We start from the raw sequence: 112883 nt of genomic DNA on the forward strand, positions 1-112883 counted from the left end.
CCGGGACATCGAGCCACTGCTCGAGGAGAACGCACGGATAGAGGTCGTCGTCGACGGCTACGAGACACAGACCAACAAGGAGATCGAGATAACCGGCGTCATCACCGCTGTCGATTACACGGGCAAGAACATGGGACGTATCGAACCCGTGCCACTGGCGCAACTGGCGGGTCGCGTCACGGCCACCGTCGTCACCGCGGATCGCACGTACGAGGTCGGTGGCTGGGGCGCCGTGCTCGAAGAGATAGAGGCGACCAACATTACCGTCACCAACATTCAATATGAATAACCATTCCGTGGGTCGAAAAACAGACCCACAGTTTACGCGTTTGAGCCGCGCTCAATCACAAAGGAGCGTTTTGCATTACCAAATTTTTATATAACGAAAGTTGGAATCACTCCATATCTATCAGAAATATTCATGTTTGACGGCCAGTTCACAGCCTATTAACAACACCTGTGGTTAATTATGGATAACCTTTAAGTGCTAACCCAGTAACCACCACGGTAGACATGTCGGACAACGGCACGACAGGTGACAGTGGAAAGAACGGTGTTTCGCGGCGGCGGTTCGTCCAGGCGGCTGGGGCGACCGGTGTCGTGGCAGGAATCGCAGGCTGTGCAAGTGACGGTGGCTCCGGCGGCGACGGTGGCTCCGGCGGCGACGGTGGCTCCGGCGGCGACGGTGGCTCCGGTGGCGACGGCGGTAGCTCCGGTGGCTCCGGTGACGGTGGCTCGACGACCATCGAGATCGGGTTCGACCCGGTCATCCTCCAGAACGCCGAAGAGGAAGTCCGCCAGGCCCTCCGTGACGCCGGGGTCCCGGACAACATCGAGATCAGCTTCGTCCCGCGTGACCAGGACACTGGTGCCGCACGGGCGAACTACAACCGCCTGCTGAGCGCAGGCGAGACGTCGCCCGACCTGTTCCTGATGGACAACGGCTGGACGAACATCTTCATCCAGCGCGGCCTCATCAAGAACCTGAGCGCGGACTTCTTCAGCGACGACATGCTGTCGACGGTCGACGAGGACTACTTCACAGCCTTCACCGCGACCGCACGTGACCCGGGCAGCGGCGACCTGTTCGGCGTCCCGATGTTCCCGGACTTCCCGACGATGCTCTATCGGAAGGACCTCGTCGAGGAAGCCGGCTACAGCCCCGAATCCAACAACTGGGCGACCGAGCCGATGACCTGGCAGGAGTGGTCCAACATCGCGTCTGACGTCCAGGAGAACTCCGGTGTCGACTACGGCTTTACGACCCAGTGGGACATCTACGTCGGGACCGCCTGCTGTACCTTCAACGAGGTCATGTCCTCGTGGGGCGGCGCCTACTTCGGCGGCCGCGAGAACCTCTTTGGCCCCGTCGGCGACCGGCCGATCACGGTCAACGAGCCCGAGACGGTCCAGTCGCTGAACATGATGCGGAAGTTCGTCCACGACGAGGAGTTCGGTGGCGAGTTCGAGGACTACGGCGGCGGCTTCACGCCCAACCAGATCCTCGGCTGGACCGAGGAGACCTCCCGTGCTCCGTTCGCGTCGGGCAACGCGGTCTTCCACCGCAACTGGCCCTACGCCATCTCGATCAGCGGTGCGGACCCCGCAGAGAGCGATTCCGACCCAGAGCCGTTCGGCGAGGACCTCGGTACGATGCCGATTCCGTACGCTGTCCCCGAGAGCGAGGCCGCACAGCCCGGCACGGGTGGCACCACCTCCGCACTCGGTGGCTGGCACATGACTGCGAACCCGAACAGCAACAAGGAGGAGGCCCAGCTCGCCATCTACGAGGCCATCATGCAGGACTCGTTCAACCTGGACATGCTGGACATCTGGGGCTGGCTGCCGCCGAAGCCCGAGCTGTTCAACTCCGACGCCGCCCGCGAGCAGGAACCGGTCGGCCGCTACATGGACACCCTGCGCGTCGCAGGGAACAACACGATGGCCCGCCCGGTGACGTCGGTCTGGAGCAACCAGCAGAGCAACATCGCCCAGCAGGCCAACCGCGCCGTCGGGCAGGAGACCGACTCGCAGTCCGCGATGGACACGCTGGCTGACAGCCTCGCCGAGACCGAGTCGAACTGAAGCCCGCGGGCTAGTTTTAAAACAATACTGCTTTATTATTGATTATGGAACCCATAGGAGGGATACACGGAGATGAGTACTGATACTGCCGACGCGGGACGAGAGTCTCGTCGTTCCGGTGCATTAGTCCAGGTAATGCGCTGGATGGAGAACTTGAGCGACACCCAGTACGCGTACCTGCTACTGATTCCGGTGTTCGTCCTGTTGGGCATCGTCGCACTGTACCCGCTGCTCCGGACGTTCGAGTTGTCCCTGTACCGGCTCTCGGTGGACTTCTCGTCGACGAACTTCGTCGGAGTCGGTAACTACGTCGACCTGTTCGCCGGGGGGCTGAACCGCTATCTCCCAGGAGGGACGACGTTCATTCCGACCGAGTTCACGCTCTCGGGTCTGCTCAACAGCGCGCTCATCGTCACGGTGATCTTCGCCGTGGTGAGTGTCCTCTTCGAGACACTGATCGGTCTCGGGCAGGCACTCATCCTCGACCAGGACTTCTACGGACGACGGTGGATCCGTGCAGCCATCATCATCCCGTGGGCGGTCCCGGTCGTCATCCAGGGGATGATCTTCTTCCTGATGTTCAACTCGAACATCGGGTTCGCGACGCCGTTCCTCGCAGATCTGGGGCTGCTGGCACCGACGAACACGCTCAACGACACCGCCAGTGCGGTGTTCATCATCATCGTCGCCGACATCTGGAAGACGTCGGCGTTCATGGCGCTGCTGATACTGGCCGGGCTCCAGAGCATCGACCGTGGCCTCTACGACGTCGCGAAGGTCGCAGGCGCGACCAAGTGGCAGCAGTTCAAGTACATCACCTTCCCGCTGATCCTGCCGACGATCGGGATCGCCGTGCTGTTCCGCTCGGTGCAGGCGATGCGGGTGTACGGGATCATCGACACGGTGTCGAGTTGTACCGTCGTCCCGTCGCTGTCGTGTATGGTCGTCGCGACCTTCACGACCCGCGAAGGGGTGTCCGCAGCAATCGCATTCGTCACTGCCGCCATCATCGGTGCCGTCGTGATGGTAATCATCCTGTGGCAGGGGGAGGACGCGATCTAACATGGCAACGACAACTGGCGATTCCGAGGAGAGTAACGAGGGAGCAGTCGGAAGCTGGGCCCAGCGGACGATGGCGAACCCCGAGGGGCTCTACAAATCGCTGTTCTACGCAGCGATGGTGTTCTTCCTCGTGACGACGCTGTTCCCCTTCTACTGGCTTGCCGTCCTGGCGGTCACGCCGGACGGTCGCCTGCTACAGGGGAGCTTCCTACCACAGCTGGGCGGGCTCACCGTCCCGCTGCCGGTCCCGAAGGGGTTCAACCCGGCAGCGTTCGTCACCGTCTTCGAGCAGGTGCCGTTCCACCTGTACATGCTGAACAGCTTCGCGCTGGCGATCACGACGACCATCATCGTCCTGATCGTCGCGAGCCTCGCGGGGTACGTCTTCGGCCGACTGCGGTTCCCCGGCCGTGCGCTCCTGATGCTGGGTATCCTGGCGATCAGCTACTTCCCGCCGGCCGCGTTCGTCATCCCGCTGTTCAAGGCGTTCGCGGGGAACGAACCGCTGCTGGTGCCGTTCACGCAGATCCCGCTGTTCACGCCGCCGCGGCTGTTGAACACGCCGGGGTCGATGATCCTGCCGTTCAGCGCGCTGTTCATGCCGCTGTCGATCTTCATCCTCACGACCTTCTACGGGCAGATCCCCGACGGGTTGGAGGACGCCGCACGCGTCGAAGGGACTACGCGGCTCGGTGCGCTGTTCCGGGTCATCATGCCGCTGTCGGCGCCCGGTGTGGCGACGGCGTCGGTGCTGACCTTTATCGCCGTGTACAACGAGTACTTCTTCAGTTCGATCATGGCCACCTCGCCGGAAGCGTCGAAGTGGTCACCGATCGTCGGCGGGATCCTCAGCTACCAGACCCAGTACACCACGCAGTACAACCTCATGGCGGCCGCAAGTATCGTCGGGGTCCTCCCCGTCGTCATCCTCGTGGTCGTCGCCCAGGAACGTATCGTCAGCGGACTGACCTCAGGAGCACTCAAGGAGTAACACAATGGCACGAGTCAGACTCGAAAACGTAACGAAACGCTACGACGACCAGGGTGAAGTGGTCACCGCGGTCGACGACATGAACCTCGACATCGACCACGGTGAGTTCATCTGCTTCGTCGGTCCGTCCGGCTGTGGGAAGTCGACGACGATGGAGACGATCGCCGGCCTCACCATCCCGACCGAGGGACAGGTGTTCATCGGCGACCGGGAGGTAACGAACCTCCCGCCGAAGGATCGGGGCATCGCGATGGTGTTCCAGAACATCGCGCTGTTCCCTCACATGGACGTCTACGACAACATCAGCTTCGGGCTGCGCCTGCGTGACTACCCGCAGGACGAGATCGACCGCCGTGTCGAACGCGCGGCGGACATCGTCCAGCTCGAAGGCATGCTCGGGCGGATGCCCGAGGAGATGTCCGGTGGACAGCGCCAACGCGTCGCCATCGCACGCGCGATCGTCCGTGAACCGGACGTGTTCCTGATGGACGAGCCGCTGGCGAACCTCGACGCGAAGCTGAAAGTCCACATGCGGACCGAACTCCAGCGCCTGCACAAGGAACTGGACACTACGATCATCTACGTGACCCACGACCAGGAGGAGGCGATGACCCTCTCGGACCGCATCGCCGTCCTCAACAGCGGGAGCCTCCAGCAGATCGCGCCCCCACTGACCTGTTACAACGAGCCGGACAACCTCTTCGTCGCCGGCTTCATCGGCTCGCCGTCGATGAACTTCGTCTCGGCGACCGTCTCTGAGAACGCACTGGAGACACCGAACTTCTCGCTGGAGTTCGATCCCAAGACGGTGCCCGGCGTCGGCGTCGGCGACGACCTGACGATCGGGATCCGGCCCGAGGACATCTATCCGTCCACCGAGAAGAGCGAGGTCCCGGACCCGTCGATGGAGATCAGAACCACGACGGACATCCTCGAGCCGATGGGTGACGAGATCTTCGCGTACCTGCTGCTGGGCGAAGGTGAGACCTCGATGGACCAGGAGCAGACGACCGACGACCAGCTCCTGATGAGCATCGAGCCGGACTCGGACATCGACGAGGACGAGGAGGTCCAGGTCGTCATCGACCGACGGAACGTCCACCTGTTCGACTCGGCGTCGGGCGAGGCCATCGTCCACAAGCTGGAGCCGATCGGCACGGGCGGAACGACCACTGGCAGCGAAGCCGAATCCGACGACTAACACAACAGAACAATGCCCGGAACCCTCTGGTGGAGCCTGATGCTGGTCCTGTTCTTCTTCTGGGCGTACGGCTTCGTGTCGTTCGTCCTGGACCTGAAGAACACGATCATCCCGGGCATCATCCAGTACCGGCGGGGACGCCGCCGCCAGAAGGAACAGCAGCAACGCGAAGAAGAGCGTGAGGAGCGGGAACAGCAGCTGTACTGACCCGAACCTTTTTCCCGCATCTCGATGCACACAAACCACCCCATACAGACATGACTGACCCGTCTGCAGTTCGACTCGGAATAATCGGCCTCGGGAACATCGCCAGTGTCCACTGTAAAGCACTGGAAGAGAGTGACCTCGAGGAGACAATCGTCGCTGGCGTGGACGTCGATCCCACTGCCCGGACCGCGTTCGCCGACGAATACGGCGCCGACGTCTACGAAGACCACGAGCAGATGCTCGGGAAGGTCGACGCGGTGCTCGTCACCACGCCGAACCGGTTCCACGAGCAGTACGTGGTCGACGCGCTGGATGCAGGGCTCGACGTACTCGTCGAGAAACCGCTGGCGCACGACCTCGCCAGTGCAGAGCGTATCGCGGAGGCCGCGGCCGCCGCGGACGGGTTCTGCATGGTTGGCTTCCACAACCGGTTCGCCAAGCCGGTCGAGGTGCTCACCGGGTATCGCGAACAGGGCACCCTGGGCGACATCACACACGTCGAAGCGGAGTACCTTCGTCGGCGTGGCGTCCCGTACCGCGGGTCGTGGTTCACCAGGGAGGAGGTCTCCGGCGGCGGTTCGCTCATCGACATCGGTGTTCACGCCATCGACCTCTCGCTGCACCTGGCTGGCTTCCCCGACGTAGTCGAGGTCACCGGGACCACGCGCGCGAACTTCGGGACCGACGAGGACTACGCCTACGTCGAGATGTGGGGCGAAGACCAGGGCGCAGGCGAGTTCGACGTCGACGACTCCGTGAGTGCGTTCATCCGCTGTGAGGACGGGACGACAATCTCACTGGAGGTCTCCTGGGCTGCCAACCGTCCGAACAGCAAACAGTACTACGTCCGGGGGACCGACGCGGGTGCCGGGCTGGACATCGGAACGGGCGACCTGACACTCTACGAGACGGACGACGTCAACGGGATGCACCACCGGACGACCGACATCGAGACACAGACGAACGAACCACACGTCGACGAGACGCGTCGGTTCGTCGAAGCCGTCGCCGAGGGCGAGGCGCCGGAGCGAAATACGGTGAGCCAGGCACTCACGGTCCAGAAGGTGATCGACGGAATCTATCGGTCCAGCGAGGTCGGCGAAGCCGTCCGGATCGAGTAGGCGACGACGCTGAAGAAAGACTTAATCCCCCTTGCTCTCACATTTCGGTGTATTATGAAGGCAATTGGTGTGAGACGGGACGGCGACGAACCCGAACTGATCGAGAAGGATCGGCCAACGCCAGATCCGGGTGAGGCACTCGTTCGGACACTGCGCGTCGGCGTCGACGGGACAGATCACGAAGTCATCGGCGGGGCACACGGTGGCTACCCTGAAGGGGAGGACCACATGGTGCTGGGCCACGAGGCAGTCGGTGTCGTCGAGGAATCGAACGACACGGGCCTGGCGGAAGGACAGATCGTCGTCCCAACGGTCCGACGGAAACCAGACGGCAAGACGAACGAGTACTTCCGGCGTGGGGAACCGGATATGGCACCCGAAGGGGAGTACGTCGAGCGCGGTATCGTCGGTGGCCACGGCTACATGGCGGAGTACTTCACCTCACCGGCGGACTTCCTGGTCCCGATCCCGGACGAACTCGCCGAGTACGGGTTCTTCGTCGAACCGATCTCGATCACCGAGAAGGCAAACGAACACGCGTTCGCGACGCGCGAGCCGTTCGAGTGGCGGCCGGAGTCGGCCTGTGTTCTGGGGAACGGGTCGCTCGGGCTGCTCACTCTGTGGATGCTCGACCGGGAGTTCGACCGGACCTACTGCGTCGGTCGGCGTGATCGCCCGGATCCGACCGTCGACATCATCGACGAACTCGGTGCGACGTACGTCGACTCCCGCGAGACACCCGTCGACGAGATGCCAGAGGCCTACGAGGCTGTCGACTACATCTACGAGGCGACGGGGTACGCACCGCACTCGATCCAGACGGTCCACGCGCTGGCACCCAACGGCGTCGGGGCCTTGCTCGGTATCCCCGGCTCCTGGGACTTCGAGATCGACGGCGGCTCACTCCACAACGAGATCGTGCTCCACAACAAGTGTCTCATCGGGACGGTCAACTCCCACATCAAACACTTCGAGTACGCCGTCGAGACGCTCTCGGAGACCCCGGAGTGGTTGCTCGACGATCTCGTCACGACGGTCGCCGACCCAACCGATGTCGCACCGGCGTTCGAGAACGGAGACGACCAGATCAAAGCGGTTGTCGAGTTCGACTCGCTGTAAGCGCGCGCCAGCGTGAGGAGCGATATTTTCTCCACACCTATTGTGTAATTATCAATCCAGGCCGAAATTCGGTAGAATTGTAAATGATTGTTTCAACATCGAATAACAATTATAACCGCAAGACTGCGACCGGATTAGTGGGTCTTTTCCGAGGGTCAAATAGACGCTGTTGTCATACAGAAGTATTAAGTACGATTCCTCAATATGAAATCGTGAGGTATTGGTGCAACCATGACTGACGACAACTCTGAAAAACGGCTTTCGAGACGGAACGCACTTCGCATCGCCGGTGCTGCCGGCGCTGCGTCACTGGCTGGCTGTGGCGGCGACGGTGGCTCCGGTGGCGATGGTGGCTCCGGGGACGGCGGCTCCGGTGGCGACGGTGGCTCCGGTGACGGTGGCTCCGGGGACGGCGGCTCCGGGGACGGCGGTTCCGGCGGCGACGAGCAAACACAAACGAACACACTGGAAGTCGCCCACTGGTGGGGTGAGGGCGACGGTCTGGAGGCCATCCAGTCGGTAATGGACGCCTTCACCGAGAAGTATCCGTACGTCGACTTCGACGACAACCTGATCGCGGGTGGTGCAGGCCAGAACCTCCAGTCCAACATCCGGACCCGTATCCAGAACGGCAACCACCCGAGTACCTGGCAGAACTGGCCCGGTGCGGCGCTGACGCCGTTCACGGACGCGAACCTGCTCGAGGACATCGGCTCCTCCGTCTGGGACCAGAACAACATGAAGGAGGCCTACCTCGACGGGCCCAAGGCGGCGGCCCAGCCGGCCGGTAACTACGTTACCGTTCCGCTGAACATCCACCGCATCAACAACCTGTTCTACAACGTCAGCGTCATCGAGGACGCAGGCGTCGACCCGTCGAGCCTGAGCTCCCCGTCGGACGTCACCGACGCCCTCCAGGCCGTCTCGGACGCTGGCTACACGGGGATGGCACACCAGACGAACGCGCCGTGGTCGACCATCCAGCTGTTCGCGACGGTCTATCTCGGTGTCACCGATGCGTCGACCTACACCGAGACCTTCGAGGACGGGCAGATCGAGGCCAACCGCGACTCCCTCGCGGAAGCGCTAGACATCGTTCGTGACTACAGCGAGTTCTACCCGAGTGACGCCGGCTCCATCTCCTGGACCGAGGGTAACTCGCAGGTCATCAACGGCGACGCCGGCTTCATCCACCAGGGTGACTGGGCGGCCGGGACCTACGTCGGGACCGAGGACTTCGACTACGGCGAAGACTGGGACTACGTCCCGTACCCGGGAACCGACGGATACTACGCGCTGAACATGGACTCGTTCCCGTACCCGATCGACAACCCGTCGCCCGAGGCGACGACGCTGTGGTGCCGCTTCGCAGGCACGGCCGAGGCACAGGAGATCTTCTGTCCCGGCAAGGGTGCGATTCCGCCGCGCGGCGACACCTCGACCGAGCCGTTCAACGACTTCTCCTCGGACCAGATCGAGGACTTCCAGAACAGCGAAGCCCAGCCCCGTTCGCTGGCCCACGGTCTCGCAGCACCGCCCGAAGTCGCCTCCGGTGCGAGTTCGGCCATCTCCTCGTTCATCTCAGGGGCCTCCAACGAGGAGGTCATCAATCAGATGGTCAACGCCTGGAGCAACTAACGGCACCCCTGTTCACCGGATTTTTTATCGCTCGACCGGAGAGCGGTAGCATTATACGGTGTCCAGAGGGCGGTATAAACGGAGAATCTCGGGACCGGCCCGAGTGACAGCAGAACTATCAAATACGCGGTACGACAAATGGGGAGTTAAACGATGGCACGTTTGACACTCGACAAGGTTACGAAAATATTCGACGACGACGGCGAACAGATCATCGCCGTCGACGATGTCTCGGTGGATATCGGCGACGGAGAGTTCCTGGTACTGGTCGGCCCGTCCGGGTGTGGAAAATCGACCACACTCCGGATGATCGCGGGCCTGGAAGAGATCACGAGCGGCGAGATCAGACTCGGCGACACCGTACTGAACGACATCCCGGCGACGGACCGGGATATCGCGATGGTGTTCCAGTCCTACGCGCTGTACCCGCACATGAGCGTCCGGGAGAACATGGCGTTCGGGCTGGAGGAGTCGACGGACATGCCCGACGACGAGATCGACGAGCGAGTCGAGGAGACCGCAGAGCTGCTGGGGATCGCGGAACTGATCAACCGGGCACCCTCGGAACTCTCTGGCGGCCAGCAACAGCGCGTCGCGCTGGGGCGGGCGATCGTCCGTGAGCCGGAAGTGTTCCTGATGGACGAACCGCTGGCGAACCTGGACGCGAAGCTGCGGGCGGAGATGCGGACCGAACTCCAGCACATCCAGAACAACCTCGGGACCACGACGGTCTACGTCACGCACGACCAGGTCGAGGCGATGACGATGTCCGATCGCATCGCCATCCTGGACGAGGGAATCCTCCAGCAGTGTGGGACGCCACTGGAGTGTTACCACCAGCCGAACAACCTCTTCGTCGCGGGCTTCATCGGGGAACCCTCGATGAACTTCTTCGACATCGAACGGCACGGCTCGGTTCTGGTCGCCGAGGACTTCGAGTATCCGCTCTCGGATGCGGCCGTCTCGGAACTGGGCAACACGACCGACGTCACGCTGGGGATCCGACCGGAAGACGTCGAACTCAAATCGAGCGTCGAGTCGGAGACGGACTACCACGCGATGGTCGACGTCGTCGAGCCGAAGGGCGACGAGAACGTCGTCCACCTCGTCTTCGAGGGCAACGATCCCGAGGACGGTACGTTCACGGCAGTCATCGACGGGATGAAAAGCGTCAACGCCGGCCAGCGGATCGTCGTCGGGTTCCCGGAATCGGCGATCCACCTCTTCGATACCGCCAGCGGCGAGGCCCTGCGCAACCGCGAACTCGACGAGGCTGAGTCACCCCGGATCCAGTAGCAGGGGAGAACTTCTTTGTAGTCCTCCGGCGAACGGCCCGACATGCCCGACGATAGTCTCGAAGCCGCGCTCGAACGTGTTATCACACGGTTCGATCTGGGCGAGTACGAGATGGCTGCCTATATCTGTGTTCTCGAACACGGCGAGTTGACCGCCTCGGAGATCGCCGAGCATACCGACATCCCACAGCCGCGGGTGTACGACACCGCGCGTAGCCTCAGCGACGTCGGTCTGGTCGAACTCGAAGAATCCCGTCCGATGAAGGTCCGGGCTATCGACCCACGGGAAGCGTTCGGCGACATCCAGGAGTCACTGGATACGCTCGTCGCGGATCTGGCCGACCGGTACACTGCTCCCGCGCGGGAACCCGAGGCTGTCTCACTGGTCAAGTCCCGACCGACGATCCTCCGGTACCTGGAGGACATCATCGATGCGGCCGAGTACGAACTCCTGTTGTCGCTGACGCCGTCACTGCTCGACCGCTTCGAGGACCAGTTGGCCAGACGGCGGGAGGAGGGTGTCGCGACTGAGATACTCATCTCGCCGGCCACACAGGCACCCGACCCCACGTCGTTCGACTACGCCGCCGTCGCATCGACCGTCATGGGTCGTCGTGGTGTCACGACGCCGGTCGTCGCCGTCGCCGACGGGAACTACTCGATGTACGCGACACGCGAGAGCATCAGCGGGAACACCGACCGGTACGGCGTGGTCTTCAATCGCTCGGAACTGGGCTTTCTCGTCTCCGGGTTCCTCAACACGGTGCTGTGGACGACTGGAGAGGTCATCGCCACCGACGACAGCGAGATCCCGTTCCCGCGGCGCTACGGGACGATCCGGCGGGCGATCTCCGATATGACCTCGATGGAGGGCGAGTTCTACGCCACGATAGAGGGCCGAGACGTCGAGACGGGGGACAACTGGGTCATCAGCGGCCGCGTCACGGAGGCGTCGTTCGGGCCGAACCGGGAGATCGCGACACTGGTCGTGGAGACGGCAGACGGACCAGTCGACGTTGGCGGACAGGTCGCGGCCTACGAGGACATCGAGGCCTACGAGATCCACATCGGACGCGACGAGCCCCCGGCGAAGTGAGTGGGGAGGGGAGCTCGGGGGCCTGCGTCGTATATGGGGTATGACGAGGCTCCGGGGAGAGCCCCGCTTGTCAGAGGCGTCGTGTGGGGATGTCGCGCTGCCGGAGACCACGACAGCACTGGCCGAGATGAGACAGCAGGGACCAGGGTGGTTCCAGACAGCAACAGATTCTGTTCCCGCATGAGTAAAAAATCCCACACTATTGCACCGGGGAACAGTCGAGCAATCGTACACAGTTCCATTGTGAGTGGAAACTGATATGTAGGGTGGGCCCCAGGGTCGAACTGCTCTGCATATGTCTGGGGGGAGGCCGATCAAGTACGTCTGTACGTCCTCGGTACGCGAGGACGTCGTCCAGTCGCTGGGAGCGCGTCGATACACCACCGACGAACTGCTCGAAGCGCTCGATGCCAGCGAATCCGCGGTGTACGACGCCCTCTCGAACCTCGAAGGCCGGACACTGGTCGAGGAGTACCAGGGAGGGTGGCGCCTGACAGGCAGCGGTCAGCTGGTCGCCGACGCGGTGGTGCGCCAGCGAGAGACCGAGCGGTTGCTCGCGGACGCAGACGGCTACTGGAACGACCACGATACGACGGTACTCCCACGGGCCTTCCGCTGTCGGTTGCCCCAACTGGGGGACTACGATATCCTGCGGTCCCACGAGACGGACCTGAACAGACAGGTGCGTGCGGTCGCAGCCCGGCTCGACTCCGTGGACGTCTGTGACATCGTCTCGCCAGTCTACCACGAAGCCTACGGCGAAGCGATGCCGGACCACGAGGACACCAGGTTGGTCCTGAGCACCGACCTTATCGCTGGTGAGGACCCCGAGGAGTTCCCCGGGGCGTCTATCGATTCGATCAGTGTCCGAGTGACCGACGCGCCGTTCGCGCTTGGCGTCTCCGAGGAGTGGACCATCCTGACCCTCCCCGAGCGCGACGGTACGTGGGCGCGGGCGACACTCGTCTCCGAGGACGCCTCGGCCATCCAGTGGGGGAACGAACTCTTCGAGACCGTGTGGGAGGACGCGGTCCCCCTCGACAACCGTCAGTAATCCAACCATATTTTCGGCGAACCTAAACACTCAAGGGTCGCTGGTCCAGATACCGACCCAATGAGTCAGCAACAGCAGCAGACAGCACAGCAGGAGGGGTACACGTTCGACGATCTGGCGGTCGTGATGGGGACCTACAACGAGGCAGATGCCATCGGGACGGTCCTCTCGGATATCGAGAGAATCACCGACGGTCGTGCTGAAGTGGTCTGTGTCGACGGCTCTAGCGATCGGACGCCAGAGATCGCTCGCGAACACGGGGCGACAGTCATCGAACAGGAGCCACAGGGGTACGGCGTCGCTGTCAGGGAGGCCGTCCTGACGCCCGATCGGCCGGTCGTCGTCACCACCGACTGCGACGACACCTACCCGATGGAACGGCTCCCGGATCTCCTGGCGGCGATCAACGACGGCGCCGATGTCGTCAGCGGTGACCGACTCTACTTCGGTGCCGACGAGATGCCCCCGATGAACCGTCTCGGCAACGAACTGTTCGCCCTGGCCGGGAGCGTGCTGATGGGCAAGCGTGCCCACGACATGACGACCGGTATGCGCGCGTACAGGCGCGAGGTCGTCCAGAAGATCCGCTGGACGGAGAACACCGGCCTCTCCGCAGAACTGCTCATGCGGCCGCTCATGCGCGGCTACGACGTCCGTGAGATACCCATCGAGTACGACGAGCGCAAGGGCGAGACGAAACTCGATCCCTTCTCGGGCGGGGCCGAAATCGCGGGCTCGATCGTCCGCGTGGCGGTCGAGGAACGCCTTCGGTGACATCCTCCCCGCGGTAAACGGCGCGCTTCCCTGCACAGAGGGAACCCGGCCTGCTACCGGTCGGTTTCAGGACTGGTTCTCCCGAGGTCGGCGGGGCGGGTTTCGACCCTAACTCGGGAGCGTCCTGTGGCCCTGACACAGGGGCTCCCATCCACCGGGAAGTCATTGCCCCGCGGTTTCTCAACGCGGCTCTCTCCCCGGCGGTCGAACCTCACGGTTCATTTGCCGGCTCCGGTCACACCTTTTCACCGGGCTCGCGGAGCACCGTCGCCATGGGTGGTTGACGGCCTGACTCCCGTGGTGACCAGCCACCGGGAGTCGGCGGAACCCATATGTGACATGTCGTCACAGACGATACTAAACATTGGGGTTCCAGCCGGCCATAGTCCGGTGGTTTGCGACATCAAGCGTACGCGATTCACGCCCGCCGTGAACGGCGGGATTCTCTCGCTGTATCAAGACTCGGGCGGCTGTCGGTAGCTCTCGGTCCCGCCAGGATGGCCCTGTGGGTTCTCGATTCCGACCAGTTTCCCGCCGGTCGGGGAGGCATACAGCGCGAACAGGAGGTCGTTGACGAGGTAGTAGCGGACCCGCTGGCGCGGGTCGCCGTCCGGGTCCGGGTTGGCTATCTGGACGCCCATCCCCTGCAGTGTCTCGTCCTGCATTGGGGGAGCGAGGTCGACGAAGGACTGGTTCTCCCACTCACGAGCGTACGCGTCGAGTGCAGCGACCGCGTCGGCGACACCGGTCGCTCGCTCGCTGTCCTCCGAGATCCGGCCGGCCAAATAGTCGGACACGAACCCGTCGATACCGCTCAGTTCGGACGGATAGATCACGTGCGCGACCGCCGTGACCGTCGTTCGATGGTGACCGGTCAGTACGTCCCCGGACTCCGCATCGCGGTCCTCGTCGCCGTCGGTCCAGGAGAGTGCCGCCACACCGCCGCCAACGGTGATCCCTGTTGCTGTCAGTGCTGCCAGCGCGTCGCGCCTGGTGAGTTCGAACTCCGTCATGTCTCCTCCATCGTCGCGTTCAGCGAGATCGACCGCTCGTAGCTCCCCGGGACGTAGGCTGCCTCGCCGCCACAGCGGAACTCGTTCCGGCAGACCTCCAGAATCGGCGTGAGCGCGCGTACCTGGCCGTCGGTCCGCTCGACGGGCAGCGCGATACGGTAGGTCACACCCGTCCCCGTCCCGTAATCGAGAAACATGTACAGTTCGACCGTATCACGGTCCGGCGTCGGGACGGTGACCTCCTCGGTGATCGCTGGACCGGTGAGTGTCGTGTGGTCCCCACTGGCTTGCAGCGTCAGCGACAGCGACTCGTTCCCCGTGACGGTGGCGTAGTCGGTCTCGGATCCGGCGGTCAGCCGCATCGAGACCACCTCGGTCTGTCGTGGGACGGTCGCCGAAAGGTCCGTCGAGACCGTGCTGCCGTCGGCGACCCGAACACGCTGGACGTGTGGGTCGACAGCCCGTCCGAGATACGGTACCCACTCGCCGCGGTAGACGTAGCGGTAGTAGTCCCGGTCCGGATACGCGTCGACGACCGCGAACTGGCGGTGTTGCATGGCGTAGACCGTCTCGCCGTCGAACCCTGGGTCGTTGCGCAGCGGCTGGAACGGATGGTTGAGCCACTCCCCGTAGGTCGTCGGGAGGAAGACGACGCCGTTCTCGAAGTCCCGCTGCTCGAAGGGCTCGTAGGCAATCTCGTACTGCTGGGTGGCCTCGTAGTTGTCCCCTAGCGGTTCGTTCGCGGCTGCGACGCCCGCTGCGCCGACGACTGCCGCGAGGACGACGGCGAGACCGAGGACGGCCCCGCGTGTCCGACTGTCAGGGGCCAGTTCGACCACCTGCGTTCTGAACCACCGCCAGCACGTCCGTGTGCCGATGGCCCCGAAGACCGCCAGTGGGAGCAACAGGTCGACGTGGTAGAACGGCCCGAGGAACTGGGCGAGGCCGTCGGTCGGGTCCGAGAGGTCGCCGAGCATGTTCATCGTCCCCCAGAAGTAGAAGTTTCCGAGGGTGACTGTGATGAGGACCCCAGCAACCGCCAGCTGGCGGGCGTCGAGCCCCCGACGCGTGGCGACCCAGAGGCCGATCCCGGCAACGAGCGTGCCGAGTGGCCCCGCCACGAGCCAGCGGGTCGACAGCAGCCAGAGGAGTTGCGTGTTGGCCTGGACCGACAGCGCCGGGGTGAACTCCCGCGAGTAGCCAGCGATCTCGTGGTAGCCAAATCCGAGTCCGTCCTGCGGGGCGAACGCCTCGTAGGGGAACAGGAACGGCGACCCGGTGACGACGGCGTTGTAGCCCAGCGTCAACCCCACGCCGGCGAGGCCGAACACGGCCGTCAGCCCGACGCGTGCGACGACTGACCGCTCCAGCGTCCGCAGGGTCCAGAGCGCGTGACAGACGAACGGCGTCGCGAACAGCACCGCCGTGTATGGCCTCGCGAAGAAGGCGATCCCGACGGCGCCGCCGGCTAGTGCAGCGGTCCGTCGACTTCCCGTCCGGTCGGCGTGGAGGTACGCGGCCGCGAACGCCAGATTCCAGAACGTCGTCGGGACGTACGAGAGGAACACCGAGGCGTTGACGAGGAACAGCGGGGAGCCGAGGACGAACACGGCGGCGAGGACGCCGGTTCGCTGGTCGAAGGCCTCCCTGACGGTGTGGTAGGTCAGCGCCAGGACGCCGGTCGCTGTCACCCCGAGCGCGACTCGATACCCGCCCAGCAGCTTCCCTGCGGCGAACATCGCCGCGGGGACCGGCGCGTACTTCGGGTACAGCCGGTTGCCCTCGGCGACGAAGAACCAGGGCCGGAACGCCTCCTCGACTGGCGGATACAGGAACAGTTGTCCCTCCAGCAACATCGCGGCCTGCTGGAGGTAGACCGCCTCGTCGTGGTTCGAGGTGTGGTACGGGAAGACATAGACTGCGAGGAGGTAAACGAGGAGGCCCCCGGCGAGGGCGAGGAGTCCTGCCTGGATGCGTGGCCGTCCGAGTCGCCTCATTCCGTGGGATACCAGGCCAGTTCGTGGTCGGCGGCCAGGTCGACCTCGACTGGCTGGCCAGCCTCGAACGTCTCGACGTGGTTGTGCATGCAGTGGACGACGTCGCCGCTGTGAAGTTCGACTCGGTAGACGAACGACGGGCCGTTGTACTGGCGGTGGACGACGTACCCGTCGGCCTTGGGTTCGGTCGTCGGGACCGCCTGGAGGTCGTCCGGGCGGACCAGGACATCGACCATCGCGCCGTCGTAGGCCTCGATGGGACCGTTCAGCAGTTCGGTGTCGAACGAGCCCAGGCCCGTCTCGATGGTGTCCTCGACGACGCGAGCCGAGAGGAAACTCGCCTGGCCGAGGAAACTCGCGACGAAGCGGCTCTCGGGGTTCTCGAACACCTCGGCGGGGTCGCCGACCTGCGCGACCTGCCCGTCGTTCATGATCGCGACGCGGTCACTGATCGAGAGGGCCTCCTCCTGGTCGTGGGTCACCGAGATGGCGGTGACGCCGGCCCGCTTCAGGATGCGCCGGACTTCCTCGCGCATCTCGACGCGCAGGCGGACGTCGAGGTTCGAGAACGGCTCGTCCAGCAACAGGACGTCCGGTTCCGGGGCCAGCGAGCGGGCCAGCGCGACGCGCTGTTGCTGGCCGCCCGAGAGCTGGCTGGGCATCTTGTCGTGATGGGCCTCCAGGTCGACCAGTTCCAGCAGTTCGTCGACGCGCCGGTCGGTCGCCGCCTCGTCCAGATCGGTCAGCCCGAAGGCGATGTTCTCGGCGACGGTGAGATGCGGGAACAGTGCGTAGTCCTGGAAGACGATCCCGACATCGCGGTCCTCAGGTTTCTCGAAGTTCGAGCCGTCCGCTGCCGTCTCACCGGCGATGGTGATACTGCCCGCGGTCGGGCGTTCCAGCCCGGCGATCATCCGCAACGTCGTGGTCTTGCCACAGCCTGAGGGACCGAGCAGCGTGAGCAGTTCGCCGTCCTTGACCGACAGCGAGAGGTCCTCGACGGCGACCTCCGCGCCGTAGTCTTTGGACACATCGGCTATCTCCAGCACTGTGCGGTCGGGGTCGGATACGGCTGCATCGACCGTCTCGAACTCCGAAATCCGTTGTGAGGCGGTTTGTTCTGACATGGTTAGCTTCCCTCCTGTCTGAGGATGACGAGCATCGAGAGCCCGGAGACGGCGACGAGTATCAGCGCCGGGACCGCTGCCTGGCCGTAGTAGCCTGCGCCCTGCACGAGCCAGATGTACGTGACGAACGTTTCGAACCCGGTCGGGCGTAACATCAGCGTTGCCGGCAATTCCTTCATCGTCGTCAGGAACACGAGCGCCGCGCCCGCGGCGATACCCGGCGCGACCAGTGGCAGGACGACCTGCCGGAACGCCGACAGCGGGTTATAGCCCAGCGATCGGGCCGCCTCGATGTAGCTCGGGTCGACCTGGAGGATCGACGACTCGGTCGATCCTACAGCCTGCGGGATGAACCGGACGACGTAGGCGAACACGAGCAGGATGACACTCTGATAGAGGAACGTCGCGTACCGCAGCCCCAGGTAGACGAGTGCCAGCCCGAGCACCACGCCAGGAACCGCGTAGCCGATGTAGGTGGCCCGTTCGGGGAGTGCCGACCGGGCGCCCGACCCACGGGCAGCGAGGTACGCGACCGGGAGCGCAGCGACGACACAGACGGCGGCGGCCGCGGCAGCCAGCCACAGCGAGTTCCAGGCGTAAGAGAACTGGAACGTGAACCCCCCGCCGCTGTACCCCGTCCCGGAGCGGACGAGCCACTGCAGCAGGATACCGATCGGCAGCGCAAGGCACAGCGCGGCGATGCCGGCACAGAACAGCATCGCCGGTACCTTCCACACCCCGAGTTTGATCGTCCCGGGCCGTCGGTCGCCGCTGTTGACGTACGCCCCCTCGCGACTAGCACTCAGCCTTGACTCGACGGCCAGGATACCCAGTGCCATCACCAGCAGGAGCATCGAGAGCACCGAGGCGTAGTCCAGCCGGCGGGCCCCGAACTCGTTGTAGATCATCCGCGTGAAGACGTCATACTGCATGATCGCCGGCGTCCCGAAATCCGAGAGCGTGTACAGCGCCACGAGCAGCGCCCCGGCAGCGATGCCCGGCGCGATCTGGGGGAACGTGACCCGGCGGAACGCCTGCCAGCGGGTGTGGTTGAGCGTGCGCGCGGCCTCGACGACGGTCCCGTCGAACGACAGCAGCGACGCCCGTGTCGTCAGGAAGACGTAGGGATACGTAAACAGCGTCAGCACGAGAACGGCTCCGTGGAGCCCGTAGATGGTCGGGATCTGTTCGACGCCGAGGGGCGCGAGCAGCGTCGCCAGTTCGCCGTGTGGTCCGAACGCGGAGACGAAGGCGAACGCGCCGATGTAGCTCGGGACGACCAGCGGTAGTGCCGACGTGATCGTCCAGAACCGCTTGAACGGCAGATCCGTCTGGACGGTGAGGATCGCCAGCGGGACACCCAGGACGATCGCACAGAGGGTGACGCCACCGACGAGGACGACGGTGTTGAGCGTGACCGAGACCGTCGTTTGGCTGGTCAATAGTTCCAGTGCCCGCGGGAACTCGATCTCGCTCGTCTGGAGGAAGAGCCACACCAGTGGCGAGAGGACGAACAACGCGACGGCCAGTGCACCGATCGATAGCAGCGTCGGCGCGGTCCCGTCGCTGTCGGCGGCGGTCGCCTGCTCTTTCAGCCGTTCGTATCGGTCACTCGTTCCCATGCGTTCTCTCTACAGCACGCCCGCGTCCCGCAGGAGGTCGACGGTCCCGGCCACGTCCGCCAGTTCCGTCAGGTCGATGTCCGGCGGGTTGAGGTCGTCGACACGGGGGAGACCCCCGACCGGCGCGACGCCCTCGATCATCGGGTAGGCGAACGTCCGGGTGGCGAAGAACTCCTGGGCCTCCGCCGAGAGGACGTGCCGGACGAAGTTCGCAGCGAGTTCCTGGTTGTCGGACCCCTTGACGATCTCCAGGCCCGAGACGTTGACGAGTGCCCCGGCGTCGCCTTTCGTGAACGCGAGCCCGAGCGGTGCGTTCTGGCGGGCCGACCGGACACGAAGCGAGTAGTAGTGGTTGGCGAATCCGGCGGCCAGTTCGCCCGTGGCAGCGGCGTCCGAGACCCGGAACTCGTCGGGGTACTGTTCGATACCGTGCTCCTGCATGGCCTGGAGCCAGGACCTGGTCTCCTCGTCACCACGGATGAGCCGCATCGCGGTGATGAACGACTGGAACGCACTGTAGCTGGGGGCCCAGCCCATCGCGTTCTTCAGCGCAGGGGTGTTCGGGAACTCCTGGACCGTATCGGGGATGTCCGACTCGGAGAGCGTGTCGGTATTGTACGGGATCGCACGTGCGCGACCGGCGATGCCGACCCAGCGGCCCTGGGTGTCTTTGAACTCGCTGCGGACCGCAGAGAGGGCTTCGCTCGGTAACTGTGCAGTCCCGCCGGCGTTGGCCACCGCTCCGAGCGAACCTGCGTCCACGGACATGAACACGTCGGCTGGACTTGCGTTTGCTTCAGTCTCCTGGATGAGCCTGTTGGCGAGGTCGCTGGACGATTCCAGCCTGTGGTTCGTGGTGAACCCGTCGTAGATCTGCTCGAACAGTTCGATGAGCGCGAGGTAGAGTCCACCCTCGCCGCCACCGAGGTACAGCGTCAGTTCGCCGTCCAGATCGGGGAGGTCCTCGATGGAGGTCCCACCGGGTGCGTCACGCTGTTCGACCAGTGGCCCGGAGCCACGGAAGTTGGCGAGGGTAATTTCGCCGCCGGATCCGCCGCTGCCGCCGTCGCCACCGGAGCCACCGTCGCTACCACTGCCGCCGGAACCACCGTCACCCTCGCTGCCGAAGATACTCGAACAGCCCGAGAGTGCTGTGGCCGTCGTCGCCCCGGTCATCGCGAGGAACCGTCGTCGAGATGCGAAGGAGGTGTCGTCAGTCATCTTATGTAGGTATTGTTTTAGGTTTGCCTAAATGGTTTGCGTTTTAGTCGTCGGCCGCCGCGGGGACCTGTGCTATCTCTGCCGATTCGACCGCGTCGAGACAGTCGAGCCAGTCGAGCATGAAGTCCCCACAGTAGTTAAGGAATGCACCGTTTTCCCAGTCGCTGAAATCGCCCGTCGCCAGCGCGGTGCCCATCGCTTCGAAGACCTCCGCGTAGGAGTCGGCGTCGTCGCCGACCGCGTCGACGATCTCCCAGACGTGTTCGTTGAGTTCCAGCCCGTGGACCTCGTTGGTGAGGTCCGAGAACGTCGAACGGGGCGCCTTGTTGTGCTCACACAGCGGGTCGCCGTTGTAGATGTGCTTGTCGAGCACGTCACAGGCCCGTTTGAGGAACAGGCCCGACCAGATGTCGTCGAATCGGCCGACGTCCCACTCGTTGTCGTCCATCGGGAGCTGGTAGAACGCCGGGATCACTTCCCGGCGGAACGCGAGGTTCATCGAACAGACCGTGAGGTAGTTGCCCTCGGCGGCGACGAAGTCCTCGCCGAAGTCGGCGGCGCTGGTCCGGGTCTGAGCCTGGCCCTGGAGGTCGCCGTCCATGAGGATGCGCACCGCGTCCAGGTCCGGAACGTTCGTCCACAGGCCCTGGGAGGCGACGACGTCGTCGACGTGGGTCGTCCCGGTCTCGACGGTCTCGTCCATCGCGGCGTAGGGGTAGCCACGCGGGTAGAGCCCGTGTTCGTCCTCGTTCTGATAGAGGACGTTGACCCACTGCTCGTCAGAGCTGACGGCCTCGATCTCGCCCTCGAACGCGAGATTCGTCATGTGGGTCCCGAAGAAGTCGACGTCCTCGTGGGGGGCGGTGTCGTCGTCGATGAAGACGCCGTACTCGAAGTCGTTGGCCCAGATGTACAACAGTCCGAACGAGGTCTGCGCGTGACTGGCCGCGGGAATCAGGTCGGCGTACTCGCCGGCACCGTGGTCCGCGAACCACTGGTCGCGTGCGGGACCGTCGAAGACCGTACCCTCGACGCCCTCCTCGTCGAGCATCTGCTCCATCGCCTCGGTGTCACAGAACTCCTCGGTCACCAGGACGAAGAACAGTCGGTCGGTATCGAAGCCGTGATCGCGGGCGTTCTGTACGTACTCTCGCGTGCAGTCGGGGTTTCGTATCGTCGGGATGACGACACAGATGTCCGAATCCATAGCTACCCGACACTCTTTAGGCCACCCTAAAATGTCTGTCGCTATGTTCCGCTACCTTCGTGTGCAGTAAGGAGTTCGTTCTCGACCGGTAGCCAGCGCCATCCGAGCGAACGTGTCATCGAGTTACGTTGTGCAAGGAGAACTATTATTTGGTTGTGCTCTGCCAGTAGACGTAAGAGATGAGTACGGGAACCGAACGAAGACGGACGAGTCAGCCATGAATCTCGACAATCAGACCTGTGTGGTCACAGGGTCGTCACGAGGGATCGGCCGAGGGATCGCCAAGGACCTCGGCGCCCACGGCGCGAACGTCGTGGTGAACTACCGCTCCTCCGAACGGGAAGCAGAGGCCGTCGTCGACGAGATCCGCGAGGACGGGGGCAACGCCGTCGCGGCACAGGCCGACGTCTCGAACATCGAGGAGGTACGGGCCATGCAGGAGGCCGTCGCCGACGAGTTCGGCGGCGCGGACGTGCTCGTCAACAACGCTGGCATCACTATCGACAAGAAGTTCGAGAACATGACCCGCGAGGACTGGGAGACGGTCGTCGACGTGAATCTCGGCGGCGTGTTCAACTGTACGAAGGCCTTCTACGAAGACATCAAAGACGCAGAACACGGGCGCCTGATCAACATCTCCAGCGTCGTCGGCCAGCAGGGGAACATCGGCCAGGCGAACTACGCGACGACGAAGTCCGGACTGTTCGGCTTCACTCGGACGCTCGCGCTGGAACTGGCCCACACGGGATCGACGGCGAACTGCGTCGCGCCCGGGTTCGTGAAGACCGACATGCTCGACGAGGTCCCCCAGCGCGTCCAGGAGAAGATCCTCCGTGAGATCCCGCTGGACCGGTTCGCCCGCGTCGAGGACATCTGTGGCATCGTCCGATTCGTCGCGAGCCAGGAATCGAGTTACATGACCGGCCAGGTACTCGGCGTCAACGGCGGTATGGAGTGGTAAGATGAGCAAACAGGAAGAATCAGACGAGGGGAGCGAGGCGACCGACCCAGTCGAAGAGCTTCGACAGAAACGAGAGCAGGCCCGTCTGGGCGGCGGCGAGGCCCGCATCGAGTCCCAGCACGAGAAGGGGAAGATGACCGCCCGCGAGCGGATCGACTTCCTCGTCGACGATGGCACCTTCAACGAGGTCGACCCCTTCGTCGAACACCGCTCGACCAACTTCGGGATGGAGGACAAGCGCTACCCCGGCGACGCCGTCGTCACCGGCTACGGCGAGGTCGACGGCCGGAAGGTGTTCCTGTTCGCCCACGACTTCACGGTGCTTGGCGGGTCCGTCGGCGAGGTCGTCGCCGACAAGATCTGCAAGGTGATGGACAAGGCCATCCAGAACGGCGTCCCGGTCATCGGGCTCAACGACTCCGGCGGGGCACGTATCCAGGAGGGCGTCGATTCGCTGGTCGGGTTCGCCAAGATCTTCGAGCGCAACACCAAGGCCAGCGGCCTCATCCCGCAGATCTCGGCCATCATGGGCCCATGTGCCGGTGGCGCGACCTACAGCCCCGCGCTGACGGACTTCACGTTCATGGTTCAGGACACCAGCCACATGTTCATCACCGGGCCGGACGTCATCGAGACCGTCACCGGCGAACAGGTCTCGAAGGAGGAACTGGGTGGGGCCAGTTCTCACTCGACGAAGTCCGGTGTGGCACACTTCTCGTACCCCTCCGAGGAGGAGGCCCTGGAGAACATCCGGCGCCTGCTCTCGTATCTCCCCCAGAACAACATGGAGGACCCCCCGTCGGTCACGCCCTGGGACGAACCCGACCGCGAGGTCCCCGAGGTCACCGACATCGTCCCATCGGCGCCGCGGAAACCGTACGACATGACCCAGGTCGTCGACCGCATCGTCGACGAGGGATCGTTCTTCGAGGTCCACGGTAACTGGGCGCGCAACGTCATCACGGGCTTCTCCCGGATGGACGGGCAGGCCGTCGGCGTCGTCGCCAACCAGCCACGCGTGAGCGCGGGCACGCTGGACATCGACGCCGCCGAGAAGGGCGCCCGCTTCGTCCGGTTCTGTGACTCGTTCAACATCCCGATCCTCACCTTCGTCGACGTCCCGGGCTTCATGCCCGGCACCGACCAGGAGCACAACGGCATCATCCGCCGTGGCGCGAAACTCATTTACGCCTACGCGGAGGCGACGGTGCCGCTGCTCTCCGTGGTCGTCCGGAAGGCCTACGGTGGCGCCTACATCGTCATGTCCTCGAAGTTCCTGGGCAGCGATGTCAACTACGCCTGGCCAGGGTCCGAGATGGCAGTGCTCGGTCCGCGGGGCGCAGTCAACATCCTCTACCGCAAGGAGATCGCCAACGCCGACGACCCCGACGCCAAGCGCCAGGAACTGATGGACGAGTTCCGCGAGGAGTTCGCCCACCCCTACGGCCCGGCCAAGCGGGGCTACCTCGACGACGTCATCGAACCGAAAGACACGCGCAAGCGCCTCATCGAAGATCTGGACCTGCTCAAGCGCAAGCGCGAGGAGACGCCGCCGAAGGACCACGGCAACATCCCGCTGTAGCGGTCCGTCGACAGAACGGCTCGAACGGATCAATCGACGGCCACAGCGCCGTCAGCCGGCGAACTCCTGCAGCACTTCGAGATCCCGCTTCGTCTGCGTGAACTCCGCGAGCGGGTGGACGGCGTCACACACGTCACAGTCGAAGTCGGTGTCGGGGGCTGCCAGCGCACCGACCTGGGCTTCCCAGTGCTCCTCGCAATCAGGACACTGCAGGGTGATCCAGGCTTCCTGCATGGTTGGGTGTGATTGACAGCCAGTAAAGAATCTTGTGTGGGTTCCCGCGCTCCGAGAGTGTCGTGATAGTCCGTTGTTAGGGCTGCCTAAACTTAGGAAGGTTTAAGAATGTTAGGTCGGCCTAAATCAAATATGGATCGACGAGACTTCGTTCGCGCGAGCGGGATCGCACTGTCCGGACTGGTAGCGGGCTGTTCCGAGGGGAGCGGTACCAACGGCGGTGGCGAGTCGACAGAGGAGTCCACCGCGACAGAGAAAGCGACAACGACCGAGACACTGACCGGAGAATCGACCGCCACAGAGACGGCGGCGGAGTCGTCTTCCTACTCCGTCTCGATGGCGCCAGTCGGGGAGGTCACCTTCGACAGCGTCCCCGAGAAGTGGATCGCCTACGACGGCGCCTACGCCGACATGGCCGTCGCGCTGGGCCAGGCGGACGGCATCACGGGCATCGGCTATGCGGACCGGTACTACACCTACGTCTACGACGAGCTCGAGGGCGTGGGCGTCGACCGCTCGCTGCTCACCGAGAACGAACTGCTCGGGGACACCATCCCCAAAGAGCCCTTCTACGCGCTGGAGAACGACGTCCACCTGATGGACCCCAAGATGCTGATCAACTGGTTCGGCTGGTCCGAGTCCGACGTCGAGGAGATCACCGACAACGTCGCGCCGTTCTTCGGGAACCTTATCTTCCGCCGCGAGGACGCGTGGCACGACTACCGGTATTACACCCTCTACGAGGCCTTCGAGAAGATCGCCCAGGTGTTCGACGAGCGCGAGCGGTTCGCAGCGCTGCGGGACTACCACGACGAGTTCATCACGTCCATCCAGACGGACCTGCCCTCGGCCGGCGACCGACCGAACGTCCTGCTGACCTACGCCGGCAGCGATACGCCCAAGCAGTTCTCGCCCTACCGCCTGAACGACAAGGGGACGAGCAAGAAGCAGTGGCACGACCTTGGCGTCGCCGACGCGCTGGCGGGCACCGGCATCGACGGCCTGAGCACGACCGACCGCGGGAAGATCGACTACGAGGCGATGCTCACCATCGACCCGGATGTCCTGCTGATCCGTGGCCACGAGCGCAAGTCGCCCCAGGAGTTCCGTGACACCGTCCTCGCATTCATGCAGGACCACGACGTCGCCAGCGAACTCACGGCCGTCCAGAACGGCCAGGTCTACCGCGGCGGCTTCCTGCATCAGGGCCCGATCCAGAACTTCTTCCTAACCGAGCGGGCCGCCCAGCAACTGTTCCCCGAGACGTTCGGGACGGTCACGGGCGACGAACAGCTGTTCGACCGGGACCGCATCGCCAACATCGTCGCCGGAGACGTCTGAGAGAGGCGATGAGCGACGACACCGGAACCGTGGCGGGCGCCCGCGGACCGGCAGAGAGTGACAACGCCGTCGGGCTGTGGTCGTCGCTCCGCGACAGGGAACTGGGACTGGTCGTCGCCGGCAGCCTCGTGGTCTTCGCCGTGAGCGCGTTCGTCCAGATCCGATACGGGTCCTACGAGATGACCAACCGGATGGTCCTCGACGCTGTCTTCGACCCCGCCGTCGTGCTGAACCCGTCGGTGTTGCTGGATCTCCTGCTGGGCGGGGAGTTTCCGGAGGTCGACAACACGACGCTCATCGTCTGGAAGCTCCGCATCCCGCGCATCTTCGTGGGTGTGATGATCGGCGCGAACCTCGCCGTCGCCGGCGCCATCTTCCAGGCGGTCACGCGGAACGAACTGGCGAGCCCGTACGTGCTGGGCGTCAGCTCCGGTGCCGGTCTGGCCGTCCTGGTGGCGCTCATCCTCGTCCCGGTCCTCTCGTCGTACCTCCCGTTCGTCGCTGCGGCGGGCGGGACGGGCGCGTTCCTGCTCGTCTACGCCATCGCCTGGCAGAACGGGACCAGCCCAGTGCGGCTCATCCTGGCCGGCGTCGTCGTCACGACCATCGCCCACTCCCTGCAGACGGGGCTGTTCTTCTTCGCCGGGAACACGGGCGTCGTCCAGACGGCGCTCTCCTGGCTGACGGGGTCGCTGACCAGCACGGACTGGACGGACGTCCGGCTCGCGTTGCCCTGGACGGTCCTGGCACTGAGTCTGGCCGTCGCTGGATCCCGACAACTGAACGTCCTGTTGTTGGGCGAACGGACGGCGAGTTCGCTCGGGATGCAGGTCGAACGGGTCCGGTTCGGCCTCTCGGCGGTCGCCATCCTCGCGACCGCGGTGTCTGTGGCAGTTGCCGGCCTCGTCGGCTTCGTCGGACTGGTGGTCCCTCACCTCGTGCGAAACCTCGTCGGCAGCGACTACCGGCGTCTGCTCGTTGGCTGTCTGTTCGTCGGCCCGGCGCTCGTGACGGCCGCGGACGTCGGCGCGCGACTGGCACTCTCGCCGATCCAGCTCCCGGTCGGAATCGTCACCGGACTGCTCGGCGGCCCGTACTTCCTGTATCTGATGCGCAAGAACCAACGGCTCGGTGATATCTGATGACGGCCTCCGAATCGACAGACCACGACGGGAGCACAGCGCGGACAGACGAGGGCGGGAACCGCGAGAGCGCCCTGGTGGCGACCGACCTCTCGGTGAGCTACGCGACCAGCGAGGAGCCGGTCGTCACGGTCGACCGGATGGACATCCCGGCCGGTGAGATCACGGCCCTCGTCGGGCCGAACGGGAGCGGCAAGAGTACGTTCGTCAAGACCCTCGCCCGACAGCTCGACGCCGACGAGGGGACGGTCCTGCTGGAGGGCGACAGGATCGAGCGATACGGACAGAAGGAACTGGCCCGAGAGCTGGGCCACCTCTCACAGGAGAACGACGCCCCCGAGAGCGTCACGGTCGAGGAACTCGTCTACCACGGGCGCTATCCGTACCGCGGGTTCTTCGACGCGGTCAGCGAGACCGACCGGGAAGCCGTCGAGCGGGCCATCGACCTCGCCGGCGTCGACCACCTCAGAGAGAAGGAGGTCGGGGCGCTCTCGGGCGGCCAGAAACAGCTCGCGTTCATCGCGATGATACTGGCCCAGGACACCGACGTGCTCCTGCTGGACGAACCGACGACGTTCCTGGACCTGCACCACCAGTTGCGGGTGATGGAGACGGTCGAACGCCTCAACGCCGAGCGAGACGTCACGGTGGCGGTCGTGCTCCACGACATCGCCCAGGCCGCGCGGTTCGCGGACTATCTCGTCGCGCTGGACGACGGCGCAGTGTACGACTGGGGACCACCACGAGAGGTCGTCACGGAGGACCTGCTGCGGGACGTCTTCCACGTCGAGGCGGCCGTCAGGTACACGCCGGACCCCGAGATCGTCCCGAAGCACTCGCTGTAACGATGGTCGGACACACACTCGTCGACATCCGGACGCGGCTGGAGGAGTTGAGCGTCGCCGTCGGTCCGTATCGCGTCGTCAGCGCGAAGACCGGTACGTCGCCGGTCCCCGTCAGCGGGATGCAGTTCCCGAACAGAGGAGCGGCGGCCGAGGCCGCGAGCGTCGCGACGGCCTACAGAGCGGCGCTCAGACGGTACGACCCGGCGGTCAGGGTCCAGGATCTCATCGTCTGTGACCACGGGCTCGAACCGGCCGACGAGCGACTCCCGACCGACGACCTCCCGGAGTACTGTCACGCGATCACCGCGACGCTGCTGGAGACCCTCTCGCGGCACGACGACCGCGTCCAGCGCGCGGTCATGGACCGGTATCTGGAAGCCGCGGAACGCACGCCCAACCGGGACCGCCTCTCGCTGGTCCTCGTCGAGAGCCTGGCGACCGCTATCGCGGCGCATCTCACGAACAGACAGCAGTACGACCTGCTCCGGGCGGCAGCGACACAACTGCCACGGTCAGACGGGACGGTCGAACCGTTGCGAGACACACTGTCGGCGCTGGAGGAGTCGAGTCTGCTCCGCTCGTCCGAGATACTGCCGGCGCCCGGAGGCGGCGACCGTGTGGCGCTGCAGGGCTATCGGCTCACGGGGGAGAACGGGGAGTGTATCGTCCTGCCGGTGGCCGTCGAACTGCTCAGGCGGCAGTCCTCGATCCCGCAGTTCGGCGACGCACGGCGGACCGGGAACGGGTGGGAACTGACCCTCTCCGCGGACTGTGAGACGCCCGAGAGCGGGCTCGCAGTGGTTCCGCGGGAATGAGGCCGGGCCGGAGACTGCTGGGACCGTAACGAATACACGACACCCCTGAGTGGAGACACCCATGGGAGTCGCAGTAATCGGTGCGTCGATGACGAAGTTCGGGCAGCGTGACGCCTGGCTCCAGGAACTTCTCACCCAGGCGGGCGAGGAGTGTCTGGACGACGCCGGCGTCGACCCCGACGAGGTAGAGCACCTGTACGTCTCGAACATGGCCAGCGGCGAGTTCGAGGGCAAGACGGGCGTGATGAACGCGCTCGCCCACGATCTGGGCCTGCTGCCGGCGTACAGCGAACGAGTCGACCAGACCTCCTCCTCCGGTGGGGCGGGCATCTACGAGGCCTGGCAGTCGGTTGCCTCCGGCGCCAGCGAGATGACACTGCTCGTCGGTGGGGAGAAGATGACCCACAAGACGACGGGCGAGGCAACGGACATCATCGCCTCGATCACACACCCCGACGAGTACAAACACGGGATCACGCTCCCATCGTTCGCCGGATTGACCGCACGACACTACCTCGAACGGTTCGACGCGCCACGGGAGTCACTGGCTCGCGTCGCCGTCAAGAACCACAAGAACGGCGTCGACAACCCGAAGGCTCAGTTCCAGAAGGAGATCTCCATCGAGAAGGCACTGGAGTCGCCGATCATCGCCGACCCGCTGCGCCTGTACGACTTCTGTCCGATCACGGACGGCAGCGCTGCGATGATGTTCACGACCGAGGAGCGCGCACAGGAGATCGCCGACGAGTACGCCGTCGTCTCCGGTATCGGCGGGGCGACCGACACCCACGTCGTCCACGAGCGTGACGATCCGACGATCATGGGTGGCGTCGTCGAGTCCAGCGAGGAGGCCTACGAGATGGCTGGCATCGGCCCCGACGACCTCGACGTCGCCGAACTCCACGACATGTTCACCATCCTGGAGTTCCTCCAGTTGGAGGGCATCGGGGTCGCCGATCAGGGGACCGCCTGGGAGATGGCGATGGACGGCGCGACGGAGAAGGACGGCGAACTGCCGATCAATACCTCCGGCGGCCTGAAATCCAAGGGCCACCCGCTGGGCGCGAGCGGCGTCGCACAGGGCGTCGAGATCTACGAACAGCTCGTCGGCGAGGCGGGCCCGCGCCAGGTCGACGCCGAGACGGCGCTGGCCTGTAACGTCGGCGGCTTCGGGAACTGTGTCATCACCACCATCATGGAGGCTGCAGAATGACGCTGGAAGCAGGTATCTGTCCGAACGGCCACATCTCGTATCCGACACACCCACGCTGTCCCGACTGTGGCGAACCGCAGGACGAGACCGTCGACCTCTCGGACCGGACCGCGGAGGTCGTCACGTGGACCACCTCGACGGCCACGCCACCGGGCGTTCGAGAGCCGAACACGATGGCCATCGTCGAGTTCGACGTTACGGACCTCGATATCGACGACGAGTTCGTCCGCGCACTCGGCCAGGTCACGACCGACGAGGTCGAGACCGGCGATACCGTCGACCCGGTCTACGTCGAGGAACTCCGTGACCCCGAGGTGGGGCTCAAGAGCGCGAATCCCGAGAGCCAGCCCTGGGACGGCTACCGCTGGGACCCGGTCTAGACCGCCCCAGACTCGTCGGCATCCTCGCCGTCGAAGGCAGTGTCGAGGACCAGTTCCACGAGGGCTGCGATACCCTCTGCGAGCAGTTCCAGCAGCATTGGTTCGCGGTTCGTAACCGTCGAAAATACGTCTTCTGGTCTTCTCTACGCGTCCATCTGGCACTGGGCTTCGAGTTGTTCCATGCCGTCGGCGACGGTCCTGGGACCGTGCTCGCAGACGTGGGGGTAGACTGCGCGGAGTTCGTCGTCCTCGTAGACCGCCAGACAGAGGACCGGCAGGGTGACGACGGTGTCCTCGATGCCGGTGTACCAGTTGCTCCGGTCGTGCCTGTCGAACGCAGGTGAGAGCGACACGCCGTGTTCACTCGCCCAGGACTCCAGTTCGGCCACGGCAGGCATCGACGGGTCGCCGTCCCTGTCGAGTGCCTGGCGGAACCAGTAGGTGACGGTGAAATCGTCGATAGCGCCGGCCGCACGGAGCGACTGCAACCGGGCGAGAACGGTTTCCTGGCGCTGTTCAGTGGCTGCTGGTGCAGGCGAGCGGACGTACACCGCCGCCTGACGAGTATGGGTCATGGTATCGTACACCGAGTTCTGAGTGTCCTACGTCAGTTGATACGATAGCCGTATCGGTGTCCGATCCCTGCATGATCAGTCAGCCGTCGAGATAGTCGTGGTGGTCGTCTGGGCCGTCTCGGTGTGCTGGGCGAGGGCCGTGAGACACTCCTCGACGGAGGTCGGACCGCCGCTGTCCGCGTACGGGGCGAGCCGTTCGAGGTCGCCGTCATCGTAGATGGCGACACACATCGCCGGCAGGACCAGTTCCTCGCGTTTCTCGCCCGTCTGCATGCTGTAACACATCCGCGTATCGAAGAACGGAGCGAGCGAGACGCCCTCCTCGCGTGCCCACGCCGCGAACTCGTTGTACAGATCGCGTTCCTTCCGGTCACCACACTGCTCGATGGGGACACGCTTCTGCCAGACGGTCGTCGACGTCTCGTCGAAGGCCCCCTGTCGTTCGAGTTCCTCAAGTTCGGCTTCGACCGCCGCACGCCGCTTGCGGGACGGTGTCGGCAGCGAGCCTCTGACGAACAGTTCCGCACGCCGCGTTCCAGGACACTCTGTTTCCGGCATCGGTACTGGTACAAGAGACGCCATCATAATAAAACATTATGTTTTTCAGATTATACAACAACGACCGCCCGAATTTCGGCTTTACGAACCCTCTTCTTCGCCCCCAGTATCGTTATCATTGTTAGAATCGCTGCCGTCAGGCTGGTCGATATCGTCGAGATCGTCCTTGATCGACCGGAGTTCCGCCTCGACGTCGACCGGGACATCGTCGGTCGCGTCGTCGGCCGCGTCGTCCTCGGTGGGGACGGCACCGTTCGTCTCGGGCGACTCCTCGTCGAGGCGGTCTTCGAGATCCGAGCGGAGTTCACGGGCCTCTTCGAGCAGTTCCCGGGCGTCCTCGTCCTCCGGCCTGCCCTCGACGGCACTCTGGATGTCCGAGAGCGCGTCGTCGAGCCGGGAGAGCGTCGCTTTGCTCAGTTTGGTAGCCCGGTCTTTCACCTCCGCCGACGCGGATCCCGTCGAGGTCGGGCGGCCCTCGGCCATCCTGAGCGCGCGCCGGAGCAGTTTGAGCGCCTGGATGTTCGTCTTCAGGATGAGAATCGCAGCCGGGATGGTCACGTCGCTCGTGAACCGAAGCAGTTCCTCCGGTGTCGGCGGGCGGGGCAGCCCACTCTCCGTGGTCGGTTCGACCTCCGTCTCCAGTTCGCGCAGGGTCGAGACGAGGTCGGTCAACAGGGCGGTGATATCCTCGTCCGGACTCGTACTCATGTGTCCTCGTTGGCGGGTCGGATACAAAAGTCCGCCTGGTAACGATTAGGCAGACCAAAACCCTTATATCTTTAGGGTTGCCTAATCCGCAGTAATGGCACCTCAGACGGACGACGTCGCACCGGACGACGACGCTGACAACCCGGCAGTCTCTGCCCTGGACTGTGGGGAAGACCGAACAGTGTTCACCGAAGACGGGAACACCGACGGCTGGATCTCTACTGACCTGACTGTCGAACTCCGACGGTAACGGCCCTCTGGTACGCTCTCATTCTCGGCTATAAATAGTGGTCGCGGTGTATCGTCCGCCGTTATAGTAGCCATTGAAAGTCACTGCACATCCGATCGCACGACGGCAGTGCGATCGGTGTGTAAATCGTTTCAATTGTTACGATAGCCGATCACTGGACCAGCGTGTCGTCTTCGAGGTAGTGCTCGATGTGGTGTGCGTCCTCTTCGGTCTGGACGATGATCTCACGGAGGATCTGTGCGGTGGCGTGGTCACCGAGGTTCTCGGCCAGTTCGATATGATCGCGCAGCGACTCGATGACGTCGCCGAATACCTCCAGATCGTTCTGTAGCGAGGTCCGGATGTCGTAGACGTCCTGGCCCTCGGGTTCGACGGTCGCGTGCTCCTCCAGTGCCTTCCCACCCGCGACGGGAGTCCCGCCCAGCGCCTGGGCGCGCTCCGCGATCTCGTCGGCGGCGTCCTCGGCGTGGCCCGCTGCGTCGCCGAGGAAGAGGTGGAGGTCACGGAACTCCGCACCCTCGACGTTCCAGTGGTGTTTCTTCAGCTGGTGGTACAGGACGTAGGTGTCGGCCAGGTCCTGGTTCAGTGCAGTGACGATCTGTTCCGACTTCTCCTGCCCGAGGCGCAGTTCGTTCTCCTCTACGGTACCGAACTCTCGACGGACGTGTTCCTGTGTCGCCATATTCAGTCACACATACAGCCGGACCACACTTAAACGTTTGCCAACGAGAAAAATAGATTTTGGATATCGAGAACATTAGTTTCTACATACGGCTTGTTTCCCGGATAGTCATGTTTCACGGCCTACAATAAGGGGGACGGCGTCGGGATCGATATCCGCTAGTTCGACACGGTCGTCCCGGAGCGTCTGTTCCTGGTGGACGGCAGCGAGCGCTCCTAGGACGTCCGCTTCGAGGTCGAGGTACTCGCCGTACTCCTCCCAGACACCGGGCCGAACGGCGACGATGTACTCCGACTCGGACTGTGCCAGCACCGGTGCCTCGAACCGTTTGCGCCACTCGTAGACGAGTTCGTCGACGCCAGGCGAGTCCCGCATGGTCTGTTGGTGGTCCCGCAGGGCCTCCCGCAACGTCGGTTCCGGGACGTTCGACTCGTTCGCGACGCTCCTGATGACCGCGAGATGGAACGGCTCCAGTAGGTCCGTCTCTGTCATGAGTGCCGGTAGGACCAGTGGCACAAAAAGCGTCGCGTCCTCCGATCCGAGCGACCGAAACGTACAGAATTTACCGATACAGTTCTCAGCGGGTGGGACACCTCGGCAGTTATTTCCACCAGGCACTGCAACCCTCGGGGTAGAGGAATGGGACGACTATCGACGCTGTTCGCGCCGGAGCGAGTCGCCGTGATCGGCGCCACAGACTCCGAGGGGTCTGTGGGACGTGCCATCACGTCGAATCTGCTCGAATCGTTCGACGGCGAGGTCCTGGCAGTGAACCCCTACAAGGAGTCTGCGCTGGGGTTGCACTGTTACGACGACATCACCGCTGTCGAGTCACCCGGGACAGTCGACGTTGCCGTCGTCGTTGTCCCTCCCGACGTCGCCGTCAAGGCGATAAAGGAGGCCGGCGAGGTCGGCATCAAGAACGTCGTGGTCATCACCGCGGGGTTCGGCGAAACCGGAAGCGAGGGGGCCGCTCGCGAACGGCAGTTGCGAGAGGCAGCCGAGGAGTACGACCTCAATCTCGTCGGGCCCAACAGCCTGGGCGTGATGTCCACCCCGGACGGCCTCAACGCCACGTTCGGCAACGAGATGGCCAACGAGGGGTCCATCTCCTTCATGAGCCAGTCGGGAGCGTTCGTGACAGCCGTCCTCGACTGGGCGGCCGAGCGCGACGTGGGCTTCAAGGACATCGTCTCCCTCGGGAACAAGGCGATCCTGGACGAAGGTGACTTCATCGCCGAGTGGGGCGACGACCCCGAGACGGACGTCATCCTGGGCTATCTGGAGGACATCAGCGACGGGACGACCTTCATCGAGACCGCCCGAGAGGTGACACAGGACACGCCGATCGTCCTGGTCAAGTCCGGTCGCACGGACGCGGGTGCGACCGCCGCAGCGTCCCACACGGGCGCTATGGCCGGATCGGAACGGGCATACGAGGCCGGCCTCGAACAGGCCGGGACGGTCCGCGTCGAATCAGTCCAGGAACTGTTCGACTACGCACAGATCCTGTCGGGCCAGCCACTCCCGGACGGTGACGAGATCGCCATCGTCACCAACGCCGGCGGCCCCGGCGTGATGACGACCGACGCCGTCGGTGACTCCGATCTCTCGCTGGCCGAGTTCGAGGACGGGACGCTCGACCGACTGGGCGAGCAGATGCCCGACGAGGCCAACATCTACAACCCAGTCGACATCATCGGCGACGCGCCCGCCGAACGGTTCGAGCTCGCACTGGAGACGGTGCTGGCCGACGACAACGTCTCGATGGCCGTCGTCGTCGCCTGCCCCACCGCCGTCCTCTCGTTCGAGGAACTGGCAGATGTGATCGTCGACCAACAGCAGGAGTCGGGACTGCCCATCGCGACCACGCTGATGGGTGGGAAATCCGTCGGCGCCGGCCAGGACGTCCTGAGCGAGGCCGGGATCCCGAACTACTTCGATCCCGCGCGGGCGGTCGACAGCCTCGACGCGCTCTACGATTACCGCGCTATCCAGGATCGGGAGTTCGAGGACCCGGCGACGTTCGACGTCGACCGAGAGCGCGCACAGGAGATCCTCGAATCCGCGGCCCGTCGTGACACCAACCGCCTGGGCGTGGAAGCGATGGAACTGCTGGACGCCTACGGCATCCCGACGCCCCAGGGCGAGGTCGTCACGACGCCGGGCGACGCCGAGGCCATCGCCGAAGAGATCGGCGACGACGTCGTCATGAAGATCGTCAGCCCCGACATCCTCCACAAGTCCGACATCGGCGGCGTCGAGGTCGGTGTCTCGCCCGAGGACGTCCGTGACACCTTCGAGGATCTGGTCGTCCGCGCCCGGAACTACCAGCGGGACGCGACCGTCCTGGGCGTACAGGTCCAGGAGATGGTCGACCTCGATTCGGGCACCGAGACCATCCTCGGCATGAACCGGGACCCGCAGTTCGGCCCGCTCCTGCTCTTTGGCCTCGGTGGTATTTTCGTGGAGGTCCTCGAAGACAACACTGTGCGGGTCGCCCCGGTGAGCGAACCCGAGGCACGAGAGATGCTCGACGACATCGAATCCGCCCCGCTGTTGCGCGGGGCCCGCGGGAGACAGCCCGTCGACGAGGACGCCCTCGTCGAGGCCGTCCAGCGGCTCTCACAGCTCGTCACGGACTTCCCGGCGATCGTCGAACTGGACATCAACCCACTCGTCGCGACCCCTGACGGGGTGCAGGCGGTCGACCTGCGACTCACGCTCGACCAGGACCAACTATGACCGACCAGAACACGCTGCTCGTCACGTCTACGGAGGAAGGTATCGGCAAGACCGCGATCACGCTCGCGCTCGCGAAACACGCACACGACGCCGGCCACGAGGTCGGCTACATGAAACCGAAGGGAACACGCCTCCAGAGCGCGGTCGGCAAGACCCGCGACGAGGACCCGATGCTGGCGCGTGCGCTGCTGGACCTCGACGCGGAGATGCACGAGATGGAACCGATCGTCTACTCCCCGACGTTCATCCAGGAGGCCATCCGCGGCCGCGAGGACCCCGAGGAACTCCGCAACCGGGTGCTCAACAACTTCCAGTCGCTGTCGGCCGAGACCGACCTGATGGTCGTCGAGGGCAGCGACCGACTCGACACCGGCGGTATCGTCGACCTGACCGACGTCGACATCGCCGAGGCGATGGACGCCCGCGTCCTGCTGGTCTGTGGCTACGCGACGCCTGGCGACGCCGACGAGGTACTCGCGGCGGCCGAGACGATCGGCGACCGCCTGGCCGGCGTCCTGTTCAACGGCGTCACCGATACGGCCATGAACGAACTCGTCGACGACGTCCTCCCGTTCCTCGAAGGCAAGGGTGTCCCTGTCTACGGCACCCTCCCACGTGTCCAGGAACTGGCCGGCGTCACCGTCGAGGACCTCGCCCGCAGCGTCGGCGCCGACGTCCTCACGACGGGCGCCTCGACGGACGTCCACGTCGAGCGGTTCTCCGTCGGCGCGATGGGCGGCAACAGCGCGCTCGAACAGTTCCGACGGACGCGCGACGCAGTGATGGTCACCGGTGGCGACCGGTCGGAAGTCCAGACGGCCGCGCTGGAGGCCTCCGGCATCAAGGCCCTCCTACTGACCGGCGGGTTCCGCCCGGCCAGTGCCGTCCTCGGCCGTGCGGAGGAGGAGAACGTCCCCGTGTTGCTCGTCCAGTCCGACACGCGACGGACCATCGACCGACTGGAGGACGTCCTGCGCTCGGGCCGGACCCGCGACGAGGGGACCGTCGAACGGATGGCGGAACTACTGACCGACGGCGTGGACTTAGAGACCGTCCTCCAGCTGGAGTAACCCACCGTTTCGGCTGCGCGTCTGTGAGTCCCTGACAGCCGCTGTGGGTCCGCCTAGCAGGAATCTGCAGGTGAAACGGACCGTATACTTATACCAGAGCATCTCCAAACTCGGCGTGGAGCCGAAAGGCTCCGTAGTGTCACACGCTCGGGGGCCATCCACCCCCGATTCGACCCTTTGTGCGGTACTGTCGTCTCACCAGTCCTGACTACCGCCCCGTCAGCACGCTCTCTGGGAGCGCCTCCTCGACACCGGCGACTGCTGCCCTCGGGTCGGACAGATCCAGCGGCGGCAGCGTCCAGACCGGACAGTCGGTCATCGACTCGATGACCGAGGGGTTCGTCCGTTCGGCCGTCGACGCGCGCTCGTACTCGTTGAGGACGACACCCACCACGGGAACGCCACGTCGCTTCAGCGCGTCGACGGTCAGCCCGGTGTGGTTCAGCGTCCCCAGCCCCGACCGGGCGACCACCAGGGCTGGATACCCGAGGTCTGCGACGAGGTCCAGCACCTCACGGTCGTCGGCCAGCGGGACCCGGAGCCCACCGATACCCTCGACGACGGCCGTCTCGTGGGCCTCGACCGTTGAGCGAACGCCGTCACGGATCGTATCGTAGGACAGCGACTCCTCTGCTACGTCGGCTGCGACTTCGGGCGCCAGTGCGGGCTCCAGTCGGCGCAGGCAGGTCGCCGCCTCGTCGGTCCCACAGGCGTCGGCGACGAACTGGGCGTCGTCGTCGGGCGGGTACCCCGTCTGGCACGGTTTGACGGCGACGACGTCGTGGTCCCGTGCTCTGAGACAGCCCGTCAGACCGGCGGTCACGACGGTCTTGCCGACACCGGTGTCGGTCCCGACGACGAACAGCGGGTCGCGGAGGTGCCCGGTCACAGCAGGCCCACCTCCTCGCCGGCCGTCCGGAAACCGTCCAGACACTGCGCGATATCGGCTTCGGTGTGGGCCGCCATCGGCGCGACACGGAGTCGTGCGGTCCCCTCCGGGACCGTCGGCGGCCGGATCGCCGGCGCGACGATACCGTGCTCCCGGAGCCGTTCGTCCAGCGCCAGCGCGTCCCCGCGGTCCCCGACCAACACCGGGAGGATGTGTGACTCACCGAGCACCTCGTAACCCATCGCTTCGAGGCCGTCCCGGAGCGTCCCGACCGTCTCCCAGAGCCGGTCCGCACGGTCGGTCTCGCGGGCGATCCGCAGCGACTCCCTGGCAGCAGCGGCGCTGGGCGGGGCCAGCCCCGTCGAGAAGACGAACGACCGGGCCGCGTTGAGCAGGTACTCGACGAGCGCCTCCTCACCCGCGACGTAGCCGCCCTGGCTCGCCAGCGCCTTCGAGAGGGTCCCCAGCTGGATATCCACGCGGTCGCTCTCGCCCGCCTGCTGGACGACCCCGCCGCCGCTATCGCCGAACAGCCCCGTCGCGTGGGCCTCGTCGACCAGTAGCCACGCGCCGAACTCGTCGGTGAGGTCACACAGCGCCGAGACCGGTGCCACGTCGCCGTCCATCGAGAACACCGAGTCGGTGACCACGAGCCACTGCTCGTCGTCCTCGGCCTCGGCCGCTCGCGATTCGAGTTTCCCCCGCAGATCAGCCACGTCACAGTGGTCGTAGACGACCGTCTCGGCCCCACTGAGCCGGCAACCGTCGATGATCGAGGCGTGGTTGAGTTCGTCAGAGAAGACGACGTCCGGCGCGAGCGCGTCGATAGTCCCGACGTTGGCCGCGTAGCCCGAGGAGAAGACCAGCGCGCGCTCGGTCCCCTTGCAGTCGGCCAGATCGCGCTCCAGCGCGCGGTGGATACGCGTGTCGCCGGTGACGAGGCGGGAGGCCCCGGCACCGGTGCCGACGGTACGGGCGCCGAGTTCGGCGGCCCGCTGGACCCGTCCGTCGTCGGCCAGCCCCAGGTAGTTGTTCGCGGCGAAGACGACCATCTCCTCGTCGAAGTCGGCGGCGCCCGCTTTCGGGTCCGCGGCGAGTCGCGTGCGTGCCGAGACGCGCTCCGTGACCTCCAGGTGGCGTCGAAGCTCGCGTGACTCCCGCTCGCGCAGTCGCTCGTCGAGATCGAAGCCGTGACTCATTCGTTCGGAGTGGTGGTCCCGCGCGGTTTTGCTCTGTCGGTCGGCGAGGGCGACCTACTCGCCGATGTACGACAGGAAGACCATCCCGTCGGTCTTGAGTTCGTACGTGACGGGCGTCTCCAGTTCGTTGTAGTTGAACGGCGCCGTGACGACGTGGTGGCCGTTTGGTGTCTCCCGGACCAGCCGAACGGCGGTGTGACTGGCCAGGTCCGACTGCAGTTGCTCGGCGTCGGCCTGGGTCGCGTCGTCCAGATCGAAGATGAAATAGCTGTCGTCGGCACACCGGTCGGACTGGAGGACCGACTTGAACTCGCTGTCGACGCGTTTGAACTTCGCGCTGATCCCCTCGTCGCCGTGGAGCCGCCCCGCCAGCCAGTCGTCCATCCGGCTCCGGAGTTCGAACGTCGCCGCGAGGGCGTCCCGAGCGTTGACGGTGAGATACAGCCGGAACCGCTCGTCGAACCGGCTGGTCGCGTGGTCGAGTTCGTCGACCGTCCGTGTGAGGTCGTCGGGTTCGCGGACGACCTTCCGGATGGCCGGCGCGTCGTTGTGGCTCGTCCCCTCGTTCTCCTTCGGTCGGGCGATGGCCAGCAGGAGGTAGACCCGGTCCTCGCCGAACTCGCAGAACTCGGCCAGTGCGTCGATGTCGACGGTCACGCTACTACCTCGTGGGGACGAGGAGAAAACACTGTCCCACCTGTGGGAGACGGGCTCACAGACCGGGCCGCTCAGAAGCCGGGCATCAGGTCCGCCGGGCCGAAGACGCCGTAGTGGCCCGCGCGGTTGTTGCGGACGCCGGCCTTCAGGTAGCCCAGCGCGGGCCCGTTGACGTTGGCCTCCATGCTCGTGACGTCGTCGAGCTGGAAGGTGTTGGTCCCAGTCTCGCCGTCGAAGGTCGTGCCCGTGACCGAGACGGTCGTCGTCGTGGGCTTCTCGTCCGAGCGGACGTCCAGCACGCCGCCGACGTGGACGTCCTCGGCGTCACAGATACCGGCCCGTTCGAGCAGGACGTCGTCGGCGTGTTCCATGTCGTGGAACTCCAGGACGCCGTCGTGCTCGTCGATCAGGTCCTCGATCTCCTGTTCGCTCATCTCGCGTGCGGTCTTGATGTCGTAGCCGTCGAGATGGGCGATGTCCTCGCGGACGGTCCCACGGTTGTCCTCGTAGCCGGACTTGAGGCCGACGCCCCACCAGATCTCGACCTCTTCGACCTCGACGAACGACTGGGCCGCGAGCGCGGCCGCGCCGGTGAGGAACCCGGGTGTCGCGCCGGCGCCACAGACGAAGGTGATACCCGACTCCTTCAGTTGCTCCTCGCGGTCGTCGAGCATGCCGATGACACGCGAGCGCTTGAGCACGTCGATGAGGACGCCCTCGTAGTCCGCCTCGGCGAAGCGTTCGGCGACCCGCGGGATGAAGTCGTGTTCGAGGTTCGGGAGCGCCAGCAGGACGGCGTCGACGTCGTCGGACTCGGCGATGACGTCGTCGATGGGCGTCTCGGTGGGATCGCCCTGCTCGCTGGCGACGATACCGGCTTGCTCGCCGTGCTGTTTGACGCCCTCGACCGCCCCGCTCGCCTCGGTGGCTGCACCGCCGTCGGTGGCGATATCGTCGTCCGGGCCGCCCTCCGGCCCGCTTGCGATGTTCCCTTCGGTCGCGTCGAGCAGTTCCTCGACGTCGAGGCCGTCGTGGTCGACCGCCACGCCGTTGCGGTCACAGGCAGCGACGGCTGTCAGGCCGTCCTTGTGTTGTGAGACTTCGAGCGTTCGTCGGCCGATGCCACCCGTACCAAGTACTGCGAAACGTACGTCGTCCATTGTCAGTCGTCGGATTGGAGTTCTGATTTCGTCTGTGCTGTGCCGGCGGCCGTCTCGGGATCGGTCCCCTTCTCGGCCCGTGCCTTGACTTCCTCGGGGTCGAAGTCGTTGGCGTCCGTGTTCGGTTCCAGCCCCGCCTCGTCCATGATCTCCAGGTCGTCGGCGGCGGACTGGCCCTCGGTCGTGAGGTAGTCACCGGTCAGGATGCCGTCGGCGCCCGCCTCCAGGGCGGCCACCTGCCCGTCCGTATCGAGGTTGACCTCCCGCCCACCCGTGAGACGGACGCGCGCCTCGGGGTGGAGCAGTCGGTAGACCGCGATGGTCTTGACGACTTCCTCGGTCGTGATGTCCGGGAGCCCCTGTTCGGCCAGGGGCGTCCCCTCGACTGGGTTGAGGATGTTGACCGGCAGCGAGGAGATACCGATGTCCTGGAGCGCCATCGCGGCCTCCACGCGGTCGGTCGGCGTCTCCCCCATGCCGAGGATGACGCCGGCACAGAGGTCCATGCCGGCCTCCTTGGCGACTTCGAGAGTATGGACGCGGTCCTCGAAGGCATGGGTGTCGACGATCTCCGGAAAGTACCGGGGCGAGGTCTCGATGTTGTGATTGTAGTGGTTGAGCCCCTCGTCGGCCAGTATCGCTGCTTCCTCCTCCGTGAGGATCCCCAGGCTGGCGTCGACCTCCACGTCGGTCTCGTCCCGAACCAGTCGGATCGCTTCGAGAACTTCTTCCCACTCTTCGGGTCGCTGTTCCTTCGAGACGCCTTTCTCTGCGACGACGATGCCGAAGCGCTGGGCGCCGTCGCGCTCGGCTCGTTTCGCGGCCTCCAGTATCTTCTCCGGCCCCAGGAAGCCGTAGTTGTCGATGCCGGTGTCGAAGTGGACGGACTGGGCGCAGAACCCACAGTCCTCCGCGCAGTTGCCCGCCTTCGCGTTCACGATCGAACACGCGTCGACGGTCTCGTCACCCAGCTGGGTGCGGACGTAGTCCGCGCCCGCCGCGAGATCCGATACCGGCTGTGCGATGAGCGCCATCCCGTCCGTGCGGTCGAGTCGCTCGCCGTCGAGTACGCGAGCGACTGCGTCGTCGACCGTGCGGTTGCCCGTCTCGTAAACCACACTCCCTGTGTCGGTTGACGGGCGGATAAAGATTCGGGTCCCGCCGGTCCGAAAGCAGCACTCAGTACAGGTCGTTCAGTTCCTCGTCGGTACTGGTGTGTTCCTCGGCCGGGAACTCGCCGGCCTCGACCGCGTCGACGTACCCGGAGATGGCGTCGCGCATCCCGCTCCGGACGTCTCCGAACTGCTCGGCGAACGGCGGGCTCCGCTCGGCCAGGCCGACCACGTCGGTGAACACCAGGACCTGGCCGTCGCACTCACCGCCAGCGCCGATGCCGATGGTCGGGATATCGATGGCCTCGGTGACCTGCGCGGCGAGGTTCGCTGGGATGTGTTCCAGCACGAGCGCGAACGCGCCGGCCGCCTCGTGCTCGCGCGCGAGATCCAGAATCGCTTCGGCCTCCTCGCGGTCGTCGGCCTGTTGGGTGTAGCCGGTCTGGTTGACGCTCTGGGGCGTCAGTCCGAGATGGGCCATCACCGGGATGCCGAGATCGGCAAGCCGCTCGGTTAACTCGATCGTGTGGGGCCCGGACTCCAGTTTCACGGCGTTGGCGCCCTCCTCCTTGAGCATCCGTCCGCAGTTCTCGACGCTCTCGCCCAGGTCGGCGCCAAAGGAGAGGAAAGGCATATCCGCGACGACCAGCGTGTCGTCGGTCCCGCGAGCGACCGCCCCGACTCTGGATGCCATCTCGTCGAGCGTGACTGGCAGCGTGTTCTCGTGGCCCAGCACAGCGTTGCCCATGCTGTCGCCGACCAGCACGACGTCGATCCCGCTCTCCTCGACGATCTCGGCCGTCACTGCATCGTAGGCCGTCAGCATCGTGATCGGTTCCTCGCCCGCCATCGACTGGAGGTCACGGACGGTAGTCATGTGCGAGGCGGCGCGCGCCGGATGCTTACGTCTTCGGGTACCGGTTCGAACCGGAAGGGGCTTGCCGGCGCCGAGTCAACGGCCGCATGTGCCAGCAGTCGAAGAGACCGACCCGGACGGCGTCGACTTCGGGTGGGTCATGCAGACGACGTTCGTCACGACGATCCTGGTCGGGTCGCCGATCGTCGCCGTGGCGTCGATCCCGGCGACGCTGCCGACCTGGACAGCGCGGGCGCTGTTCGCCGTCCGGGTCGGAGCGGTCGTCTGGTTCCTGACTGCAATCGGTGTCTACCTCTACGCTCGATACCGGCGCTGATCGAACTCGCGGGCCCACACGAACTCTGTGCCTGCTCGCCGGGCAGTCTCCGCGTCGCGCTGTGAGTCGCCGACGAACACCGTCGCCGACGGCGCGACGTCGAGATCGTCGACGACACGCAGCAATCCCTCGGGATCTGGTTTCGAGGACCCGACGGTATCGCGGCCCACCACGGGGCCCACGTGCGCATCGAGTTCGTGGACGTCGAGCGCGTCCCGGACGGCGACCTCGGCGTTGAGCGAGCAGACGCCGACCGGCACGTCGTGCGGGAGGCCATCGGCCAACGGCAGTCGGTCGGACTGGGCCGCACCCTGGCGCTCGTACTCGGTGATCGTCTCCTCGACGACCCGCCGGTGGCCGACCTCGTCGGACAGTTCCAGCATCGACCAGAGGTCACCGGATTCGGGGTCGACGTCACGGTCCCGGAGCACCGCTGCGACATCCGCGGCGACTGTGTCCCAGTCGACCGCTAACCGAACGAGCGTCCCGTCGAGATCGTAGACCACAGCGTCGTGTGTCACGGTGGACGGTACGCTACGGGGAAGGAAAGGTACTTCGAGAGTCGCCGGTTACTCCGTCGACTCGACCAGTTCGACGTCGAGGAACTGTTCGAGTGCAGCGATGGTCGAGCCACCGACGTTCGCCTGGGTCGCACGACCCTGTTCGACGGCCAGCACGTCGGCCTCGTCGAGACCGAGTTCGTCGGCGAGTTCGCTGGTCTGGAGCCCCTCAGCCTGGCGCGCTTCGGTCACGAGCTCGCCGTAGCCGCTCACCAGATAGGGGAGTTGATCGTCGTCGTAGTCGGCGCCGTCCTCCCAGTGGGAGGGGTCGGCTTGCTGTGCGTCGTGGGCACGAGCGACGTTCTGGGCCGCCCGCTTGCGTCGTTCGCGGTCGTCGGGAGAGCTGTCGCCTGTCGCGGTCCGGTCGTTCTCACCGTGGTCGCGCGCGCAGTCGTCACAGACCTGCAACGTCGCGCCAGCGACACTCGCCGTCTGGAGGTCGCCGCCGTCGGCGCCACAGAGTTCGCAGCTCCCGCCGGCGTCGCTCCCCCCGCTGCCGGTCGAGTATTTGGCCATGAGGCCGGTAGCGGCCTCGTCATATTTGAAACGTCCGATTCATGGGAATGGGACTCCCTCCCGCGCCCGCCGCCAAACGAAAGCGCTTTTATTGGGCCACCGGGTACGATTGAGTGCAGTAAGATAGCGCGAGCGTGGGTAGCCAAGCCAGGCCAACGGCGCAGCGTTGAGGGCGCTGTCCCGTAGGGGTCCGCCGGTTCGAATCCGGTCCCACGCATTTTTGTCACGAACGGATCTGTGAGTGACAAAATCGTCTGACCGATTCGAACCCTGGGAGGAACGCGCAGCGAACGGAGTGAGCGAGCATTTCTCCATCCGGTTCGAATCCGGTCCCACGCATATTCTGTCGCGAGCAAATCCGCGAGCGACTGTTTTGTGCCGAGCGGATTCGAACTCTGGGAGTCGCAGCGCGAACGAAGTGAGCGAGCATTTCTCCATCCGGTTCGAATCCGGTCCCACGCATATTCTGTCGCGAGCAAATCCGCGAGCGACTGTTTTGTGCCGAGCGGATTCGAACTCTGGGAGTCGCAGCGCGAACGAAGTGAGCGAGCATTTCTCCATCCGGTTCGAATCCGGTCCCACGCATTCTTCGAGCGAACGGGCGTGAGCGAACAGCTCTCTATCCGGCCCAGATCGGTGAACTACGCCGACGAGTGGTCTGCGTAAAGATTTCGCGGAAACAGCAACCGAAACCGGGGACTCCGCGTGGCAGGTCCATCCCACACTGTGAGACGAGAACTCACGTTCGGAGCTGTCTCACGTGATCCGACAGCCGAACTACCGCTCGAACGTGGGGTTCTATCCCAGCGTGATTCTCGGAGATGATAATTCCAGCAACAGATTTTTTACTGACGGCTCTTTCCTATCCAACAGGCACCGTACTGGTGCCACCACCCCCCACCCACCCCCACCTTACTTTCGGAGTGTACTCCCGAAGAGCGACAGCGCACGCGACTCAGTCGTCGACGTACTGCGTCGCGAGCGTCGCTGCTCGTGTTTTGATCCGTTCAGCGTCTACCGTTCGGTGCTCACCGTCGTAGACGACGCGACCGTCGACCATCGTGAACTGTACGTCGTCGCCGTGGGCTGCGTAGACGAGGTGTGAGAGCGTGTCGTGGACCGGTGTCGCGCGCGCCGGTGCCGTCGAGAGGCCGATCACGTCCGCGCGCCACCCCTCTCTGAGTGCGCCGAGGCGCTCGAAGCCGGCGGCGCGTGCCCCGTTGACCGTCGCCATCTCGAACACAGACCGGGCGGACAGCGACGTGGGGTCGACGTGCTCGACTTTCTGGAGGAGCGCAGCCTGTCGCATCTCGGTGAACGGGTCGAGCGTGTTGTTACAGGGCGGACCGTCGTTGCCTAGCGCGACCGTGATACCGCGCTCGAGATACTCCTCGACGGGTGCGACGCCGCTGGCGAGTTTCATGTTCGAGGACGGACAGTGCGTGACACAGGTGTCGGTCTCCGCAAGCAGCTGGCGTTCGGCCTCGTCAGTCCAGACACAGTGGGCGAGCGTCACGTCCGGACCCGTCAGGCCGACCTCGTCGAGCCACGCGATGTTGCCCATTCCGGTACGTTCCTCGACGGTCGCGATCTCGTCGCGGTTCTCGCTGGCGTGGGTGTGGATCCGGACGCCGTCGTAGCTGTCGGCCAACTCGCGCGCGCCGCGGAGACACGCCTCCGAGCAGGTGACGGCGAACCGGGGCGTCACCGCGTAGCGAACGCGGTCCTCGAACGCGCCGTGGTACGACTGGATGAGCCGCTCGGACTCCTCTAAGCCCGTCTCCGTCGCTTCGAGTAGTCCGTCGGGGCTGTCTCGGTCCATCAGGACCTTCCCGAGCAGTCCTCGGATACCCACCTCGCCGGCGGCCTCGAACGCCTCCTCGGCGTGGTGGACCGAGAGGTGGTCGACCACCGTCGTGACACCGCTTTCGAGACACTCCAGGTAGCCCAGTAACGCGGCGACACGTGTCGCCTCGGCGTCCATCGCGGCTTCCATCGGGAGCACGTGGTCGAACAGCCAGTCCAGCAGCGCCTCGTCGTCGGCGATGCCGCGCCCGAGGCTCTGGACGCTGTGGACGTGGGCACCCACCAGCCCCGGCGCGACAACGTCGAACGTGCGGCGTTCGTGGTCCGGATACCGGTCGACGGCGGTCCTCCGGTCGCCGACGAAGACGATGGTATCGTCCGTCGTGACGACGGCGCCGTCGTCGATGACCGTCTGACTGTCCGCGACGACCGTTCCAGCGACGAGCATATCTCGTTCGCTCACTCACACCCCGCCGACAAAGAGTATCCGGACGATACGCCGGGAGAAATAGACCCTGCGGCCGACAGCCACGGTTCAGTACGAGCGTTCCTTGGGTTCGTAGGTCTCCTCGTCACCTTCGAGAACGACCGGTTTGTAGTAGAGTTCGGGGTCGCCGCCGTTCCAGGCGAGCATGGTGTGTTTGATCCACTCGTCGTCCTTGCGCTCCTGGTGCTCGGCACGCCAGTGAGCGCCACGGAACTCCTCGCGGGCCAGCGCGCCGATGGTGATGGCCTCGGCCACGTCGAGGATGTTCCGCGTCTCGATGGTGTGGATGAGGTCGGTGTTGTAGGTCCGCGAGGGGTCCGAGACGGCGACGTTCTCGTACTCCCGCCGGGCGTCCTTGAGTTCCCGGAGCGCCTGCTTCAGGCCGTCCTCCTCGCGGAAGACGTTGACGCGCTGGGTCATCGTCTCCTGGACGTCCGCGCGGACCTCGGCGTGGTTGATGCCGTCGGACTCGATGAGCGACTCGACGCGCTCGCGCTCCTGCTCGACGGCGCTCTTGACGACGCTCTTCGGTTTGGCGGCCGTCCCGCCGTCGGCAGCGACGTCGTCGCTGCCCGTCTCGATGGCACCGGGTGCGACCGGCGGCTCGACGGCGCCGTCCTCGCTCTTGGCGGAGGGACCGGTCTCGATCTCGGCGGTCTTCATGTCCTTGCCAGCGGCGTGGTGGCCGGCGCGGGCGCCAAAGACCAGCAGTTCCGGCAAGGCGTTCCCGCCGAGGCGGTTCGCGCCGTGCAGCGAGACACAGGCCGTCTCGCCGGCCGCGTAGAGCCCCTCGATGCAGGTCTCGCCGTTCTCGTCGCACTCGACGCCACCCATGGCGTAGTGCTGGCCGGGCTTGACCGGCATCGGCTCGTCCAACCCGTCGACGCCCTCGAAGTCCTCCGCGAGGTGGAGGATGTTCTCCAGACGGTCGAGGATGCGCTCCTCGCCGAGGTGGCGCATGTCCAGGTGGACGTACTCGTCCTCGATGCCGCGGCCCTCGTTGACTTCGGTCAGTTCGGCCCGCGAGACGACGTCCCGTGAGGCGAGTTCGCCGTCGTTGTTCGCGTAGCCGTACTCGAACATGAACCGCTCCTCGTCGTCGTTGTAGAGGATGCCACCCTCGCCACGGACACCCTCGGAGATGAGGACACCCGTCGACGGCAGCGTCGTCGGGTGGAACTGGATCATCTCCATGTCCTCCATCGGGACGCCGGCGCGGTAGGCCATCGCACAGCCGTCACCGGTGTTGGCGACGGCGTTGGTCGTGTGATCGAAGGCCTGCCCGAGCCCACCGGTAGCGAGGATCACGCCGTTCTTGGCCCGGAAGCCGTGGATCTCGCCGGATTTGATGTCGTAGGCAACACAGCCGTGACAGGTCCGGTTCTCGGGGTTCTCGTGGTCGGTCACCGCGAGGTTCGTGACGTACCACTCGTCGTAGACCTCGATGCCGCGCTTGACCGCCTGCTCGTACATCGTGTGCAGCAGGTGGTGGCCGGTCTCGGCGCCGGCGTAGGTCGTCCGCGGGAACGACATCCCCCCGAACGGGCGCTGGGAGACACGGCCGTCGTCCTCGCGGGAGAACGGCATCCCCCAGTGCTCGATCTGGATGACTTCCTCGGGAGCGTCCTTGGCGAAGGTGTCGATCGCCGGCGCGTCCCCGAGGTAGTCCGACCCCTTCATCGTGTCGTAGGCGTGCAGGTCCCAGGAGTCCCCGTCCCGAAGCGCCGCGTTGATGCCACCCTCGGCCGCACCTGTGTGGCTGCGGACCGGGTGGAGTTTCGTCACGAGGGCCACGTCGGCACCCTCCTCGTGTGCTGCGATAGCCGCTCTGAGGCCGGCGCCGCCCGCGCCGACCACGATGACGTCGTGTTCGTACATAGTGTGGGAAATTGTGTCGTATGCGCCCTTAGGATTACCAGAACTTGAGGTTGTTCTTCACTGCCTCGCGCTTGAGTTCCTGGATGTGCTCGGTCAGCGGGATGTCCTTCGGACACACCTCGGTACAGGAGAACTGGGTCTGGCACCGCCAGACGCCGTGTTCCTGTTCGATGATCCGGAGCCGCTGCTGTTTCCGGTTCTCGCCCTCGCGTTCGTCCATCGCGAAGCGGTAGGCCTTGTTGATGGCTGCCGGGCCCAGATACTCGTTGTCGCCGGCCGCGATGTTACACGAGGACATGCAGGCGCCACACCAGATACACCGCGTGGACATCTTGACCTTCTCGCGGTTCTCGCGGGTCTGGCGCTGCTCTTCGAGTTCGTCGTCCGGGAGTTCGTCGGCGTCGAAGTACGGTTCGACGGCCTCCATCTGGTCGTAGAAGTGCTCCATGTCCACGACGAGGTCCTTGACGACCTCCTGGTGGGGGAGCGGTTCGATGCGTACCGGCGTCTCCAGATCCGCGATCTGTGTCTTACAGCCCAGGCGCTGACGTCCGTTGACGAACAGCGCGTCCGACCCACAGACGGCCTGCCGACAGGAGTGTCGGAAGGTCAGCGAGGAGTCGTACTGGTCACGCGCGTAGATGAGCGCGTCGAGGATGGTCATCCCCTTGTGGAACGGGACGACGAAGTCGTCGAACCGTGGTTCCTGCTTGTCCTCGACTTCGGGGTCGTAGCGGAACACCTTCAGCAGGATCGTCTCCTCGTCGTCGAGTGTGGACTTCTCGCGCTCGGCCTGTTTCTGTTCGTCGAGGCGCTGCCGTTTCTCCGCCCGGCGCCGTTCGCCGGGCGATTCGACGGCCGATTCGGCCTCCTGTTCGCTCTCTGACTCGGTCTCTTGTTGTTCGATCTGTGTACTCATGGATTAGACGAGGTTGGTCATGGCGACTGCGACACGGGTCCCCTGCACGACGAGCAGGAGTCCGGCGACCGCCAGCAGGTACTTGATCGCCGTCTTCTGGGTCCCCTGGATACCCTGGTTGACGAGCGCGTTGTAGACACCGTTGACACCGTGGAACGTCGCCGTCACGAGGAACAGCCACATCGTCGCGAAGTAGCCCACCTGACTCATCCGGACCTGCGTGCCGGCGAAGGTGATGTCCGCGGCGTGGTTGACGAAGTGAAGCAGCATGAAGTGGAAGGCCAGCACGCCGATCAGGAAGACGGCCGTGAGTCGCTGGAGGAGCCAGCGACGGCCACCGCGCTCGAACGAGGAGTAGTGTTCGGCCATCAGGCTAGTTTCCCCCCGAGGAACGTCGGGACGCTGGCGACGACGATCGCGCCCGTCAGCACCAGCGACAGGTAGAAGCTCTTGTCCTGTGATTCCAGTCCGACACCGAGGTCGACCATCAACAGGCGGATGCCGTTGAGGATGTGGAAGACGGCGACGGCGAGCAACCCGATCTCGAGGAACCGAACGATAAGGAGCGCTTCGAGTCCCCGGAGTGTGTTCGTGTAGAGATCGGCTGTCCCGAGAGAGGTGCTCAGAACGGCGATATGGGTAAAGAGGTACCCCACGAGCACCCAGCCGGTGAACTTGTGGAATATCCAGGCCCACATCCCGGCTGTGAACTCCCGCCACCGTCCGAAGTCCTCGACGGTGCCGCGATTGTAAGACTGACTCATACACTGGGGGGTTAGTCCGGGGACAGATAGTAGTTACTACAGCACACGCAGGTCGCCGGATTTTGAGCCGAAGACGTTCGCCTGTTGACGATATCGACCGAATCGTGATCAGTCGGTCACTCGAGTGAGACTGTCACCGACTCGTCGATGTGAATTACCGTGTCGGTGACCAGCACGTCGTGGTCGCCAAGCGTGAACTCGACGGCGACTGGTTCACCCTCGTGTCGGACGAGCGCATCGAGCGCCTCAGCGTCGATTACTTCCGAGAGCACGAAATCCAACTCGATCGGATCGACGCCCTCGACGTCCGCGATGGCCTCGACGAGACGAACGGAGGGCGAGACGTGCGAGTCCTGTGGCATCGGTATCACTCTATCTGGTCCTCGTCGGCGAGTTCGACGATCATCGCCTCCCAGTCGGTGGCGCTACCGGCTGTTCGACATTCCCAGGCGCCACAGATATCGACGTCGTTTTCGGACGCCGTCAGTAGGAGCGCTGTAAGGGCATCGTTGAACTGGGCTGCCGTCGTTACCGACGGCGAGTTGGGGGTGTCTTCAGACATGAGTTGACGGCCGGTCCGGGTATCCGACCGTTCCTCGGTCATCGGATATGGGCTTGGTGGCCGAACTGTCGAATAGCACTGTTCTTTCCGGCCCTTGGTCCGATGTTGTTATAGAACTGCCGGTCACCATGGCACACCATGCTGTACGGGGTTGGTGTACCATGCACCCCTGTTATAACCGAGACGCAACGAGTATGCGGACACGCAGAATGACAGTCGTCGCCGACGTGAGCGTCCCAGTCAACGCCGTCGAACTGGGACGACTGTTCGATGCAGGCTCTGATGCGTCTCTCGTCCTCGAACGGGTCGTCCCGATGGCAGAGACGAACGTCCCGTTCGTGTGGATCGACCAGACCCGCCGATCTGGCGCGCTGGAGACACTCGAACGTCATCCAGCCATCGACGACGTCGCAGTGGTCTGCGACCAGGGGGAACAATCGCTGTACGCGATCGACTGGGACGTGACCGGAGAACCGCTGTTCACAGCGATCCAGGCGGCTGACTGCCGGTTTCTCGGTGGATGGATCTCGAACGGGAACTGGCAGTTCGACCTTCGGTTCCCCGGCCAGGAACAGCTCTCGGCGTTCAGAGAGTACTGTGAGGAGGAGTCACTCCCGATCGAATTCAGGCGGGTCTACAACCCCACTAAACCGGGGACGGGGGCCCACTACGGCCTGACGCCCCGGCAGCGAGAGACCCTCATCAAAGCGGTCACCGAAGGCTACTACGCGATCCCACGGGAATATTCGACGAAGGAACTCGGCGACTCGCTGGACATCTCGGACCAGGCGGTGACTGAACGACTTCGGCGCGCTATCATCACCCTGGTCGAGAACACACTCATCGCGTCACAGCCGGAGTGAGACGGCAGCAGCCGGTCGACTATAGTAGCAATTGAAACGGTTTACACACCGATCGCACTGCCGTCGTGCGATCGGGTGTGCAGTGATCTTCAATGGCTACTATAGGATTCCGTCCGGGTGACGTCGGCAGTGACCGCCGCCTCGCTATCCGCTGCAGTCCGTTCGAGCGCCCGCCGTGTCCGGTCGTCGAGACTCACCAGGTGACAGAGCGGGTTCCCGGGATAGACAAGCGGGTTCTCCAGAACACCGACCAGGAGGCCGGTAAAGGGTGCGTCGACCGCCGTCGTGTCGGTCTTGAACGGGTTCGTTATCTCGCAGATCGTCTCGCCCTCGTGGACCAGCGCACCGCGTTCGTGATGCATATCGACGAGGCCGCCGGCGTCGGCACGGATCCAGGTCTTGTCGTCGGCACCGTTGCCGTTCCCGATGACGGTCCGCCACCCCGGCCACCGGACCACCTCGCTCTCCAGGACGCCGAACTCGGCAAGCACCGAGCGGACGCTGTCGAGCGCGCTGTCGATGAGCGACCGCTGGAACCGGTGAGCTTCGCCCATCTCGATGGTGATCGTCGGGACGCCGGCGACACTGGCTTCTCGCCGGAGCGATCCCGAGGGCCCCTCCGAGGAGATGATGAGGTTCGACGCGAAGGAGTTTGCCACTCTGGCCACGTCCTGGTCGGACATGTCGGCACGCACGTGGAGCATGTTCGTCCGTCCACGGGTCGACGTGTGAAAGTCGAGGCCCAGATCACACGGTTCGAGGAAGTTCCGGAAGACCTTGTGGGCCATCCGTTTCGCGCTCGTCGAGTCCGGGTTCCCCGGGAACGACCGGTTCAGGTCCCGGTCGTAGATCGGGAGGTATCGCTCCTGTGCGAGGAAGGCGGGCACGTTCAACACCGGGAGACAGATCAGCGTGCCCGCGAGGTCGCTGTGGTCCCACTCGTGGGCGACCTCACGGACCACCTCGATACCGTTGAGTTCGTCGCCGTGGGCGGCCGCCGAGAGGAACACCGTCGGCCCGGCGCGCCCGCCGTTGATGATCGTCACCGGGAGCCGAACCGGGTCGCCCATGTAAGTCTCGCTGACGGTGTACCGGACGTTCTGTATCTCGCCCGGGTCGACGCGTCCACCGTCGTAGGTGAATGGCTCGGCATCGTCCATGCCCCTACGGAGAGAGTCTGGCCGTATAAACGTGTCCAGCGGCGTTCGAACCGCGTCGGGCGGTCAACCATCAACGCTTTTTCAACGGAATCAGAAGCCATCCGTATGAGTGACGAGGACATCACCGTCGGCGTACTCAGCCTCCATTCGAGCAAGGAGACGAAGGCGATCCTGAACGCCGCCGAGGAGATGGGCTACGGAACAGAGTGGCTGCGTGCCGAGAACACGACGATCAGCGTCAGTGACGGGGAGATGGGCCTCTCCCCCGAGGTGGACGTCATCGCGAACCGGCTGTTACTGTCCAGCGCCGAGGACCCGACCGAGGGAGTCGGCCTAGCGCTGACCCTTTCGAAGCAGGCGCCGATGCTGAACGAACCCACGGCGGCGACGACAGCGCTCCACAAGTTCGCCAGTGCCGCGGCGCTCGCGGAGGCCGACGTGCCCATCCCGGACGCCGTGATGGCCCTGTCGAACGATAAACTGAACACCGAACGCAAGCGGTTCGGGGACCGAGCCGTCTACAAGACCGCTATCGGTACCCACGGTGGTGGGACGTGGATGGTCGAACTGGACGACCCCGTCAACGCGAAGATCGGGAACCGGCACGCGTTCCTCCAGGAGTTCATCGACCACGACGAGAACCGTCATCACGATCTCCGGGTCTACGTCGTCGGCGACGAGATCGTCGGCGCGATGAACCGCTACGCGCCAGAGGGCGAGTGGCGGACCAACGTCGCTCTGGGCGGCGACGTCGAGGACATGACGGGGCGACTCCCGGACGAGGTCCAGAAGATCGCACTCACGGCCGCCGACGCCATCGGACTGGACTACGCCGGCGTCGACGTCGTCGAGGGCGACGACGGCTACTACGTGCTGGAGGTGAATCCGACGGCCGGATTCCGCGGCCTGTTCAAGGCCACCGGGATCAGTCCGGCGCCCTACATCGCCAAACTGGCCGTCGAGCAGGCAGGGGGGAGTGTCCCCGACAGCGAGGTCCAGCGACTCCAGGGGACCCTGGACGACTCCCGGCCGGCGTGTATGCCCCGCGAGACGACCGAACGCAGTTCCGAGACCATCGTCGTCGGCTACATCGAGGAGGTCGTCGTCACGGGCACCCGCGGTGCCAAGACCGTCCTCGCCAAATCAGACACCGGCGCGACCCGGACGAGCATCGACACGCGACTGGCTGCCGATATCGGGACTGGTCCGATCCTCGACATCGTCAACATCAAATCCGGCAGCGTGAAGGGCGGGCGGTCCCGCCCGGTCGTCGACCTCGTGGTCGGCATCGGCGGGACTCAGCACACGGTCACCGCGAGCGTCGAGGACCGCTCGCACATGGACTACCCGCTCCTGCTGGGCCGGGACATCCTCAAGCACTACCAGGTCGACGTCACCCGCCGGGCCGACGACGAACCCGACATCGACACCGAGGAGGAAGAGGAGAACGCGGAGGAGTAGTCACTCCTCGGTGACCTCGGCGACGCTCTCGGCGATGTCCTCCTCGGCGCGCCAGAGATAGAGACTGGCGTAACTCCGGTAGGGCGCCCACCGCTCGGCGAACGTCCGCATCTCCGCGCGGTCGTAGCCGTCGCCGACGACGGTCTCGAACCCCTTCCTGATGCCCAGATCGCCGACCGGGAAGACGTCCTCGCGGCCCAGCGCGAACATGAGTTGCATGTTGGCCGTCCAGTCGCCGACACCGGTGATCGCGGTGAGTTCCGCTCTGACGACGTCGTCGGTCATATCCTCGAAGGACGACCGGGAGTAGCCGTGTTCGTCGAACGCCGCGGCGACCTCGTTGACGTACCTGGTCTTCTGTCGGGAGAGTCCGACGTCCCTGAGCGTCTCGTCGTCGGCAGCCTGGATGCCCGCCGGCGTCACCTCGACGGCGTCGAACAGCCGCTCACGGGTGGCCGCCGCCGACGCCATCGACACCTGCTGGCGCAGGATGGAGGTCACCAGCCGCTCGAAGAGGTCGTCGGCCGGGTCGAGCGTCAGTTCGCCGTGGTGGTCGACGAGCGGGCCGAGGTACTCGTCCGTTCGCAACGTCTCGTGTGGCGAATCACTCATCGGCGGCCATAGCGGCCCGGCAGAGAAGAACCTGCCGTCAGCAGTAGTCGCCCTGACCGTTCCCGGAGACGGTGTTGCCGTTGTTGCGGAACTCGTTGTCGTTTGGCGGTCGTGCACAGGCACCGTACTGGCCGTTGTTCGTCAGCGTGCTGTCGGTGACGACGTTGCCGGTGCTGGAGTCGATGTAGACGCCGCTGCCACCGTTGTCGTCGACGACGGTCCGCTCGATCGTTGTGTCGTCGGTGGAAAACAGCTGTATCCCGTAGGACCCGCTGTTGCTGACAGTGCTACCTCGGATCGTCGAATCGTCAGACGCCGACAGCTGTATCCCGTAGGACCCGCTGTTGCTGACAGTGCTACCTCGGATCGTCAGCTCCCTGGAAGACCATCCTCTGATGCCGACAGCGCCGCTCTCGGTTACGCTGCTGTCGACCATCTCCGTCCGAGTGGACTGGAAATCGAAGACTCCCGAGTAGCTGTTCTGTACCGCAGTGATGTCTGTGAACGTCGAATCCGTCGCACCGAAGACGAGTATGCCGTACTGGACAACCGACACGTTCGTCCGCTCTACCCGCGTCGAACTCGCACCGTTGTAGACCACTACACCAAACTGGCCTGCTTCCGATACGTTCGAGTCCGTGACCCTCGCGTCGGTCGTCCCGGATATCGAAACTCCCAGATTCGCGCCGGCGACGTCGACGTTCGAAACGGTCACGTCGTCGACGCCGTTCAGGAGAACGCCCTGGTTCCCCGTAGGCGAGTCGACGGTCACGCCAGTGACCTCGCCGCCGTCACCGCCCTGGTACTCGACCCCGGTGTCCCAGTCGGTCACCGTCAGGTCCCGGACCGTCACGTCAGAGGTGCCAGCCGCGACCTGCACGCCGGTCGAGCCAGTACCGTCGGAGTCGATCGTATGCCCCTGACCGAGGATGGTGACGTTGTCGGCCTGCACGTCGAGACAGGTAGTGTTTGGACTCTGTGAGACGTCGCTCACCAGCCGGTAGGTGTCGGACTCGGTGATCTCGGTACACCCGCTGATGGTCCGGCCCAGATCGGCCGTTCCTTCCCACTCCGTTAGAACAGCAGACTCCTCGGACGAACGCGGTGCCCAGACGACCCGAATCGTCTCGTCGCGGTCGGCGGCGGGCAGGGTGAGTTCGTTCCCAGCCGTGACCGATCCGTCACTGGTCGTCCCGCCGAGCGTGTCCCAGCGTCCGAAGGTGACGCCCCCGTCGGGGTCGGTCCCCCTCACGTAGACGGACGACGGGTCGATTGCGTCGCCGTGGGTGTAGACAACCGAGACGGTCCCGCCGCTGTCCTCGACCGTGAACGCGCCCGAGGGCGGGACGGCCTGGTCGCCAACGAGTCCGAACGCGGCAACCGCCAGAACAGTCATGAGGACGAGACCGACGGCTACGAGGAGGAGATTGGCCACCACCGGCGCTGCACCCCGTTCGTCCACCACTGGTAGTAAGCATCTCAAGTGCTATCTAAAAAGTTCCTATCCGGAACTCAGCGCTGGATATCGACGTCAGGAGTCTGCCGGCGCGGGGCGGGAAGTAGTATCGTCCCGGCCAGCTTCGACCGGTTTCGCCGGGTTCCCCGCGACCGTCGTCCCTGGCGGGACGTCGTCGACGACGACAGCGCCGGCGCCCACGGTGGCGCCGTCACCGACGGTGATCGGGCCGACGAGCGTCGCACCCGCGCCGACGGTCACGTCGTCGCCCAGCGTCGGGTGGCGTTTCTCCCGGCGCATGGACGCGCCGCCGAGCGTGACGCCGTGATACAGCAGGACGTCGTCCCCGATCTCGGCGGTCTCGCCGACGACCACCCCCATCCCGTGGTCGACGAACAGGCGGTCGCCGATGGTGGCGGCCGGGTGGATCTCGACGCCTGTGAGCAGGCGTGTGATGTGCGAGAGGATGCGGGCGGGCAGCGGGAACCCAGCCTGGAAGAGCCAGTGTGCGATGCGGTAGAGCCAGACCGCGTGGAGCCCCGGATACGTGAGGACGACCTCGATGGCGCTGGTCGCGGCAGGGTCTTTTGCGAGTGCAGTGCGGACGTCGTCTCGGAGTGTGTCGAGCATGGTGTGGCGTGTGTCGTGTCGGTTGGGTGCCGGTACGGCCGGGGCGAGAAAGCTATCGACAACACCGACACGCCACTGCACCGCGGGCTGGTCGTGCGACGGGCGAGCCCTCATCGTGAGTATTGTAGACTATGTCCGGATACCGCTGATCCTCGGAATCGGCGCGTACCGGTACATCGCTACAATACTCACGATGGACCGACGGGAGCACGGCACCCATCATACTCCGGGCTAGCAGGACCGCGCTGTTAAAAGGAGCGGTCGGCGAACCACAATAAACGCCACCAAAGTTTCGAAACGAGAGAAACGTTGAAACGTGGTCCGAGAGTGGGAGTACACGTCATGGATTTCGAGGACATCGAGACGATCGCGGTACTGGGTGCCGGCAACATGGGTCACGGGATCACCGAAGTGGCCGCACTGGCCGGCTACGACGTGCGGATGCGAGATATCAAAGACGAGTTCGTCCAGGACGGCTACGACAACATCGAGTGGTCGTTGAACAAGCTCGCCGAGAAAGAGCAGATCTCACAGGAAGAAGCCGACGCGACACTCGACCGTATCACGCCGCTGGTCGAGGTCGAAGAAGCGGTCGGTGACGCCGACGTCGTCATCGAGGCGGTCCCCGAGAAGATGGAGATCAAGGAGGACGTCTACAACGAGGTCGAAGAGTACGCCCCCGCGGAGGCCATCTTCGCCACGAACACCTCCAGCCTCTCGATCACAAAACTCTCCGAGGTGACCGACCGCCCCGGCCAGTTCTGCGGGATGCACTTTTTCAACCCGCCGATCCGGATGGACCTCGTCGAGGTCATCTCCGGTGCACACACCGACCCGGAGACGCTGGACCTGATCGAGGACCTGGCGGAGGACTTCGGGAAGACACCCGTGCGCGTCCGCAAGGACGTCCCCGGGTTCATCGTGAACCGGATCCTCGTCCCGCTGATGAACGAGGCCGCGTGGCTCGTCCACGACGGCGTCGCGACCATCGAGGAGGTCGACGCCACGACGAAGTTCGACATCGGCCTGCCGATGGGGAGTTTCGAACTCTCGGACTACGTCGGCATCGACGTCGGCTACCACGTCCTCGACTACATGCACGAGGTCGCCGGCGAACGCTACGAGCCGTGCCCGATGATGGTCGAGAAGGTCGAGAACGAGGAGTTCGGCAAGAAGTCCGGGAAGGGCTTCTACGACTACGAGGACGGCGAGGGCGCCGACGTCCCGATGGACGACGACCTGTTCAGCGAGGCCGTCAAGGAGCGCCTGCTCGCAGTGCTGGCCAACGAGGTCGCCTACCTCGTCGGGGACGACGTCGCCTCCCCCGAAGAGATCGACACCGCAGTCAAACTCGGCGGGCGCTGGCCGAAGGGGCCGGCGAAGTTCGCCGACGAGTACGGCGTCGCGAAACTCGCCGACGCCCTCCAGTCCGCCTACGAGGAGTCCGGCCATCCCCGTTACGAGCCGTTCGACCACCTCTCGACGGTCGTCGAGGAAGGTGGGTTCTACGACGGCGGCGAGGACGGCCAGGGAGCACCCAGCTTCGACACCATCGAGCTCACGTACCCAGGTGACAAGGTCGCACAGATCGAGCTCTCCCGCCCCCAGCAGATGAACTCCATCAGCTTAGAGCTCATCGACGAACTCGACGCGGCCATCGACGTCGTCGAGGAGGACGACGACGTGCGTGCACTCTTGCTCCGGGGCGCCGGGTCGAAGGCGTTCTCCGCGGGCGCGGACTTCATGAGCATCGCCGGGGGCGGCGCCGACCCCTTCGGCGCGGTCGAACTCTCGAAACACGGCCAGGAGACGTTCGGCCGGCTCGAGGAGATCGAGATGCCGGTCGTCGCCGCCATCGACGGCTACTGTCTCGGCGGCGGGATGGAACTAGCGACCTGTGCGGACATCCGTGTCGCGACGACCCGCTCCGAGTTCGGCCAGCCCGAGTTCGACCTCGGTCTCCTCCCGGGCTGGGGCGGTACCCAGCGCCTCCAGCGCATCGTCGGGATGGGCCGTGCGAAGGAGATCATCTTCACCGCCGATCACTTCGAAGCCGAGGAGATGGCGGACTACGGGTTCGTGAACGAAGTGTACGACCCCGACGAGTTCGAATCGGCCGCACTCGAGTACACCGAACAGCTCGCACGGGGCCCGCCGCTCGCACAGCGGTTCACCAAGCGCGCGATGCACAAGGGCTGGGACAACCACGAGGCCGGCCTGGAGGTCGAGTCGATGGGCTTCGGCCACGTCGTGAACTCCGAGGACGTCCACGAGGGTATCAACGCCTTCTTCGGCGACGAGGACCCCGAATTCGAAGGGAAGTAAGTAGCTCCGCCTGACGCCCTCGGAGGTCAGGAACGTCACCGATTATTTATAACCGTTACATCCTTAGCGGGATACGTGTGGGTTTCCCCGTGAGTGAGCAGACCATCCTGTATGTCGGCGCCGATCCCGAAGCCCCGGAGATACTGGATCGGTCAGTGAGGACTGTCGATACCCTGGACGGCGCGCTCACAGTACTCGACGGTGTCGACTGCGTGATCAGTGAGTACGACCTCGCCGACGGTGACGGACTCACGTTGCTCGAGGCAGTTCGAGACCGCAGTCCGGCGATATCGTTCATCCTGGTTCCCGAAACCACGGACGGTGACATCGCCAGCCGCGCCGTCGACGGTGGCGTCACCGCCTTCCTGCCACGTGACCTCCCGGAGTTCGGGCGGCGCCTCCGTGAACGAATCGAAGAGGTGGTCGCGACCGGAGCCGCGGGGAGCGACTCTGTATTCGCCAAGATGATCGACGGCGTCGGTGTCGGTGTCGCACTCTACGCTGCTGACGGCCGGTTCCGGTACGTCAACCCCACCTACGCGGAGATGCTCGACCGCGACCCCCAGTCGCTCGTCGACGAGGGAATCTGGGCGATCAATCCAGCCGTCGACCCCGACCGGTTCGACGACTACTGGGAGTCGTTCGACGAGGGGGACACACGCAGGGCAGAGACGACCCATCTGCGCGCCGACGGGACGGAACTCCCGGTCGAAACACACACGACGGCGATCACCGTCGGTGACCGGCAGTACCACGTCGGCACGATCACCGATATCAGTGCTCGCCTGGCCGACCGGCGCGCACTGGAGCGCCAGAACGAACGGCTCGAACAGTTCGCCAGCGTCATCAGCCACGATCTCCGGAACCCACTCGACGTCGCGATGGGGCGTACCACCGTCCTGGCAGAGGAGTACGATAGCGAACACCTCGACGCCATCTCGGGGGCGCTCGACCGCATGGACGAACTCATCACCGACGTGCTGAAGCTCGCACGGGAGGGGAAACAGATCCAGGACCCCGAGCGCGTCGCTCTCGAATCGGTCGTCGAGACCGCATGGGAGACGGCGGGAACGCAGGACGCGACGCTGGCTGTCGGTACACTGGGCGTCGTCGACGCCGACGCGAGTCGCCTCCAGCAACTGTTCGAGAACCTCTTTCGCAACAGTGTCGAACACGGCCGGACCGACGGGGCGGAGATCACTATCACGGTCGAGCGGTTCGATCCGGTGGACAGCGTCGGCGGGTTCTACGTCGCGGACGACGGTGTCGGGTTCGGCGACGTCGAGCCCGAGCAACTGTTCGAGCACGGGTTCTCCACGACCGAAACCGGCACCGGGTTCGGGCTCGCGATCGTCGAGACCATCGCCGACGCACACGGGTGGCGAGTCCGCGCTCGCACATCGGCGGCCGGTGGTGCCCGGATCGACGTCCTCGACGTCGAGTGGCGGTAGGTAGCCGTCGACCCACGGACGACGAGGGTGTGACCTCGACACAGGGAGCGGGCGTTTCGATGGGATTAAAACGGAGCACCCGATACAGTAGGATGCGCTCGGTTGGTGTAGTCCGGCCAATCATCTTGGCCTTTCGGCTCACGGAGTCACCCTCCGCGAGGAAGACAGCCGAGGACAGGGGTTCAAATCCCCTACCGAGCACATTCTCACGAGGCGTCGACCGGCGAGCCACAGCCGTATCGTTACTGCTCGGGACGCCGAGAGCGATAGCTATTTTCGGTGACCGAACGACTCGCCGTCCATGCAAGCAGTGATCCTGGCAGCAGGTGAGGGGACGCGGATGCGACCGCTGACGGCGAACACCCCGAAGCCGATGCTGCCGGTCGCGGACCGCCCGCTCGTGGCACACACGGCCGACACCGCCATCGCTGCCGGTGCCGAGGAACTGATCTTCGTCGTCGGCTACGAGGCCGGGGAGGTCCGGTCGTACTTCGGCGACAGCTACGGCGGCGTCCCGGTCTCCTTTGCCGTCCAGACCGAACAGTTGGGAACGGCGGACGCCGTCGACGCGGCCAGCGACCACATCGACGGCCCGTTCGCGGTGCTCAACGGCGACAACCTCTACGACGAGGCGAGTCTGACGGCACTGTTCGACGCCGCGCCGTCGGTGGCTGCCTACCGTGTGGCCGACCCGCGGAACTACGGCGTGCTCTCGACGGACGGCGACACCGTCACCGGCATCGTCGAGAAACCCGACGATCCGCCGACCGAACTCGCCAACGCCGGGGCGTACGTCTTCCCGGCCGAGGCCCGCGAGTGGCTGGAGGTGCCGCTGAGCGACCGCGGCGAGCGGGAGATCACGGACGTAGTCGCGAAGGTCATCGAAGAGCGGACCGTCACGGCAGTCGAGGTCGACCGCTGGCTCGACGTCGGGCGACCCTGGGAACTGCTGGAAGCCAACGAGTGGAAACTCGGCGACCTGGACCGCCGCATCGACGGCGAGGTGGGCGGCGACGCCGACCTCCGCGGGACCGTCGTCGTCGAGGAGGGTGCGGTCGTCGAACCGGGCGTCGTCATCGAGGGACCGGCGCTCGTCCGGTCGGGGGCCCACGTGGGGCCGAACGCGTACGTGCGCGGCGCGACGATGCTCGGTGCGGACACCCACGTCGGCCACGGCGTGGAGATCAAGAACTCCGTCGTCAGTGCCGACTCCAACGTCCCGCACGTCTCCTACGTCGGCGATAGCATCCTGGGGACGGGCGTCAACTTCGGCGCGAGCACCCAGGTAGCGAACCTCCGGCACGACGGCGAGGACGTCAGGATGACCGTCAAGGGCGAGCGGGTCTCGACCGGCCGTCGGAAGTTCGGTGTCGTCGCCGGCGACGGTGTCAAGACGGCCATCAACACCAGCCTCAACGCCGGTGTCGTCCTCTCGACCGGCGCGACTACGACGCCGGGGGAAAGTGTCACGAGAGACCGGTGATCCGGTATCGGTGAAACTCGCAGGAAGGTATCTCGTGTCCGGTTCACTGGCTAGCGAGTGGCCCTTTCACGCCGATGCGGCCAACCCTTTCGAAAACAGAACAGGTCGGATTATCGACTCGAGTCCACGTCCGACTCGTAGCCGACAGCCAGGTCCCCGTCGGTCGATCCCTCCCCGCCAGTCGTGGCCTCGATGATGTCACCGCTGTCGGCCACTCCGCGACGGCCGGAAGTGAATAGATCGGGATGGATACCGATCCGTCCTTCGACGAGTCTGACGTAGGCGACGACCCCTGCGAGGCCGACCACCGCTGCCAGCACGCCCAGTAGCCCGGCCTCGGGGCCGAACGCGCCGCCAGTCCAGATCGTGGGGCCGACCGAGTCCACGACGAGGACGCTAGCAGGCGCTTCGAAGCCGCTCACGGGATATCCGAACAGGACGCCCATCGCCGTGTTCCAGGCGGCATGGAACCCGATTGCGAGTCCGAGCCGCCCGGTCAAGACGTAGCTCACCCCGAGTGTGACGGCGATGACGGCGATACCGGCAACTGCAACGAGGGATGCGTTCGCGTTCGCCAAATGGATGGCGCCAAACAGGAGACTCGAACCGACGATAGCGATGACGGCCGCCACTGTCGCACCGTATCCCGCGAAGCCCTCGGCGATGTTCGTGAGCACGAACCCACGTACGACGAGTTCCTCGTAGAGTCCGACGACCACGAACAGCGCCAGGGAGGCGAGCATCGCCAGCGCGAACCCGCCAGACCCCGCGACGACCGTCTCCGTGACGACGGCCCAGCCGCTTGCCAGCCCGATACCGACTACGACGGCCTGGGCTGTCGTCGCGAGGGCGACACCGACACCCAGATCACGCCACCAGGCACGGTTCCCTTGGAGCCCGTAGCCCGCCAGGGACCGCCTGTCGATATAGCGAGCGACGACAGCGACACCGACGAGTGCTCCCAATCCCAGTCCGACCGTCGTCCCGACGAGGTAGTACGCGAACGGAATCGACGGCCATAGCGTACGCAGTGTGAGCTCAGCCACGACGGTTCCGACTACAGCGACGAGTGCGATCAGGAAGAACCCGACCACGAGCCGAACCGGGGCGCGAGCTCGGTTCTTCGAATCGATCCAGACGAATCTTCCGAAATTCATACCGAACAAGACGCGCGCTGACACGATAACTGTAGATGTGCATACATTTGTCACGCTGGTGCTCTCCCGACCCGGTGAACTCCCGAGTACTCGGGACGGATATGTGGGATTAAGTAGGGTGACACCGACGCTCAGATAAGATGGTCGACCCGACATCGGATCACCACGAGGACATCGACGAGGACGAAGCGCCGAACTGTGCGACGTGTGGCGACGCCATCGTCAACGAAGCCACGCATCGCGTCATCACCTGGGTCGAGGACGGTTCCGTCCAGTCAGCCCACTTCTGTGACGAAACCTGTCGTGCGGAGTGGGACGGAGCCTGAAACGGTACCGTCGCAGTTTTACTCTACCCAAGACCCTTTATGCCGACCCGCTTTCGACTACCCGAGAGATGAGTCGTCGACGCCTGACCGTCCGCGCGGTCTTTCTTGGAGTACTCGTCCTGTCAGTCGGTGCCGTGGGGTACTCGTACATGACAACTACAGGTGGCGCTGCCGGCCCCAGCGCGCAGGCCGCACCGACCACACAGAACGGCACGGTCGTGACCGACGGTCGGCTGTCGATCGACGTGGAGGCGCGCTTCGAGACCGCCGCCGAGCGACCGCCGCGTGGGCAGAACTGGTCGACCGGCCGCGTCTCCCGTGCGGTGGCCGGGATGGACCGGAACCTCACCGTGGTCGCGACCCAGGGGTTCTACGTCACAGACGAACAGGCTGAACTGGCGGCGTTCCTGCCCAACGGGTCGCTCGTCTACTACAACGACACCTATCGGGTCTACTTCGACGTCGACCCGGTACCGGGCACGCGCTACACCGTCGAGTACGTCGCCGCGGACCACTTCGGCGACGAGACCTGCGAGCCGGTCGGTGGCGAACCCTGTACGCGCAACGTCGTCGAGCGCGTCAACCTCACCACTGGCGAGCACGAGACCGTCTACAGCAAGCTCACCCCCAACCTCTACTCGGCGCGCTGGCACGATGTCGACCGGATCAACGAGACCCACCTGGTCGTCGCCGACATCGTCAACGACGGCGTCTATGCCGTCGACACGCGTGACGGCGAGGTCGAGTGGCGCTGGAACGCTTCCGCTCACTACGACCGCTCGCAGGGCGGCAAGCCCGGCGACTGGACCCACATCAACGACGTCGAACTGCTCCCGGACGGTCGGATCATGGTCAGCCCGCGCAACATGGACGAGGTGATCTTCCTCGAAGAGAGCCCGGACGGCTGGACCGTCGACGAGGACGCGACGCTCGGCACCGACGAGCGCCACGGGATCCTCTACGAACAGCACAACCCCGACTACATCCCGCCGCGGCGTGGCGGCCCGAGCGTCCTCGTCGCTGACTCCGAGAACGGCCGGATCGTCGAGTACAGACGGGCTGACGACGGCTGGACGTTGAGCTGGCACTGGCGGGACGCCCGGATGCAGTGGCCCCGCGACGCCGACAGACTGCCCGACGGTACCACCCTCGTCGTGGACTCACACGGCGACCGCGTCGCCGAGATCGGGCCGGGGAACGCGGTCGTCTGGTCGGCCGACGTCGGGATGCCCTACGACGTCGAACGGCTCGGCACTGGCGACGAGAGCGCCGGTGGTCCCGCCGCGCGGTACCGACGAGCAGTCCAGGACGCGGACGCGAACGCGACCCAGGTCGTCCAGCGCGTCGACGAGGGTGAGACCGAGCGTGCCTCGGACGTCACCAGGCCGCTGGACGAGCGGTTCTGGCTCGCGCTCAAGGCCACCGTTCCACCGCTCGTGGCCAACGGCCTCCTGTACGTCGCGCCATCGTGGGTGCGGTTCAGCGACCTGGCCTTCGCCACGACGGCGTTCGGGACGGTGCTGTCCTGGGGGACGGTGGAGTTCTACTGGTCGAAGTATACGGTCCGCGACTTCGGCGGGCGAACCCGGGCAGCTATCGGTCGGCTGGTCGGTCGCGTTCGCTGACGCCGTCGTCCTCGTAGGGCTGTTCGATGGCCTGCTGGCCACCGACCCGGGCCGTGATCTGTCGCGTCAGGAGGTCGAACCCGACGACCGCGGGGTACAACAGTAGTTCGACGTAGCGCAGCGGGCGGACGACACGGAGCGCGTGGGACTGGGCGTGGCCGAGCCCGTAGGACTTCGGGACGATCTCGCCGGCGATCAGGATGACGCTGCTCGCGACGACGGTCGTCACCACGACCGCGACGCCGGACTCGACGCGCTCGACGAGGAGCGCGGTCAGCAGGCTCGATACCGCGATATTGACGACGTTGTTCCCGACGAGGATGGTCACGAGGAGGCGGTGCGGATCGGCGAGGACGTCCAGAACAGCGGCGGCGCGAGCGTCGGACTCGGCGACTGCGGTCAGTGAGTCCCGAGAGGCCGTAAACAGCGCCGTCTCGCTGCTGGAGAAGAACGCACTCGCGGCGAGCAAGGCGACGATGGCACCCAGGGTCGTCAGCGTCGACATATCCATATCGGATGCCAGACGCGCCAGGCCGAAAGAGCTACCCGGAAAGAATTATCCCGCTCCGGGTTACCCCTCCGGTATGGAAGTCACGGTACTCGAAGCCACGTCGGACCCGGAAGAGCTCATCTGCAAGGCGGCCCGGAACGACTACAGTGGGGAGTTCGTCGGCGGACAGTCCTTCGCGGCGACGATGGAGACCGTCGACGGCGACGACATCGAGGCGAAGAAGGAGACGCTCATCGGGCACCTGCTGGACCACGGCCACTTCGGCCCGTTCGAGCACCCACAGATCACCTTCGCCGTGAAGGGCGTCTCCCGGTCCTGCATGGCACAGATCACGCGCCATCGCCACGTCTCGTTCGACGTCCAGTCGATGCGGTACGTCGCCTTCGACGACGTCGACCCGGCCGACGTCCGGGAGGGCGAACTCGTCGTCACGCCGCCGTCGGCGACCGACCCCGACTGGGTGGGGCGCAACCAGAAGACCGGTGACGTCGACGAGGAAACCGTCCAGCGACGGACCGAAGTGTTCAACGACACCATCGAACACGCCGTCGAATCCTACCAGGAACTGCTCGACCTGGGGATGCCCCCCGAGGACGCCCGGTTCGTCCTCCCCATCGGGACGAAGGTCAACATCGTCATGTCGATGAACGCCCGGATGCTGATGCACGTCGCGGATCTCAGAGCGGCGGCCGACAGCCAGTGGGAGATCAGGGATATGACAGAGCGACTCCTCGAACTGGCTGCTGACTGGTGTCCAATCACGTTCGACCACTACGAGGAGCATATGAAAAACCGAAAGAACCGGCTGGCTCCCTGACAGCACGGGCGCAGTAGTCCCGCAGTATCGACACGTATAGCCCCGTGCAACGTTGGTCGACAGACAACATATTTCTACGTTGGGGTACAACGACGGGTGACTATGACTCGCGACAGCAGTCGACGACGCTTCCTGAAACGCACGGGCGCGCTCAGTACGATCGGTATCATGGGTCTCTCGGGATGTACGACCGAGCAGGCCGACGGCGGCAGCGGCAGTGATGGCGGCTCCGGCGACGGCGGCGACGGCGGTTCCGGGGGCGACGGTGGCGATGGCGGCGACGGCGGTTCCGGTGGCGACGGTGGGGACGGTGGCGACGGCGGCAGTTCCGTCGGACCCGACGTCCTCATCGTCGTCGGGTATCCACAGAGCGGCGTCCAGCTGTTCAAGGACTATTACTCGGACTACGACGACGACGACGTCGACATCCTGGTCACCGACGGGCTGCAGTCGTCTGACCTCCCCGGCAACGTCGGCAACGACATGTCCAACGTGATGGGGACGGCACCGACCTCTTCCGGGCCCGGCCGGGAGACCTTCGCGAACCTGTTCACGTCGGAGTTCGACTACGACGAACCCGGCGTGTTCACCTCGCAGGCCTACGACGCCAGCGCGGTCCAGATCCTCGCCAACGTCATGGCCGGCGAGAACGACGGCGAGGCCATCCGCGACCACATGCGCGTGGTCGCCAACCCCGGCGGCACGAGCTACGGCCCGTCGGAACTGGCCGAGGCAGTCGAGGCGGCTGCCGCCGGCGAGAACATCGAGTACCAGGGTGCCTCCAGCAACGTCAACTTCGACGAGAACGGCGACATCACCTCCGCGCGATATCAGGTCTTCGGGTTCAACTCCGAGGGGTACGAGACCCAGCAGACAATCGACTTCGGTGGCTCCGGGGACATCCCACAGCCGGAACCGTCCGCCAGCGGTTCCGACAGCGGGCGCACCATCCGACTGGGCGTCCTCCAGCCGGAGACGGGCGATCTGGGGCCACTGGGTGTCGCCATCCGCGACGCCGCGCTCCTGCCGGCCCGTCAGCTAGAGGGTGAGGTCGACTTCACGTTCGACACGCAGGTCGGTGACACCCAGTCCCGCGCCCAGGCCGCCATCGAGGCGGCGAACTCGCTGGTGAGTGCCGGCTACCCGATGATCACCGGAGCGGCGAGCTCCGAGTCGACCATCCAGGTCGCCAACAACGTGCTGGTCGACAACGGCGTCGTCGCCTGTTCACCGGCCTCGACGTCGCCGGCCATCACGTCGCTGGAGGACGACGACTACATGTTCCGGACGCCCCCGAGCGACGCGCTGCAAGGTCAGGTGCTGGCCCAGGTCGCCACCGAGGAACTCGGTGCGTCGACGGCCGCGACGCTGTACCTCAACAACAGCTACGGGCAGGCACTGCAGGAGAGCTTCGCGACGGCCTTCCAGGAGGCCGGTGGCTCCGTCCTCAACCAGATCGGGTTCGAGTCCCAGCAGTCCTCCTACACCTCACAGCTCAACAGCGCACTGAGCCAGTAACCCGACACACGACCGTTTTTCCACCCCGCCGATCAGCCGCCCAGGAACTCCCGGCGGACCTGCTGGTCGTTCAGCAGGGTGTCGCCGGTATCCTGATACCGGTTCTGCCCCTGGACGAGGACGTACCCTCGGTCACAGCGGCGCAGCGCCTCCTTGGCGTTCTGCTCGACCATCAGCACGGCCGTCCCGTCGTCGTTGATGGCGTCGATGCGGTCGAACATCTCGTCGACCAGGTCCGGTGCCAGTCCGGCAGAGGGTTCGTCGAGCAAGAGGAGGTCCGGATCGAGCATCAGCGCCCGGCCCATCGCGAGCATCTGGCGCTGGCCGCCCGAAAGGGTCCCGGCCTTCTTCTCGGAGCGCTCGCGCAGGATGGGGAAGCGGTCGTAGACCGCCTCGATCTGGTCTTCGGGCACCTCGTCGAGGATGTACGCGCCCATCTCCAGGTTCTCGCGGATGCTGAGCGTCTCGAAGACGTTGTCGGTCTGTGGGACGTAGCCGATCCCCTCGTGGATGATCTGGTCGGGACGGAGCTGTTCGATGTTGAGGCCGTCGAAGACGACCTGCCCGCCCATGTAGGTGGTCAGTCCGAAGACCGACTTCATCACGGTGGACTTGCCGGCACCGTTGGGGCCGACGATGACGACGTACTCCTCGTCGGCGACGTCCATGTCGACGTCGTCGAGCACCTGGAGGTCGCCGTAACCGGCGTCCAGATCACGAACGGCGAGGAGGCTCTCGGCAGGGTCGGGCAGGTCCGCCTCGGTCGAGCGCTGTGCGTCGGGACTCATACGTCACCTCCCAGATACGCGTCGAGCACACGGTCGTCGTTGCGGATCGTCTCGGCGTCGCCCTCGGCCAGCACGCTCCCCTGGTGCATGACGATGATGTGCTCGCAGTGGTTCATGATGACGTCCATGTCGTGTTCGACCAGCAGGAAGGTCAACCCGTCCTCCCGGAGGTCGTGGATTCGTTCGAGCAGTTTCTCCTCCAGGGTGGGGTTGACCCCGGCCAGTGGCTCGTCGAGCAGGACCATCTCGGGTTCGGTCATCAGCACGCGGGCCATCTCCAGTAGTTTCCGCTGGCCACCCGAGAGGTTCCCGGCGTTCTCGTGGGCCAGGTGGTCGATCTCGAAGAACTCCAGGGTCTCCCAGGCGCGTTCGACCACGTCGCTCTCGTCGCGTCTGACACCGTCACGGAGGCCGGGAACGACCGCCCGGAGCGCGGACTCGCCGACCTGATCCGGCGGCGCGAGCATCACGTTCTCCAGGACGGTCATCTCCGAGAGTTCCCGTGCGATCTGGAAGGTCCGGACGAGGCCACGCTTGGCGACCGCGTACGGCGGGAACCCGGTGATGTCCTGGCCGTCGAAGCGGACCGTCCCGTCGGTGGGTGTGTGGGCGCCGGTGATGCAGTTGAACGTCGTCGACTTCCCCGCGCCGTTGGGGCCGATGAGCCCCGTGAGCGCGCCCGGTTCGACGGCGAAGGAGGCCCCGTCGACGGCCGTGACGCCGCCGAACTCCTTCCGGAGGCCGTCGACCTCCAGTAGTGGGGCGTCGATGGCGGCACTCTCGACGGCGGGCCCCTCGTCGACGTCGGTCTCGGCTTCGGGGACCGTTTCACTCATCGGCGTCACCTCCGGACCCGTCGCCACGCCGGTCCAGCGGAACGCTGCTGGCCGGCTCCGTCCGATGGCCGAGCAGCCCGTCGGGCTGGCGCTGGATGATGAGGATGAGCACGACGCCGATGAGGACGAACCGGAGGGTGCTGATGTTGCCGGCCGTGTACGCCAGCAGGGGTAGCGGATCCAGCGAGCCCAGTGCGGCGACGGCCTCGACGATGTTCCCTGGACTGCCGCTCCCGCCGACCGGCGCGTACTCGCCCAGGCGTGCCGGGACGTAGAACAGCAGGGCGGCGAACGTCGCCGCGCCGAGGACGCTGCCAGTGTTCGAGCCCGAGCCGCCGATGATGAGCGCGGCGAAGACGTAGAAGGTGATCGCCGGCCGGAACTGCTGGGGGCTGATGTAGCCGGCCTGGCCGCGGAACAGCGCGCCGGCCAGCCCCATCAGCGCACAACCGATCATGAACGCCTTGATCTTGAACAGCCGCGTGTCCTTTCCCAGGGACTGCGTGACGGTCTCGTCCTCGCGGATGGCCTTCAACACGCGCCCGAACGGCGAGTTCACGAGCCGAGAGAGTACCCAGTACGACCCGGTGACGACGGCCAGCAGGACCAGGCCGTAGGTGATGTTGACGACGTTCGGCCCGGAGATACCGAGCCCCGCTGCTGCAGCGACGAGTGGCTGTCCCGGGCCGTTTACGAGCCCGGAGACGACGCCGCTCGGCGAGGCAAACGAGATGCCTGTCCCGCCGCCAGTCCCGAAGCGGGCGCCGAAGAACTGGAGTTCGGCGACGCCGCCCCAGTTGACGAACAGCCGGATGATCTCCGAGAGCGCGACCGTGACGATAGCGAGGTAGTCCGCCTTGAGCCGCAGCGCCGGGAGCGCGGCGATAGCGCCGACAATCGCCGCCATGACCATGCCGCCGACCAGGCCGACCCAGAGCGGGAGGCCGAATCCGGGGACGCCGCCGGGACCGGGATCGACCGGCGCCGTCAGGATGGCCGTCGTGTAGGCGCCGACGGCCATGAAGCCGGCGACGCCGATGTTGAACAGCCCGGTGTACCCCCACTGGAGGTTCAGCGCGAGCACGAGGATGGCGTAGGCCGCCACGAGGATGGTGACGCTGCCGACGAAGCCGGCCGCAAGGTTGGTCCACTGCTGGCCGCCGACGAGGAAGGCCAGGACGGCCAGGAGCGCCCAGATACCCGCGAGCAGTCCGACCACGAGGGCCGCATCGGGCAGGTCGTCGAGTCGCGTCCGGAGGTCGACGGCGCTCATGCGGTGGTCACCCCCGAGAAGATGCCCGACGGGCGCAGTAGCAGAACGACGATGAGCACGAAGAACGCGGCAGCCTTCGTCAGCCCGGACGGGAGCCAGATCAGGGCCATGCTGTCGACGAGGCCGATGAGCACGCCGCCGGCCATCGCCCCGTAGATGGAGCCGATGCCCCCGACGATGACCGCCGAGAAGATGAGCAACAGGAGGATCCAGCCGAAGTTGAACGAGATGGTGCCGCTCTCCAGGACGAGCAGATAACCGCTGACGCCGGCGAGCGCGCCGCCGAGGATCCACGTCAGCCGAACCACGCGCTCGGTGGGGATACCGGTCACACGCGCGAGGTCTTCGTTGTCGGCCATCGCCCGCATCGCCTTCCCGAGCGTGGTCCGCTGGAGCAGGACGTGGACACCGAGCATGAGGAGCAGCGAGACGACGAGCAGGGTCAGTTCGTTGTCCGTGATGGTGATGGTTCCCGAGGGGAGCGCCAACAGCGTGATCTGAAGGCCGCTCGTCGCGACGCCGCTGGTCTGGGTCCCGAACACGAACGCGATGCCGTATCGGAGCGCGAGCGCCACACCGATAGAGGCGATGAGCAAAGAGATGTTGCCCGAGTCACGCATCGGGCGGTAGGTGAGCCGGTCGATCAACAGGACCAGCGCCACACTGCCGACGGCGGCGACGACCAGTCCGACAAGCACCGGCAGGAGCGTCGTGAGCGCGCTCAACTGTTGCCCGGAGTCGAACAGGAACAGCCGTGCGAGCGGCGCCCCACCCAGCCCGGCCAGGACGTACGCGACAACCCACCCGAAGAAGGCGCCAGCGGTCACCGTGTCCCCGTGTGCGAAGTTCGCGAAATCCAGAATGCTGTAGGTCATCGAGAGGCCGATCCCGGCCAGCCCGACTGCCAACCCGACGAGGATGCCGTCTAACACCATCGTTCCCAGCGAGGAGAGGGTGAGTGTCCCGCCGATGAGCTTGATTCCCCCGAAGAAGACGTTCGTTCCACTCAGTTTGACGAGGAGGTCCAACAGGAGGTAGCCGACGACCGCCGCGACTGCGACGACGCCGGGTTGCTCCACGAACAGGCGTCCTCGGTCCCTGACCGACTCTGCGATAGCCATCTGTTGTTGCCCGTTGGGGAGTCCGGCCCTAATAACACATCGGAACAGACGGAGAACTGCGGGCTGGATGACGCGTTTCCGTGACAGAAAGCGGGATTTGCCCCGGAAAAGTACCAGATGGTGGTCGTTTTCGCGCCGTTCCCTCCCGTCCGGACACCGAGACTGTTTGACACGCGACAGTTAAGCCGCTCGACCGAGAACTGCTGGTATGTTCGTCGGCCACGGGCTGGTAGCGTTCGCCCTCGTCGTCCTCGTCGCACAGCGCCGCGGCGTGGCACCACAGCGAGCGTTGCAGTACGGCGCGGTCGCGGGACTGTTCGCCGCCGTGCCCGACGTCGACGTGGTCTACGCGCCGGTCGGGCTGTTACTCAGTTCGGCCGGGACCGTCGGCCCCGACGTGTTCTGGGAGACCGCTAACGTCATCCATCGGGGCCCGACGCACTCGCTCGTGATGGGCGCGATACTGGCGGGAGCGGCCGTCTTCTGGCACAGTGGGACGGCCCAGCGGCGCCTGCTCTCGTTGTCGCTCGTCGCCCTCCTGGTCGGTATGGCCACGCTCTACAGCGGTCTCGTCGGCGGCGTCGTCACCCTCGTGTTCGCGATGGGGGGCATCGCCGTCACGATGTTCGCCGGCCGCCTCGACATCAGACCACGAACGCTCGCCCCGCTCGCGCTCGTCGGGCTGCTCTCGCACCCCTTCGGTGACCTGTTCACGGGGTCGCCCCCGCCGTTGCTCTATCCGCTCGACATCCCGGTCGTCACCGAACTCGTCGTCCTCCACCCGGACCCGACGCTGCACCTTCTAGCCGCGTTCGCTATCGAACTGAGTACGGTCTGGCTGGCGGTGTACGCCTACGCGCATGCCACCGGCAGATCGCTCGTCAGGCTCGTCCACCCGCGCGCGTCGTTCGGTGTCGGCTACGCCGCGGCCGCGCTCGTGCTTCCAGCCCCGACGCTCGAACAGTCCGCCCACTTCGTGTTCAGCGTCCTCGCACTGGGCGCCATCGGAGCTCCCGTCCGGCCGTTCAGTGAGGGCGTCGACTGGCTCTCGACCGTCGTGACCGGGCTCGCAGCCGTCACCGTCGCGGCAGTGGCCTACGCGCTCGCGCTCGGCGCACTGTGAGCGGGCGATACTTCTTTCCTCGTCCGGTCGTTCCACCAGGTATGGACCGCGACGTCCGACGACTACTCCGAGACGAACGAGCGAACGCCGTCGCTAGCTGGGTCGTCGTCGCGATCATCATAGCCGTGGTCGTCAGGAGCTTCCTGGAGGGGGACCTGCTCTGGGCCGGCTTCGCCGCAGGGCTGGCCGCACTCGCGCTCTTCCCGCCCGTGGCACTGCGCCACCGGAACGCGATGTTACCCTGGGAGATCCTCCTGCTCGCCGCGCTCCCGGTCGTGGGCCGGATGTTCGCGACCGTCCAGGTGACGGGCAACCTGGCGAAGTACCTCTCGGTGGCTGCCATCGCGCTCATCATCGCCGTCGAACTCCACGTGTTCACGCCGGTCCGGATGACACCGCGGTTCTCCGTCGCGTTCGTCGTCGTCGCGACGATGGCGACTGCCGGGGCCTGGGCCGTGACCCGGTGGGCTGCCGATTCGCTGCTTGGAACGACGTTCCTGCTCGACCCGGCCCTCTCCGAACACGCCATCGAGGAGGCGCTGATGTGGGAGTTCGTCGCGTCGACGGTCGCCGGAGTCGGGGCTGGCATCATCTTCGCCATCTACGTCAGCCGGCAGGTCGGTGTCGAACGGGTTCCCGAGGAGGTGGCCGTCGACCAATGAGGCTCCGCGACCGGTTCGGCATCAGCGACAGGTGGCAGGCCCGGCTCTCCAGAGGGATGATGTTCGCGATGGTCGGCCTCTTCGCCATCGGGATCGAGCGCGGGAGTACTGGCATCATCGTCAACACCGGCGTCGGCCTGCTGGTGGCACAGCTACCGGCGATTCTCGAACGGGACTACAACATCACGCTCGACCCTGCACTGACGCTGTGGATCTCCTCGGCGGTGTTCCTCCACGCTGTCGGGGTCGTCGGCCTACCCGGAGCCGAACAGAACTTCTACGCGACGGTCCCAGGCTGGGACCACGTCACGCACGCACTTTCGTCGTCGGTCGTCGCCGCCGTCGGCTATACGACGGTCAGAGCACTCGAACAGCACACGCCCGACCTGAACTTCCCGCCGCGGTTCACGTTCGTGTTCGTCCTGCTGTTCGTGATGGCCTTCGGTGTCCTCTGGGAGGTCATCGAGTTCTCGCTGGGATTGCTCGCGACGGCGACGGGTAACGACAGCGTCCTCACGCAGTACGGCCTGCAGGACACGATGCTCGATCTGGTCTTCGACACGATCGGTGCAGTCATCGTCGCGACCTGGGGGACCGGACACCTCACCGACGTCGTCGGTCACGTCGAGGGGTGGCTCGACCGGAACGCACGCGGGGACAGCGGCTCCTGACCGCCGCTCCGTAGACCACCCCTTTCCGTAGTTTTATGTCTGATCGTGTGGCACGGTAACATGCCATGGTGTTCAAGAAGATCACCCTCATCGGGACGAGTCCGGAGAGTTTCGACGCCGCCGCCGACGACGCTATCGAGCGCGCGGAGCGAACACTCGACAACCTCAAATGGGTCGAGGTGGAGGAGCTGGGCGTCGAGATCGGGAGTGTCGAGAACCGGGAGTATCAGGCCGAGGTCGTCGTGGCCTTCGAACTGGAGGACTGATCAGTCGTCCGGGGCTCACGCCCCAGCGATCGCGGATAGACAGGCCCGTCAGCGATCGTCGCCTTCGTCACCGTACCAGCCCATCGAGGGCGACCACAGCAGGTGGCAGTTTCCGCAGCGGGCGATCGCGGAGACCCCACCTTTCCCGACGACCCCCTGCAGGTTTTGCTTCGATAGTTCGGTGCCACACCGCGGACACGGGTCGCTCTCGGCCACGCACTGGCGCGGTTTCCCCCCATAGTCGGCCGTATCTGACATGGCTACTGTACGCTGATAGCCACTCGCACTCAGGATAAAATTATCGATTGTAAGTTGCAATAAAAAGTCAGGTACGGAACGACTCGCCACAGCCACACTCGCTGACGATGTTGGGGTTCTCGACGTGGAATCCGGCGCCCTGGAGTCCGCCTTCGTAGTCCAAGACCGACCCTTCGACGTAGTTCAGGCTCGCGCCGTCGACGAAGACGCGCAGGCCGTTGCGTTCGAAGACGGTGTCGTCGTCCTCCGGTTCGTGCTCGAAACGCATCCCGTAGGAGAGTCCCGCACACCCTCCCTGCTGGACGAACAGACGGAGGCCGGCCACGTCGGTGTCCAAGTCCTCGCTGACCAGGAGGTCCAGAGCCTCCTCGGCCGCCTCCTCGCTGACGGCGACGGCTGTCCGCTCCGGGTCGGGTTCGGGGTCTCCGTCGTCGGCGGTACTGCTCATACACCCAGATGCGCGCCGGACCCTGTTAACCCTGACGGCGTCTGGCACACGTCCGTATCAATCCTCGAACCGTCTGCGGACGCTCTCGGCGTGGGCCTCCAGGCCCTCGGCCTCGGCCAGCGTCGTCACCGTCTCCGAGAGGTCCGCCAGCGCGTCCGCAGAGAGGCGCTGGACCGTCGTCGAGCGGACGAACGTATCCACCGAGAGCCCACCGGTCACACGCGCGCCGCCGCCAGTCGGGAGCACGTGGTTCGTGCCCGTCGCGTAGTCGCCGGCAGCGACCGGGCTGTAGGGTCCCAGAAAGACCGATCCGGCAGAGGGGATCCGCTCCAGCAATGCCTCCTCGTCGTCGGCCTGGATCGAGAGATGCTCGGCGGCGTACTCCTCGGCGAAGAGGACGGCCTCGCTCATCGAGCGAGCGAGCAGGACGCCCGAGGCGTCGTTGTCGAGCGCACTGCGGATGACCGCCTCCCGCTCGCGTCCCGTGGCCTGCTCGTCGACGGCCTCGACGACTGCATCGGCAAGGTCCACGTCGTCGGTCACAGCCACGACGGAGGCGTTCTCGTCGTGTTCGGCCTGGGCCACGAGGTCGGCCGCGACGTGGTCGGGGTCCGCCGTCTCGTCGGCGACGACGAGGATCTCCGAAGGGCCGGCCAGGAAGTCTATGGCGACGTCACCGCGGACCTCGGCCTTCGCCGCAGTCACCCACCGGTTGCCCGGCCCGACGACGATGTCTGTCGCGCTGACGGTCTCGGTCCCGTAGGCCAGTGCGGCGATCGCCTGGGCGCCACCGACCTGGTAGACCGCGTCGGCGTCCGCGACGTGGATGGCTGCCAGTGTGACGGGGTTGACCGTCTCGGCGGGCGGGGTCGCGACCGCGACGTGGTCGACACCCGCGACCTTCGCCGGGATGACGCCCATCAGCGCGCTCGACGGATAGGCGGCGGTGCCGCCCGGCGCGTAGACGCCGGCGCTGTCCAGCGGTCTGAACCGCCGCCCCAGTTCGCGGCCGTCGACGGTCTCGCGCCAGTCCTCGGGCACCTGCCGTTCGTGGAACGCGCGGATGTTGGCGGCGGCGTGTTCGATCGCCTCGCGCACGTCGTCGTCGATCTCATCGTATGCCCGCTCGGCGGCGTCCGTGATATCGACGTTCCCCACCTCGACGTCGTCGAACTCGCTGGCGAACCGGCGGAGCGCGACGTCACCCTCCTGGCGGACCTGTGAGACGATATCGCGGACGTCGTCCCGGACAGCGTCGACACCTGCATCCCGGTCGAACAGCGCCGCTCGCTCGTCCGGACCGAGGTCAGCAACCGTACGTACGTTCATACCCCGCGTTCGAGACGGGGAGAAAAACGGGTTTCCCTTCGGGGTGGGCCTACACCTTCGAGACGACGTGCAGTGCGGAGACGAACAGGGTGATCCCGATCATCGACACGCCCAGTACGGCACTCACGAACGGTGACAGCGCGCCGACGATGCCGGCCGCGAAGAAGATTCCGCCGACGACGAACGAACTCACGAGCAAGAGTGCGTGGACGAGCAACGCGGTCTCCACCTCACGGAGGGTCGAGAGGACCGACCCGATACCGGGTGCCTGTTCCGAACGGACCCGTTGCCTCGGCGTGTAGTAGTTCGCGGCCGTCCCGTAAGCGGTCGTTCCGCCCCTGGTCTGCTGGTTCGGCGTCGAGGTTCGTGCGGTCGGCCCGCCCCGGTCGCTACGCCCCGTGCTGGACTGGCTGGCGGCGTTGCTGACGGTTCCGGAGGCCCCCCCAGACGCTCCGGACGGTGCTTGCCAACTGCTGCAAGCCTGACTGTCGCTGACGTAGGCCTCGTGACCCAACCGGTCGTACCGTGCACGCTCGTCCTCGTCCGTCAGGACGTCTCTGGCAGTCGTCAGTCGCTTGAACCGTTCTGGAGCGTCCGCGTCGTCGCTCACGTCCGGATGGTGCTCTTTGACGAGTTCCCGATAGGCCCGTTCGATACGCTCGGCTCCGTCGCCGGGATCTACCCCGAGTATGCTGTAGAATGTTTCCACCATTCCTCACCCCGTTGCACATATATCTTGTGGCCGATCATAAGAATGTATGGGCTGTTTCGCTGCAAGAACACCGCTGGGACGTTCTTTCGAGTTTGTCCAGTTCCTGAAGAGGCGTAAAAAGGAGTGGATGCCACCCCCCTAAGAATCAATGATGAGATCTCTAGAGGGAGAGATTGACCACGATTCGACGGTTTCGAAGGGTGATCACAGATAATGGAACCGACCGTCGTCGCGGACGAACGACAAGCCGCCGGACTGAAACCACGCCGCGTTCAACTGCAGCCATGAACGACGTTCCAGACGGGTGGGCCGAGCAGCTTCGTGCCAACCGTGCAGAGAAAGACCGGTTCTTCGCCGAGCACCGCCAGTCCCCGATTCCCCCCGGCGAGCGCGACAGCTTCGACGGGCTCGCGTACTACGAACCCGACCCGGACTACTACGTCACGGCGGCGGTGTCCGTTCACGACGATCCAGAGATCCTGGAACTGGAGACGACGAACGGTCCCGCCGTCACCTACGAACGGGTCGCCACACTCTCGTTCACCGTCGACGGCAGCGACTGTTCGCTGGCCGGCTACCGCCAGCCCGACGACGACGCCACGAGCCTGTTCGTCCCGTTCCGGGACAAGACGACCGGTCAGCAGACCTACGAGAACGGTCGCTACCTCGAACTGGAACTCGAAGCTCCCCTCAGTGACGACCAGGAGATTCCGCTGGATTTCAACCTCGCCTACGCGCCGTTTTGCGCCTACAGCGAGACGTTCGCCTGCCCGCTGCCACCCGAGGAGAACTGGCTGGCCGTGACCGTCGAGGCCGGCGAACGAAACCGCTGAGCGTCTCGTGAATCGCCTCGGGGTCAAGCCCCGGGGCATTCTCCTAGACCGCTTGTAAACGAACTGTTATGGGGGCGACGCCGCTAGTCGTCGGTATCTATGGTAACCGCAGGCACTCACAGCCAGCAGACGACCCTCCAGACTGCTGCGACGGTGATCTCGGCGCTCCTTCTGGGCGCAGGCGGCCTCGCGTTCGGCGCCGCCCTCACGGTACTCGCGCTCGCGATCCTCATCTGGGGGCTCGGGATCGAGTTCACCCCGACGCTCGCGCTGGTCGTCGGTCTCGTCTTCGTCCAGGGTATCGGCTGCGCAGGAGTCGCTCTCGCGTACGTCAGGTTACGACCGCGAATCGCACCCAGTATCCGTGGCGTCCTGGGTATCGACGGTCCGTGGACGGACTTCGACATCCCAGTGTCGCTCCCGTCGTTCCGGGACGTCGCTGTCGTCGTCGTCGGATACTTCCTGGCGCTGGGCGCAGCGCTCGGCGGGTCGCTCCTCGCGTCACAGGTCGCCGTCGACACCGGGACGAACGCGGCCGCCGAGGCGGGGATGGAGAATCCCGAGGTACTCCTGCTCCTCATCCCGGCGTCGATACTCATCGTTGGCCCCGGCGAAGAGCTTCTCTTCCGCGGTGTCGTCCAGGGGCGGATCCGGTCAGTGTTTGGCCCCACTATCGGTATTCTAGCCCCCAGCGTCTTCTTCGCTGGCCTCCACTTCTGGGCGCTCTCCGGCGGGTCGACCGCGGGGAACCTGCTGGTCGTGAGCTTGCTGGTCCTCCCGGCGCTGGTCTTCGGCGTGAGCTACGAGTACACCGACAACATCGTCGTCCCCTCGCTCGTCCACGGCTTCTACAACGCGACGCTGTTCACCGGCCTCTACGCGTCAGTCGTCTACGGCGATATGGCCGCCGAGAGCGCGATCCTCGCTGTCTCGGCACTCTGAGACGACTCACTCGACGACGAGGACCCGGAGGTCGTTGACGTTCGTCCCAGTCGGGCCCGTCTCGATCAGTGCGTCCGCCTCGCTGAGCAGTCCGTAGGCGTCACTCGCAGCCAGCGCGGACTCGACAGCCCCCCTGTCGGTCAGTTCGCCCGCCCCGACGATCGCCCCTGCAGCATCCGTCTCCCCGTCGATGCCATCGGTGTCGACTGCTGCCAGGACGCTCTCGCTGGGGAGGGCTGTGGCACCTCCCAGGACGAACTCCTGGTTCGGGCCGCCCTGGCCATCGCCGGTGACGGTGACCGTCGTCTCACCACCGGAGAGGAGAACAGCGGGGGGTGCCAGCGGTGTGCCGGTGGCGCGGCTCTCCGCCGCGATAGCTGTGTGGGTGCCGGCCGCGGTTCGTGCCTCTCCCTGGAGTCGAGATGTCAGCACGAGCGGTTCGTATCCCGCTGCGCTGGCCCGTTCGCTGGCGGCCTGGAGCGCGGTCATGTTACTCGCGACGACGTGCGTGGTCACCCTGTCGAACGCCGAGTCGCCAGCCCGTGGTGTTTCGGGTATCTCGCCCCCCGCACCGCGTCGGAGGTACTCCCGGACTGTCACAGGAATCTCGGCGTCTGTTCCGTCGAGGACGGCCAGCGCGTCCTCGTACGTCGAGGGGTCCGACACGAGCGGCCCGCTGGCGATGACCGACAGGTCGTCGCCGACGACGTCGCTAAACACGATACCACAGACCCTGGCAGGGGCCAGTTCGCGGGCCAACTGCCCACCCTTGACCGCCGAGAGGTGCTTGCGGACCGCGTTGACGTCCTCGATCGGAATCCCCGCGTCGAGCAACGCAGTCGTCGTCGCTCGGAGGTCCGACAGCGAGACGCCACGTGGCGCCACCATGCACGCACTGCCGCCGCCCGTAATCACACCCAGGACGAGAGTACGCTCGTCGACCTCCCTGGCCAGGTCCAACAACCGCCGGGTCGATTCGACACCGCGTTCGCTCGGTAACGGGTGGTCTGCCGGCAGTACCTCGACGCGCGCGGTCTCGACCGGATCGTCGGTGACCACGACCCCTCCGTCGAGTACGTCACCGAGGACGGCCTCCAGTGCAGCGGCGACGTGTCCCGCTGCGTTCCCGCCGCCGAAGACGACGACCGAGTCGTACGCCCGGAGATCGAAGGTCTCGCCGGCGACCGTGAGCGTGGCTCCTGTGACGGAGACGGCGTCGGGCACGACACTATCGGGGTGAGCGCTCTCGATACCGGCTTCGAGACAGTCGAACGCGACACGCGTCGCTGCCGATTCACGCTCGCGGTCCCGGTCACGGATCATAGCCGGCCATACGTCGGCCCGCTACAAGACTGTTCGACACTGCTCGGGGGTTGCCCGAGCAGGGCCGCCGAGGCGACGATCGTCCGCTGGGCCCCTCAGGAGTTGTAGATCGCGATTGCCTCGGTGACGTCGCTGGCCGTCACCGGGTTCCCGTCGACGGTCATCTCCCTGTTGTAGGCGTCGATGATCGCGTGCAGGTCCGCCAGTTCCAGCGTTCCGTCCCCGTCGATATCGTACCGCCCCGGATCGGGACTGCTCGAATTCGACTCGACGACGACGTCGACGGAGTCGGTTACCGACCCACCGTTCCCGTCCGCGACGGTCACCTCGAAGGACAGCGTGGTCTCGCTCGACACAGAGGGGGCCGTGAACGTCGGGCGCGCGGTGCCCGCCTGTGATAGCGAGACCGTCGGCCCCGCGGTCTGTTGCCAGGCGTAGGTGAGCGTATCGCCGTCGGCGTCGGTGGACCCGCTGGCGTCCAACTGGACGAGCGACTGTTCGGCGACACGCTGGTCTGTCCCCGCGTCGGCTGTGGGTGCGGAGTTCGCCGTCAGCGCCCTGTTCGCTGCGACCCGGCCGTCACCGGCCTTGTAATCGTCCCCGGCCGCTTCGATATCGACGGCGGTCCCACGGAGTCGCCGGACGAGTTCAGCGTCGGTCTGGTCGCGCTGCCCATCTTCGAGGTCCTTGGCTAGCATGAGCGCGAGGACACCGGAGACGTACGGCGTCGCGGCGGAGGTCCCACCGAAACTTCGCGTCCCGCCGTGTAATCTCGTCGTCTCGACACGATATCCGGGTGCGGCGACGTCGACTTCACGACCCTCCGAACTGAACGTCGTCGTGCTGTCGTTCCGGGCCGTGGCGGCCACCGCCAGGGATTCGTCGTACTTTGCGGGATAGCTGATTTCGTTCGTCGTGACGTCGCCGTCACCGCTGTTGCCCGCTGCTGCGACCACGATGGCGTGGTCGTCGGCTCGTTCGACCGCGTTGTCCAGGTTCGGCTGTGAGTACGGGCCCCCGATACTCATCGAGAGGATATCGGCATCGTCCTCGGTCCCCAACGTATCGTCGGGCCCTTTCAGGGCCGAATCCATCCCCTTGACCCACCAGCTGTAGTAGCCGAAGCCGAACTGGTCCAGAACCTGGATGGAATACAGTTCCGCGTTCGGCGCGACGCCGACGACACCCCGGTTGTTGTCCTCGGCAGCGATGATCCCCGCGACGGCGGTCCCGTGGCCGGCCCGGTCGTCCGCAGCGGCCAGCCCCTCGCGTTCGATGCCGTTGACGTAGCTCGCGCCCCACTCGACGTTGTCGCCGATATCGGGGTGGTCGTAGTCGACGCCAGCGTCGAGAACTGCGACAGTCACCTCCTCCTGTGCTGATGCTCGGGTCCGACTCGCAGCACTCCGAGCACCGATCTTGCTGATTCCCCACGGCGTCACCTGACGCTGTGCGCTCCCGACGTTCGGCGGCCGGGTAGTCGGGACCGTCTCTGGAGTCGTGATCTGCCCGTCGATAACGACGGTCTCGATACCTGTCCGTGCCCGCAACTGTTCTGTCGACGACCGCGGTGCGGTCGCGAACAGGACCGGCATGAAGTCGACCTCCCGACCACCCGTGACGGTCACCCCGAGTTCGGCCTCGTCGAGGTCCGCCGCTCGCCTCGCCGAGTCGTTCACGAACGTGATCACGAGACGGACTGGTTCGGCGTCCGTCCCGGCGGTACCGTTCGGACCATCGGGCTGTGTCGCTGTGGTCTCGTTCGCAGTTGTCGATTCGACGGCACCGTTCCGGACGGTGTCAGCGTCCTCGACGGTACCCCCAACGGCAGCCTGCACCGGCGCAGCGGCCACCAGGAGGACGAGTATACCCACCAAGAGTGACAGGGACCTCACCATAGCCCCATCGAATAAGTCGATACTAATGAATTACTCGAATTGCTTTCTCAGAATTAGATGCAATACTTATCTTTGTTTTAGAGGGAATAATGCCTGGGTCCGGTACCCACGCTTACGGTAGCAACGTACCGGTAGGCGGCGAGTCCGAGGGCAGCGCGATCCGGCGATACTCTGAAAAGTGCCTGCTAGGAGTTGTACTCCGAGATAGCCGCCATGACGTCGGCAGCATCGACCGACTGTCCGCCCACGGTCGAGTTGGTGTTGTACGCCGCGATGATATCGAGCACGTCACTCCTGTCGACGGTGCCATCGTTGTCGAGGTCGAACCGGTTGGTGTTCTGTTTCGCGGGGACCACAGTTACACTGACCGTGTCGGTACTGGACGCCACGCCGTCCTGGACGGTCAACTCGAAGGTCAGCGTCGTATTACTGTTCACGCTCGGTGCGGTGAACGTCGGCGTGGACGTCCCGGCATCCGAGAGCGAGAGCGCCGCTCCGCCGATCTGTGACCACGAGTAGGTGAGGCTGTCGCCGTCCGGGTCGCTCGATCCAGTTCCGTCGAGTGTGATGGTCGTCCCGCCCTGCACCGTCGTGTTGGGCCCCGCATCGGCCGTCGGTGCCGAATTCGACGGCGACACTGTCACCGACACCGAGTCCGTGTCCGACGCACCGTTGGTGTCGGTCACTTCCACCTCGAAGGTCAGCGTCTCCTGACTGGAGACGGTGGGTGCCGTGAACTCCGGCGTCTCCGTGCTCGCGTCGCTCAGCGAGACCGAGGCACCCCCGGTCTGTGACCACGAGTACTTGATCGGATCACCGTCCGGGTCGCTCGACCCGCTCGAATCCAGTTCGACGGACGAACCAGCCGTCACCGATACGTCCGAGCCAGCGTCTGCGTTCGGCGCCGAATTCGACGGCGACACCGTCACCGAGACCGAGTCCGTGTCAGATGCGCCGTTGGTGTCGGTCACGGTCACCTCGAAGCTCAACGTCTCCTGATTGGCGACACTCGGTGCCGTAAACTCCGGTGTCGTCGTTCCGGCGTCGGTGAGCGTCACCGAGGGACCGCCGGTCTGGACCCACGAGTACGAGAGGCTGTCTCCATCGGGGTCGCTCGACCCACTCGCGTCGAGTGTGACGGTCGACCCGCTCGACGTGGTGGTATCCGACCCCGCGTCGGCCGTTGGTGCCGAATTCGACGGCGACACCGTCACCGACACCGAGTCCGTGTCAGACGCGCCGTTGCTGTCGGTCACTTCCACCTCGAAGGTCAGCGTCTCCTGACTGGAGACACTCGGTGCCGTAAACTCGGGCGTCTCCGTGCTCGCGTCGTTCAGCGAGACCGAAGTACCCCCGGTCTGTGACCAGGAGTACTTGATCGGGTCGCCATCAGGGTCGTTCGACCCGCTCGAATCCAGTTCGACGGACGAACCAGCCGTCACCGATACGTCCGAGCCAGCGTCCGCACTCGGCGCCGAGTTCCCGGGTGACACCGTCACCGAGACCGAGTCCGTGTCAGACGCGCCGTTGGTGTCGGTCACTGTCACTTCGAAGGTCAACGTCTCCTGACTGGAGACACTCGGTGCCGTGAACTCCGGCGTCTCCGTGCTCGCGTCGTTCAGCGAGACCGAAGTACCCCCGGCCTGTGACCACGAGTACTTGATCGGATCACCGTCCGGGTCGCTCGACCCGCTCGAATCTAGCGTCACCGAATCCCCAGCAGCCACCGACGTATCCGAGCCCGCGTCCGCGTTCGGTGCCGAGTTCCCGGGTGAGACAGTCACCGACACCGAATCCGTGTCGGACCCGCCGTTCCCGTCGTCGACGGTCACTTCGAAGGTCAACATCTCCTGGCTACCGACACTCGGTGCCGTGAACTCCGGTGTCGCCGTTCCACTATCCGAGAGCGAGACCGAGGTGCCACCCGTCTGTGACCACGAGTAGGTGAGGCTGTCACCGTCGGGGTCACTCGATCCGCTCGCGTCCAGAACGACCGTCGAACCGGCAGTCACGGACGTGTCCGACCCGGCATCGGCCGTCGGTGCACCGTTCCCACTCGTGAGCGCCTTGTCGACCTGGATGAGTCCGTATCCCGATTTCTTGTCGCGTCCGGGTGACTCGATGTCCGTCGCCGTATTCTGGAGCCGCTGCCGGATGGTCTCGTCCGAGAGGTCACGCGAGCCGTCTTCGAGATCCTTCGCGATAATCAGTGCTGCAGCCCCGGCGACGTGTGGCGCCGCTGCGGAGGTGCCGCCGAAGTAGTAGGTCCCGCCCCCCGCGTCGGTCGTGTACTGTCCCGACCCGGGCGCGGCGAGTTCGACTTCCGTCCCCTCTGAACTCCAGGTGGTCGTCAAGTCGGACCTGTCGGTGGCCGCGACGGCGATCGCATCACTGTATTTCGCCGGATAGCCTACCTCGTTCGTCGCGGGGTTGCCGTCACCGCTGTTGCCCGCGGACGCGACCACGATGGCGTGGTCGTTGGCGTCAGAGACCGCGTTCCGGAGTTTGCTCGCGTCGCTGGCGCCCCCGATACTCATCGAGATGACGTCGGCATCGTCCGCAGTTCCGATCGTCCCGTCGGGCCCCTCCAATGCCGCGTCGAGTCCCTTGATCCACCAGCTATAGTAGCCGACCCCCGTAGAGTTCATCACCTTGATGGCGTAGAGGTCGGCGTGCGGGACGATACCGACGACACCCCGGTTGTTGTCCTCGGCCGCGATGATGCCGGCCGCGTTGGTCCCGTGCCGGTTGTTGTCGTCCGCGCTCGCGAGCGTGTAGTCGTTCGACCCCTCGGAGAAGTTCGCCCCCCACACGACGTTGTCGTCGAGATCGGGGTGATCGTAGTCGATGCCGCTGTCGAGGACGGCCACGTCGACGTCCGACTCGGCACTGTCGTCGGTCCGTTGCTGTGCGTCAGGTGCCCCGATCCGTTTGATCGCCCAGGGCGTCGACTGACTCTGGGTCGATCCAGCAGGATCACCGCCGGTGCTAGCAATCGACACTGGCTCCGGCGACTGCACTTCCGTGTCGATGGTCACGGATTCGACGTCCGAACGCGCTCGCAGTTCCGGGAGCGTCGCCTCCGGGACGCTGGCGAACAGGACCGGCATGAAGTCGATGTCGTGGCCACCAGTGATGTCGACTCCCTCGTGAGCGGTCGGTAGTGACGCCTCGTCACGGGCCTCACTGTTTACGAAGGTGATAACCACACGCACTCGATCACGAGTCGATGCGTCAGTACTGTTGTTCACCGTCTGTGTATCCACCGCACCGGAATCGGTTCCAGGTTCGATCTGCTGTCCCGAATCACCGACAAAAGTGGCCTGTGCCGGTGCAGCCGCCAGCAGCAGGACCAGGCCGACGACCGCCAGGCCGGAGAGTGCCCTCGACATGATACTCACTATCACATTACCCACTATGAATTGCCCGGCCGCAATTCCAGAATTGATTCTGAGAACAAACGGGCTGGCAGAGTGGGGTTCGATGTCCGGGACCGCCCAATGAACTAATAGGATATCCGAGAAACAGTGGACAGATGGCTGCCGTGGGAGCCGTGCTGACCGTCGCGCCGCTCGACGATTCAGTCGTCCAGTTAGCGATCGCGACGGCACTGGGGATGTTCCTCGGACTGGAACGGGAGTGGTCCGAGAAACCAGCGGGTATCAGAACCTTCTCGCTCGCGAGCCTGTCGGGCGCCGTCTTCGTCTACCTCGACGTCGACCTCCTGCTGGCGATCGGTGGCCTCCTCGTCGTCGTCCAGGGCGTCCTGATCGCGACCAAGGGCCTCCTCAACGACGAGGGTCTCTCGCTCACCACGTCGGCATCGCTGCTCGTGGCCTACGGTGTCGGTGCGCTCGTCGCCGCCGGATTCCTGCTCGAAGGCGTCGCTGTCGCCGTCATCTCGACGCTGCTGCTGGTACTCAAACGGGAGTTACACACCTTCGCCTGGGGACTCTCCCGCGAGGAACTCCGATCCGCGAGCGAGTTCGCCATCCTCGCGTTCGTCGTCTTCCCGCTCCTGCCGACGGAGGAGACGCTCAGATTCGGTGATTTCACGCTCACCATCGAGCCACGCATCGTCTGGCTGATGGTGGTGTTCGTCGCCGGTATCGGGATGGTCAACTACACCATCGTCACGCTGTACGGCGGCCGAGGCATCGCGATCACGGGCTTTTTCGGGGGTCTCGCTTCGTCGACGGCCGTCGTCGGGACCGTCGTCGACCACGTCCAGCAGCGCCCGGCCGCGAAGACCTACGGGCTGGCGGCCATCCTCCTGGCCGACGCTGCGATGGCGCTGCGGAACCTCGCCATCGTCGTCGCGTTCACGTTCCCGAACCTACTGGTCGGCCTCGTCGTCCCGATAGCGGTGGTGGTGATCGCCTCGGTCGCCGTCGCCGCCACCATCGCGGAGTGGCACGAGGAGATCGACGTCGACCTCCAGACACCGTTCTCGCTCCGCTACGCGCTCGGGTTCGGCGCGCTGTTCCTGGTGATCGTCCTCGCTGGAGCCATCGGAAACGCCGAGTTCGGGAGCGTCGGCTTCTACGTGACGGCCGCGCTCTCGGGACTGGTCTCCAGCGCAAGCGCGACGACCTCCGCCGTACTGCTGTACCGTGCCGGCACGATCAGCCAGACCACCGCGACCGTCGGTGTCCTGCTGGCGACCGCGACGAGTATTGTCGTCAAAGCGGGGTTGACACTATCGGCGAACGACCACGACTTCGTCGTCCGAGTGGCACTCTGGAGCGGCGCTGTCGTCCTCGCGGGCGCGGTCGCAACGGCTGCCGTCTTGGCCGCGTAGTCGGATTCACTGCCGTCTGACGGTATCTCAAGGACGATTAATGGATATTAACGGTTGACCAGTGACTAGTCGACCGAGCCAGAAGGGCTTTACATGGGAACACACTGGCCCCGACTATGAGCCAGACAGACGCACCGCGACAGAAGTCCACCCTGTTCTGTCCCGACTGTGGATACGAGAGCCCGCCCCCGACGGGGTGGCTGGAGTATACGCTGTCGGGCCAGCGCCACAAGCGGTGCCCGTGCTGTTTCGCGCTCGTCAGTCAGCGGCCCAACGAGAACGCCGGCGACACGTGGGACCACGGTCGCGAGCAGGTCCGCTCCGGCTTCGCCGTCTGGCGTGCTGGCGTCTCGACCCTTCAACAGTCCGTCGAGCGGTTCGCGGCGATTCAGGGGTGACGACGGTCCCCGAACGCCCGGGCGACGTAGTCCTGGACGACGGCGGCCTCGGCTTTCCGTACCAGTTCCCCTGCTGTACTCGTCGAACATTCGAGTCCCGCTGCGACGTCGGCGATGCTCCCTTCTCGGGGCACGTCGTAGTAGCCGACCGCCACAGCCGCGTCGAGTGCAGCCCGCTGTCGTTCGGTCAACGGTGCGGGCGCATTGGCCCGCTCGAACTCGAGGACGCTCTCGATGGTTAACTCACCCAGTCCGGATAGCTCGTCGTGGAGGCCACTGAGGGCAGTTGTCTCGCCGACGGCTTCGAACCGGATGGCACCGGATTCCAGAAAGACGACGGGCGGCACGAATATCACTGTCGCCGCTGCGATGGCTTCCAGAATCTCGCCCGCGAACTCGAACTCCGCCTGCTGGAGGAACGCATAGGTCCCCGCAGCGTCCGGGACGAAGGTGCTCACCTGGAGCGAGTCGATCGCGGCGACCGCGGTCTCTGTTGCATCCCGACCGCCGTCGAACCATGACAGCGTCGTCGCCTCGGCCGTCGGACTCCACATCAGTAGCTCGGCCCGGGAGAGCGACGGCTGATCGAGTATCTCCTGGTGGAGCGGGTGGCGGAGTCGCTCCGGATACGTCACCGAGAACTGGACACGTTTCATGCCGCCATCGGACGTCATTTCGGCTATCTGCATATCAAACGTCGTGGTCGGGAACGAGGGAGTCCAGCAGTCTCAGCAGTAGTTCCGTAGAACCACACGCCTGTTCCGGAGGAGCGTCTCCAGATGGTCGCTGGCTTCGAGCAGGTCGAGACTGGCGGTCGGAATCCTGCGCTGGAGTTCCCGGACGCCCGCCAGTGGGACGTTCGTATCTGCCGTCCCGTGGTGGAACCGAACCGGCACTGTGATCGCCTCGTAGTCGATGCCCCATTCGCTAGCGGTGTTCCGGAACTCGGTGACAGCGCCACGACCGTCGCCCACGAGTGCCTCGACGAAGTCGGCGCTGACCGTCGCCGCGACATCGTCGGGAATGGCCGCCACTCCGTCGCCCGTCGTGTACTGCGAGACGACCACCGACGGGTCCAGTCGGCCCGCCAGCCAGGCCTGCCCGCGAAGGAGTCCGCGCAACACCGGCGGTGCCGCCGTCGCGATGCCGGCGAGCAGTCGCTGTGGGAGCGGCGTCGACGCGTCGACATCCGGTGGTGTCGCTCCCGAGATGCTGTCGACACTGGACACGCGTTCGGGACGCGCGGCCGCCATCGCCAGTGCGTGCGGTGCCCCGCCGGAGAAGGCGACGAGGCCGGCACTGTCGACGCCGACGTGGTCGAGGAGAGCCGTCAGGTACGTCTCGGCGTCGACGATATTGCGGTCGGGCCAGGCCGTCGACTCCCCGTAGCCTGGCCTGTCCGGAGCGACGAGTCGGATGCCGTGTTCCTGTGCGGTCGCCTCGAACAGTGATCCGAGCAGTCGTGACCCTGGCGTCCCGTGGAGGAAGACCACGGGGGTACCGTCGGGTGGGCCGTACTCGGCGTACGCGAGCGACCTGTCGGTGCCGTAGTGGCAGACAGTCGGAGAGCCGGTTGGTTCGAGATCCGGTCGTGCGACGGTTTCAGGGGCCATTACCAGTATGGTCGCCCGCGACGGACGAACAGCTAACCCCGGATTGATCCGGGGGTTTAAAAGTATGCGAGTCGCTCAGGACCACAGCTGTGGGGGAGAAGCCGTTCACAATTCCGCGATATCGGGAAACCGACCTCGGTGTCGACGCTGGCCGAGCAGTCAACGATCACCGAGAACAAAGCACACATCTGGCTAGGATCCTTCCACCTCTACAGGGACGAAAATCGTTGCTGGTACACACTCGCCGGTCACCGACACGCCCGTGACGGCGATCCACCGGCAGCGGGCACCAGCCGATCGAATACGTATGCTCTCAGATACACTCGGAATCCATCACATCACCGGCATCGTCCGTGACGCCCAGGAGAACGTCGATTTCTACAGCGGCGTCCTCGGGCTTCGTCTCGTCAAGCAAACGGTGAACTTCAACGACACGTTCACGCGTCACCTGTTTTACGGTGACGAAACCGGCTCACCCGGCACTGTGGTGACGTTCTTTCCCTATCCAGCCGAAGACGACGGGCGTCCCGGGAAACCGCAGATACGAACCGCTGCGATGGCGATTCCGTCTGGGTCGGTGTCGTACTGGCGAGACCGACTCGTCGAGCACGGTGTCACTGTCGAGGGACCGTTCGAACGTTTCGACGAGACTGTCCTTCGGTTCGAAGATCCCGACGGAACGTACCTGGAACTCGTCACCGGCGAGTCCGACGTGGAGCCGTGGGGAGACGGCCCGGTTCCCGAGGAGCACGCGATCCGCGGCATCCACGGTGTGACACTGCTCTCGACGGACATATACGCGACCGCAAGCGTCCTGGAGACGCTCGGGTTCGAACTCGTCACACAGGCGGACGACAGGGTCCGGTACGAGGCATCGGGAGCGCGGGCGACAGTCGTCGACCTCCTCGACCGTGACGCTGAGTTCGGCCGGGAGGGCGCTGGCTCGATCCACCACGTCGCCGTCCGCGTCCCCGACGAAGCCGAACTCTACGAGTGGCACGACCTCTTTCGAGAGCGTGACTACGACGTGTCCCGGGTGAAAGACCGTCACTTCTTCCACTCGCTGTACGTTCGCGAACCCGGCGGTATCCTCGTCGAACTCGCGACGGACCGGCCAGGACTCACGACCGAATCTGATCTCGCTACGCTGGGCCAATCGCTCTATCTGCCGCCGTGGCTCGAAGAAGACCGTGAGATGATCGAGAGCCAGCTACAACCGGAGACCCTCTCGGTAGATCAGGAGACCCGCTGATGGAGCGATCTACAGGGACGGACCCGAGGGCAGAGAGCCCACACGAGGGCCAGCCCATCGAGACGGCCGGGGCACCGCCGGCGGCGGCCGAGGCGGCCGTCGTCATGCTTCATGGGCGCGGCTCGACTGCGAAAGACATGCTCACGCTCATCGACGAATTTCTGCACCACGGCGTGATGTATCTCGCCCCGCAGGCCGCCCACAGCTCCTGGTACCCTCGCTCTGCCGACGCTCCGCTCGCCGAGAACGAACCGTGGATATCCTCGGCACTCGACCGGGTGGCCAGCGCGTTCGAGACGGCCGCCGATGCTGGGATACCCCCGGAACGAACACTCCTGCTCGGGTTCTCACAGGGTGGCTGTCTCGCTAGCGAGTTCGTCGTGCGGACACCCCGGAGATACGGCGGCCTCGTCGTGTTGTCGGGCCATCTCCTCGGCGGTGACTCGGAACGGCAGTACGATGGCTCCATCGACGGGACACCGGTATTCCTCGGCTGCGGTGCCGACGACCCCGCCGTCACAGCCGCTCACGTTCGCGCCGCGGGACACGTCTTCGAGCAACTCGGGGGCGATGTCGACAGCAGACGCTACGAGGGGCTGGGCCACGCGATCAACGACGACGAGATCCGGCAACTCAACACGTACATCGAGCGTCTCGTTCACGACCGGCTGGATTGAGGAACAGTCACGCGGACCAGCTGGACGTGCAATCGAGCACGCAAAATGTGCGCCCGGAACACTAACGTCCAGCGTCATCCTGGGCGGCGTGCCAGGTCGGCTGGCAAACCCTCGTGCCGGGCGGGTCGCCGTCAGGCGACCTGTTGCGCGAGCGGTGTCAACCGCGAGCGCTGGAGACGCAGTAAGCGTCTCGGCGTGCCGACGTGACGTCGGCGGGCCGCAACTGTCGCGCGCCCGGGTTCTCCGGACCTTCATCGTCCCGAAGACGGGCCTCCGCCGGGGATTGAAGGCGCGCACTCGATGTAGCGGCCAGTCGTACCTAAGGGTGGCGTTCGGCCTCAGACGGCGTACTCGTCCTCGCGCAACTGGACGTAGCGGTTCCCACGGTAGCCGAACTTCCCCCACTTGTAGCGGGCGACGAGTTCGACGCCGTGGAGTCCCCCACGGAGGGCCCTGTCGGCGCTGACGCCACGGGCGTCCATGAGGGAGTTCGCGGTCCCGAACGCGCGGTCCCAGTCCGACGGGCCCCAGCCACGGACCAGGTCGGCGAAGGTGACGTTGCGCCGGACCTCGTCGCCCAGCACGGCCTCCCACTCGTCGTTGTACCGTTCGAGGCTGTCCTGGGCGGCCAGTCGCCCGGCGATCTTGCCAGTCCTGACGGCCACGTGGTCGCCGCCCTCGTGGAACGCCGAGGTGCCGCCCATCGCGCCGCCAGTGACGGCGATGCCGGCCCCGACCGGCGACTCGATGGGCCGGGTCGAGGAGATAGGGTAGGTCTCGGTCCCGCCGGACTTCCCGCGATCCTCGACCAGCGGGAAGTCGTCGAGTTCGTAGTCGGGGAACTGGCGTTCCAACAGCCGACGGACGTACTCGTTGCCCCGCGGGATGCCGTCGTCGCGCTCCTCCAGCAGGTCCCACTCGGCGACGTCGTAGTCCGCGATGTCCAGCCCGATCGGCATCGTCAGGCCGATCCGCGCCACGGGCGGGTCGTTCGGGAAGATCCACGGATAGGCGGTGTGGCCGGGCATGATGCCCCACCAGAACTCGATGTAGTCGGGGTCGAACAGTTCCTCGGGCATCCGGCGGTGTTCCTGGTAGGCGATGTGGTTCGCCGTCGTTGACGGCATGACGTCGCTCAGCTTGCGCCCCGCCGGGAGGAACTGGTCGAGCGTCCCGCCGGTGACGGTGCGCTGTGGCCCGTCGGCCAGCACGACGTAGTCGGCGGTGAGATCGTCGCCGTTGGCCAGTCTGATCGTGTGGCGCGGGTCGCCAGCGACGTCGGTCTCGACCTCGCGGACGCTGACACCCACGCGGTAGTCGGCGCCGGCGGCGGTCGCCCGTTCGCGGAGCCAGTCGTCGAACCGGGCCCGGTGGAACGTGAGACCGAAGCCGTCGTAGGTCGCGTCGATGCCGGTCTCCTCCAGAGCGAGTTCGCTGTCCGGTCCGTAGAACTTCGCCCCGTCGAGTTCGCTGAGGACGACGTGGTCGGGGATCTGGTCGGGGGAGAACTCCATCAGGTCGATCCAGTAGTCCAGCAGCCCGGCCGCGTCCGTCGAATCGGGGCCCGTCCGGTCGCGGTCCGCCCTCGGGACCCCCTTCTCGAGGACGACCGCGTCCGCACCGTGATCGGCGGCGGCCGCCGCCGCCGAGGAGCCGGCGGGCCCACCCCCGACGATGGCGACATCAACGTGTTCCATACCGACAACGGTCCCACCGGTGCGGCTAAAACCTACTGTCTCGCTCCGACCGAAGAGCACGAGGGGGTGTCCGACGGCGACCGGGCCAGTGTCGACGCGAAGGCCATCTCCCAGGTCTCCTCGCGGATGGCGCTGTCGAGCGCCTCGTCGGCAGCCGCGCGTTTCTCGCTGAGTCGGGAGAGCAACTGTGCGTACTCCTCACAGTCGTCCAGTCGGTCCTGGTCGACGTGGGTCTCCAGCGTCGCCGCACGCGACGCCAGCGCGAACAGGTCCTGTAGTTCTGCTCGGAACCGACCTACCAGGCCGACTCGTTCGACAGCCTGCAGTACCTGGTCACGCTCGACCGGTTTCTGCAGGTACTCGTCGACCGGGATGTCGAGCAGTTCGATATCGGGTTCGACTCCACTGATCATGAGAACCGCGGGGTCGTGCGGGCCGGCGGAGACCGCCGCGGCGACACCCTCGCCGTCGGTACCCGGCATCTCCCGGTCGAGGACGAGCACGTCGACGGTGTCGTCGAGTCGGTCGAGCGCACTGTCCCCGTCCGCGACCGTGAGCACGTCGTATCGGTCCCCCAACCAGCATCGGTAACAGTCACGGAGATCCGCCGAATCGTCGGCTACCAGGACACGGCCCACTGTGTCGGTCATCTGTACTGCGTGCCTGACACGGCTGGTCTATATACACCCCCCTCCGTTGAGACCGTTCACGACCGTTCAAAACCGCGATATCGATCGTAAGAGCGGTCGAATCGACCGGTAATGACGCCGTCCAAATCGCCGACAGCGTTTTGCCCAAGCCGTCTGGAGCGGCACCTATGAGCCGAGTGGACGGTGACAGATCGTGACAGAGATCGTGATACTTCGACACAAGATTCATGGCATGGACGCCCAGCGCTATGCCGAGGCGCTCCGCGATCGGCTTCCCGAGACGGAGATCAGGCTCGCCCGCACACCCGAGGAGGAACGACGGCTCGTCACGGACGCGACGGTCGTTACCGGGAGTTCGTTCGACCGGGACCTACTCGACCGTGCCGAGTCGGTCGAACTGTTCGCCAGCACCTACGCGGGTTACGACCACCTGCCGCTGACGGCCTTCGAAAAGCGTGGCGTCGCCCTGACGACGGCCTCGGGCGTCCACGGCCCGAACATCGCCGAGTACGTGCTGGGCGCATGGCTCTCGTTCGCCAGAGGGTTTCTGACCGCTCAGCGACAGCAGGACCAGCGCGTCTGGCAGTCCTTCCAGGCCGACGACTTCGCTGGCAGCCGTGTCTGTGTCGTCGGCCTGGGCGCGATCGGAACGTCGATCCTGGACCGGCTCGATGGCTTCGACGTGGAGACGATCGGCGTGCGCCACTCCCCCGACCGGGGTGGCCCTGCCGACGAGATATACGGCTACGACGAGATCCACGAAGCGCTCTCGGATGCGCGGTACGTGGCCGTCGCCTGTCCGCTGACCGACCTGACACGCGGGCTCTTCGACGCCGACCTGTTCGGAACGATGCACACCGACGCCGTGCTCGTCAACGTCGCCCGCGGGCCAGTCGTCGAGACCGACACGCTCGTCTCGGAGCTCCGACGGAACCACATCGGGGGCGCCGTGCTGGACGTGACCGATCCCGAACCACTGCCGCCGGACCACCCGCTGTGGGACTTCGAGAACGTCCTGATAACCCCGCACAACGCCGGCCACACGCCGTCGTACTACGAGCGCCTCGCCGACATCGTCGCCGAGAACGTCGGGCGAGCGCGCGAGACCGGGTCATGGGACGATCTGCGGAACCAGATCGACCTCGGCTGAGCGCTTACTCGACCAGGATGTGGGCGGGGAGGTCCTCGCGGATGATCGTCTCACAGTACTCACAGCGAACACCGTCGTCGGTCACGGCGAAGCGGGAGTCGACGGGTTCGTCCTTGGTGGAGATGCAGTTGTGGTTCGGGCATTCCAGGACGCCCTCGACCACGTCGGGGCGCTCGACGCGGTGTTTCTCGACGACGTCGTAGTCCCGGACGATGTTGATCGACGCCGCCGGTGCGATCAGCGAGAGGACGTCGACCTCGGCCTGTGAGAGTTCCTTCCCCTCGACTTTCACGATGTCTTTCTTGCCCAGGCGGTCCGAGGGGACGTTCATCGCCACCGAGAGCGAATCGCCGCTACTGCCGTCGATTCCGAGGATGGCGAGGACGTTCAGCGCCTGGCCACCGGCGATGTGGTCGATGACGGTGCCGTTCTGGATCTTCGAGACGCGGAGTTGCTGGTCGTCGGTCATCGTGCTGGCTCACCTCCGAGCATCAGGTCCAGCAGTGCCATCCGTACCGGGACGCCGTTGTGGGCCTGTTCGAAGTACTTCGCGTGGTCGGTCTCGTCGACGCCGTGGGCGATCTCGTCGACCCGCGGGAGCGGGTGCATCACCGTCAGGTCGTCTTTCGCGGCCGCGAGCGTGTCCGTGTCGATCTGGTACTGGCCCGCGACCTCGCGGTACTCGCTCTCGTCCGGGAACCGCTCGCGCTGGATCCGCGTGACGTAGAGTACGTCCAGCGACGGTAGGATCTCGTCGAGGTCGGTGTGCTCCCGGACGTCGGCGCCCTCCTCGTGGAGGTCGTAGCGGACCGAGCGAGGGAGCTGTAGCGACTCCGGGCTGATGAAGTGCTGGCTGGCGTCGACCGTCGTCAGGGCGTGAGCCAGCGAGTGGACCGTCCGGCCGTACTTCAGATCGCCCATGATCCCGATAGTGAGGTCGTCGAACCCGGCGTTCTCGCGGATAGTGTAGAGATCAAGCAGCGTCTGTGTCGGGTGTTGTCCGGCGCCGTCGCCGGCGTTGACCAGCGGCACGTCGACGAACTCGCTGGCCATCTTCGCCGACCCCTCCATGGGATGGCGGAGGACGAGCGCGTCGGCGTACCCCTCGACGACCCGGACCGTATCGGCCAGCGATTCGCCCTTCTTGACGCTGGAGGACTCCACCGAGCCCATGTCGACGATGTCGCCGCCCAGACGTTTCATCGCCGTCGCGAAGCTCATCTTCGTCCGCGTGCTGGGCTCGAAGAAGAGGAGTCCGAGCAGCGTGTCGGCGTGCCGGTCGGCGAAGGCCGTCGGGTCCGCCGCGATGGCCGCCGCGTGGTCGAGCACCTCCTCGATGTCGGCCCGTGAGAGCTGTTTGGCGCTGATGATGTGGTCGTGCCGCATCTTACTCGCAACCCCGCCCCCAACGCTCTTGAATCTCCCGACACGCCAGGAGACAACACCGCTGTCTCTCGTGCTCCCAGGTTCGCTCCGCAAACCGTGGGACCGCCCAGCACCGAGACCGCCGAGGGTTCAAACGGGAAGCCGGACCCAACTGGCCGTATGCTCGCAATCGCTGGCGGGAAGGGTGGCTGTGGCAAGACGACGACCACACTGGGACTGGCGAGAGCGCTCGCGGCCGACGGGCACAGACCGCTCGTCGTCGACGCCGATCTTGGGATGCCGGACGTCCATCACAGGGTCGGGATCGACCGGACGCCGGGCGTCGAACGTCTCGGCGAGACGGCGCCAACGGATCTCGCCCGACAGACCAGTCGGTTCCCTCGCGTCGATGCGCTCCCGTGTGGCACCGCCGACCAGTCGACGCTTGCCGCTGCACTGGCACGGATCCGGCCGCAATCACGCCCGGTACTGGTCGACTGTCCCGCGGGCGCGGGCCCGGACGCGGCGGTGCCGCTTCGGTACGCCGACACGAGCGTCGTCGTCGCGACCCCGACCGAACAGAGCCTCCGCGACGCGACCAAGACGGTGGCGATGGCCCGCGAACTCGACGCCGAACCGACGGTGGCGGTCGTGACACGGAGCGACGGATCGGTCCAGCCAGCCCCACTGCTGGGGTGTGACAGTGTGGTCCACGTTCCCGAGGTATCAGAACCTCCACTCGAAGCCGAGGGTGTCGCCGTTCGGTACGCAGCGGTCACGAGGCGGCTGGATAAGCGGAATATTTAATCCTGTGGGTTCTGTATTTCACACTGGAATGGTCAACCGGTTACGGACGGGCATCGACGTGCTCGACAGGAAGCTCGACGGCGGTATTCCCGCCGGGAGCATCGTCACCCTGTCCGCGCACCCGGCGAGCCAGGCGGAGCTGTTTCTCTACGAACTCACCGCCACACGTGGGACCCTGTGGCTCTCGCTGGACCGGACCGCCGAGTCGGTCGTCGCCAGCATCGAGCAGACGCCGGCCAATACCGGCGACCCGACGGTCCGGCACATCTCGGGCGAGGCGCCCCTGGACAACGCGGGGAAACTCGTCTCGGCGCTGCCCGAGACCTCCAACCTCATCGTCGACCCGCTCGACGTCCTCGAGTCCCAGGAGCCACACTCGCGGTTCCGCGCGTTCATGAACGACCTCCAGAACCACATCGTCAACACGAACAGTCTTGGCATCCTCCACTGTCTCAACGGCCGGGACGTTCCGCCGTTGCGCGACACCACCGAGCATTTTGCCGACGTCGTCTTCCAGCTCAACACACAGATCGAGGGTGACGAGATCGCGAACCGGCTGGCGATCCCGAAGTTCCGCGGCGGCCGCGCACCGAACGACGTCATCAAACTGGACCTCGTCGAAGAGGTCAGCATCGACACGTCCCGGGACATCGCCTGAGGAGACGACTCAGAGCAGCCCCTTCCGTTCGACGAACGCCCGAGCGACGGCTCTGGGGTCCCGGTTCTCCTGATCGACCGCCCAGATGAGGTCCGCCACCTCGGCCTCGTCGTCGAAGGCCGGACCGATGCGCTCAAGCGCCGACGCGAGCGCCGGGTTAGCAGCGACCGTCTCCGCGTTGACGACCGGGAGCGGGTTGTAGATCGGGAAGAAGTTCCGGGTGTCTTCGAGCACCTGGAGGTCGAACTCGGGGATCCACGGATCCGTCCCGAAGCCCATCGCCAGGTCGACCTCGCCGTCGACGAGCATGTGATAGCGGGCCTCGGCACTCTCCTCGGGCACGGCGGTGTCCGTCAGCGTTCGCTGGGCGTCGTTTGGAATTCCGTAGGTGTCCAGCAGCCCTGCCCAGCCGTCTTTCCGGCCCAGGAAGTCGGGGTCGCCGACGAGTGCCAGCTCGTCGCCCTCCGTCTCGACGAACGACGCGAAGTCCTCCATCGTCCGGAGGCCGTTCTCACGGGCCCAGTCGTCGCGGGCGGTGATGACGTAGGTGTTGTCGACGGGTGCGGGCGGGAATCCTTCGAGCCCGTAGTCCGCAGCCAATCGTTCGCTGGCGGTCTCGTACAGGCGGTCCGGGTCGTCACTCGCGGTCTCACCTTGCTCCGCGAGGAAGACCTCCCAGAGGGTCCCGGTGTAACTCCAGTAGAGGTCGATCTCACCGGTCTGGACGCCGTCGAAGCTCACCTTCTCCGTGCCGTACTCGGGTTCGGTCGCGACCGTGAGGTCGGTCGTCTCGTCCAGCACGACGGCCGTGACGTGGCTCAACAGGACGCTCTCGGTGAACATCTTCGACGCCACCGTCACGTCGACGGCACCCGACGTGGTGGTCGTGGCCGTCTCCAGTTGCTCGCGTAACTGGGTCGCGCGGCCGGAGATATTGTCGACGTTCTGCACGATATCCTTGATCGCAGACTCCTGATCGGCTGCCGCGTCCACGACCTTTCCGGTCCGCTGTGTCGTGTCCTCTGCGAGTTCCTGGATGCGTTCCGCCTCGTGGGCCACCTCCTGTGCCGAGGCGGCCTGGTTCTCGGTCGCCTGGCGGATCTGCTGGATACCGGTGTTGGTCTCTCTCGCCTGGTCGGCGATCTCGTCGAGAGCAGCGAGTGCCTTCTCGACGGTCTCACCGCCAGTCGCGACGCGCTCGGTGACGGTCTCCATCTCCGAGACGGCGGCCTCGGTCTCGGACTGGATGCGACCGATCAATGACTCGACCTCGTCGGCGGCGGTCTTGGTCTCGTCGGCGAGGTTCTTGACCTCGTCGGCAACGACGGCAAAGCCCTTCCCCTCCGTGCCGGCGCGTGCCGCCTCGATGTTGGCGTTCAGCGCCAGCATGTTCGTCTGGTCGGCGATGTCCGAGATCATGTCGATGATCTCGCCGACCTCGTCCATGTTCTCGTCGAGGGTCTCGACCGTCGCCATCGCAGTCTCCGTGTCGGACTCGATCGCGTCCAGTTCCTCGATGGCCTCGGCCGCGGCCGCCTGACCGGTATCACCTCGCTCGGCAGTGTCTTCGGCGGTCTTGGCGACGTTCTCGGCGCTGGAGGAGATCTCCTCGGTCGCGGCCGAGAGGTTCGACGTCTCCGCAGTCACGTCGTCGATGCGCTCTTTCTGGTCGGTCGCGGAGCCACGGATGTCGTCGACGAGCCCGTTGATCTGCTCGCCAGCGTCGAGGACAGCCTCGGCGTTCTCCCGCGTGTGGTTGCTCGCGGACTCGACCTCGCGAGCGAACCGCTGTGTCCGGGTGAACATCTCGCCCCACTCGTCGATCATCTCGTTGAACGTCGCCGCGAGCGTCGCCAGTTCCGCACAGTCGAGGTCCGTGTCCATCCGCTGGAGGTCACCCTCGGCACACGCCTCGACGACGGCAGTGAACTCCCGACACTCCTCGCGGACGGTCGGTGGAACCGCAGCTGTTCGCGTCGTGTCCTCCTGTTCACTCATCCGTGTCCAACACCGGCTCCTGGTACGTGATCGTCTGAGAGCCCCAGTACAGTGCCGCCCGGTCTCTGCGATTCGTCCCGATCATCAGTACTGGTGGACCTCTTCGCGCGTCTGGTGGACGGGGTTCTTCTCGCGTCCGTGGGCGATACTCTCCGGACTGACCGGTGCCGTTACCGCCTGCTGCCCGTGGTCCGCTTGCGCGAGCAGTTTGCCGCGGGGGTTCGCCACGAGACTGCCGCCCTCGTGGCGCCGACCCCGCTGCCCGCCGGCGTGGTTCGACCCGACGACGTAACACGCGCCGTCGAGTGCTCTGGCCCGTAACAGTAACCGCCAGTCCTCGCGATAGGACTGTCGCCAGGCCGCACTGACGACCAGGATATCACACCACTGCTTGGAATAGGCGATCGCCGCCTCGGGGAAGTTGGCGTCGTAACAGATGAGGAAGCCGACTTTCCCGAGATCCGTGTCGACGACGACCGGTTCGTCGACGGCGGTGAACGTCTCCGTCTCGTCGCCCCAGGGGTACTGTTTCCGGTAGACACCCTGCAGGCCGTCGCCGTCGACGGTCACGAGCGAGTTGTAGAGGTGTTCCTCACGGCGTTCCGGGACTCCAGCGACGATTGTCACGCCGCTATCGGCGGCGAGCGAACCGAGGCGCTGCGTCATCGGACCGGGCACCGCCTCCGCCCGGTCCTCGGCCACGTCCAGCGCGTAGCCGGTGACACACAGCTCCGGGAAGACGGCGAGTTCGACGGATGGCGCCAGTGAATCCAGGATCGAGGCCATCGACTCGATGTTCGCGTCGACGTCGTCGACGACCGGTTCGAACTGACAGGCAGCGACACGTCCGTGTGTAGTCATGGTAGCTGGGAACTGGTCCGGAACCACCCGCCGGACCGGCGGTCGTACTCGTGTGTCACTCCCTAACGATACCATTTCAGTATTCGCGTCCACATGTTGGTGTCTTTATACCGGCGTGCCGAACTCGACTGCCCGCCCTCGGCCCCCTCGTTTAAACCGGTCCGTATGTTCGTGGATGGGCTCTTTACGATGGCGTCGATAGCAGACACGATGAGCGTAGACAGGGACCCGACCCAGATGGCCGAGCCACTCCGGCGACGCGTCGACGGGACGGTCGATTTCAGCGAGAGCGCCCGGACGCTGTACTCGACGGACGCCAGCATCTACCAGGTCCGTCCCGCCGGCGTCGTCGCCCCGGCCTCGGTCGACGACGTCCAGGCTGTCGTGGACTACGCACGCGAGACGGAGACGAGCGTCGTCGCTCGTGGTGCGGGGAGTAGCCTCACCGGAAACGCCGTCGGCAAGGGGATCGTGCTTGACTGTTCGAGACACCTCGACGACATCGTCGGCGTCGATCCCGACGCGCTGACAGCGACCGTCCAGCCCGGTGTCGTCCTCGACGAACTCAACGACTATCTCGAACAGTACGGCCTGTACTTCCCGCCGGACCCCAGCACGTCCAGTACCTGTACGATCGGCGGGATGGTCGCGAACGACGCGGCAGGGCCCCACTCCGTCCGCCACGGGACCACCCGCGACAACGTCGAGTCCGTCGAATGCGTCCTGGCAGACGGCACTGTGGCACGTTTCGAGCGGACCACCGGTGCCGCGCTCACGCAGCGGTGTGACCGCGACGACCGGGTGGGTGACCTCCACCGGACGGTCCTCGACCTCAGACAGGAACTCGACGACGAGATCGCGGCGAGATATCCCGACGTCGACCGGAACTCCAGCGGCTACGACCTCGAATCGAGTGCCGCGCCGAACGGGTCGTGGGCCGACCTCTCGCGACTGATCGTCGGGAGCGAGGGCACCCTCGGTATCGTGACCGAGGTCACGCTGTCACTGACCCCGCGCCCGGAGGCCCGCGCGGCCGCGCTGGTCTTCTACGACGACGTGGTCGAGGCCGCTGCCGCGGTCCCCGGGGCGCGCGAGCGCGATCCGAGTGCCGTCGAACTCATCGACGACAACGTCCTCGGGCACGCACGCGACGCGTGGGGCATCGACCTGGTCCCCGACGAGGCGGGCGCGGCGTTACTCGTCGAGGTCGAGGGCCCCGACGCGGAGATCACGGACCGGCTCTCGGCGGCCGTCGCAGCGAGTCGGACGGAGGCGACCGTCGCCGTCGAGCGAGCCGTCGACGCGTCCGACCAGGACCGACTCTGGAAGGTCCGGAAGGCGTCGAACCCGCTGTTGAACAGGCACCCCGGTGACGAACAGTCGCTGTCGTTCATCGAGGACGCCGCCGTTCCACCGGCGCGGTTGTCGGACTACGTCGAGCGTGTCGACGAGATACTCGACGAACATGACCTCGACGCGGCCGTCTTCGGGCACGCCGGGCAAGGTGTCCTCCACATCAAACCGTTCCTGGATCTCAAGACCGAACGGGACCGCGAGCGTCTCCGGTCGGTCTCGGAGGCCGTCCACGACCTCGTGCTGGAAGTCGGGGGCTGTGTCAGCGGCGAGCACGGCGACGGCCGGTTGCGCTCGGAACATCTCCCGGCGATGTACGGTGAGGCCATCTACGAGGGGTTCGAGCGGATCAAGCGCGTCGCCGATCCAGCGGACGTGTTCAATCCGGCGAAGGTCGTCCCGGCGTCCGACGGCGAACTCGTCGCCGTCGACGAGGACCTCCGGTACGAGGGGTACGATCCCGAGACGGTCACGACTGCGCTCGACTTCGAGGACGAACTGGGGTTTGGCTCGCTCGTCGAGCAGTGCAACGGCTGTTCGAAGTGCCGGACGATGGAGGGCGGGACGATGTGTCCCTCCTATCGGGGCGCCGAGACGGAGGTGACCAGCACCCGCGGCCGGGCGAACATGCTCCGGGCCGCTATCGACGGTGACCTCGGCGAGGACGCGCTGACCAGCGAGTGGTTCCAGCAGGACGTCCTCGACCGGTGTCTGGCCTGCAAGGCCTGCGAGACGGAGTGTCCCACCGGTGTCGACATGGCGAAACTCAAGACGGAGGCCAAACACCAGCGCCATCAGGAAGACGGCATCCCGCTGCGAGCACGCCTGTTCGGGAACGTCCGGACGCTGAACCGCGTCGGCAGCACACTCGCACCGCTATCGAACTGGCTGTCCTCGTTCGGCCCGGGTCGCTGGGTCGCCGATCGCCTGGTCGGAATCGACAGCCGTCGCACGCTCCCGACGTTCGCCGACGAGTCGCTCCAGTCCTGGGTCGCCGACCACGAGCCAGCACCGACCGCAGGCCAACACGGCACCGTGACGCTGTTCCCGGACTGCTATACGGCCTACAACCATCCCGAGGTCGGGAAAGCGGCAGTCCGCGTCCTCGAAGCGTGTGGGTACGACGTCTCGGTCCCCGACGTCGACTGCTGTGGTCGGCCCGCGCTCTCACAGGGGCTGGTCGAACACGCCCGTGACAGCGCCGCTGCGAACGCCGAGACGCTGGACACCGACCGGCCGATACTGAGTGTCGAGCCGTCCTGTACGAGCGCCCTCGAAGAGTACGACGACCTGCTCGACGACCCTGGTGGCGTCCCCGGTGCCAGCCAGACCGTCGCGATGTTCCTCTACGAGCACCACGTCCTGGGTGGTCGGGGCTTCCCGGTCGGCGACGGCGTCTCGGAGGACGCTGCCGTCGACCGGGCGGTCGCCTTCCACGGCCACTGTCACTCCGGTGCGAAGGGATACGATCACGCGCCCGTCGCGCTGTTGCGGACCGCCGGCTACGACGTCGAACCGGTCGACTCGACGTGTTGTGGCATGGCTGGGTCGTTCGGCTACGAGACCGAGCACTACGACCTCTCGATGGCCATCGGCGACGACCTGGAAGCGAAACTCGACGCCGTCGACGGCGACGTGGTGGCCGCCTCGGGGTCGTCGTGTACCCAGCAGTTGACCGAGCGCGATATCGAGACCCGTCACCCGATGGCGTTGCTCGCGGAGGTGCTGGCATGAGCCTCGACGACGCTCGGCCGGATCGGTCGCTGCTCGCCGACGCCGTCGACGTCCACGTCCATACTGCGCCGGACCTGGTCGACCGTTTCGAGACCGACGTGGAACTGGCCCGCGAGGCCGTCGATGCCGGGATGGGCGGTATCGTCGTCAAGAGCCACGTGGTGCCCACGGTAGGCCGCGTCGACCTCGTCAACGAAACTGTCGGAACGGAGATCCTCGCCGGCGGCATCGCGCTGAACGGGAGCGTCGGTGGGCTCAACCCCGACGCAGTTCAGGTTGCACTGGACCTGGGTGCGGCCATCGTCTGGCTGCCGACGGCCTGGAGTGCAAACCACGCCTCGCGAGCGCGCGCGGCCGGCGTGGAACAGTTCGTGGGCCAGCGTGTGCCGGGCCCCGACGAAGAACTCTCCGTGCTCGACGAGGCGGACGAACTGACACCGACGACACGGCAGATCATCGACCTCGTCGCCGAACACGACGCCGTCCTGGGGACGGGCCACCTCGCCCCGCCAGCCATCGAGGCCGTCGTGTCGGCCTGTGCCGACGCCGGTGTCGACGTCCTCGTCAACCATCCCTGTTTCCGCGTGGTCGACCTCTCCATCGACCGCATGGCACGTCTCGCCGACATGGGTGCGGTGATGGAGTTCTGTGCCTACTCCGTCCAGAGCACCGACGGCCACTCCGTCCAGCGGGTCGCCGAGACAATCGACCGTATCGGTCCTGAACACGCTCTGCTGGCGACGGACTTCGGGCAGGCCGAGAACCCACCCGTCCCCGGTCTCGCGCGGTTCGGGACCGCCCTCGTCGACGCAGGTCTCGACCGTTCCACCGTCCGGACCATGGTCGCGGAGACGGCGACACGCCTCCTCGACGTCTGGGACTGAGTACACGACGCCCCCGGCCGGACCTGTCATCTGCCTCTTAATTCCGCCGTAGGTACCACTCAGACGGCCGAACGTGCCTCTCGTTCTCGTTCCCTCGTCGGCCGAAAGTGCAACCCCCACTTGAATGGTTGGACATGTTTCCGCGAATAATCATGCCCGGACTGTCGAAAGCATGGGGTGCAATGGCAGACTACCCCGTGGTCAACGGCCACCACCATATCGGCAACGAGAACAACGAACAGGACAGCGTCTTCGAGTGGAGCGAGACGGTCGAGCAGATCATCGACGCGATGGACGAGAACGAGGTCGACGCGACCATCCTCCAGCCACTCGGCGGCGAGAACGACAAGACGGTCACGGAGGTTCACGACCAGATGTACGAGGCGACCCAGGAGTACGAGGGACGGCTCTTCGGCGTCGCCGCGCCGAACGCCCACCTCGGTGACGAGTGGGTGTACGACGAGATCACCCGCTGTGTCCAGGAACTCGACTTCAAGTACGCGAAACTCCACACGCTCGCGTGGGGTGTCGACCCGACCTCCGACATCGCGTACAACTTCTACGACGCCTGTGTCGACAACGACATCCCGGTGATGGTCCACACTGGTCCACACGGGATGCCGTTCTCGGTGCCCGGCATGCTCATGCCCGTCGCCGAGGACTACCCCGAACTCGACATCATCATGGCACACATGGGCGGGGCCTACACCCTGACCCAGGAGGCGATCATGATGGCCGAGCGCTACGACAACATCTACCTCGACACGACGCTCGCGCTGAACATGTACATCCGCCGGGCCATGGAGGACGTCGGGGCCGACCGCCTGCTGATGGCGGCCGAACACTCCTCGAACATCCCCGTCGCGCTGGAGAAGATCAACTGCATCGGCGCCTCCGAGGAACAGAAGGCAAAGATACTCGGCGGGAACGCCATCGACCTGTACGACCTCGACGTCGCCAAGCAGGACTTCGGCACCGAGGAGGCCGCCACAGCAGACGACGACTGATGGACCAGACGGCGGCCGCCGCGGCCTACGTTCACGACGCCCACCTGCAGACAGCGCCCGCCGAGGTGCGCGAGCATGTCCGGGCACGACTCCTCGACACGCTCGCGGCGATCACGGCCGGCTATCGGTTTCCCGGCGGCGCTGTCACGCGATCACTCGCGGGCAGTCGCTTCGACGGGCCCCCAGTGACCATACTCGACGGCGACGGCGAAACGGCACCGGAGCCCGGGGCCGTCCTGGCCAACGCGACGGCCGCGAACGTGCTCGATATCGACGACGGGCACCGCCTGGTGAAAGGTCACCCGGCGGCCGTCGTGGTCCCGCCAGCGCTCGCAGCAGCCGAGCGAGCGGACGCGACTGTCGGGGAACTCCTCGACGCCGTCCTCGTGGGGTACGAACTCGGTGTCCGTGCCGGACTCGCGATCCACGAGGTCGACGGGATCTACTCCGGGACCGGGTCGTGGGGCGCACTCGGTGCGGCGGCTGCGGTCGCTCGCCTCCGGGGACTCTCCGAGCGCGAGACGCGGGCGGCGCTCGGGACCGCGGAGTACTTCGCGCCACGGACACCCATCTCCCGCGGCGTCTCCGTGCCCGGGATGACGAAAGACGGGATCGGCTGGGGGGCCTACGTCGGGGTGGCTGCCACGGACCTCGCCGAGACCGGCTTCACGGCGTCCGGAACGGTGTTCGACGAGTTCGAGAGCCGGAGTACCCATTCACCGCTGTCCGATCTGGGCGAGCGCTACCACGTCACGGAAGGATACTTCAAGCCGTACCCGTGTTGTCGGTGGGCCCAGCCCGGTGTCGAGGCCGCGCTCGCACTCCGAGCACGGGCGGGGATCGTCCCAGCCGATATCGAGTCGGTGACGGTCGAAACGTTCAGCGAAGCGACCGACATGGCGACTCGCGCGCCCGACTCGGCCGAAGCGGCGGAGTACTCGTACCCGTACCCGGTCGCCGCCGCGTTGGTCCGCGGACAGTTCACCGCCACCGAACTCCGGCCGGACAGCCGTACGGACGAGACGATCGGCCGGGTCGCCGATCAGATCGAACTGTCCGTCGACACTGAGATCGACGACCGGTTTCCGGCGGAGTGTCTCGCTCGTGTCACGGTCCGGACAGCGAAATCGACCGTCAGGTCGGAGATCACACGCGCTCGCGGGGCACGCGAGCGGCCGCTCGACGAAGCGGCGCGAGTCGAGAAGGCCAGACGCCTGCTCGCCCCGACCGTCGACTCGGGCGCCGTCGAGCACCTGCAAGAGACGCTCAGCGCGCCCGACGACCCGGCCACGAACGTGCTTGCGGCCTGGCGAGGGCCGAAAGATTAAGTCACCGATTGCGAGAGATATACCATGTTGACAGCGAAGGTCTGTGTCCGATACGAAGGTAACTGGACGGCGGAGTTGACGGAACACGACGTCTCCGCGCAGTTCCCGGCCTCGACCTTCCGGAACCGGGAGTACATCGGCCTGATGACGCTCGAGACGTCGGAGTTCGAGACGGTCCTGCAGATCATCGAGGACGCACCGACCGTCCTCGAAGTCGACGTGGTCGAGCGGTACGACCGACAGGACAGCACGACCGCAGCGACACTGTTCCTGGAGGGTGCGCTCACGGAGTTCACGCCGGCACAGACGCTCCTGTACGAGGGGTTCCTCCCGATGGGACCGACGACTCTGGAGAACGGCAGGGAGTGTTTCGATCTGTTGTTACGGAACAGAGACGAACTGACTGCCGCCGTCGAAGCGCTAGAGGAGTTCGGCCACGTCAGCGTCGAGCGGATCTCACAGGAGTTCAGTCGGGAGGTGACACCGAGCAGCGCCGAGTGGCAGGAGCTGCTGGCGTCCATTCCGGCCCGACAGCGGGAACTGCTCAACCTCGCAGTGAGAGAAGGGTACTTCGAGATACCGCGGGAGACGACCTTAGAGGAGATCGCCGAGGAACTCGGCATCACGAAGACGACCGCCTCGAACCACCTGCGGAAAGTCGAACGACAGATGATGGAGTTTTTCGTCCCGTATCTGAACCTCTCGGGTGTCGATACTTAATGTATGGACATGTGTGACACACCGCATTTAGTAGTCGTCACCGAACGGGAGGTATGGCGACACGGATACTGCTCCCCCTGACGAACCACGCGCCGTGGGCCAGGTCAGTCGCGGACGTGGTCACAGAGATCGAAGACCCGTCGACGACAGAACCGGTCACGTTGCACGTCTTCGAAGGGACCGAAGTAGAGAGTACACGGGAGAACCTGGATGTCGACGCGGACGAGGCCGACATCGATACGCTCGCCGCCCGGAAGAACGGCGTCAGTGCGGCCGTCGACCGTCTCTCGGAGGCTGGCTTCGACTGTGAACCCCGAGGAGCCCGAATCGAGGGCGGTTCGGACCCGAGCGAAGCCATCCTCCGACAGCAAGAGGCCGAGCAGGCCGACCGCGTCTACATGTACAGTCGGAAGCGGAGTCCGGCCGGCAAGGCCGTCTTCGGCAGCACGCTCCAGAAGGTCCTTCTCAACGCCGGCGTGCCGGTCGTGGCCGTGCCGATGGGCCACTGATCCCCATCGAATCCAAACCCTCTTATAAAACATTCCAATAGTTCGTGCCAAGACCTAACGAAGATATCGGGTATGGTACGAGTAGGTATGTCAGGAATGTTCACACGGCGTGACGTGCTGGCCGGGACCGCAGGTGTCGGACTCGCAGGACTCGCAGGCTGTGGCGCCCTGGGCGGCGGTGGGGGGTCGGTGGCCGTCAGTTCGAAGCGGTTCACCGAGCAGAAGATACTCGGCTACATGACCTACGAGGCGCTGAAGGCAAACACCGATCTCGAAGTCACAGACGAGACGGGTCTAGGTGGAAGCGTCCAGAACTTCCGGGCCGTAAAGGAAGGCGAAGTCGACGTCTACTGGGAGTACACCGGTACCGCGTGGGCGACGCTCCCGCCGAAACACAGCGAGGTCATCTCCGATCCCGCGGAGATCCACAGCAAGGTCAAATCCGAGTTCGCCGAGGAGCACAATCTGGAGGTGCTCGACCGGGCGCCGTTCAACAACACGTACGTGCTCTGTGCCAACCCCGACTGGGCGAGCGAGACCGGTATCTCGACGCTCAGTGGCTTCGCCGAGCACGTCAACAACGGGAACACCGACCTGACTGTCGTCATGAACGCCGAGTTCCAGTCACGGTCGGACGGCTGGCCTGGCCTGGCCAAACACTACGGGTTCGACTCGGTGAAAGGCGACCTCAACGTCAAGAACGTCGGATCGGGGCTGACCTACCAGGTCACCGGCGAGGGTGAGGCAGACGTCGGCATGGGATTCAACACCAATCCGAAGATCCTGAAGTTCGACCTACAGACACTCGAAGACGACGAGGGCTTTTTCCCGGTGTACAATCCGGCACCGTTCGTCAACGGTGACACGCTGAGCACCAATTCCTCGATGAAATCTGCGCTCAACGCCATCGGGCCGAAACTGACGACCGACAAGATACGGACCCTCAACCGACGGGTCTCCATCGACGGCGAGGACGCACAGACGGTGGCAAAGAGCTTCCTGTCGGACGAGGGCCTCATCTGAACGGATGACCGCTCCCGACCCAGTCGTCGCACCGGCGCTGCTCGCAGGCTACGTGGAGTTCGCCGTCGAGAACAGCGCGAACCTGCTGACCCTGCTCGTCGAGCACATCAACGTCATCGTCCAGTCCATCGTCCTCGCCGTCCCCATCGGGGTCCTGCTGGGGGTCGCGATCTCGTACAACGAGACGGCTGCAACAGTGATCCTCTGGCTCGCCGGCATCATGATGACGATCCCGAGCATCGCGCTGTTCGGACTGCTCATCCCGTTTCTGGGTATCGGGGCGCCACCGGTCATCTTCGCGCTCATCCTGTACACCCAGCTACCGGTGATCCGAAACACCTACGTCGGGCTCGATCGGGTCGACAGGGCCGCCGTCGAAGCCGGCGAGGGTCTGGGGATGACCAGACTGCAGCGGCTCCGGCGCGTACAGTTGCCGATGGCGTTGCCTGTCATCATGGCCGGCGTGCGCAACGCCGTCGTCATCCTCATCGGCATCGCAGCCATCGGGGCGTTCATCGGTGCCGGTGGCCTCGGGGACTTCATCTTCCGCGGTATCAAGGAGGCGAACACACCGATGATCGTCGTGACCACGGTGGTCCTCTCGGTCCTCACGCTGGCGTTCGACTACGGGTTCGCCATCGTCGAACAGCTCCTCCGGCTGCGCAACGGGGAATCGGTCGACCAGATCCTCGGCACCCGCCTCGTCAGGAGGGCATTCGCATGACAGACACTGCTATGATCGAGTTCGAGAACGTTACCAAGGAGTATCCGGACGGAACCGTGGCGATAGAGGACATCAGCTTCAGCGTCGAGGAGGGCACCACGACCGTGCTGGTCGGCCCCTCCGGCTGTGGGAAGACCACCACGATGAAGCTCGTCAACCGACTGGAGGACCCCACCGGTGGGACCGTCTACTTCGACGGCACCGACATCCAGCAGCAAGACGAGATCGATCTCCGGCGGGACATCGGCTACGTCATCCAGGAGATCGGCCTGTTCGATCACATGACTGTCGGCGAGAACGTCGCGACGGTACCGGAACTCAAGGGCTGGGACCAGGACGAGATCGACGCTCGTGTCGAGGAACTGCTCGACCTGATGGACCTGCCACCCGACCAGTACCGCGACAGCTACCCGACGGAACTCTCCGGCGGTCAACGCCAACGCGTCGGTGTCGCCCGCGCGCTCGCGGCCGATCCCGACGTGATGTTGATGGACGAGCCCTTCGGCGCGCTGGACCCCATCACCCGAGAAGACCTCCAGAACGAATTCCTGGAGATCCAGTCGGAACTGGACGTGACGATCCTCTTTGTCACTCACAGCATCGACGAGGCGCTGAAGATGGGCGACCGGATCGCGATCTACAACGTCGGCGAGGTCGTCCAGTACGACACTCCACAGGCAATTCTCGACGAGCCGGCAAACGAGTTCGTCGAGGACTTCATCGGTGCCGACCGCGAACTGAAGAAACTCCAGGTGACCAGCGTCGAGCAGGTGATGTCCGACGGCGTTCCGACCCAGTACGCCGGGATGGTCGACGAGTTCCAGACATCCGCTTCGGCTGTCGCCGCGAACGGGTCCGGCGCACCGAAGCCCGTCTCGCCCACGGATAGTACACAGGTCGCGCTCTCGCGGCTCATCGAGACCGACGCCGACGCGTTGCCCGTCGTCGACGGCGACGTGATCGGTGTCGTCACCGAGGACGATATCCGGAGTCACACGATGGAGGGTGCCTGATGGGTATCGGTACCGACTTGCTGGACGCCTGGGAGTTCCTGCTGGCCAACTGGGACAAGTTCCTCGAACTGCTGTCGACGCACCTCCAGCTCGTCGTCATCTCCGAGATTCTAGCCATCCTGGTCGCTGTCCCGCTCGGTATCGTCGCCGCGCGCAACGAGCGTCTGAAGGGGCTGATCCTCGGCACCGGGAACGTCGCACAGACCGTCCCGACGCTGGCGATCATCGCGCTGGTGTTCCCGCTGCTGGGGCTCGGGTTCCTCCCGTCGCTGGTCGGCCTGTTCACCTACGCGCTGCTGCCGATCCTGACCAACACCATCGCCGGCATCGAGGACGTCGACGACGACACCGTCGAGGCCGCGCGCGGGATGGGGATGACCGACAACGAGATCCTCCGGAAGATACAGCTCCCGCTCGCGCTCCCGGTCATCTTCGCGGGCATCCGGACGAGTGCGGTCATCAACGTCGGGACGGCCTACCTGGCGTTCTTCATCGGCGGTGGCGGCCTGGGCCTGTGGGTCATCAGCGGCATCTCGCTGTTCAACACGCCACAGGTGCTCGCCGGCGCGATTCCCGGTGCGATACTGGCCATCTCGATGGACACCGTCTTCGCCCTGGTCGAGCGCCGACTCGGCGGTGAGGCAGTCACCGACGACGTGACCGCAGCCGCATGAGACGGGCAACGGTGGTTCTGTCGCCGCGTCTTCGCCCGGGAGGGCCGTGATGCAAGCCACCAGCGTCGCCTACGCGCTGTTCGGGATGGTCGCCTGGGCGTTCTGGGCGCTGTTCGTCAAGCTCGGCCAACGCGGCGCGTCGCCCAAAGCCGTGTTGCTCGTCACGTATGGAACAGCTCTCCTGGTCATCGGCGGCTACGCACTCCTCAGTCCCGGAAGTATCTCGCCGTCGTCCAAGAGCGTCCAGTACAGTATCGCAGGCGGCCTGTTCTCCGGGCTCGGGGCGGTCAGCTACTACATCAGCCTCAGACACGGCGACGTCGCCGTTGCGACGACGGTTACCGGCCTCTACTTCGCCGTCGCGGCGGTCCTGGGCGTCGTCGTCCTGGGCGAGTCGCTTTCGACCACGGAGGTCGCCGGTCTCGCCTTCGCCGGGTTGGGTGTCGTCCTGCTCGCGCAGTGAGCGACCGCAAGCGTCGCCACTCTGCAGGTCGAAACGGGTGAGAATTGGCGCTGCGAGACAGCGCGATTCGGAAGATTGTCCGCCCGCTACACCGCGATAGGTCTTACTCTTCGGCGCCTTCGATCTCGTCGACGATCTCTTCGGCGTCGACGTCAGCGTCCTCCAGCGCTTCCTCCAGGTCGGCGCCGCCGGGGCCGCCGCCCATGCCGCCCATCATGCCGGGCATGCCCATGCCGCCGCCACCGATCTCCTCCTGGACGATGATGCGGTCGACACCGAGCAGCTGGGTGAGCTGCTGGGCGATCTGCTGTTTGCCCATCATCCACTGCTGGTTCATCGTCAGCTGTGGGGTCGCCTCGATGTAGAGGGTGTCCTTCTCGACCTCGACGGTCTCGTACTCTGGCTCTGCGTCCTCGTCCTCTTCGTCATCGTCGCTCTCGACGAGCTGTTCCTCCTCGACGGTGTCGGTCTCGAACCAGAGGTCGAGCTCCATGTCCAGCATCATCTGGATGATGCCCTGGGCCTTCTCCTCGCGGTCGGTGACCTCGGCGACGATCTCGTAGTTGTACTCGACGTCCTCGCCGGCCAGCGGGTGGTTGAAGTCGACGCGAGCACGCCCGCCGATGATCGTCTCGACGTGGCCGTGCTCGCCCTCGATGTCGACGTGGGCGCCGGGGTAGCGGTCGTCCTCGGGGATCTTGTCCTTCGAGACGGTGCGGACCTGATCCTCGTCGTACTCGCCGAAGGCGTCGGCTGCCGCGATGGTCACGGTCCCCTCGTCACCGACCTCCTTGCCGATGATGTCGTCCTCGACGTCCGGGAAGATGTGGCCCTCGCCCAGGACGATCGTTCGGGGGCCGAACTCCTGCTGTTCGGTGTCGACACCCTCGTCTTCGGCGACCTCTTCGTCGGTCGTGTCGACGAGCGAGCCATCCTCGACAGTGCGTGCGGTGTAGGCGAGCTTGATCACGTCGCCATCCTGCAGGCCTGCCTCGGTTGTTTCGTCGGCTCCT

At 65.3% G+C, this 112883-nt stretch carries 110 protein-coding genes and 2 tRNA genes (2 of these 112 running past the window's edge); 60 read left to right on the top strand and 52 right to left on the bottom strand.

What is annotated here, in order from left to right:
- The 13 genes from Hhyl2_RS06295 to Hhyl2_RS06355 all read left to right on the top strand — a co-directional run.
- Positions 1 to 289: the 3' end of a TrmB family transcriptional regulator gene (locus tag Hhyl2_RS06295; protein ID WP_483549882.1), read on the top strand. It extends 788 nt beyond the left edge of the window; only the last 289 of its 1077 coding nucleotides appear in the window; its start codon lies off the left edge, out of view; the stop codon is at positions 287 to 289.
- A 224-nt stretch (positions 290 to 513) separates the two neighbouring features.
- Positions 514 to 2085, top strand: a complete 1572-nt coding sequence (locus Hhyl2_RS06300; protein WP_483549883.1) for a substrate-binding domain-containing protein — start codon at positions 514 to 516, stop codon at positions 2083 to 2085.
- Between the two features lie 72 nt (positions 2086 to 2157).
- On the top strand, positions 2158 to 3147 hold the full coding sequence (locus Hhyl2_RS06305; RefSeq protein ID WP_483549884.1) for a carbohydrate ABC transporter permease: 990 nt from the start codon (positions 2158 to 2160) through the stop codon (positions 3145 to 3147).
- A gap of 1 nt (position 3148) precedes the next feature.
- Complete coding sequence (locus tag Hhyl2_RS06310; RefSeq protein WP_483549885.1) at positions 3149 to 4138, top strand: carbohydrate ABC transporter permease; 990 nt, start codon at positions 3149 to 3151, stop codon at positions 4136 to 4138.
- Positions 4139 to 4142: 4 nt separating this feature from the next.
- Positions 4143 to 5339: an ABC transporter ATP-binding protein gene (locus tag Hhyl2_RS06315; RefSeq protein WP_483549886.1), complete on the top strand. Its 1197-nt coding sequence runs from the start codon at positions 4143 to 4145 to the stop codon at positions 5337 to 5339.
- A gap of 12 nt (positions 5340 to 5351) precedes the next feature.
- Positions 5352 to 5546 (top strand): DUF8005 family protein, encoded by a 195-nt coding sequence (locus tag Hhyl2_RS06320; protein ID WP_483549887.1) that lies wholly within the window; start codon positions 5352 to 5354, stop codon positions 5544 to 5546.
- A gap of 50 nt (positions 5547 to 5596) precedes the next feature.
- The gene (locus Hhyl2_RS06325; RefSeq protein ID WP_483549888.1) at positions 5597 to 6667 is read left to right on the top strand and encodes a Gfo/Idh/MocA family protein; all 1071 of its coding nucleotides are present in this window, start codon (positions 5597 to 5599) and stop codon (positions 6665 to 6667) included.
- A gap of 54 nt (positions 6668 to 6721) precedes the next feature.
- Positions 6722 to 7786, top strand: coding sequence for a glucose 1-dehydrogenase (locus Hhyl2_RS06330; protein ID WP_483549889.1), 1065 nt, complete (start codon positions 6722 to 6724; stop codon positions 7784 to 7786).
- Positions 7787 to 8017: 231 nt separating this feature from the next.
- The gene (locus Hhyl2_RS06335) at positions 8018 to 9424 is read left to right on the top strand and encodes an ABC transporter substrate-binding protein (RefSeq protein WP_483549890.1); all 1407 of its coding nucleotides are present in this window, start codon (positions 8018 to 8020) and stop codon (positions 9422 to 9424) included.
- Positions 9425 to 9577: 153 nt separating this feature from the next.
- Entirely contained in the window at positions 9578 to 10720 is a 1143-nt protein-coding gene (locus Hhyl2_RS06340) for an ABC transporter ATP-binding protein (RefSeq protein WP_483549891.1), read from the top strand.
- Positions 10721 to 10762: 42 nt separating this feature from the next.
- Positions 10763 to 11815, top strand: a complete 1053-nt coding sequence (gene trmB, locus Hhyl2_RS06345; protein ID WP_483549892.1) for an HTH-type sugar sensing transcriptional regulator TrmB — start codon at positions 10763 to 10765, stop codon at positions 11813 to 11815.
- Positions 11816 to 12110: 295 nt separating this feature from the next.
- Positions 12111 to 12869 carry a helix-turn-helix transcriptional regulator gene (locus Hhyl2_RS06350; RefSeq protein WP_483549893.1) on the top strand — a complete coding sequence of 253 codons (759 nt, stop codon included), beginning with the start codon at positions 12111 to 12113 and terminating at the stop codon, positions 12867 to 12869.
- A 60-nt stretch (positions 12870 to 12929) separates the two neighbouring features.
- Entirely contained in the window at positions 12930 to 13643 is a 714-nt protein-coding gene (locus Hhyl2_RS06355; RefSeq protein ID WP_483549894.1) for a dolichyl-phosphate hexose transferase, read from the top strand.
- Positions 13644 to 14098: 455 nt separating this feature from the next.
- On the opposite strand, the gene Hhyl2_RS06360 is transcribed toward Hhyl2_RS06355, so the two are convergent.
- The 6 genes from Hhyl2_RS06360 to Hhyl2_RS06385 are packed head-to-tail and all read right to left on the bottom strand — an operon-like array spanning position 14099 to position 21830.
- Positions 14099 to 14656 (bottom strand): gluconate 2-dehydrogenase subunit 3 family protein, encoded by a 558-nt coding sequence (locus tag Hhyl2_RS06360; protein WP_483549895.1) that lies wholly within the window; start codon positions 14654 to 14656, stop codon positions 14099 to 14101.
- A complete protein-coding gene (locus tag Hhyl2_RS06365) occupies positions 14653 to 16653 on the bottom strand; it encodes an ArnT family glycosyltransferase (RefSeq protein WP_483549896.1) in 2001 nt (666 codons plus the stop codon). Before Hhyl2_RS06365 ends, Hhyl2_RS06360 begins: the two co-directional genes overlap by 4 nt.
- Positions 16650 to 17780 (bottom strand): ABC transporter ATP-binding protein, encoded by a 1131-nt coding sequence (locus Hhyl2_RS06370; protein ID WP_483549897.1) that lies wholly within the window; start codon positions 17778 to 17780, stop codon positions 16650 to 16652. The genes Hhyl2_RS06365 and Hhyl2_RS06370 overlap by 4 nt, the downstream gene beginning before the upstream one ends.
- A gap of 2 nt (positions 17781 to 17782) precedes the next feature.
- Positions 17783 to 19402, bottom strand: a complete 1620-nt coding sequence (locus Hhyl2_RS06375; protein WP_483549898.1) for an ABC transporter permease — start codon at positions 19400 to 19402, stop codon at positions 17783 to 17785.
- A 9-nt stretch (positions 19403 to 19411) separates the two neighbouring features.
- Complete coding sequence (locus tag Hhyl2_RS06380) at positions 19412 to 20623, bottom strand: extracellular solute-binding protein (protein WP_483549899.1); 1212 nt, start codon at positions 20621 to 20623, stop codon at positions 19412 to 19414.
- A 43-nt stretch (positions 20624 to 20666) separates the two neighbouring features.
- On the bottom strand, positions 20667 to 21830 hold the full coding sequence (locus Hhyl2_RS06385) for an alpha-1 4-glucan-protein synthase (protein ID WP_483549900.1): 1164 nt from the start codon (positions 21828 to 21830) through the stop codon (positions 20667 to 20669).
- Positions 21831 to 22047: 217 nt separating this feature from the next.
- Here Hhyl2_RS06385 and Hhyl2_RS06390 point away from each other — a divergent pair, with 217 nt between their 5' ends.
- The gene (locus Hhyl2_RS06390) at positions 22048 to 22791 is read left to right on the top strand and encodes a beta-ketoacyl-ACP reductase (RefSeq protein WP_483549901.1); all 744 of its coding nucleotides are present in this window, start codon (positions 22048 to 22050) and stop codon (positions 22789 to 22791) included.
- Between the two features lies 1 nt (position 22792).
- Positions 22793 to 24373 carry an acyl-CoA carboxylase subunit beta gene (locus Hhyl2_RS06395; protein WP_483549902.1) on the top strand — a complete coding sequence of 527 codons (1581 nt, stop codon included), beginning with the start codon at positions 22793 to 22795 and terminating at the stop codon, positions 24371 to 24373.
- A gap of 51 nt (positions 24374 to 24424) precedes the next feature.
- Here Hhyl2_RS06395 and Hhyl2_RS06400 read toward each other — a convergent pair whose 3' ends face one another.
- Entirely contained in the window at positions 24425 to 24607 is a 183-nt protein-coding gene (locus tag Hhyl2_RS06400) for a DUF7836 family putative zinc-binding protein (RefSeq protein WP_483549903.1), read from the bottom strand.
- A gap of 132 nt (positions 24608 to 24739) precedes the next feature.
- On the opposite strand from Hhyl2_RS06400, the gene Hhyl2_RS06405 reads away from it, so the two are divergent.
- From Hhyl2_RS06405 to Hhyl2_RS06430, 6 genes are all read left to right on the top strand, one after another.
- Positions 24740 to 25948 carry an ABC transporter substrate-binding protein gene (locus Hhyl2_RS06405; protein ID WP_483549904.1) on the top strand — a complete coding sequence of 403 codons (1209 nt, stop codon included), beginning with the start codon at positions 24740 to 24742 and terminating at the stop codon, positions 25946 to 25948.
- 8 nt (positions 25949 to 25956) lie between these two features.
- Positions 25957 to 27090 (top strand): FecCD family ABC transporter permease, encoded by a 1134-nt coding sequence (locus tag Hhyl2_RS06410; RefSeq protein WP_483549905.1) that lies wholly within the window; start codon positions 25957 to 25959, stop codon positions 27088 to 27090.
- Positions 27090 to 27935: an ABC transporter ATP-binding protein gene (locus Hhyl2_RS06415; RefSeq protein WP_483549906.1), complete on the top strand. Its 846-nt coding sequence runs from the start codon at positions 27090 to 27092 to the stop codon at positions 27933 to 27935. The genes Hhyl2_RS06410 and Hhyl2_RS06415 overlap by 1 nt, the downstream gene beginning before the upstream one ends.
- A gap of 2 nt (positions 27936 to 27937) precedes the next feature.
- Entirely contained in the window at positions 27938 to 28750 is an 813-nt protein-coding gene (locus tag Hhyl2_RS06420) for a DUF7551 domain-containing protein (RefSeq protein WP_483549907.1), read from the top strand.
- 61 nt (positions 28751 to 28811) lie between these two features.
- Complete coding sequence (locus Hhyl2_RS06425) at positions 28812 to 29963, top strand: thiolase family protein (RefSeq protein WP_483549908.1); 1152 nt, start codon at positions 28812 to 28814, stop codon at positions 29961 to 29963.
- The gene (locus Hhyl2_RS06430; protein ID WP_483549909.1) at positions 29960 to 30343 is read left to right on the top strand and encodes a Zn-ribbon domain-containing OB-fold protein; all 384 of its coding nucleotides are present in this window, start codon (positions 29960 to 29962) and stop codon (positions 30341 to 30343) included. The genes Hhyl2_RS06425 and Hhyl2_RS06430 overlap by 4 nt, the downstream gene beginning before the upstream one ends.
- A 143-nt stretch (positions 30344 to 30486) precedes the next feature.
- Here Hhyl2_RS06430 and Hhyl2_RS06435 read toward each other — a convergent pair whose 3' ends face one another.
- From Hhyl2_RS06435 to Hhyl2_RS06445, 3 genes are all read right to left on the bottom strand, one after another.
- Positions 30487 to 30918, bottom strand: coding sequence for an HTH domain-containing protein (locus tag Hhyl2_RS06435; RefSeq protein ID WP_483549910.1), 432 nt, complete (start codon positions 30916 to 30918; stop codon positions 30487 to 30489).
- Positions 30919 to 30993: 75 nt separating this feature from the next.
- Positions 30994 to 31476, bottom strand: coding sequence for an HTH domain-containing protein (locus tag Hhyl2_RS06440; protein WP_483549911.1), 483 nt, complete (start codon positions 31474 to 31476; stop codon positions 30994 to 30996).
- Positions 31477 to 31557: 81 nt separating this feature from the next.
- Positions 31558 to 32184 (bottom strand): DUF7547 family protein, encoded by a 627-nt coding sequence (locus tag Hhyl2_RS06445; protein WP_483549912.1) that lies wholly within the window; start codon positions 32182 to 32184, stop codon positions 31558 to 31560.
- A 94-nt stretch (positions 32185 to 32278) separates the two neighbouring features.
- Between Hhyl2_RS06445 and Hhyl2_RS06450 the strand changes: the two genes are divergently transcribed.
- Complete coding sequence (locus Hhyl2_RS06450; protein WP_483549913.1) at positions 32279 to 32434, top strand: hypothetical protein; 156 nt, start codon at positions 32279 to 32281, stop codon at positions 32432 to 32434.
- Positions 32435 to 32585: 151 nt separating this feature from the next.
- On the opposite strand, the gene dpsA is transcribed toward Hhyl2_RS06450, so the two are convergent.
- Complete coding sequence (gene dpsA, locus Hhyl2_RS06455) at positions 32586 to 33116, bottom strand: DNA starvation/stationary phase protection protein DpsA (protein WP_483549914.1); 531 nt, start codon at positions 33114 to 33116, stop codon at positions 32586 to 32588.
- A gap of 108 nt (positions 33117 to 33224) precedes the next feature.
- A complete protein-coding gene (locus Hhyl2_RS06460; RefSeq protein ID WP_483549915.1) occupies positions 33225 to 33608 on the bottom strand; it encodes a DUF8048 family protein in 384 nt (127 codons plus the stop codon).
- A 147-nt stretch (positions 33609 to 33755) separates the two neighbouring features.
- Here Hhyl2_RS06460 and acs point away from each other — a divergent pair, with 147 nt between their 5' ends.
- Positions 33756 to 35861 (top strand): acetate--CoA ligase alpha subunit, encoded by a 2106-nt coding sequence (acs, locus tag Hhyl2_RS06465; RefSeq protein WP_483549916.1) that lies wholly within the window; start codon positions 33756 to 33758, stop codon positions 35859 to 35861.
- On the top strand, positions 35858 to 36931 hold the full coding sequence (locus Hhyl2_RS06470; protein ID WP_483549917.1) for a phosphotransacetylase family protein: 1074 nt from the start codon (positions 35858 to 35860) through the stop codon (positions 36929 to 36931). Before acs ends, Hhyl2_RS06470 begins: the two co-directional genes overlap by 4 nt.
- A gap of 208 nt (positions 36932 to 37139) precedes the next feature.
- Here Hhyl2_RS06470 and bioD read toward each other — a convergent pair whose 3' ends face one another.
- The 6 genes from bioD to panB all read right to left on the bottom strand — a co-directional run bounded on the left by bioD (position 37140) and on the right by panB (position 42825).
- Complete coding sequence (bioD, locus tag Hhyl2_RS06475; RefSeq protein WP_483549918.1) at positions 37140 to 37820, bottom strand: dethiobiotin synthase; 681 nt, start codon at positions 37818 to 37820, stop codon at positions 37140 to 37142.
- Positions 37817 to 39019 carry an aminotransferase class I/II-fold pyridoxal phosphate-dependent enzyme gene (locus tag Hhyl2_RS06480; RefSeq protein ID WP_483549919.1) on the bottom strand — a complete coding sequence of 401 codons (1203 nt, stop codon included), beginning with the start codon at positions 39017 to 39019 and terminating at the stop codon, positions 37817 to 37819. Before Hhyl2_RS06480 ends, bioD begins: the two co-directional genes overlap by 4 nt.
- Positions 39020 to 39073: 54 nt before the next feature.
- Positions 39074 to 39676 (bottom strand): hypothetical protein, encoded by a 603-nt coding sequence (locus Hhyl2_RS06485; RefSeq protein WP_483549920.1) that lies wholly within the window; start codon positions 39674 to 39676, stop codon positions 39074 to 39076.
- Between the two features lie 71 nt (positions 39677 to 39747).
- Positions 39748 to 40836, bottom strand: coding sequence for a (S)-8-amino-7-oxononanoate synthase BioU (gene bioU, locus Hhyl2_RS06490; RefSeq protein ID WP_483549921.1), 1089 nt, complete (start codon positions 40834 to 40836; stop codon positions 39748 to 39750).
- A gap of 2 nt (positions 40837 to 40838) precedes the next feature.
- Positions 40839 to 41954, bottom strand: coding sequence for a biotin synthase BioB (bioB, locus tag Hhyl2_RS06495; protein WP_483549922.1), 1116 nt, complete (start codon positions 41952 to 41954; stop codon positions 40839 to 40841).
- A gap of 61 nt (positions 41955 to 42015) precedes the next feature.
- A complete protein-coding gene (gene panB / locus Hhyl2_RS06500; protein ID WP_483549923.1) occupies positions 42016 to 42825 on the bottom strand; it encodes a 3-methyl-2-oxobutanoate hydroxymethyltransferase in 810 nt (269 codons plus the stop codon).
- An 88-nt stretch (positions 42826 to 42913) separates the two neighbouring features.
- Here panB and Hhyl2_RS06505 point away from each other — a divergent pair, with 88 nt between their 5' ends.
- Entirely contained in the window at positions 42914 to 43141 is a 228-nt protein-coding gene (locus Hhyl2_RS06505) for a DUF5822 domain-containing protein (protein WP_483549924.1), read from the top strand.
- On the opposite strand, the gene Hhyl2_RS06510 is transcribed toward Hhyl2_RS06505, so the two are convergent.
- On the bottom strand, positions 43120 to 43662 hold the full coding sequence (locus tag Hhyl2_RS06510; protein ID WP_483549925.1) for an HAD family hydrolase: 543 nt from the start codon (positions 43660 to 43662) through the stop codon (positions 43120 to 43122). The genes Hhyl2_RS06505 and Hhyl2_RS06510 overlap by 22 nt on opposite strands.
- A 48-nt stretch (positions 43663 to 43710) precedes the next feature.
- Positions 43711 to 44217, bottom strand: coding sequence for a helix-turn-helix domain-containing protein (locus Hhyl2_RS06515; RefSeq protein ID WP_483549926.1), 507 nt, complete (start codon positions 44215 to 44217; stop codon positions 43711 to 43713).
- A gap of 132 nt (positions 44218 to 44349) precedes the next feature.
- Here Hhyl2_RS06515 and Hhyl2_RS06520 point away from each other — a divergent pair.
- Positions 44350 to 44434 (top strand) — tRNA-Leu (locus Hhyl2_RS06520).
- A gap of 738 nt (positions 44435 to 45172) precedes the next feature.
- Here Hhyl2_RS06520 and Hhyl2_RS06525 read toward each other — a convergent pair.
- The 7 genes from Hhyl2_RS06525 to Hhyl2_RS06555 form a co-directional block, all read right to left on the bottom strand.
- Positions 45173 to 46471: a 5'-deoxyadenosine deaminase gene (locus Hhyl2_RS06525; RefSeq protein WP_483550556.1), complete on the bottom strand. Its 1299-nt coding sequence runs from the start codon at positions 46469 to 46471 to the stop codon at positions 45173 to 45175.
- A gap of 87 nt (positions 46472 to 46558) precedes the next feature.
- Positions 46559 to 48388, bottom strand: a complete 1830-nt coding sequence (locus tag Hhyl2_RS06530) for an FAD-binding protein (RefSeq protein ID WP_483549927.1) — start codon at positions 48386 to 48388, stop codon at positions 46559 to 46561.
- Positions 48389 to 48422: 34 nt separating this feature from the next.
- Positions 48423 to 49307 carry a succinate dehydrogenase/fumarate reductase iron-sulfur subunit gene (locus tag Hhyl2_RS06535; RefSeq protein ID WP_483549928.1) on the bottom strand — a complete coding sequence of 295 codons (885 nt, stop codon included), beginning with the start codon at positions 49305 to 49307 and terminating at the stop codon, positions 48423 to 48425.
- A 3-nt stretch (positions 49308 to 49310) separates the two neighbouring features.
- Positions 49311 to 49676 carry a succinate dehydrogenase hydrophobic membrane anchor subunit gene (locus Hhyl2_RS06540; RefSeq protein ID WP_483549929.1) on the bottom strand — a complete coding sequence of 122 codons (366 nt, stop codon included), beginning with the start codon at positions 49674 to 49676 and terminating at the stop codon, positions 49311 to 49313.
- Entirely contained in the window at positions 49676 to 50071 is a 396-nt protein-coding gene (gene sdhC / locus Hhyl2_RS06545; protein WP_483549930.1) for a succinate dehydrogenase, cytochrome b556 subunit, read from the bottom strand. Before sdhC ends, Hhyl2_RS06540 begins: the two co-directional genes overlap by 1 nt.
- Before the next feature lie 116 nt (positions 50072 to 50187).
- A complete protein-coding gene (locus Hhyl2_RS06550; protein ID WP_483549931.1) occupies positions 50188 to 50433 on the bottom strand; it encodes a HalOD1 output domain-containing protein in 246 nt (81 codons plus the stop codon).
- 5 nt (positions 50434 to 50438) lie between these two features.
- Positions 50439 to 50675 (bottom strand): hypothetical protein, encoded by a 237-nt coding sequence (locus Hhyl2_RS06555; RefSeq protein WP_483549932.1) that lies wholly within the window; start codon positions 50673 to 50675, stop codon positions 50439 to 50441.
- 152 nt (positions 50676 to 50827) lie between these two features.
- On the opposite strand from Hhyl2_RS06555, the gene Hhyl2_RS06560 reads away from it, so the two are divergent.
- Positions 50828 to 51496 carry a helix-turn-helix domain-containing protein gene (locus tag Hhyl2_RS06560; RefSeq protein ID WP_483549933.1) on the top strand — a complete coding sequence of 223 codons (669 nt, stop codon included), beginning with the start codon at positions 50828 to 50830 and terminating at the stop codon, positions 51494 to 51496.
- 89 nt (positions 51497 to 51585) lie between these two features.
- Here the strand turns inward: Hhyl2_RS06560 and Hhyl2_RS06565 are convergent, their stop codons facing one another.
- A complete protein-coding gene (locus Hhyl2_RS06565) occupies positions 51586 to 52656 on the bottom strand; it encodes a succinylglutamate desuccinylase/aspartoacylase family protein (protein WP_483549934.1) in 1071 nt (356 codons plus the stop codon).
- 105 nt (positions 52657 to 52761) lie between these two features.
- Here Hhyl2_RS06565 and Hhyl2_RS06570 point away from each other — a divergent pair, with 105 nt between their 5' ends.
- Positions 52762 to 54117, top strand: a complete 1356-nt coding sequence (locus Hhyl2_RS06570) for a RimK family alpha-L-glutamate ligase (protein WP_483549935.1) — start codon at positions 52762 to 52764, stop codon at positions 54115 to 54117.
- On the opposite strand, the gene Hhyl2_RS06575 is transcribed toward Hhyl2_RS06570, so the two are convergent.
- The 3 genes from Hhyl2_RS06575 to cysE form a co-directional block, all read right to left on the bottom strand.
- Entirely contained in the window at positions 54118 to 54729 is a 612-nt protein-coding gene (locus Hhyl2_RS06575; protein WP_483549936.1) for a DNA-3-methyladenine glycosylase family protein, read from the bottom strand.
- Between the two features lie 37 nt (positions 54730 to 54766).
- Positions 54767 to 56194, bottom strand: coding sequence for a right-handed parallel beta-helix repeat-containing protein (locus Hhyl2_RS06580; RefSeq protein WP_483549937.1), 1428 nt, complete (start codon positions 56192 to 56194; stop codon positions 54767 to 54769).
- A gap of 66 nt (positions 56195 to 56260) precedes the next feature.
- Positions 56261 to 56815 (bottom strand): serine O-acetyltransferase, encoded by a 555-nt coding sequence (gene cysE, locus Hhyl2_RS06585; RefSeq protein WP_483549938.1) that lies wholly within the window; start codon positions 56813 to 56815, stop codon positions 56261 to 56263.
- A gap of 342 nt (positions 56816 to 57157) precedes the next feature.
- Between cysE and Hhyl2_RS06590 the strand changes: the two genes are divergently transcribed.
- The 4 genes from Hhyl2_RS06590 (at position 57158) to glmU (ending at position 62074) form a co-directional block, all read left to right on the top strand.
- Positions 57158 to 59140: a 3-hydroxyacyl-CoA dehydrogenase/enoyl-CoA hydratase family protein gene (locus tag Hhyl2_RS06590; RefSeq protein WP_483549939.1), complete on the top strand. Its 1983-nt coding sequence runs from the start codon at positions 57158 to 57160 to the stop codon at positions 59138 to 59140.
- Between the two features lie 89 nt (positions 59141 to 59229).
- Complete coding sequence (locus Hhyl2_RS06595) at positions 59230 to 60591, top strand: sensor histidine kinase (RefSeq protein WP_483549940.1); 1362 nt, start codon at positions 59230 to 59232, stop codon at positions 60589 to 60591.
- A gap of 96 nt (positions 60592 to 60687) precedes the next feature.
- Positions 60688 to 60792 (top strand) — tRNA-Glu (locus Hhyl2_RS06600).
- A 100-nt stretch (positions 60793 to 60892) separates the two neighbouring features.
- Positions 60893 to 62074 (top strand): bifunctional sugar-1-phosphate nucleotidylyltransferase/acetyltransferase, encoded by a 1182-nt coding sequence (glmU, locus tag Hhyl2_RS06605; protein ID WP_483549941.1) that lies wholly within the window; start codon positions 60893 to 60895, stop codon positions 62072 to 62074.
- A gap of 110 nt (positions 62075 to 62184) precedes the next feature.
- Here the strand turns inward: glmU and Hhyl2_RS06610 are convergent, their stop codons facing one another.
- Positions 62185 to 63231 carry a lysostaphin resistance A-like protein gene (locus Hhyl2_RS06610; protein WP_483549942.1) on the bottom strand — a complete coding sequence of 349 codons (1047 nt, stop codon included), beginning with the start codon at positions 63229 to 63231 and terminating at the stop codon, positions 62185 to 62187.
- Between the two features lie 140 nt (positions 63232 to 63371).
- Between Hhyl2_RS06610 and Hhyl2_RS06615 the strand changes: the two genes are divergently transcribed.
- Together Hhyl2_RS06615 and Hhyl2_RS06620 are read left to right on the top strand one after the other, a co-directional pair.
- Positions 63372 to 63557: a DUF7576 family protein gene (locus Hhyl2_RS06615; RefSeq protein ID WP_483549943.1), complete on the top strand. Its 186-nt coding sequence runs from the start codon at positions 63372 to 63374 to the stop codon at positions 63555 to 63557.
- Between the two features lie 68 nt (positions 63558 to 63625).
- Positions 63626 to 65182 (top strand): aryl-sulfate sulfotransferase, encoded by a 1557-nt coding sequence (locus Hhyl2_RS06620; RefSeq protein WP_483549944.1) that lies wholly within the window; start codon positions 63626 to 63628, stop codon positions 65180 to 65182.
- Here Hhyl2_RS06620 and Hhyl2_RS06625 read toward each other — a convergent pair.
- Positions 65151 to 65693 carry a CNNM domain-containing protein gene (locus tag Hhyl2_RS06625; protein WP_483549945.1) on the bottom strand — a complete coding sequence of 181 codons (543 nt, stop codon included), beginning with the start codon at positions 65691 to 65693 and terminating at the stop codon, positions 65151 to 65153. The genes Hhyl2_RS06620 and Hhyl2_RS06625 overlap by 32 nt on opposite strands.
- A gap of 73 nt (positions 65694 to 65766) precedes the next feature.
- Here Hhyl2_RS06625 and thyX point away from each other — a divergent pair, with 73 nt between their 5' ends.
- Together thyX and Hhyl2_RS06635 are read left to right on the top strand one after the other, a co-directional pair.
- Entirely contained in the window at positions 65767 to 66510 is a 744-nt protein-coding gene (gene thyX, locus Hhyl2_RS06630; RefSeq protein ID WP_483549946.1) for an FAD-dependent thymidylate synthase, read from the top strand.
- A 102-nt stretch (positions 66511 to 66612) separates the two neighbouring features.
- The gene (locus tag Hhyl2_RS06635; protein WP_483549947.1) at positions 66613 to 68028 is read left to right on the top strand and encodes an ABC transporter substrate-binding protein; all 1416 of its coding nucleotides are present in this window, start codon (positions 66613 to 66615) and stop codon (positions 68026 to 68028) included.
- A 32-nt stretch (positions 68029 to 68060) separates the two neighbouring features.
- Here Hhyl2_RS06635 and Hhyl2_RS06640 read toward each other — a convergent pair whose 3' ends face one another.
- From Hhyl2_RS06640 to Hhyl2_RS06655, 4 genes are read right to left on the bottom strand one after another with little or no spacing between them, the layout of a single operon-like run.
- A complete protein-coding gene (locus Hhyl2_RS06640; protein WP_483549948.1) occupies positions 68061 to 68816 on the bottom strand; it encodes an ABC transporter ATP-binding protein in 756 nt (251 codons plus the stop codon).
- On the bottom strand, positions 68813 to 69652 hold the full coding sequence (locus Hhyl2_RS06645) for an ABC transporter ATP-binding protein (protein WP_483549949.1): 840 nt from the start codon (positions 69650 to 69652) through the stop codon (positions 68813 to 68815). The genes Hhyl2_RS06640 and Hhyl2_RS06645 overlap by 4 nt, the downstream gene beginning before the upstream one ends.
- Positions 69645 to 70925, bottom strand: coding sequence for a branched-chain amino acid ABC transporter permease (locus tag Hhyl2_RS06650; protein WP_483549950.1), 1281 nt, complete (start codon positions 70923 to 70925; stop codon positions 69645 to 69647). The genes Hhyl2_RS06645 and Hhyl2_RS06650 overlap by 8 nt, the downstream gene beginning before the upstream one ends.
- Positions 70922 to 72046, bottom strand: a complete 1125-nt coding sequence (locus tag Hhyl2_RS06655) for a branched-chain amino acid ABC transporter permease (RefSeq protein WP_483549951.1) — start codon at positions 72044 to 72046, stop codon at positions 70922 to 70924. The genes Hhyl2_RS06650 and Hhyl2_RS06655 overlap by 4 nt, the downstream gene beginning before the upstream one ends.
- Before the next feature lie 208 nt (positions 72047 to 72254).
- Between Hhyl2_RS06655 and Hhyl2_RS06660 the strand changes: the two genes are divergently transcribed.
- The 4 genes from Hhyl2_RS06660 (at position 72255) to Hhyl2_RS06675 (ending at position 74768) form a co-directional block, all read left to right on the top strand.
- Positions 72255 to 73169, top strand: a complete 915-nt coding sequence (locus Hhyl2_RS06660) for a metal-dependent hydrolase (protein ID WP_483549952.1) — start codon at positions 72255 to 72257, stop codon at positions 73167 to 73169.
- Between the two features lie 41 nt (positions 73170 to 73210).
- Positions 73211 to 73831, top strand: a complete 621-nt coding sequence (locus tag Hhyl2_RS06665) for a hypothetical protein (protein ID WP_483549953.1) — start codon at positions 73211 to 73213, stop codon at positions 73829 to 73831.
- On the top strand, positions 73828 to 74502 hold the full coding sequence (locus Hhyl2_RS06670) for a DUF2238 domain-containing protein (RefSeq protein WP_483549954.1): 675 nt from the start codon (positions 73828 to 73830) through the stop codon (positions 74500 to 74502). The genes Hhyl2_RS06665 and Hhyl2_RS06670 overlap by 4 nt, the downstream gene beginning before the upstream one ends.
- Before the next feature lie 65 nt (positions 74503 to 74567).
- Entirely contained in the window at positions 74568 to 74768 is a 201-nt protein-coding gene (locus tag Hhyl2_RS06675; protein ID WP_483549955.1) for a dodecin, read from the top strand.
- Between the two features lie 325 nt (positions 74769 to 75093).
- Here the strand turns inward: Hhyl2_RS06675 and Hhyl2_RS06680 are convergent, their stop codons facing one another.
- Genes Hhyl2_RS06680 through Hhyl2_RS06690 form a run of 3 tightly spaced genes read right to left on the bottom strand, consistent with a single transcriptional unit; the run spans position 75094 to position 77515 of the window.
- Positions 75094 to 75474 carry a HesB/IscA family protein gene (locus Hhyl2_RS06680; RefSeq protein WP_483549956.1) on the bottom strand — a complete coding sequence of 127 codons (381 nt, stop codon included), beginning with the start codon at positions 75472 to 75474 and terminating at the stop codon, positions 75094 to 75096.
- A 57-nt stretch (positions 75475 to 75531) separates the two neighbouring features.
- Entirely contained in the window at positions 75532 to 76803 is a 1272-nt protein-coding gene (gene hisD, locus Hhyl2_RS06685; RefSeq protein ID WP_483549957.1) for a histidinol dehydrogenase, read from the bottom strand.
- A 49-nt stretch (positions 76804 to 76852) separates the two neighbouring features.
- Entirely contained in the window at positions 76853 to 77515 is a 663-nt protein-coding gene (locus Hhyl2_RS06690; protein ID WP_483549958.1) for a J domain-containing protein, read from the bottom strand.
- A 284-nt stretch (positions 77516 to 77799) separates the two neighbouring features.
- Between Hhyl2_RS06690 and Hhyl2_RS06695 the strand changes: the two genes are divergently transcribed.
- Positions 77800 to 78348, top strand: a complete 549-nt coding sequence (locus Hhyl2_RS06695) for a DUF1684 domain-containing protein (protein WP_483549959.1) — start codon at positions 77800 to 77802, stop codon at positions 78346 to 78348.
- A 99-nt stretch (positions 78349 to 78447) separates the two neighbouring features.
- A complete protein-coding gene (locus Hhyl2_RS06700) occupies positions 78448 to 79290 on the top strand; it encodes a lysostaphin resistance A-like protein (protein ID WP_483549960.1) in 843 nt (280 codons plus the stop codon).
- A 6-nt stretch (positions 79291 to 79296) separates the two neighbouring features.
- Here Hhyl2_RS06700 and Hhyl2_RS06705 read toward each other — a convergent pair whose 3' ends face one another.
- The 3 genes from Hhyl2_RS06705 to Hhyl2_RS06715 form a co-directional block, all read right to left on the bottom strand.
- Positions 79297 to 80613 carry a glycerate kinase type-2 family protein gene (locus Hhyl2_RS06705; protein WP_483549961.1) on the bottom strand — a complete coding sequence of 439 codons (1317 nt, stop codon included), beginning with the start codon at positions 80611 to 80613 and terminating at the stop codon, positions 79297 to 79299.
- Positions 80614 to 80708: 95 nt separating this feature from the next.
- Positions 80709 to 82487, bottom strand: coding sequence for a S8 family peptidase (locus tag Hhyl2_RS06710; protein WP_483549962.1), 1779 nt, complete (start codon positions 82485 to 82487; stop codon positions 80709 to 80711).
- A gap of 209 nt (positions 82488 to 82696) precedes the next feature.
- Positions 82697 to 85903, bottom strand: a complete 3207-nt coding sequence (locus tag Hhyl2_RS06715; protein WP_483549963.1) for a PKD domain-containing protein — start codon at positions 85901 to 85903, stop codon at positions 82697 to 82699.
- Positions 85904 to 86046: 143 nt separating this feature from the next.
- Here Hhyl2_RS06715 and Hhyl2_RS06720 point away from each other — a divergent pair, with 143 nt between their 5' ends.
- Positions 86047 to 87312 (top strand): MgtC/SapB family protein, encoded by a 1266-nt coding sequence (locus Hhyl2_RS06720; protein WP_483549964.1) that lies wholly within the window; start codon positions 86047 to 86049, stop codon positions 87310 to 87312.
- A 116-nt stretch (positions 87313 to 87428) separates the two neighbouring features.
- A complete protein-coding gene (locus Hhyl2_RS06725) occupies positions 87429 to 87710 on the top strand; it encodes a DUF8106 domain-containing protein (RefSeq protein ID WP_483549965.1) in 282 nt (93 codons plus the stop codon).
- Here Hhyl2_RS06725 and Hhyl2_RS06730 read toward each other — a convergent pair.
- Together Hhyl2_RS06730 and Hhyl2_RS06735 are read right to left on the bottom strand one after the other, a co-directional pair.
- Positions 87701 to 88366 carry a helix-turn-helix domain-containing protein gene (locus Hhyl2_RS06730; RefSeq protein WP_483550557.1) on the bottom strand — a complete coding sequence of 222 codons (666 nt, stop codon included), beginning with the start codon at positions 88364 to 88366 and terminating at the stop codon, positions 87701 to 87703. The genes Hhyl2_RS06725 and Hhyl2_RS06730 overlap by 10 nt on opposite strands.
- Before the next feature lie 72 nt (positions 88367 to 88438).
- Positions 88439 to 89323: an alpha/beta fold hydrolase gene (locus Hhyl2_RS06735; RefSeq protein WP_483549966.1), complete on the bottom strand. Its 885-nt coding sequence runs from the start codon at positions 89321 to 89323 to the stop codon at positions 88439 to 88441.
- Positions 89324 to 89630: 307 nt separating this feature from the next.
- Between Hhyl2_RS06735 and Hhyl2_RS06740 the strand changes: the two genes are divergently transcribed.
- Both Hhyl2_RS06740 and Hhyl2_RS06745 read left to right on the top strand, forming a co-directional pair.
- Positions 89631 to 90575 carry a ring-cleaving dioxygenase gene (locus Hhyl2_RS06740; RefSeq protein WP_483549967.1) on the top strand — a complete coding sequence of 315 codons (945 nt, stop codon included), beginning with the start codon at positions 89631 to 89633 and terminating at the stop codon, positions 90573 to 90575.
- Positions 90575 to 91252, top strand: coding sequence for an alpha/beta hydrolase (locus Hhyl2_RS06745; protein ID WP_483549968.1), 678 nt, complete (start codon positions 90575 to 90577; stop codon positions 91250 to 91252). The genes Hhyl2_RS06740 and Hhyl2_RS06745 overlap by 1 nt, the downstream gene beginning before the upstream one ends.
- Before the next feature lie 338 nt (positions 91253 to 91590).
- Here Hhyl2_RS06745 and Hhyl2_RS06750 read toward each other — a convergent pair whose 3' ends face one another.
- Both Hhyl2_RS06750 and Hhyl2_RS06755 read right to left on the bottom strand, forming a co-directional pair.
- The gene (locus tag Hhyl2_RS06750; RefSeq protein ID WP_483549969.1) at positions 91591 to 92949 is read right to left on the bottom strand and encodes an NAD(P)/FAD-dependent oxidoreductase; all 1359 of its coding nucleotides are present in this window, start codon (positions 92947 to 92949) and stop codon (positions 91591 to 91593) included.
- 32 nt (positions 92950 to 92981) lie between these two features.
- Positions 92982 to 93599: a response regulator gene (locus Hhyl2_RS06755; RefSeq protein ID WP_483549970.1), complete on the bottom strand. Its 618-nt coding sequence runs from the start codon at positions 93597 to 93599 to the stop codon at positions 92982 to 92984.
- A gap of 193 nt (positions 93600 to 93792) precedes the next feature.
- On the opposite strand from Hhyl2_RS06755, the gene Hhyl2_RS06760 reads away from it, so the two are divergent.
- On the top strand, positions 93793 to 94749 hold the full coding sequence (locus tag Hhyl2_RS06760; RefSeq protein WP_483549971.1) for a D-2-hydroxyacid dehydrogenase: 957 nt from the start codon (positions 93793 to 93795) through the stop codon (positions 94747 to 94749).
- Positions 94750 to 94753: 4 nt separating this feature from the next.
- On the opposite strand, the gene pyrI is transcribed toward Hhyl2_RS06760, so the two are convergent.
- On the bottom strand, positions 94754 to 95218 hold the full coding sequence (gene pyrI / locus Hhyl2_RS06765) for an aspartate carbamoyltransferase regulatory subunit (RefSeq protein ID WP_483549972.1): 465 nt from the start codon (positions 95216 to 95218) through the stop codon (positions 94754 to 94756).
- The gene (gene pyrB / locus Hhyl2_RS06770) at positions 95215 to 96135 is read right to left on the bottom strand and encodes an aspartate carbamoyltransferase (RefSeq protein ID WP_483549973.1); all 921 of its coding nucleotides are present in this window, start codon (positions 96133 to 96135) and stop codon (positions 95215 to 95217) included. Before pyrB ends, pyrI begins: the two co-directional genes overlap by 4 nt.
- A 159-nt stretch (positions 96136 to 96294) precedes the next feature.
- Between pyrB and Hhyl2_RS06775 the strand changes: the two genes are divergently transcribed.
- Both Hhyl2_RS06775 and Hhyl2_RS06780 read left to right on the top strand, forming a co-directional pair.
- A complete protein-coding gene (locus Hhyl2_RS06775; protein WP_483549974.1) occupies positions 96295 to 96921 on the top strand; it encodes a MinD/ParA family ATP-binding protein in 627 nt (208 codons plus the stop codon).
- 28 nt (positions 96922 to 96949) lie between these two features.
- Positions 96950 to 97579, top strand: a complete 630-nt coding sequence (locus Hhyl2_RS06780; RefSeq protein WP_276221686.1) for an RAD55 family ATPase — start codon at positions 96950 to 96952, stop codon at positions 97577 to 97579.
- Positions 97580 to 97588: 9 nt separating this feature from the next.
- Here Hhyl2_RS06780 and Hhyl2_RS06785 read toward each other — a convergent pair whose 3' ends face one another.
- Together Hhyl2_RS06785 and Hhyl2_RS06790 are read right to left on the bottom strand one after the other, a co-directional pair.
- Complete coding sequence (locus Hhyl2_RS06785; protein ID WP_483549975.1) at positions 97589 to 99577, bottom strand: glycine betaine ABC transporter substrate-binding protein; 1989 nt, start codon at positions 99575 to 99577, stop codon at positions 97589 to 97591.
- 84 nt (positions 99578 to 99661) lie between these two features.
- A complete protein-coding gene (locus Hhyl2_RS06790; protein WP_483549977.1) occupies positions 99662 to 100438 on the bottom strand; it encodes a carbon-nitrogen hydrolase family protein in 777 nt (258 codons plus the stop codon).
- Positions 100439 to 100648: 210 nt separating this feature from the next.
- On the opposite strand from Hhyl2_RS06790, the gene Hhyl2_RS06795 reads away from it, so the two are divergent.
- The 11 genes from Hhyl2_RS06795 (at position 100649) to Hhyl2_RS06845 (ending at position 111870) form a co-directional block, all read left to right on the top strand.
- Entirely contained in the window at positions 100649 to 103525 is a 2877-nt protein-coding gene (locus Hhyl2_RS06795; RefSeq protein ID WP_483549978.1) for an FAD-binding and (Fe-S)-binding domain-containing protein, read from the top strand.
- Positions 103522 to 104409: a DUF6282 family protein gene (locus Hhyl2_RS06800; protein ID WP_483549979.1), complete on the top strand. Its 888-nt coding sequence runs from the start codon at positions 103522 to 103524 to the stop codon at positions 104407 to 104409. The genes Hhyl2_RS06795 and Hhyl2_RS06800 overlap by 4 nt, the downstream gene beginning before the upstream one ends.
- Before the next feature lie 182 nt (positions 104410 to 104591).
- Positions 104592 to 105416 carry an amidohydrolase family protein gene (locus Hhyl2_RS06805; protein WP_483549981.1) on the top strand — a complete coding sequence of 275 codons (825 nt, stop codon included), beginning with the start codon at positions 104592 to 104594 and terminating at the stop codon, positions 105414 to 105416.
- Entirely contained in the window at positions 105416 to 106744 is a 1329-nt protein-coding gene (locus Hhyl2_RS06810) for an MmgE/PrpD family protein (protein ID WP_483549982.1), read from the top strand. The genes Hhyl2_RS06805 and Hhyl2_RS06810 overlap by 1 nt, the downstream gene beginning before the upstream one ends.
- 24 nt (positions 106745 to 106768) lie before the next feature.
- Positions 106769 to 107464, top strand: a complete 696-nt coding sequence (locus Hhyl2_RS06815) for a helix-turn-helix domain-containing protein (RefSeq protein WP_483549983.1) — start codon at positions 106769 to 106771, stop codon at positions 107462 to 107464.
- Between the two features lie 53 nt (positions 107465 to 107517).
- On the top strand, positions 107518 to 107973 hold the full coding sequence (locus Hhyl2_RS06820) for a universal stress protein (RefSeq protein ID WP_483549985.1): 456 nt from the start codon (positions 107518 to 107520) through the stop codon (positions 107971 to 107973).
- Between the two features lie 96 nt (positions 107974 to 108069).
- Positions 108070 to 108996: a glycine betaine ABC transporter substrate-binding protein gene (locus Hhyl2_RS06825; protein ID WP_483550558.1), complete on the top strand. Its 927-nt coding sequence runs from the start codon at positions 108070 to 108072 to the stop codon at positions 108994 to 108996.
- A 4-nt stretch (positions 108997 to 109000) separates the two neighbouring features.
- On the top strand, positions 109001 to 109720 hold the full coding sequence (locus Hhyl2_RS06830; protein WP_483549986.1) for an ABC transporter permease: 720 nt from the start codon (positions 109001 to 109003) through the stop codon (positions 109718 to 109720).
- An 11-nt stretch (positions 109721 to 109731) separates the two neighbouring features.
- Positions 109732 to 110733: an ABC transporter ATP-binding protein gene (locus Hhyl2_RS06835; RefSeq protein ID WP_483550559.1), complete on the top strand. Its 1002-nt coding sequence runs from the start codon at positions 109732 to 109734 to the stop codon at positions 110731 to 110733.
- Complete coding sequence (locus Hhyl2_RS06840; RefSeq protein ID WP_483549987.1) at positions 110733 to 111407, top strand: ABC transporter permease; 675 nt, start codon at positions 110733 to 110735, stop codon at positions 111405 to 111407. Before Hhyl2_RS06835 ends, Hhyl2_RS06840 begins: the two co-directional genes overlap by 1 nt.
- Positions 111408 to 111456: 49 nt before the next feature.
- Positions 111457 to 111870: an EamA family transporter gene (locus tag Hhyl2_RS06845; RefSeq protein ID WP_483549988.1), complete on the top strand. Its 414-nt coding sequence runs from the start codon at positions 111457 to 111459 to the stop codon at positions 111868 to 111870.
- 103 nt (positions 111871 to 111973) lie between these two features.
- On the opposite strand, the gene Hhyl2_RS06850 is transcribed toward Hhyl2_RS06845, so the two are convergent.
- On the bottom strand, positions 111974 to 112883 hold the 3' portion of the coding sequence (locus Hhyl2_RS06850) for an FKBP-type peptidyl-prolyl cis-trans isomerase (protein WP_483549989.1). The gene runs 41 nt beyond the window's last position; only the last 910 of its 951 coding nucleotides appear in the window; its start codon lies off the right edge, out of view; it ends in the stop codon at positions 111974 to 111976.

This window comes from Haloarcula sp. H-hyl2 (genome assembly GCF_056934385.1).

Coding starts and splice junctions, on each gene's coding strand:
- Hhyl2_RS06300 (WP_483549883.1), top strand. CDS start 514: ATGTCGGACAACGGCACGACAGGTGACAGTGGAAAGAACGGTGTTTCG.
- Hhyl2_RS06305 (WP_483549884.1), top strand. CDS start 2,158: ATGAGTACTGATACTGCCGACGCGGGACGAGAGTCTCGTCGTTCCGGT.
- Hhyl2_RS06310 (WP_483549885.1), top strand. CDS start 3,149: ATGGCAACGACAACTGGCGATTCCGAGGAGAGTAACGAGGGAGCAGTC.
- Hhyl2_RS06315 (WP_483549886.1), top strand. CDS start 4,143: ATGGCACGAGTCAGACTCGAAAACGTAACGAAACGCTACGACGACCAG.
- Hhyl2_RS06320 (WP_483549887.1), top strand. CDS start 5,352: ATGCCCGGAACCCTCTGGTGGAGCCTGATGCTGGTCCTGTTCTTCTTC.
- Hhyl2_RS06325 (WP_483549888.1), top strand. CDS start 5,597: ATGACTGACCCGTCTGCAGTTCGACTCGGAATAATCGGCCTCGGGAAC.
- Hhyl2_RS06330 (WP_483549889.1), top strand. CDS start 6,722: ATGAAGGCAATTGGTGTGAGACGGGACGGCGACGAACCCGAACTGATC.
- Hhyl2_RS06335 (WP_483549890.1), top strand. CDS start 8,018: ATGACTGACGACAACTCTGAAAAACGGCTTTCGAGACGGAACGCACTT.
- Hhyl2_RS06340 (WP_483549891.1), top strand. CDS start 9,578: ATGGCACGTTTGACACTCGACAAGGTTACGAAAATATTCGACGACGAC.
- trmB (WP_483549892.1), top strand. CDS start 10,763: ATGCCCGACGATAGTCTCGAAGCCGCGCTCGAACGTGTTATCACACGG.
- Hhyl2_RS06350 (WP_483549893.1), top strand. CDS start 12,111: ATGTCTGGGGGGAGGCCGATCAAGTACGTCTGTACGTCCTCGGTACGC.
- Hhyl2_RS06355 (WP_483549894.1), top strand. CDS start 12,930: ATGAGTCAGCAACAGCAGCAGACAGCACAGCAGGAGGGGTACACGTTC.
- Hhyl2_RS06360 (WP_483549895.1), bottom strand. CDS start 14,656: ATGACGGAGTTCGAACTCACCAGGCGCGACGCGCTGGCAGCACTGACA.
- Hhyl2_RS06365 (WP_483549896.1), bottom strand. CDS start 16,653: ATGAGGCGACTCGGACGGCCACGCATCCAGGCAGGACTCCTCGCCCTC.
- Hhyl2_RS06370 (WP_483549897.1), bottom strand. CDS start 17,780: ATGTCAGAACAAACCGCCTCACAACGGATTTCGGAGTTCGAGACGGTC.
- Hhyl2_RS06375 (WP_483549898.1), bottom strand. CDS start 19,402: ATGGGAACGAGTGACCGATACGAACGGCTGAAAGAGCAGGCGACCGCC.
- Hhyl2_RS06380 (WP_483549899.1), bottom strand. CDS start 20,623: ATGACTGACGACACCTCCTTCGCATCTCGACGACGGTTCCTCGCGATG.
- Hhyl2_RS06385 (WP_483549900.1), bottom strand. CDS start 21,830: ATGGATTCGGACATCTGTGTCGTCATCCCGACGATACGAAACCCCGAC.
- Hhyl2_RS06390 (WP_483549901.1), top strand. CDS start 22,048: ATGAATCTCGACAATCAGACCTGTGTGGTCACAGGGTCGTCACGAGGG.
- Hhyl2_RS06395 (WP_483549902.1), top strand. CDS start 22,793: ATGAGCAAACAGGAAGAATCAGACGAGGGGAGCGAGGCGACCGACCCA.
- Hhyl2_RS06400 (WP_483549903.1), bottom strand. CDS start 24,607: ATGCAGGAAGCCTGGATCACCCTGCAGTGTCCTGATTGCGAGGAGCAC.
- Hhyl2_RS06405 (WP_483549904.1), top strand. CDS start 24,740: ATGGATCGACGAGACTTCGTTCGCGCGAGCGGGATCGCACTGTCCGGA.
- Hhyl2_RS06410 (WP_483549905.1), top strand. CDS start 25,957: ATGAGCGACGACACCGGAACCGTGGCGGGCGCCCGCGGACCGGCAGAG.
- Hhyl2_RS06415 (WP_483549906.1), top strand. CDS start 27,090: ATGACGGCCTCCGAATCGACAGACCACGACGGGAGCACAGCGCGGACA.
- Hhyl2_RS06420 (WP_483549907.1), top strand. CDS start 27,938: ATGGTCGGACACACACTCGTCGACATCCGGACGCGGCTGGAGGAGTTG.
- Hhyl2_RS06425 (WP_483549908.1), top strand. CDS start 28,812: ATGGGAGTCGCAGTAATCGGTGCGTCGATGACGAAGTTCGGGCAGCGT.
- Hhyl2_RS06430 (WP_483549909.1), top strand. CDS start 29,960: ATGACGCTGGAAGCAGGTATCTGTCCGAACGGCCACATCTCGTATCCG.
- Hhyl2_RS06435 (WP_483549910.1), bottom strand. CDS start 30,918: ATGACCCATACTCGTCAGGCGGCGGTGTACGTCCGCTCGCCTGCACCA.
- Hhyl2_RS06440 (WP_483549911.1), bottom strand. CDS start 31,476: ATGCCGGAAACAGAGTGTCCTGGAACGCGGCGTGCGGAACTGTTCGTC.
- Hhyl2_RS06445 (WP_483549912.1), bottom strand. CDS start 32,184: ATGAGTACGAGTCCGGACGAGGATATCACCGCCCTGTTGACCGACCTC.
- Hhyl2_RS06450 (WP_483549913.1), top strand. CDS start 32,279: ATGGCACCTCAGACGGACGACGTCGCACCGGACGACGACGCTGACAAC.
- dpsA (WP_483549914.1), bottom strand. CDS start 33,116: ATGGCGACACAGGAACACGTCCGTCGAGAGTTCGGTACCGTAGAGGAG.
- Hhyl2_RS06460 (WP_483549915.1), bottom strand. CDS start 33,608: ATGACAGAGACGGACCTACTGGAGCCGTTCCATCTCGCGGTCATCAGG.
- acs (WP_483549916.1), top strand. CDS start 33,756: ATGGGACGACTATCGACGCTGTTCGCGCCGGAGCGAGTCGCCGTGATC.
- Hhyl2_RS06470 (WP_483549917.1), top strand. CDS start 35,858: ATGACCGACCAGAACACGCTGCTCGTCACGTCTACGGAGGAAGGTATC.
- Hhyl2_RS06480 (WP_483549919.1), bottom strand. CDS start 39,019: ATGAGTCACGGCTTCGATCTCGACGAGCGACTGCGCGAGCGGGAGTCA.
- bioU (WP_483549921.1), bottom strand. CDS start 40,836: ATGGACGACGTACGTTTCGCAGTACTTGGTACGGGTGGCATCGGCCGA.
- panB (WP_483549923.1), bottom strand. CDS start 42,825: ATGACTACCGTCCGTGACCTCCAGTCGATGGCGGGCGAGGAACCGATC.
- Hhyl2_RS06515 (WP_483549926.1), bottom strand. CDS start 44,217: ATGGCCAAATACTCGACCGGCAGCGGGGGGAGCGACGCCGGCGGGAGC.
- Hhyl2_RS06525 (WP_483550556.1), bottom strand. CDS start 46,471: ATGCTCGTCGCTGGAACGGTCGTCGCGGACAGTCAGACGGTCATCGAC.
- Hhyl2_RS06530 (WP_483549927.1), bottom strand. CDS start 48,388: ATGTACGAACACGACGTCATCGTGGTCGGCGCGGGCGGCGCCGGCCTC.
- Hhyl2_RS06535 (WP_483549928.1), bottom strand. CDS start 49,307: ATGAGTACACAGATCGAACAACAAGAGACCGAGTCAGAGAGCGAACAG.
- Hhyl2_RS06540 (WP_483549929.1), bottom strand. CDS start 49,676: ATGGCCGAACACTACTCCTCGTTCGAGCGCGGTGGCCGTCGCTGGCTC.
- sdhC (WP_483549930.1), bottom strand. CDS start 50,071: ATGAGTCAGTCTTACAATCGCGGCACCGTCGAGGACTTCGGACGGTGG.
- Hhyl2_RS06550 (WP_483549931.1), bottom strand. CDS start 50,433: ATGCCACAGGACTCGCACGTCTCGCCCTCCGTTCGTCTCGTCGAGGCC.
- Hhyl2_RS06555 (WP_483549932.1), bottom strand. CDS start 50,675: ATGACCGAGGAACGGTCGGATACCCGGACCGGCCGTCAACTCATGTCT.
- Hhyl2_RS06560 (WP_483549933.1), top strand. CDS start 50,828: ATGCGGACACGCAGAATGACAGTCGTCGCCGACGTGAGCGTCCCAGTC.
- Hhyl2_RS06565 (WP_483549934.1), bottom strand. CDS start 52,656: ATGGACGATGCCGAGCCATTCACCTACGACGGTGGACGCGTCGACCCG.
- Hhyl2_RS06570 (WP_483549935.1), top strand. CDS start 52,762: ATGAGTGACGAGGACATCACCGTCGGCGTACTCAGCCTCCATTCGAGC.
- Hhyl2_RS06575 (WP_483549936.1), bottom strand. CDS start 54,729: ATGAGTGATTCGCCACACGAGACGTTGCGAACGGACGAGTACCTCGGC.
- cysE (WP_483549938.1), bottom strand. CDS start 56,815: ATGCTCGACACACTCCGAGACGACGTCCGCACTGCACTCGCAAAAGAC.
- Hhyl2_RS06590 (WP_483549939.1), top strand. CDS start 57,158: ATGGATTTCGAGGACATCGAGACGATCGCGGTACTGGGTGCCGGCAAC.
- glmU (WP_483549941.1), top strand. CDS start 60,893: ATGCAAGCAGTGATCCTGGCAGCAGGTGAGGGGACGCGGATGCGACCG.
- Hhyl2_RS06610 (WP_483549942.1), bottom strand. CDS start 63,231: ATGAATTTCGGAAGATTCGTCTGGATCGATTCGAAGAACCGAGCTCGC.
- Hhyl2_RS06615 (WP_483549943.1), top strand. CDS start 63,372: ATGGTCGACCCGACATCGGATCACCACGAGGACATCGACGAGGACGAA.
- Hhyl2_RS06620 (WP_483549944.1), top strand. CDS start 63,626: ATGAGTCGTCGACGCCTGACCGTCCGCGCGGTCTTTCTTGGAGTACTC.
- Hhyl2_RS06625 (WP_483549945.1), bottom strand. CDS start 65,693: ATGGATATGTCGACGCTGACGACCCTGGGTGCCATCGTCGCCTTGCTC.
- thyX (WP_483549946.1), top strand. CDS start 65,767: ATGGAAGTCACGGTACTCGAAGCCACGTCGGACCCGGAAGAGCTCATC.
- Hhyl2_RS06635 (WP_483549947.1), top strand. CDS start 66,613: ATGACTCGCGACAGCAGTCGACGACGCTTCCTGAAACGCACGGGCGCG.
- Hhyl2_RS06640 (WP_483549948.1), bottom strand. CDS start 68,816: ATGAGTCCCGACGCACAGCGCTCGACCGAGGCGGACCTGCCCGACCCT.
- Hhyl2_RS06645 (WP_483549949.1), bottom strand. CDS start 69,652: ATGAGTGAAACGGTCCCCGAAGCCGAGACCGACGTCGACGAGGGGCCC.
- Hhyl2_RS06650 (WP_483549950.1), bottom strand. CDS start 70,925: ATGAGCGCCGTCGACCTCCGGACGCGACTCGACGACCTGCCCGATGCG.
- Hhyl2_RS06655 (WP_483549951.1), bottom strand. CDS start 72,046: ATGGCTATCGCAGAGTCGGTCAGGGACCGAGGACGCCTGTTCGTGGAG.
- Hhyl2_RS06660 (WP_483549952.1), top strand. CDS start 72,255: ATGTTCGTCGGCCACGGGCTGGTAGCGTTCGCCCTCGTCGTCCTCGTC.
- Hhyl2_RS06665 (WP_483549953.1), top strand. CDS start 73,211: ATGGACCGCGACGTCCGACGACTACTCCGAGACGAACGAGCGAACGCC.
- Hhyl2_RS06670 (WP_483549954.1), top strand. CDS start 73,828: ATGAGGCTCCGCGACCGGTTCGGCATCAGCGACAGGTGGCAGGCCCGG.
- Hhyl2_RS06675 (WP_483549955.1), top strand. CDS start 74,568: ATGGTGTTCAAGAAGATCACCCTCATCGGGACGAGTCCGGAGAGTTTC.
- Hhyl2_RS06680 (WP_483549956.1), bottom strand. CDS start 75,474: ATGAGCAGTACCGCCGACGACGGAGACCCCGAACCCGACCCGGAGCGG.
- hisD (WP_483549957.1), bottom strand. CDS start 76,803: ATGAACGTACGTACGGTTGCTGACCTCGGTCCGGACGAGCGAGCGGCG.
- Hhyl2_RS06690 (WP_483549958.1), bottom strand. CDS start 77,515: ATGGTGGAAACATTCTACAGCATACTCGGGGTAGATCCCGGCGACGGA.
- Hhyl2_RS06695 (WP_483549959.1), top strand. CDS start 77,800: ATGAACGACGTTCCAGACGGGTGGGCCGAGCAGCTTCGTGCCAACCGT.
- Hhyl2_RS06700 (WP_483549960.1), top strand. CDS start 78,448: ATGGTAACCGCAGGCACTCACAGCCAGCAGACGACCCTCCAGACTGCT.
- Hhyl2_RS06705 (WP_483549961.1), bottom strand. CDS start 80,613: ATGATCCGTGACCGGGACCGCGAGCGTGAATCGGCAGCGACGCGTGTC.
- Hhyl2_RS06715 (WP_483549963.1), bottom strand. CDS start 85,903: ATGTCGAGGGCACTCTCCGGCCTGGCGGTCGTCGGCCTGGTCCTGCTG.
- Hhyl2_RS06720 (WP_483549964.1), top strand. CDS start 86,047: ATGGCTGCCGTGGGAGCCGTGCTGACCGTCGCGCCGCTCGACGATTCA.
- Hhyl2_RS06725 (WP_483549965.1), top strand. CDS start 87,429: ATGAGCCAGACAGACGCACCGCGACAGAAGTCCACCCTGTTCTGTCCC.
- Hhyl2_RS06730 (WP_483550557.1), bottom strand. CDS start 88,366: ATGAAACGTGTCCAGTTCTCGGTGACGTATCCGGAGCGACTCCGCCAC.
- Hhyl2_RS06735 (WP_483549966.1), bottom strand. CDS start 89,323: ATGGCCCCTGAAACCGTCGCACGACCGGATCTCGAACCAACCGGCTCT.
- Hhyl2_RS06740 (WP_483549967.1), top strand. CDS start 89,631: ATGCTCTCAGATACACTCGGAATCCATCACATCACCGGCATCGTCCGT.
- Hhyl2_RS06745 (WP_483549968.1), top strand. CDS start 90,575: ATGGAGCGATCTACAGGGACGGACCCGAGGGCAGAGAGCCCACACGAG.
- Hhyl2_RS06750 (WP_483549969.1), bottom strand. CDS start 92,949: ATGGAACACGTTGATGTCGCCATCGTCGGGGGTGGGCCCGCCGGCTCC.
- Hhyl2_RS06755 (WP_483549970.1), bottom strand. CDS start 93,599: ATGACCGACACAGTGGGCCGTGTCCTGGTAGCCGACGATTCGGCGGAT.
- pyrI (WP_483549972.1), bottom strand. CDS start 95,218: ATGACCGACGACCAGCAACTCCGCGTCTCGAAGATCCAGAACGGCACC.
- pyrB (WP_483549973.1), bottom strand. CDS start 96,135: ATGCGGCACGACCACATCATCAGCGCCAAACAGCTCTCACGGGCCGAC.
- Hhyl2_RS06775 (WP_483549974.1), top strand. CDS start 96,295: ATGCTCGCAATCGCTGGCGGGAAGGGTGGCTGTGGCAAGACGACGACC.
- Hhyl2_RS06780 (WP_276221686.1), top strand. CDS start 96,950: ATGGTCAACCGGTTACGGACGGGCATCGACGTGCTCGACAGGAAGCTC.
- Hhyl2_RS06785 (WP_483549975.1), bottom strand. CDS start 99,577: ATGAGTGAACAGGAGGACACGACGCGAACAGCTGCGGTTCCACCGACC.
- Hhyl2_RS06790 (WP_483549977.1), bottom strand. CDS start 100,438: ATGACTACACACGGACGTGTCGCTGCCTGTCAGTTCGAACCGGTCGTC.
- Hhyl2_RS06795 (WP_483549978.1), top strand. CDS start 100,649: ATGAGCGTAGACAGGGACCCGACCCAGATGGCCGAGCCACTCCGGCGA.
- Hhyl2_RS06800 (WP_483549979.1), top strand. CDS start 103,522: ATGAGCCTCGACGACGCTCGGCCGGATCGGTCGCTGCTCGCCGACGCC.
- Hhyl2_RS06805 (WP_483549981.1), top strand. CDS start 104,592: ATGGCAGACTACCCCGTGGTCAACGGCCACCACCATATCGGCAACGAG.
- Hhyl2_RS06810 (WP_483549982.1), top strand. CDS start 105,416: ATGGACCAGACGGCGGCCGCCGCGGCCTACGTTCACGACGCCCACCTG.
- Hhyl2_RS06815 (WP_483549983.1), top strand. CDS start 106,769: ATGTTGACAGCGAAGGTCTGTGTCCGATACGAAGGTAACTGGACGGCG.
- Hhyl2_RS06820 (WP_483549985.1), top strand. CDS start 107,518: ATGGCGACACGGATACTGCTCCCCCTGACGAACCACGCGCCGTGGGCC.
- Hhyl2_RS06825 (WP_483550558.1), top strand. CDS start 108,070: ATGTTCACACGGCGTGACGTGCTGGCCGGGACCGCAGGTGTCGGACTC.
- Hhyl2_RS06830 (WP_483549986.1), top strand. CDS start 109,001: ATGACCGCTCCCGACCCAGTCGTCGCACCGGCGCTGCTCGCAGGCTAC.
- Hhyl2_RS06835 (WP_483550559.1), top strand. CDS start 109,732: ATGATCGAGTTCGAGAACGTTACCAAGGAGTATCCGGACGGAACCGTG.
- Hhyl2_RS06840 (WP_483549987.1), top strand. CDS start 110,733: ATGGGTATCGGTACCGACTTGCTGGACGCCTGGGAGTTCCTGCTGGCC.
- Hhyl2_RS06845 (WP_483549988.1), top strand. CDS start 111,457: ATGCAAGCCACCAGCGTCGCCTACGCGCTGTTCGGGATGGTCGCCTGG.